Annotated in this window: 105 protein-coding genes, 2 tRNA genes and 44 pseudogenes (1 of these 151 cut by a window edge); 119 read left to right on the top strand and 32 right to left on the bottom strand. The window is 65.1% G+C overall.

The window, feature by feature from the left end:
• Positions 1 to 73, top strand: partial view of a hypothetical protein gene (locus K0H76_RS13335; RefSeq protein ID WP_258933305.1) — the 3' portion only. The gene continues 563 nt to the left of window position 1, outside the view; 73 of the gene's 636 nt are visible here — the last part of the coding sequence; its start codon lies beyond the left edge, outside the window; its stop codon occupies positions 71 to 73.
• A gap of 168 nt (positions 74 to 241) precedes the next feature.
• Positions 242 to 502 (top strand): hypothetical protein, encoded by a 261-nt coding sequence (locus tag K0H76_RS13330; protein WP_258933304.1) that lies wholly within the window; start codon positions 242 to 244, stop codon positions 500 to 502.
• A 47-nt stretch (positions 503 to 549) separates the two neighbouring features.
• Here K0H76_RS13330 and K0H76_RS13325 read toward each other — a convergent pair.
• Positions 550 to 923, bottom strand: a pseudogene (locus K0H76_RS13325) (DUF3052 domain-containing protein).
• A gap of 257 nt (positions 924 to 1,180) precedes the next feature.
• On the opposite strand from K0H76_RS13325, the pseudogene aceE reads away from it, so the two are divergent.
• Positions 1,181 to 3,903: pseudogene (gene aceE, locus K0H76_RS13320) on the top strand (pyruvate dehydrogenase (acetyl-transferring), homodimeric type).
• A 38-nt stretch (positions 3,904 to 3,941) separates the two neighbouring features.
• Here the strand turns inward: aceE and K0H76_RS13315 are convergent.
• Entirely contained in the window at positions 3,942 to 4,127 is a 186-nt protein-coding gene (locus K0H76_RS13315; RefSeq protein WP_258933303.1) for a hypothetical protein, read from the bottom strand.
• A 30-nt stretch (positions 4,128 to 4,157) separates the two neighbouring features.
• Positions 4,158 to 4,373, bottom strand: coding sequence for a DUF3515 domain-containing protein (locus K0H76_RS13310; RefSeq protein ID WP_258933302.1), 216 nt, complete (start codon positions 4,371 to 4,373; stop codon positions 4,158 to 4,160).
• A 691-nt stretch (positions 4,374 to 5,064) separates the two neighbouring features.
• Between K0H76_RS13310 and K0H76_RS13305 the strand changes: the two are divergent.
• The 19 genes and pseudogenes from K0H76_RS13305 (at position 5,065) to K0H76_RS13215 (ending at position 14,882) form a co-directional block, all read left to right on the top strand.
• A pseudogene (locus K0H76_RS13305) lies at positions 5,065 to 5,738 on the top strand (LCP family protein).
• A gap of 19 nt (positions 5,739 to 5,757) precedes the next feature.
• The gene (locus tag K0H76_RS13300) at positions 5,758 to 6,084 is read left to right on the top strand and encodes a hypothetical protein (RefSeq protein ID WP_258933301.1); all 327 of its coding nucleotides are present in this window, start codon (positions 5,758 to 5,760) and stop codon (positions 6,082 to 6,084) included.
• A 224-nt stretch (positions 6,085 to 6,308) separates the two neighbouring features.
• Entirely contained in the window at positions 6,309 to 6,665 is a 357-nt protein-coding gene (locus tag K0H76_RS13295) for a hypothetical protein (RefSeq protein WP_258935496.1), read from the top strand.
• Between the two features lie 22 nt (positions 6,666 to 6,687).
• Positions 6,688 to 6,924 (top strand): hypothetical protein, encoded by a 237-nt coding sequence (locus K0H76_RS13290; protein WP_258935413.1) that lies wholly within the window; start codon positions 6,688 to 6,690, stop codon positions 6,922 to 6,924.
• Positions 6,861 to 7,250 carry a hypothetical protein gene (locus K0H76_RS13285; RefSeq protein WP_258935495.1) on the top strand — a complete coding sequence of 130 codons (390 nt, stop codon included), beginning with the start codon at positions 6,861 to 6,863 and terminating at the stop codon, positions 7,248 to 7,250. Before K0H76_RS13290 ends, K0H76_RS13285 begins: the two co-directional genes overlap by 64 nt.
• 25 nt (positions 7,251 to 7,275) lie before the next feature.
• The gene (locus K0H76_RS13280; RefSeq protein WP_258935412.1) at positions 7,276 to 7,503 is read left to right on the top strand and encodes a helicase-related protein; all 228 of its coding nucleotides are present in this window, start codon (positions 7,276 to 7,278) and stop codon (positions 7,501 to 7,503) included.
• Positions 7,485 to 7,664 carry a hypothetical protein gene (locus tag K0H76_RS13275; protein WP_258933300.1) on the top strand — a complete coding sequence of 60 codons (180 nt, stop codon included), beginning with the start codon at positions 7,485 to 7,487 and terminating at the stop codon, positions 7,662 to 7,664. The genes K0H76_RS13280 and K0H76_RS13275 overlap by 19 nt, the downstream gene beginning before the upstream one ends.
• Before the next feature lie 4 nt (positions 7,665 to 7,668).
• The gene (locus K0H76_RS13270) at positions 7,669 to 7,848 is read left to right on the top strand and encodes a hypothetical protein (RefSeq protein ID WP_258933299.1); all 180 of its coding nucleotides are present in this window, start codon (positions 7,669 to 7,671) and stop codon (positions 7,846 to 7,848) included.
• Between the two features lie 64 nt (positions 7,849 to 7,912).
• Positions 7,913 to 8,469: pseudogene (gene rsmD / locus K0H76_RS13265) on the top strand (16S rRNA (guanine(966)-N(2))-methyltransferase RsmD).
• 34 nt (positions 8,470 to 8,503) lie between these two features.
• Positions 8,504 to 9,418 (top strand): glycosyltransferase family 4 protein, encoded by a 915-nt coding sequence (locus K0H76_RS13260; protein WP_258933298.1) that lies wholly within the window; start codon positions 8,504 to 8,506, stop codon positions 9,416 to 9,418.
• A gap of 282 nt (positions 9,419 to 9,700) precedes the next feature.
• Positions 9,701 to 10,177, top strand: a complete 477-nt coding sequence (coaD, locus tag K0H76_RS13255) for a pantetheine-phosphate adenylyltransferase (protein WP_258933297.1) — start codon at positions 9,701 to 9,703, stop codon at positions 10,175 to 10,177.
• A 61-nt stretch (positions 10,178 to 10,238) separates the two neighbouring features.
• Positions 10,239 to 11,146: pseudogene (gene galU, locus K0H76_RS13250) on the top strand (UTP--glucose-1-phosphate uridylyltransferase GalU).
• 157 nt (positions 11,147 to 11,303) lie between these two features.
• Positions 11,304 to 11,846, top strand: a complete 543-nt coding sequence (locus K0H76_RS13245) for a YceD family protein (protein WP_258933296.1) — start codon at positions 11,304 to 11,306, stop codon at positions 11,844 to 11,846.
• Positions 11,847 to 11,886: 40 nt separating this feature from the next.
• Positions 11,887 to 12,090: a 50S ribosomal protein L32 gene (rpmF, locus tag K0H76_RS13240; RefSeq protein ID WP_146341543.1), complete on the top strand. Its 204-nt coding sequence runs from the start codon at positions 11,887 to 11,889 to the stop codon at positions 12,088 to 12,090.
• A gap of 5 nt (positions 12,091 to 12,095) precedes the next feature.
• Positions 12,096 to 12,818 (top strand): annotated as a pseudogene (rnc, locus tag K0H76_RS13235) (ribonuclease III).
• 149 nt (positions 12,819 to 12,967) lie between these two features.
• Positions 12,968 to 13,618, top strand: coding sequence for an LCP family protein (locus K0H76_RS13230; RefSeq protein WP_258933295.1), 651 nt, complete (start codon positions 12,968 to 12,970; stop codon positions 13,616 to 13,618).
• Positions 13,602 to 13,829, top strand: coding sequence for a hypothetical protein (locus K0H76_RS13225; RefSeq protein ID WP_258933294.1), 228 nt, complete (start codon positions 13,602 to 13,604; stop codon positions 13,827 to 13,829). Before K0H76_RS13230 ends, K0H76_RS13225 begins: the two co-directional genes overlap by 17 nt.
• Positions 13,775 to 14,029, top strand: a complete 255-nt coding sequence (locus K0H76_RS13220) for a hypothetical protein (protein WP_258933293.1) — start codon at positions 13,775 to 13,777, stop codon at positions 14,027 to 14,029. Before K0H76_RS13225 ends, K0H76_RS13220 begins: the two co-directional genes overlap by 55 nt.
• Before the next feature lie 10 nt (positions 14,030 to 14,039).
• Positions 14,040 to 14,882 (top strand): glycosyltransferase, encoded by an 843-nt coding sequence (locus tag K0H76_RS13215; RefSeq protein ID WP_258933292.1) that lies wholly within the window; start codon positions 14,040 to 14,042, stop codon positions 14,880 to 14,882.
• A gap of 275 nt (positions 14,883 to 15,157) precedes the next feature.
• Here the strand turns inward: K0H76_RS13215 and K0H76_RS13210 are convergent, their stop codons facing one another.
• Complete coding sequence (locus K0H76_RS13210; protein ID WP_258933291.1) at positions 15,158 to 15,784, bottom strand: hypothetical protein; 627 nt, start codon at positions 15,782 to 15,784, stop codon at positions 15,158 to 15,160.
• A gap of 346 nt (positions 15,785 to 16,130) precedes the next feature.
• Positions 16,131 to 16,201: transfer RNA gene (locus K0H76_RS13205), tRNA-Gly, on the bottom strand.
• A 206-nt stretch (positions 16,202 to 16,407) separates the two neighbouring features.
• Between K0H76_RS13205 and K0H76_RS13200 the strand changes: the two genes are divergently transcribed.
• From K0H76_RS13200 to K0H76_RS13190, 3 genes are all read left to right on the top strand, one after another.
• Entirely contained in the window at positions 16,408 to 16,584 is a 177-nt protein-coding gene (locus K0H76_RS13200) for a hypothetical protein (RefSeq protein ID WP_258933290.1), read from the top strand.
• The gene (locus K0H76_RS13195; protein ID WP_258933289.1) at positions 16,557 to 16,907 is read left to right on the top strand and encodes a hypothetical protein; all 351 of its coding nucleotides are present in this window, start codon (positions 16,557 to 16,559) and stop codon (positions 16,905 to 16,907) included. The genes K0H76_RS13200 and K0H76_RS13195 overlap by 28 nt, the downstream gene beginning before the upstream one ends.
• 189 nt (positions 16,908 to 17,096) lie before the next feature.
• Entirely contained in the window at positions 17,097 to 17,342 is a 246-nt protein-coding gene (locus K0H76_RS13190; RefSeq protein WP_258933288.1) for a glycosyltransferase, read from the top strand.
• Between the two features lie 35 nt (positions 17,343 to 17,377).
• Here K0H76_RS13190 and K0H76_RS13185 read toward each other — a convergent pair whose 3' ends face one another.
• The gene (locus K0H76_RS13185; protein ID WP_258933287.1) at positions 17,378 to 17,722 is read right to left on the bottom strand and encodes a hotdog fold thioesterase; all 345 of its coding nucleotides are present in this window, start codon (positions 17,720 to 17,722) and stop codon (positions 17,378 to 17,380) included.
• 226 nt (positions 17,723 to 17,948) lie between these two features.
• Between K0H76_RS13185 and K0H76_RS13180 the strand changes: the two genes are divergently transcribed.
• The 13 genes and pseudogenes from K0H76_RS13180 (at position 17,949) to K0H76_RS13120 (ending at position 31,175) form a co-directional block, all read left to right on the top strand.
• Complete coding sequence (locus K0H76_RS13180) at positions 17,949 to 18,233, top strand: hypothetical protein (RefSeq protein ID WP_258933286.1); 285 nt, start codon at positions 17,949 to 17,951, stop codon at positions 18,231 to 18,233.
• 20 nt (positions 18,234 to 18,253) lie between these two features.
• Positions 18,254 to 18,349, top strand: a pseudogene (locus K0H76_RS13175) (hypothetical protein); the annotation flags it as partial.
• Between the two features lie 158 nt (positions 18,350 to 18,507).
• A complete protein-coding gene (locus K0H76_RS13170; protein WP_258935411.1) occupies positions 18,508 to 18,750 on the top strand; it encodes a hypothetical protein in 243 nt (80 codons plus the stop codon).
• A 738-nt stretch (positions 18,751 to 19,488) separates the two neighbouring features.
• Positions 19,489 to 20,737, top strand: a pseudogene (locus K0H76_RS13165) (DNA polymerase); the annotation flags it as partial.
• A 195-nt stretch (positions 20,738 to 20,932) separates the two neighbouring features.
• Positions 20,933 to 22,471 (top strand): annotated as a pseudogene (gene rpsA / locus K0H76_RS13160) (30S ribosomal protein S1).
• A gap of 127 nt (positions 22,472 to 22,598) precedes the next feature.
• The gene (locus tag K0H76_RS13155) at positions 22,599 to 23,324 is read left to right on the top strand and encodes a BCCT family transporter (RefSeq protein WP_258933285.1); all 726 of its coding nucleotides are present in this window, start codon (positions 22,599 to 22,601) and stop codon (positions 23,322 to 23,324) included.
• The gene (locus K0H76_RS13150) at positions 23,207 to 24,454 is read left to right on the top strand and encodes a BCCT family transporter (RefSeq protein ID WP_258935410.1); all 1,248 of its coding nucleotides are present in this window, start codon (positions 23,207 to 23,209) and stop codon (positions 24,452 to 24,454) included. The genes K0H76_RS13155 and K0H76_RS13150 overlap by 118 nt, the downstream gene beginning before the upstream one ends.
• 83 nt (positions 24,455 to 24,537) lie before the next feature.
• The gene (locus K0H76_RS13145; protein ID WP_258933284.1) at positions 24,538 to 24,864 is read left to right on the top strand and encodes an N-acetyltransferase; all 327 of its coding nucleotides are present in this window, start codon (positions 24,538 to 24,540) and stop codon (positions 24,862 to 24,864) included.
• Positions 24,865 to 24,960: 96 nt separating this feature from the next.
• Positions 24,961 to 27,076 (top strand): annotated as a pseudogene (locus tag K0H76_RS13140) (MMPL family transporter).
• A 44-nt stretch (positions 27,077 to 27,120) separates the two neighbouring features.
• Positions 27,121 to 27,680 (top strand): annotated as a pseudogene (gene coaE, locus K0H76_RS13135) (dephospho-CoA kinase).
• A 6-nt stretch (positions 27,681 to 27,686) separates the two neighbouring features.
• Positions 27,687 to 29,824 (top strand): annotated as a pseudogene (gene uvrB / locus K0H76_RS13130) (excinuclease ABC subunit UvrB).
• 31 nt (positions 29,825 to 29,855) lie between these two features.
• Positions 29,856 to 30,596, top strand: coding sequence for a GNAT family N-acetyltransferase (locus tag K0H76_RS13125; RefSeq protein ID WP_258933283.1), 741 nt, complete (start codon positions 29,856 to 29,858; stop codon positions 30,594 to 30,596).
• Between the two features lie 111 nt (positions 30,597 to 30,707).
• The gene (locus K0H76_RS13120) at positions 30,708 to 31,175 is read left to right on the top strand and encodes a sterol carrier protein domain-containing protein (protein ID WP_258933282.1); all 468 of its coding nucleotides are present in this window, start codon (positions 30,708 to 30,710) and stop codon (positions 31,173 to 31,175) included.
• 90 nt (positions 31,176 to 31,265) lie between these two features.
• Here K0H76_RS13120 and K0H76_RS13115 read toward each other — a convergent pair.
• The 4 genes and pseudogenes from K0H76_RS13115 to K0H76_RS13100 all read right to left on the bottom strand — a co-directional run bounded on the left by K0H76_RS13115 (position 31,266) and on the right by K0H76_RS13100 (position 35,161).
• Positions 31,266 to 33,862, bottom strand: a pseudogene (locus K0H76_RS13115) (DUF3516 domain-containing protein).
• Positions 33,859 to 34,522: pseudogene (locus K0H76_RS13110) on the bottom strand (MBL fold metallo-hydrolase). The pseudogenes K0H76_RS13115 and K0H76_RS13110 overlap by 4 nt, the downstream one beginning before the upstream one ends.
• Before the next feature lie 313 nt (positions 34,523 to 34,835).
• Complete coding sequence (locus tag K0H76_RS13105) at positions 34,836 to 35,057, bottom strand: TetR/AcrR family transcriptional regulator (RefSeq protein ID WP_258933281.1); 222 nt, start codon at positions 35,055 to 35,057, stop codon at positions 34,836 to 34,838.
• Complete coding sequence (locus K0H76_RS13100; protein ID WP_258933280.1) at positions 35,027 to 35,161, bottom strand: hypothetical protein; 135 nt, start codon at positions 35,159 to 35,161, stop codon at positions 35,027 to 35,029. The genes K0H76_RS13105 and K0H76_RS13100 overlap by 31 nt, the downstream gene beginning before the upstream one ends.
• Positions 35,162 to 35,607: 446 nt before the next feature.
• On the opposite strand from K0H76_RS13100, the gene K0H76_RS13095 reads away from it, so the two are divergent.
• Positions 35,608 to 36,150, top strand: coding sequence for an MFS transporter (locus tag K0H76_RS13095; RefSeq protein ID WP_258933279.1), 543 nt, complete (start codon positions 35,608 to 35,610; stop codon positions 36,148 to 36,150).
• Positions 36,151 to 36,611: 461 nt separating this feature from the next.
• Here K0H76_RS13095 and K0H76_RS13090 read toward each other — a convergent pair whose 3' ends face one another.
• Positions 36,612 to 37,328, bottom strand: a complete 717-nt coding sequence (locus K0H76_RS13090) for an HAD hydrolase-like protein (RefSeq protein ID WP_258933278.1) — start codon at positions 37,326 to 37,328, stop codon at positions 36,612 to 36,614.
• A gap of 47 nt (positions 37,329 to 37,375) precedes the next feature.
• Here K0H76_RS13090 and K0H76_RS13085 point away from each other — a divergent pair, with 47 nt between their 5' ends.
• From K0H76_RS13085 to secG, 13 genes and pseudogenes are all read left to right on the top strand, one after another.
• Entirely contained in the window at positions 37,376 to 38,092 is a 717-nt protein-coding gene (locus tag K0H76_RS13085; protein ID WP_258933277.1) for a type 1 glutamine amidotransferase, read from the top strand.
• A gap of 161 nt (positions 38,093 to 38,253) precedes the next feature.
• A pseudogene (uvrA, locus tag K0H76_RS13080) lies at positions 38,254 to 41,142 on the top strand (excinuclease ABC subunit UvrA).
• A gap of 93 nt (positions 41,143 to 41,235) precedes the next feature.
• A pseudogene (locus tag K0H76_RS13075) lies at positions 41,236 to 41,882 on the top strand (1-acyl-sn-glycerol-3-phosphate acyltransferase).
• A gap of 3 nt (positions 41,883 to 41,885) precedes the next feature.
• Positions 41,886 to 43,867 (top strand): annotated as a pseudogene (gene uvrC / locus K0H76_RS13070) (excinuclease ABC subunit UvrC).
• A gap of 41 nt (positions 43,868 to 43,908) precedes the next feature.
• The gene (locus K0H76_RS13065; protein ID WP_258933276.1) at positions 43,909 to 44,283 is read left to right on the top strand and encodes a hypothetical protein; all 375 of its coding nucleotides are present in this window, start codon (positions 43,909 to 43,911) and stop codon (positions 44,281 to 44,283) included.
• Positions 44,196 to 44,798, top strand: a complete 603-nt coding sequence (locus K0H76_RS13060) for a hypothetical protein (RefSeq protein WP_258935409.1) — start codon at positions 44,196 to 44,198, stop codon at positions 44,796 to 44,798. The genes K0H76_RS13065 and K0H76_RS13060 overlap by 88 nt, the downstream gene beginning before the upstream one ends.
• A 9-nt stretch (positions 44,799 to 44,807) precedes the next feature.
• A pseudogene (gene yvcK / locus K0H76_RS13055) lies at positions 44,808 to 45,850 on the top strand (uridine diphosphate-N-acetylglucosamine-binding protein YvcK).
• 112 nt (positions 45,851 to 45,962) lie between these two features.
• Positions 45,963 to 46,938, top strand: a pseudogene (whiA, locus tag K0H76_RS13050) (DNA-binding protein WhiA).
• 159 nt (positions 46,939 to 47,097) lie between these two features.
• Complete coding sequence (locus K0H76_RS13045) at positions 47,098 to 47,721, top strand: superoxide dismutase (RefSeq protein WP_146341566.1); 624 nt, start codon at positions 47,098 to 47,100, stop codon at positions 47,719 to 47,721.
• A gap of 160 nt (positions 47,722 to 47,881) precedes the next feature.
• Positions 47,882 to 48,888 (top strand): annotated as a pseudogene (gene gap / locus K0H76_RS13040) (type I glyceraldehyde-3-phosphate dehydrogenase).
• 90 nt (positions 48,889 to 48,978) lie between these two features.
• Positions 48,979 to 50,204, top strand: a pseudogene (locus K0H76_RS13035) (phosphoglycerate kinase).
• A gap of 29 nt (positions 50,205 to 50,233) precedes the next feature.
• Positions 50,234 to 51,045: pseudogene (tpiA, locus tag K0H76_RS13030) on the top strand (triose-phosphate isomerase).
• A 62-nt stretch (positions 51,046 to 51,107) separates the two neighbouring features.
• The gene (gene secG, locus K0H76_RS13025) at positions 51,108 to 51,359 is read left to right on the top strand and encodes a preprotein translocase subunit SecG (RefSeq protein WP_146341570.1); all 252 of its coding nucleotides are present in this window, start codon (positions 51,108 to 51,110) and stop codon (positions 51,357 to 51,359) included.
• Between the two features lie 121 nt (positions 51,360 to 51,480).
• Here secG and K0H76_RS13020 read toward each other — a convergent pair whose 3' ends face one another.
• Positions 51,481 to 51,633 (bottom strand): 6-phosphogluconolactonase, encoded by a 153-nt coding sequence (locus tag K0H76_RS13020; protein ID WP_258933275.1) that lies wholly within the window; start codon positions 51,631 to 51,633, stop codon positions 51,481 to 51,483.
• 91 nt (positions 51,634 to 51,724) lie between these two features.
• On the opposite strand from K0H76_RS13020, the gene K0H76_RS13015 reads away from it, so the two are divergent.
• Together K0H76_RS13015 and K0H76_RS13010 are read left to right on the top strand one after the other, a co-directional pair.
• Complete coding sequence (locus K0H76_RS13015; RefSeq protein WP_258933274.1) at positions 51,725 to 51,865, top strand: hypothetical protein; 141 nt, start codon at positions 51,725 to 51,727, stop codon at positions 51,863 to 51,865.
• Between the two features lie 12 nt (positions 51,866 to 51,877).
• Positions 51,878 to 52,138, top strand: a complete 261-nt coding sequence (locus tag K0H76_RS13010) for a hypothetical protein (RefSeq protein ID WP_258933273.1) — start codon at positions 51,878 to 51,880, stop codon at positions 52,136 to 52,138.
• 205 nt (positions 52,139 to 52,343) lie between these two features.
• Here K0H76_RS13010 and zwf read toward each other — a convergent pair.
• The 6 genes and pseudogenes from zwf to K0H76_RS12980 all read right to left on the bottom strand — a co-directional run.
• A pseudogene (gene zwf, locus K0H76_RS13005) lies at positions 52,344 to 53,821 on the bottom strand (glucose-6-phosphate dehydrogenase); the annotation flags it as partial.
• 61 nt (positions 53,822 to 53,882) lie between these two features.
• A pseudogene (locus tag K0H76_RS13000) lies at positions 53,883 to 55,526 on the bottom strand (glucose-6-phosphate isomerase).
• A 66-nt stretch (positions 55,527 to 55,592) separates the two neighbouring features.
• Positions 55,593 to 56,709: pseudogene (gene tal / locus K0H76_RS12995) on the bottom strand (transaldolase).
• 31 nt (positions 56,710 to 56,740) lie between these two features.
• Positions 56,741 to 58,865 (bottom strand): annotated as a pseudogene (gene tkt, locus K0H76_RS12990) (transketolase).
• Between the two features lie 186 nt (positions 58,866 to 59,051).
• The gene (locus tag K0H76_RS12985) at positions 59,052 to 59,450 is read right to left on the bottom strand and encodes an HAD-IB family phosphatase (RefSeq protein ID WP_258933272.1); all 399 of its coding nucleotides are present in this window, start codon (positions 59,448 to 59,450) and stop codon (positions 59,052 to 59,054) included.
• The gene (locus K0H76_RS12980) at positions 59,425 to 59,766 is read right to left on the bottom strand and encodes a hypothetical protein (protein ID WP_258933271.1); all 342 of its coding nucleotides are present in this window, start codon (positions 59,764 to 59,766) and stop codon (positions 59,425 to 59,427) included. Before K0H76_RS12980 ends, K0H76_RS12985 begins: the two co-directional genes overlap by 26 nt.
• Before the next feature lie 85 nt (positions 59,767 to 59,851).
• Here K0H76_RS12980 and K0H76_RS12975 point away from each other — a divergent pair.
• The 4 genes and pseudogenes from K0H76_RS12975 to K0H76_RS12960 all read left to right on the top strand — a co-directional run bounded on the left by K0H76_RS12975 (position 59,852) and on the right by K0H76_RS12960 (position 62,087).
• A pseudogene (locus K0H76_RS12975) lies at positions 59,852 to 60,635 on the top strand (ABC transporter ATP-binding protein).
• Positions 60,635 to 61,519, top strand: a pseudogene (locus K0H76_RS12970) (sulfite exporter TauE/SafE family protein). Before K0H76_RS12975 ends, K0H76_RS12970 begins: the two co-directional pseudogenes overlap by 1 nt.
• A 139-nt stretch (positions 61,520 to 61,658) precedes the next feature.
• Positions 61,659 to 61,916: a type B 50S ribosomal protein L31 gene (locus K0H76_RS12965; RefSeq protein ID WP_146341579.1), complete on the top strand. Its 258-nt coding sequence runs from the start codon at positions 61,659 to 61,661 to the stop codon at positions 61,914 to 61,916.
• 83 nt (positions 61,917 to 61,999) lie between these two features.
• Positions 62,000 to 62,087 (top strand) — tRNA-Leu (locus K0H76_RS12960).
• Positions 62,088 to 62,210: 123 nt separating this feature from the next.
• Here the strand turns inward: K0H76_RS12960 and K0H76_RS12955 are convergent.
• Positions 62,211 to 63,404: pseudogene (locus K0H76_RS12955) on the bottom strand (ROK family protein).
• 129 nt (positions 63,405 to 63,533) lie between these two features.
• On the opposite strand from K0H76_RS12955, the pseudogene K0H76_RS12950 reads away from it, so the two are divergent.
• From K0H76_RS12950 to K0H76_RS12930, 5 pseudogenes are all read left to right on the top strand, one after another.
• A pseudogene (locus tag K0H76_RS12950) lies at positions 63,534 to 65,052 on the top strand (sugar ABC transporter ATP-binding protein).
• 155 nt (positions 65,053 to 65,207) lie between these two features.
• Positions 65,208 to 66,104: pseudogene (locus tag K0H76_RS12945) on the top strand (ABC transporter permease).
• A gap of 58 nt (positions 66,105 to 66,162) precedes the next feature.
• Positions 66,163 to 67,220: pseudogene (locus K0H76_RS12940) on the top strand (substrate-binding domain-containing protein).
• A 17-nt stretch (positions 67,221 to 67,237) separates the two neighbouring features.
• Positions 67,238 to 68,432: pseudogene (locus K0H76_RS12935) on the top strand (Gfo/Idh/MocA family oxidoreductase).
• Positions 68,433 to 68,454: 22 nt separating this feature from the next.
• Positions 68,455 to 69,456: pseudogene (locus tag K0H76_RS12930) on the top strand (sugar phosphate isomerase/epimerase).
• Positions 69,457 to 69,517: 61 nt separating this feature from the next.
• Here K0H76_RS12930 and K0H76_RS12925 read toward each other — a convergent pair.
• Entirely contained in the window at positions 69,518 to 70,162 is a 645-nt protein-coding gene (locus tag K0H76_RS12925; RefSeq protein WP_258933270.1) for a MarR family transcriptional regulator, read from the bottom strand.
• A 129-nt stretch (positions 70,163 to 70,291) separates the two neighbouring features.
• On the opposite strand from K0H76_RS12925, the gene K0H76_RS12920 reads away from it, so the two are divergent.
• From K0H76_RS12920 to K0H76_RS12885, 8 genes and pseudogenes are all read left to right on the top strand, one after another.
• A complete protein-coding gene (locus tag K0H76_RS12920) occupies positions 70,292 to 70,642 on the top strand; it encodes a hypothetical protein (RefSeq protein ID WP_258933269.1) in 351 nt (116 codons plus the stop codon).
• 28 nt (positions 70,643 to 70,670) lie between these two features.
• Positions 70,671 to 70,859, top strand: a complete 189-nt coding sequence (locus K0H76_RS12915) for a hypothetical protein (RefSeq protein ID WP_258933268.1) — start codon at positions 70,671 to 70,673, stop codon at positions 70,857 to 70,859.
• Between the two features lie 36 nt (positions 70,860 to 70,895).
• Positions 70,896 to 72,214 (top strand): annotated as a pseudogene (locus K0H76_RS12910) (M20/M25/M40 family metallo-hydrolase).
• 101 nt (positions 72,215 to 72,315) lie between these two features.
• A pseudogene (locus K0H76_RS12905) lies at positions 72,316 to 72,524 on the top strand (DUF5703 family protein).
• A 79-nt stretch (positions 72,525 to 72,603) separates the two neighbouring features.
• Positions 72,604 to 72,876, top strand: a complete 273-nt coding sequence (locus tag K0H76_RS12900) for a hypothetical protein (RefSeq protein WP_258933267.1) — start codon at positions 72,604 to 72,606, stop codon at positions 72,874 to 72,876.
• A gap of 223 nt (positions 72,877 to 73,099) precedes the next feature.
• Positions 73,100 to 73,372, top strand: a pseudogene (locus tag K0H76_RS12895) (class I tRNA ligase family protein); the annotation flags it as partial.
• Between the two features lie 37 nt (positions 73,373 to 73,409).
• The gene (locus K0H76_RS12890) at positions 73,410 to 73,766 is read left to right on the top strand and encodes a hypothetical protein (protein ID WP_258933266.1); all 357 of its coding nucleotides are present in this window, start codon (positions 73,410 to 73,412) and stop codon (positions 73,764 to 73,766) included.
• Entirely contained in the window at positions 73,747 to 74,295 is a 549-nt protein-coding gene (locus tag K0H76_RS12885; RefSeq protein ID WP_258935408.1) for a class I tRNA ligase family protein, read from the top strand. The genes K0H76_RS12890 and K0H76_RS12885 overlap by 20 nt, the downstream gene beginning before the upstream one ends.
• On the opposite strand, the gene K0H76_RS12880 is transcribed toward K0H76_RS12885, so the two are convergent.
• Positions 74,267 to 75,235: a PAC2 family protein gene (locus K0H76_RS12880; RefSeq protein WP_258933265.1), complete on the bottom strand. Its 969-nt coding sequence runs from the start codon at positions 75,233 to 75,235 to the stop codon at positions 74,267 to 74,269. The genes K0H76_RS12885 and K0H76_RS12880 overlap by 29 nt on opposite strands.
• Positions 75,236 to 75,288: 53 nt before the next feature.
• Here K0H76_RS12880 and K0H76_RS12875 point away from each other — a divergent pair, with 53 nt between their 5' ends.
• From K0H76_RS12875 to tatC, 16 genes and pseudogenes are all read left to right on the top strand, one after another.
• Entirely contained in the window at positions 75,289 to 75,984 is a 696-nt protein-coding gene (locus K0H76_RS12875; RefSeq protein WP_258933264.1) for an HAD family hydrolase, read from the top strand.
• Positions 75,984 to 77,039: pseudogene (locus K0H76_RS12870) on the top strand (tRNA (adenine-N1)-methyltransferase). Before K0H76_RS12875 ends, K0H76_RS12870 begins: the two are co-directional and overlap by 1 nt.
• A 124-nt stretch (positions 77,040 to 77,163) precedes the next feature.
• Positions 77,164 to 78,465: pseudogene (arc, locus tag K0H76_RS12865) on the top strand (proteasome ATPase); the annotation flags it as partial.
• 109 nt (positions 78,466 to 78,574) lie between these two features.
• The gene (gene dop / locus K0H76_RS12860; protein WP_258933263.1) at positions 78,575 to 80,272 is read left to right on the top strand and encodes a depupylase/deamidase Dop; all 1,698 of its coding nucleotides are present in this window, start codon (positions 78,575 to 78,577) and stop codon (positions 80,270 to 80,272) included.
• Between the two features lie 58 nt (positions 80,273 to 80,330).
• Positions 80,331 to 80,549 (top strand): ubiquitin-like protein Pup, encoded by a 219-nt coding sequence (locus K0H76_RS12855; RefSeq protein ID WP_258933262.1) that lies wholly within the window; start codon positions 80,331 to 80,333, stop codon positions 80,547 to 80,549.
• 3 nt (positions 80,550 to 80,552) lie between these two features.
• A pseudogene (gene pafA, locus K0H76_RS12850) lies at positions 80,553 to 81,915 on the top strand (Pup--protein ligase); the annotation flags it as partial.
• Between the two features lie 197 nt (positions 81,916 to 82,112).
• Positions 82,113 to 82,913 (top strand): hypothetical protein, encoded by an 801-nt coding sequence (locus K0H76_RS12845; RefSeq protein WP_258933261.1) that lies wholly within the window; start codon positions 82,113 to 82,115, stop codon positions 82,911 to 82,913.
• Positions 82,910 to 83,353: an FKBP-type peptidyl-prolyl cis-trans isomerase gene (locus K0H76_RS12840; protein WP_258933260.1), complete on the top strand. Its 444-nt coding sequence runs from the start codon at positions 82,910 to 82,912 to the stop codon at positions 83,351 to 83,353. The genes K0H76_RS12845 and K0H76_RS12840 overlap by 4 nt, the downstream gene beginning before the upstream one ends.
• Positions 83,353 to 83,750 (top strand): annotated as a pseudogene (locus tag K0H76_RS12835) (FKBP-type peptidyl-prolyl cis-trans isomerase). Before K0H76_RS12840 ends, K0H76_RS12835 begins: the two are co-directional and overlap by 1 nt.
• A gap of 7 nt (positions 83,751 to 83,757) precedes the next feature.
• The gene (locus K0H76_RS12830) at positions 83,758 to 84,192 is read left to right on the top strand and encodes a hypothetical protein (protein WP_258933259.1); all 435 of its coding nucleotides are present in this window, start codon (positions 83,758 to 83,760) and stop codon (positions 84,190 to 84,192) included.
• A gap of 10 nt (positions 84,193 to 84,202) precedes the next feature.
• On the top strand, positions 84,203 to 84,565 hold the full coding sequence (locus K0H76_RS12825; protein WP_258933258.1) for a WYL domain-containing protein: 363 nt from the start codon (positions 84,203 to 84,205) through the stop codon (positions 84,563 to 84,565).
• Positions 84,566 to 84,680: 115 nt separating this feature from the next.
• On the top strand, positions 84,681 to 84,965 hold the full coding sequence (locus tag K0H76_RS12820; RefSeq protein ID WP_258933257.1) for a hypothetical protein: 285 nt from the start codon (positions 84,681 to 84,683) through the stop codon (positions 84,963 to 84,965).
• A gap of 271 nt (positions 84,966 to 85,236) precedes the next feature.
• Entirely contained in the window at positions 85,237 to 85,533 is a 297-nt protein-coding gene (locus K0H76_RS12815; protein ID WP_258933256.1) for a WYL domain-containing protein, read from the top strand.
• Positions 85,530 to 85,697, top strand: a complete 168-nt coding sequence (locus K0H76_RS12810; protein ID WP_258933255.1) for a WYL domain-containing protein — start codon at positions 85,530 to 85,532, stop codon at positions 85,695 to 85,697. The genes K0H76_RS12815 and K0H76_RS12810 overlap by 4 nt, the downstream gene beginning before the upstream one ends.
• Before the next feature lie 47 nt (positions 85,698 to 85,744).
• A complete protein-coding gene (gene tatA / locus K0H76_RS12805; protein ID WP_258933254.1) occupies positions 85,745 to 85,996 on the top strand; it encodes a twin-arginine translocase TatA/TatE family subunit in 252 nt (83 codons plus the stop codon).
• A gap of 98 nt (positions 85,997 to 86,094) precedes the next feature.
• Positions 86,095 to 86,844 carry a twin-arginine translocase subunit TatC gene (gene tatC / locus K0H76_RS12800; protein WP_258933253.1) on the top strand — a complete coding sequence of 250 codons (750 nt, stop codon included), beginning with the start codon at positions 86,095 to 86,097 and terminating at the stop codon, positions 86,842 to 86,844.
• Here tatC and K0H76_RS12795 read toward each other — a convergent pair.
• From K0H76_RS12795 to K0H76_RS12770, 6 genes and pseudogenes are all read right to left on the bottom strand, one after another.
• A complete protein-coding gene (locus K0H76_RS12795) occupies positions 86,823 to 87,854 on the bottom strand; it encodes an ERAP1-like C-terminal domain-containing protein (protein ID WP_258933252.1) in 1,032 nt (343 codons plus the stop codon). The genes tatC and K0H76_RS12795 overlap by 22 nt on opposite strands.
• Positions 87,788 to 88,030: a hypothetical protein gene (locus tag K0H76_RS12790; protein WP_258933251.1), complete on the bottom strand. Its 243-nt coding sequence runs from the start codon at positions 88,028 to 88,030 to the stop codon at positions 87,788 to 87,790. The genes K0H76_RS12795 and K0H76_RS12790 overlap by 67 nt, the downstream gene beginning before the upstream one ends.
• On the bottom strand, positions 88,027 to 88,935 hold the full coding sequence (locus tag K0H76_RS12785) for a M1 family aminopeptidase (protein ID WP_258933250.1): 909 nt from the start codon (positions 88,933 to 88,935) through the stop codon (positions 88,027 to 88,029). Before K0H76_RS12785 ends, K0H76_RS12790 begins: the two co-directional genes overlap by 4 nt.
• Positions 88,936 to 88,943: 8 nt before the next feature.
• A complete protein-coding gene (locus K0H76_RS12780; RefSeq protein WP_258933249.1) occupies positions 88,944 to 89,168 on the bottom strand; it encodes a hypothetical protein in 225 nt (74 codons plus the stop codon).
• Positions 89,169 to 89,583: 415 nt separating this feature from the next.
• Positions 89,584 to 90,575, bottom strand: a pseudogene (locus K0H76_RS12775) (aldo/keto reductase).
• 40 nt (positions 90,576 to 90,615) lie between these two features.
• Positions 90,616 to 91,521 carry an EamA family transporter gene (locus K0H76_RS12770; protein ID WP_258933248.1) on the bottom strand — a complete coding sequence of 302 codons (906 nt, stop codon included), beginning with the start codon at positions 91,519 to 91,521 and terminating at the stop codon, positions 90,616 to 90,618.
• A gap of 95 nt (positions 91,522 to 91,616) precedes the next feature.
• On the opposite strand from K0H76_RS12770, the gene K0H76_RS12765 reads away from it, so the two are divergent.
• The gene (locus K0H76_RS12765) at positions 91,617 to 92,270 is read left to right on the top strand and encodes a LysR family transcriptional regulator (protein WP_258933247.1); all 654 of its coding nucleotides are present in this window, start codon (positions 91,617 to 91,619) and stop codon (positions 92,268 to 92,270) included.
• Between the two features lie 138 nt (positions 92,271 to 92,408).
• Here K0H76_RS12765 and K0H76_RS12760 read toward each other — a convergent pair.
• The 4 genes and pseudogenes from K0H76_RS12760 to K0H76_RS12745 form a co-directional block, all read right to left on the bottom strand.
• Positions 92,409 to 93,347 (bottom strand): annotated as a pseudogene (locus K0H76_RS12760) (oxidoreductase).
• A gap of 205 nt (positions 93,348 to 93,552) precedes the next feature.
• Positions 93,553 to 93,777 carry a hypothetical protein gene (locus tag K0H76_RS12755; protein ID WP_146341609.1) on the bottom strand — a complete coding sequence of 75 codons (225 nt, stop codon included), beginning with the start codon at positions 93,775 to 93,777 and terminating at the stop codon, positions 93,553 to 93,555.
• A gap of 100 nt (positions 93,778 to 93,877) precedes the next feature.
• Positions 93,878 to 94,197: pseudogene (locus K0H76_RS12750) on the bottom strand (hypothetical protein).
• A gap of 1,646 nt (positions 94,198 to 95,843) precedes the next feature.
• On the bottom strand, positions 95,844 to 96,143 hold the full coding sequence (locus K0H76_RS12745) for a helix-turn-helix domain-containing protein (RefSeq protein ID WP_258933246.1): 300 nt from the start codon (positions 96,141 to 96,143) through the stop codon (positions 95,844 to 95,846).
• A 1,174-nt stretch (positions 96,144 to 97,317) separates the two neighbouring features.
• Here K0H76_RS12745 and K0H76_RS12740 point away from each other — a divergent pair.
• The 22 genes from K0H76_RS12740 to K0H76_RS12635 all read left to right on the top strand — a co-directional run bounded on the left by K0H76_RS12740 (position 97,318) and on the right by K0H76_RS12635 (position 106,869).
• The gene (locus K0H76_RS12740) at positions 97,318 to 97,563 is read left to right on the top strand and encodes a helix-turn-helix domain-containing protein (RefSeq protein WP_258933245.1); all 246 of its coding nucleotides are present in this window, start codon (positions 97,318 to 97,320) and stop codon (positions 97,561 to 97,563) included.
• Positions 97,564 to 97,656: 93 nt separating this feature from the next.
• The gene (locus K0H76_RS12735; RefSeq protein ID WP_258933244.1) at positions 97,657 to 97,920 is read left to right on the top strand and encodes a hypothetical protein; all 264 of its coding nucleotides are present in this window, start codon (positions 97,657 to 97,659) and stop codon (positions 97,918 to 97,920) included.
• A 263-nt stretch (positions 97,921 to 98,183) separates the two neighbouring features.
• The gene (locus K0H76_RS12730; protein WP_258933243.1) at positions 98,184 to 98,597 is read left to right on the top strand and encodes a hypothetical protein; all 414 of its coding nucleotides are present in this window, start codon (positions 98,184 to 98,186) and stop codon (positions 98,595 to 98,597) included.
• Positions 98,598 to 98,792: 195 nt separating this feature from the next.
• On the top strand, positions 98,793 to 98,990 hold the full coding sequence (locus tag K0H76_RS12725; protein WP_258933242.1) for a hypothetical protein: 198 nt from the start codon (positions 98,793 to 98,795) through the stop codon (positions 98,988 to 98,990).
• 145 nt (positions 98,991 to 99,135) lie between these two features.
• Positions 99,136 to 99,450, top strand: coding sequence for a hypothetical protein (locus K0H76_RS12720; protein ID WP_258933241.1), 315 nt, complete (start codon positions 99,136 to 99,138; stop codon positions 99,448 to 99,450).
• Positions 99,447 to 99,593, top strand: coding sequence for a hypothetical protein (locus tag K0H76_RS12715; RefSeq protein WP_258933240.1), 147 nt, complete (start codon positions 99,447 to 99,449; stop codon positions 99,591 to 99,593). The genes K0H76_RS12720 and K0H76_RS12715 overlap by 4 nt, the downstream gene beginning before the upstream one ends.
• A gap of 167 nt (positions 99,594 to 99,760) precedes the next feature.
• Positions 99,761 to 100,000, top strand: a complete 240-nt coding sequence (locus tag K0H76_RS12710; RefSeq protein WP_258935407.1) for a pentapeptide repeat-containing protein — start codon at positions 99,761 to 99,763, stop codon at positions 99,998 to 100,000.
• Positions 99,997 to 100,149 (top strand): hypothetical protein, encoded by a 153-nt coding sequence (locus tag K0H76_RS12705; protein ID WP_258933239.1) that lies wholly within the window; start codon positions 99,997 to 99,999, stop codon positions 100,147 to 100,149. The genes K0H76_RS12710 and K0H76_RS12705 overlap by 4 nt, the downstream gene beginning before the upstream one ends.
• Complete coding sequence (locus K0H76_RS12700) at positions 100,146 to 100,415, top strand: hypothetical protein (protein ID WP_258933238.1); 270 nt, start codon at positions 100,146 to 100,148, stop codon at positions 100,413 to 100,415. Before K0H76_RS12705 ends, K0H76_RS12700 begins: the two co-directional genes overlap by 4 nt.
• Positions 100,412 to 100,771 carry a hypothetical protein gene (locus K0H76_RS12695; protein WP_258933237.1) on the top strand — a complete coding sequence of 120 codons (360 nt, stop codon included), beginning with the start codon at positions 100,412 to 100,414 and terminating at the stop codon, positions 100,769 to 100,771. Before K0H76_RS12700 ends, K0H76_RS12695 begins: the two co-directional genes overlap by 4 nt.
• A 197-nt stretch (positions 100,772 to 100,968) precedes the next feature.
• On the top strand, positions 100,969 to 101,226 hold the full coding sequence (locus tag K0H76_RS12690) for a hypothetical protein (RefSeq protein ID WP_258933236.1): 258 nt from the start codon (positions 100,969 to 100,971) through the stop codon (positions 101,224 to 101,226).
• Positions 101,223 to 101,570 carry a hypothetical protein gene (locus tag K0H76_RS12685; protein ID WP_258933235.1) on the top strand — a complete coding sequence of 116 codons (348 nt, stop codon included), beginning with the start codon at positions 101,223 to 101,225 and terminating at the stop codon, positions 101,568 to 101,570. Before K0H76_RS12690 ends, K0H76_RS12685 begins: the two co-directional genes overlap by 4 nt.
• A gap of 180 nt (positions 101,571 to 101,750) precedes the next feature.
• On the top strand, positions 101,751 to 102,524 hold the full coding sequence (locus K0H76_RS12680) for a recombinase RecT (RefSeq protein ID WP_258933234.1): 774 nt from the start codon (positions 101,751 to 101,753) through the stop codon (positions 102,522 to 102,524).
• 13 nt (positions 102,525 to 102,537) lie between these two features.
• Complete coding sequence (locus tag K0H76_RS12675) at positions 102,538 to 103,152, top strand: hypothetical protein (RefSeq protein ID WP_258933233.1); 615 nt, start codon at positions 102,538 to 102,540, stop codon at positions 103,150 to 103,152.
• A gap of 251 nt (positions 103,153 to 103,403) precedes the next feature.
• On the top strand, positions 103,404 to 103,553 hold the full coding sequence (locus K0H76_RS12670; RefSeq protein ID WP_258933232.1) for a hypothetical protein: 150 nt from the start codon (positions 103,404 to 103,406) through the stop codon (positions 103,551 to 103,553).
• A gap of 117 nt (positions 103,554 to 103,670) precedes the next feature.
• Positions 103,671 to 103,883, top strand: coding sequence for a hypothetical protein (locus K0H76_RS12665; protein ID WP_258933231.1), 213 nt, complete (start codon positions 103,671 to 103,673; stop codon positions 103,881 to 103,883).
• A complete protein-coding gene (locus K0H76_RS12660; RefSeq protein ID WP_258933230.1) occupies positions 103,880 to 104,242 on the top strand; it encodes a hypothetical protein in 363 nt (120 codons plus the stop codon). The genes K0H76_RS12665 and K0H76_RS12660 overlap by 4 nt, the downstream gene beginning before the upstream one ends.
• Before the next feature lie 2 nt (positions 104,243 to 104,244).
• Positions 104,245 to 104,742 carry a single-stranded DNA-binding protein gene (locus tag K0H76_RS12655; protein WP_258933229.1) on the top strand — a complete coding sequence of 166 codons (498 nt, stop codon included), beginning with the start codon at positions 104,245 to 104,247 and terminating at the stop codon, positions 104,740 to 104,742.
• Positions 104,743 to 105,410: 668 nt separating this feature from the next.
• The gene (locus K0H76_RS12650; protein WP_258933228.1) at positions 105,411 to 105,533 is read left to right on the top strand and encodes a hypothetical protein; all 123 of its coding nucleotides are present in this window, start codon (positions 105,411 to 105,413) and stop codon (positions 105,531 to 105,533) included.
• A gap of 484 nt (positions 105,534 to 106,017) precedes the next feature.
• Entirely contained in the window at positions 106,018 to 106,272 is a 255-nt protein-coding gene (locus K0H76_RS12645) for a hypothetical protein (RefSeq protein WP_258933227.1), read from the top strand.
• Positions 106,269 to 106,439 carry a hypothetical protein gene (locus K0H76_RS12640; RefSeq protein WP_258933226.1) on the top strand — a complete coding sequence of 57 codons (171 nt, stop codon included), beginning with the start codon at positions 106,269 to 106,271 and terminating at the stop codon, positions 106,437 to 106,439. Before K0H76_RS12645 ends, K0H76_RS12640 begins: the two co-directional genes overlap by 4 nt.
• Before the next feature lie 112 nt (positions 106,440 to 106,551).
• Positions 106,552 to 106,869 carry a hypothetical protein gene (locus K0H76_RS12635; RefSeq protein WP_258933225.1) on the top strand — a complete coding sequence of 106 codons (318 nt, stop codon included), beginning with the start codon at positions 106,552 to 106,554 and terminating at the stop codon, positions 106,867 to 106,869.
• A 232-nt stretch (positions 106,870 to 107,101) separates the two neighbouring features.
• Here K0H76_RS12635 and K0H76_RS12630 read toward each other — a convergent pair whose 3' ends face one another.
• On the bottom strand, positions 107,102 to 107,377 hold the full coding sequence (locus tag K0H76_RS12630; protein ID WP_258933224.1) for a hypothetical protein: 276 nt from the start codon (positions 107,375 to 107,377) through the stop codon (positions 107,102 to 107,104).
• 361 nt (positions 107,378 to 107,738) lie between these two features.
• On the opposite strand from K0H76_RS12630, the gene K0H76_RS12625 reads away from it, so the two are divergent.
• From K0H76_RS12625 to K0H76_RS12585, 9 genes are all read left to right on the top strand, one after another.
• Complete coding sequence (locus K0H76_RS12625; protein ID WP_258933223.1) at positions 107,739 to 108,083, top strand: hypothetical protein; 345 nt, start codon at positions 107,739 to 107,741, stop codon at positions 108,081 to 108,083.
• A gap of 47 nt (positions 108,084 to 108,130) precedes the next feature.
• Positions 108,131 to 108,427, top strand: coding sequence for a hypothetical protein (locus tag K0H76_RS12620; RefSeq protein ID WP_258933222.1), 297 nt, complete (start codon positions 108,131 to 108,133; stop codon positions 108,425 to 108,427).
• Positions 108,428 to 108,529: 102 nt separating this feature from the next.
• Positions 108,530 to 109,213: a hypothetical protein gene (locus K0H76_RS12615; RefSeq protein ID WP_258933221.1), complete on the top strand. Its 684-nt coding sequence runs from the start codon at positions 108,530 to 108,532 to the stop codon at positions 109,211 to 109,213.
• On the top strand, positions 109,210 to 109,392 hold the full coding sequence (locus tag K0H76_RS12610; protein WP_258933220.1) for a hypothetical protein: 183 nt from the start codon (positions 109,210 to 109,212) through the stop codon (positions 109,390 to 109,392). The genes K0H76_RS12615 and K0H76_RS12610 overlap by 4 nt, the downstream gene beginning before the upstream one ends.
• Positions 109,385 to 109,588, top strand: a complete 204-nt coding sequence (locus K0H76_RS12605) for a hypothetical protein (RefSeq protein ID WP_258933219.1) — start codon at positions 109,385 to 109,387, stop codon at positions 109,586 to 109,588. The genes K0H76_RS12610 and K0H76_RS12605 overlap by 8 nt, the downstream gene beginning before the upstream one ends.
• Positions 109,581 to 109,961: a hypothetical protein gene (locus tag K0H76_RS12600; RefSeq protein ID WP_258933218.1), complete on the top strand. Its 381-nt coding sequence runs from the start codon at positions 109,581 to 109,583 to the stop codon at positions 109,959 to 109,961. Before K0H76_RS12605 ends, K0H76_RS12600 begins: the two co-directional genes overlap by 8 nt.
• Positions 109,958 to 110,191: a hypothetical protein gene (locus K0H76_RS12595; protein WP_258933217.1), complete on the top strand. Its 234-nt coding sequence runs from the start codon at positions 109,958 to 109,960 to the stop codon at positions 110,189 to 110,191. The genes K0H76_RS12600 and K0H76_RS12595 overlap by 4 nt, the downstream gene beginning before the upstream one ends.
• A gap of 76 nt (positions 110,192 to 110,267) precedes the next feature.
• Entirely contained in the window at positions 110,268 to 110,993 is a 726-nt protein-coding gene (locus K0H76_RS12590; protein ID WP_258933216.1) for a hypothetical protein, read from the top strand.
• 245 nt (positions 110,994 to 111,238) lie between these two features.
• Positions 111,239 to 111,586, top strand: a complete 348-nt coding sequence (locus K0H76_RS12585) for an HNH endonuclease (protein WP_258933215.1) — start codon at positions 111,239 to 111,241, stop codon at positions 111,584 to 111,586.
• Positions 111,587 to 112,336: the final 750 nt, after the last annotated feature.

The raw sequence follows: 112,336 nt of genomic DNA, 5'->3' as shown, positions 1-112,336 counted from the left end.
CGGGGTCGCAGTCGGCGCCCGCGTGTACGAGCGCACGCTCCCGGAGGTATATCAGAGAGTCGCCGCTCAATGAGCTGACTGGAGGCCGCTGAGGAGGCTGAGCGTCTCGTCGAGGCTGCGTGCTTCGGCGGGACCGGACTCTATGACGTGCTGCACGGTGAGGGTGCTGTCCAGAATGAAGCTTGTTCGCCGGGGGCCCCGTTGGTCTCAGAGAAGGCGGCGAAGCGGCGGGCGATGCCCCGTGGGGCCAGAAGTCGCTCAGCAGCTCCAGTCCGTCCGGGGCGCCCAGCTCCTCCCCGAAGGCGCGCAGGGTATGCACGGCGTCGCAGGAGACGGCGAGCACCCGGGCGTCGAGGGCTCTGACCTCGGACCAGCGGTCCGAAAGCTCTGCCAATTCGGAGCCGCACACCCTGCTGAAGGCGAATGGGTAGAACATCACGAGGACGGGGCGGCTTACGCAGGACGCGAGGTCCACAGTCTCACCGTGCTGATTCCGCGCTGAGATGCCGGGAGCGGCGACGCCCCTGAGGGCGACGGCGCTCGTCACGCTCAGAAGGACTTCCGATGCACCAGCCGTGCCGCAGCCCACTGCTCGCTCACTCCTGCGGAGGTGGTGACGTGCAGGTAGGCGTTCGGGGCGGAGTCCTGATCTCGACCGGTGCGACGTATCCGTCGCGGCCTTTGCGCGGGGTGAGGAGCCACACGACGCCGTTCTCATCCAGGGTGGTCAGAGCATCCATCAGCGCATCGGTGAGGTCGTCATCACCGTCGCGGAACCACAGCAGGACGGCGTCTACGACCTCCTGCTCGTCCTCGTCGATGAGAGGCTCATCCAGCTGCTCTTCGAGCCCGTCGCGGAGGGAGTCGTCGACATCGTCGTCCACTCCGATCTCCTGCACCAGCGAATCGGCGCTGAGTTGCAGCTCCGCGAGGAGCGAGTCTTGGCCCGCGGCGTTGGCGGACGCTTCCTTTCCGGGTTGCTTCAGTGACTGTGCCACGTGCACCACGTTACGCCAGAGAGCGCCGCATTGGGTGCACTGAGACACCATGTGAAGGCATACAGGTCCGTCCGCGTTCCCGGTAGAGTGGCGCAAGAACTGCCCGCGCCACACCCCGGCGGGGCTCCAAGCGACCGGTCCTCAGCACCACGGAGGCCTACCGAGGACGAAAGGTGACCTCTGTGAGCGCTGGAGAAGAGAACTCCCACATCCGCAGCGGCCTGACCAACCAGTTGCCAGACGTCGACCCGGAGGAGACGGGCGAATGGCTTGAGTCCTTCGACCAGCTGGTCGAGACCCATGGCACCGAACGCGCCGAGTACATCGTCCGCTCGCTCCTGCAGCGGGCAGGCGCCAAGTCCATCGGCGTTCCGATGGTCACCACCACGGACTACGTCAACACGATCCCGAAGGATCAGGAGCCGAAGTTCCCCGGCGACGAGGAGATGGAGCGGCGCTATCGCCGAGTGCTGCGGTGGAACGCCGCCGTGATGGTCCACCGTGCCCAGCGCGAGGACATAGGGGTCGGCGGACACATCTCCTCCTATGCCGGTGTCTCCACCCTCTACGAGGTGGGCCTCAATCACTTCTTCCGCGGGCAGAACCACCCCGGCGGCGGCGACCAGGTCTTTTCCAGGGCCACTCCAGCCCCGGCAACTACGCACGCGCATACCTCGAGGGCTTAGCTGACTGAGGAGCACCTCAACGGGTTCCGTCAGGAGATCTCGAAGGCTCCCCACGGCCTGTCGTCCTATCCCCACCCCGCCTCATGCCGGACTTCTGGCAGTTCCCCACCGTGTCCATGGGAATCGGGCCGATGAACGCCATCTACCAGGCCCAGTTCAACCGCTACCTGCACAACCGCGGCATCAAAGATACGTCCGACCAGAACGTCTGGGCGTTCCTCGGAGACGGCGAGATGGATGAGCCGGAATCGCGCGGGCTCCTGCAGCTGGCGGCCAACGAGAAGCTCGACAACCTGAACTTCGTCATCAACTGCAACCTGCAGCGACTCGACGGGCCCGTCCGAGGCAACGGCAAGATCGTTCAGGAGCTGGAGGCGTTCTTCCGCGGAGCGGGCTGGAACGTCATCAAGGTTCTCTGGGGCCGCGAGTGGGACTCGCTCCTCGAGAAGGACGACGACGGCGAGCTTGTCCGTGTCATGAACGAGGCGCTCGACGGGGACTATCAGACCTACAAGGCGGAGTCGGGAGAGTTCGTGCGCGAGCACTTCTTCGGCCGTTCGGAGAAGACCAAAGAGATGGTCGCGGATATGTCCGACGACGACATCTGGAACCTCAAGCGCGGCGGGCATGACTACCAGAAGGTCTATGCAGCCTACAAGGCAGCCGTCGAGACCGAGGGCAGCCCACGGTCGTCCTGGCCCAGACCGTCAAGGGCTATGGGCTCGGCCCGAGCTTCGAAGGTCGCAATGCCACGCACCAGATGAAGAAGCTGACGGTCGATGACCTCAAGCGGTTCCGCGACACGCTGCGGATCCCGATCAGCGATGAGCAGATCGACGCCGATCCGTACAACGTCCCCTACTACCACCCTGGTGAGGATGCGGACGAAGTCGTCTACATGCGCGAGCGCACCGAGAAGCTCGGGGTCCGTTGCCTGAGCGCCGCGTCACCGAGAAAACGCTTGCCCTGCCGGGCGAGAAGGCCTATGCCGGGGCCAAGAAGGGCTCCGGGAAGAACAAGGCTGCCACCACGATGGCGTTCGTGCGTCTGCTGAAGGACCTCATGCGGGAGAAGGACTTCGGCGACCGCATTGTGCCCATCGTTCCTGACGAAGCACGTACCTTCGGCATGGATTCGTTCTTCCCGACGGCCAAGATCTACAACCCGAAGGGCCAGAACTACCTCTCTGTGGACCGCGAGCTCATGCTCTCCTACAAGGAGTCGGCTCAGGGTCAGCTGCTTCACCCCGGCATCAACGAGGCGGGGGCGACCGCTGCGTTCACCGCAGTAAGACAAGCTACTCCACCCACGGTGAGCCGATGATCCCGCTGTACATCTTCTACTCGATGTTCGGCTTCCAGCGCACCGGTGACTCGTTCTGGGCCGCGGCGGACCAGATGACCCGCGGATTCATCGTCGGGGCCACGGTTTACCGCACCACCCTCACGGGTGAAGGGCTGCAGCACGCGGACGGCCACTCGCCTCTGCTGGCTTCCACGAATCCGGCGGTCAAGCACTTCGACCCGGCGTACGGCTACGAGATCGCTCACCTGATGGAGCAAGGCCTCCACGAGATGTACGGGGAGCACGACGGTGACCGCAATGTCATGTACTACCTCACGGTCTACAACGAGCCGGTCATCCACCCGGCCGAGCCGGAGGATCTTGACGTGGAGGGGCTCAAGCGCGGCATCTACCGTCTGAAGGCCTCGGACGTCGAGGGGCCCAAAGCTCAGCTGCTCGCCTCCGGTGTGGCGGTCCCGTGGGCACTGGAGGCTCAGGAGCTGCTCGCCGAGGACTGGGGCGTCTCGGCCGATGTGTGGAGCGTCACCAGCTGGAATGAGCTGCGACGTGAGGCAGTGAGGGTGCAGGAGGCTGCGATGCTCTCTGCCGATCAGGAGTAAGCGGTGCCGTTCGTGACGCGCCAGCTCGAGAATGCCGAAGGGCCGATCGTTGCCTCAACGGACTTCGTGACGGCTGTTCCGGACCAGATCAGGCAATTCCTGCCGCACGCGTTCGCGACGCTCGGGGCAGACAGCTTCGGCTTCTCCGACACCCGTGCCGCTGCTCGGCGCCACTTCAAGATCGATGCACATTCGATGGTCGTGCGCGCCCTGCAGATGCTCGGGCAGGACGACAAGGCCGGTGAGGCAATGAAGAAGTACGAGCTGGCGGATCCCAAAGTAAGCACATCGGGCGAAACCGGCGGCGATGCCTGACCCCGGATCCGCCAGCGCTTCAGAGATCGTCTGAGGCATCAGGAGCTGCGACGAAGTGCGCCCCGCCTCATCGGGCGGGGCGCACTTCGTCTATTCGGCAGGGGAGCTGGCTCCGCCTCGACGCCCTCGCCGTCGAGAGTCTGCTCGTAGTCCAGGCATTCGCTCGTCTGCTCAATCTCCGCGACGGCGGGAGAGAGGGCGGGCATCGCTGTGGCGGAGGACACCGCGCCCAGTCCCAGCAGGACCTCGACAGCCTACTCCCGTCCGAAGGTGACGGCCTGGTAATAGTCCTCCTGCTCGATGAAGACCCAGTCGACGCCGTCAATCCGCTGGCACGGCTCCTCCGTGGCGCCGATGGGCACCACTCCGCAGCGCAGAACGACGTCGGACGGCTCACCCCATGCGCTCGTTCCCTGCGAGTCGGTGGGCCGCTGCTGGCTCTCTCCGAGATTCTCCGGAAGCTGCAGCATCACCTCCGCGCACGCGGGGTCGTGAGCCTGGGGGCTCCACGCTGGCTGTGGCGGCGCACCGGAGATCCCCGCAGCGGCCGCAAGCAGAGCTGCCGCGGCGCTGCACGGTGTGTCATATGGGTCAGTCGGGGTTTTATCGGCATCGGGGGTATTCTGCTATGTCAACAGCACCTGCGCCATGCTCGGATCTGACGTCGCCCCGATCCGTGTCACAGCAGCGCACTGGCCATAGGAGAACGAATGACCGCTGCTCACCCCGGCGCCCCGAGGCACGGAGGCTACGCAGGCCCCCTGCTGACGACAGCTTCTACTTTCAGGACGGCCCAGGCCGCCCGCTGGACCCTGAGCGTTCCCGGCAGAAGCGAAACGGGCGGATTGTGCTCGGGATCATGGCCCTCCTGGTGATCGGCGCGCTGATCGCAGCGGGTGCCTATCTCTTCGCGCTGTCGCGGGCATATCAGGGCAGCGTCAATCACTTCCCTCGACGGCGGACGGCGAGACGGCGGTGACTCCGCCGGAGGAGGACCGGCCCGAGGCGAATGACGACGGAACGGTCAACATACTGCTTCTGGGCTCCGACTCCGGCGGCGGCTCCGGAGAGGATGAGAACCTTCCCCGAGTCCCGGGCGGCGGACGCAGCGACACCATGATGTTCATCAACATCCCAGCCGATCGCAGCGGCGTGAACGTCATGTCCGTGCCGCGCGACCTGTGGGTCGAGGTTCCCGGGGCTACGGCTGGCACAAGGTGAATGCTCCGTTGGCGCTGGCGGACCCCGAGGGGCCGTGGCTGACGGTGGCCACCTTTGAGAGCCTCTTCGACGCGCGCATCGACCACGTCATGGCCATCGACCTTGAGGGCTTCACCGGGCTGGTGGAGGACCTGGACGGCGTCACGGTGAACAACCCGCAGGACTCGCCCTTCGAGCAGTACGGGTACACGTTTGCGCCGGGCACCCAGCACATGGATGCCGAGCAGGCAGAGGCCTTCGTCAGGCACCGCTCCAGCTTTGCCCAGGGCGACCTCCAGCGAGTGGAGAACCAGCAGGCGCTGGTGCGAGCCGTCGTGAACGAGGCGGCGAGCCCGAGGAACCTCGCCAACCCGGTGCGTGTGCACGACATGATCGGGACCTTCTCCTCACACCTGGTGGTCGATGAGGAGCTGGGAGCAGGAGCTGCCGCCGAGCTTGCCTTCTCCATGCGCGGGGCGGCGCAGAACATGAACTTCGGGACCGTGCCGAACGCTTACCACGGCTACTCGTCCGACGGGCAGTGGATCTTCCACCAGGACGAGGCCGCCATGGCAGAGATCGCGCGCCACATCGACGAGGGCACTCTGGGCGAGTACCTGTCCTCAGCGGAGTAGGAGCAGGGCCTCTACCGCAATGATGGTCGGACCGCACGCGCCGCTGGGCCGCATTCTGGGCGAGAAGACCGCATCGAAGCTGTCGCGTGAGCTGGGAGTCTCGACCGCGAAGGGTCTTTTGGACCACCTGCCGCGCAGGTGGGTGGACTATGGGAAGCTGTCCAGCTTCGCCGATCTCGTCGAAGGCGAGCACGTCTCCTTCGTGGCTGAGGTCGTGAGTCAGTCCGAGCGGCGCATGCAGCGTCGTCGAGGATCATCGTGGAGGTCACCGCGGCCGACGAGCAGGGTCAGCACCTTCGCATGGCGTTCTTCCAGGGCTATCAGGCACGGACGAGGCTCAAGGTAGCTCTTCGGCCGTCTTCCACGGAAAGGTCGGGGCCTACGGCGGGGAGCTGACGCTGAACAACCCTGACTTCGAGGTGCTCAGCTCCGCCGACGGCGCGGGCGGCGCCGATGCCTCGGTCGAGCTGAGGCAGGGTCCCATGCCGCTCTATCCCGCCACTGCCGGCGTCTCCTCGCCATGGTGCGCCGATCGGTCGAACTGGTCCTCGACACCGCGGACCTCGACGAATGGCTAGACCCCGTGCCTCGGTCCGCGGCGGCGCAGCACGGGCTGCCGAGCCTGGCGGAGGCCTATGCGCTCGTTCACCGCCCGATGGCGTCCGGGAGCACCGACGGGGCGTCGACTACTTCCGGTTCCAGGAAGCCGTCATCCTGCAGGGCGTGCGGCACCGTCAGCGCGAGGTCGCCGACGAGGTCCCTGCCCGGCCGTATCCTCCCGGGTCGGAGGGGCTTCTCTCAGCCTTCGACGACCAGCTGGAGTTCAGCCCTACGGCGGGTCAGCGAGACGTGGAGAGACTCTCATGCGCGGGCTGGGAAGCAGCACCCTATGAATCGGCTCCTGCAGGGAGAAGTCGGCTCCGGTAAGACTCTCGTGGCGCTGAGAGCGATGCTGCAGGTCGTCGATGCTGGTGGGCAGGCGGCTCTCGTCGCCCCTACTGAGGTCCTGGCTGCCCAGCACGAGCGTTCGCTGCGGCGCATGCTCGGCCACCTCTCCAGCGATGGCACCCTCATGTCCCCACATCGGGCCCGACCGTCCGGATCGCACTGCTCACGGGCTCAATGTCTGCCGCGGCGAGGAAGCAGGCCCTGCTGGACATCGCCTCGGGAGCTGCCGGTCTGGTGATCGGCACTCACTCGATCCTGCAGGAGAGCGTGAGCTTCGCAGAACTGGGTCTGGTGGTGGTGGATGAGCAGCACCGATTCGGGGTGGACCAGCGCAATGCGCTGCGGGATCGACAGACTCCGCGCCCTCACATGCTGGTGATGTCCGCGACGCCCATTCCCCGGTCCGTTGCACTGGCCGTCTTCGGAGACCTTGAGCTGACGATGCTCGAAGGGCTTCCGAGAGGCCGCCACCCAGTCACGACCCACGTAGCCCCGATCAGCAGAGGGCCGCACTGGGTCGACCGCATCTGGAAGCGCGCAGCCCAGGCAGCGGCAGAGGGCTAGGCAGGCCTACGTCGTCTGTCCCAAGATCCAGGACACGGAGGGGTCGGACGAGCCTGCCGCATCGGTGCAGCGGATCGCGTCGGTCCTTGCAGAGCACCCGGAGACGGCCGCTCTGCGACGCGCGACTCTGCACGGACAGATGCCTACCGACCAGAAGGAAGAGGTGATGGGAGCTTTCGAGCGCGGCGACCTCGACATCCTCATCACCACGACAGTGATCGAGGTGGGGTCGACGTGCCCAACGCCACGCTGATGGTCATCCTTGATGCTGAGAGCTTCGGCATCTCCACCCTCCATCAGCTCCGGGGCAGGATCGGACGAGGGCCCACGCCCGAGAACATGTGCCTGCTGGTGACTCGACTGCCGGAGGGCCACCTCCCTCGAGCGGCTCCACGATGTCGCCGTCTCAACTGACGGGATGGAGCTGGCCCGGCTGGATCTGGCCCGGCGCAGGGAGGGAGACGTGCTCGGGGCCGCGCAGGCAGGCCGGAGTCAGCGCCTGAGGCTGCTCTCGGTGGTCGAGCATGAGAGCGTGATCGATCAGGCCGGGCAGAGCGTCGCCGAGCTTTCGGAGCAGGATCCGACCTGGGACGGATAGCCGCGCTGCGCGACGCCGTCCGTGAGTGGATGGATGATCTCGACGGAGGAATGAAGGAGACGTAGTGGCGCGCATCATTTCGGGTACGCAGAAGGGCCGCTTACTCGCGTCGGTGCCTGGCCAGGGCACCCGACCCACCTCCGACCGCGTGAAGGAAGCTCTCTTTTCGCGTCTTGAGGGAATCAACGCCATCGATGATGCGGTCGTGGCAGATCTCTACGCCGGGTCGGGGGCGCTGGGGCTGGAGGCGGTGTCCAGGGGAGCCCGGGCCCTCGAAGCGGTGGAGCGGGCAGAGGCAGCCTGGAGAGTTCTGCGGCGCAACGCTGAGCCCTTCGGGGACGCTGTGCGGGCTGTCAAGGGGAGGCGCTCAAGTATCTTGCATCGAGAGAGGGTGAGCCCATAGAGCTCCTCTTCCTCGATCCGCCCTATGCGCTCGACGAGGCGGCGCTGGCCAAAGTGCTCGCCGCATCGGTGCCGCACTTGGATGAGGCCGCCACAGTCGTCGTCGAACGCGACTCGCGCGCACCCGAGCCGCTGTGGCCCGCGGGCCTGAGAGCCTTCCACCAGCGCACCTACGGCTCCACAGCTCTGTGGCTCGCAGAGGTGACCCCCTCGGTGTGACCGGTAGAGTTGCACCGATCGGAGAGGAGCGGGCTTGCGCATCGTCTATATTCATCAGCACTTCAATTTCCCCTGGGAGCCTGGCTGGCAGAGGCCGTGGCAGTTCGCGCGCCGTCTGGTGCGCGCCGGGCACGAGGTCACGGTGATATGCGGCGGCAGCAAAGCGGAGGACCTGAGCCTCGAAGGCGTCACGATCCGGAGGCTGGCTGTGCCCTACGAGAACGCCATGGCGTTCCAGCAGCGCGTCCGTTCCTTCATCTCGTTCATGGCTCGCGCCACCCTGAGCGCAGCTCAGGCGGATGCTGATGTCGTCTTTGCCTCCTCGACGCCGCTGACCACGGCAGTGCCGGGGATCATAGCGTCCAAGCTTCGCCGCGCACCGTTCGTCTTCGAAGTGCGTGACCTGTGGCCCGAGGCGCCGGTGGCCCTGGGCTTCGTGAAGAACCCGATCACGATTCTGGCCGCTCGAACGCTGGAGAAGCTGGCCTACCGCTCCGCGGACCACGTGATCGCGCTGTCTCCCGGCATGGAGGAGGGCGTCCGGCGCGTCTGGCCCCGAGCCAGGACGACGGTGGTGCCCAACGCTTCGGACGTGGAGAACTTCTCCGAGGGCCGCGCCCGCAGGGCCGAGGTCCGAGAGGAGCTGGGGTGGGACGATGATGACGTCGTCCTGTTCTACGCGGGAAGCTTCGGCATCACCTACGACGTGCCCTGGCTTGTCCGTCTGGCGGGGAGCTGCATCAGCGCGACGCTCGCTTCCGCGTCGTCGCCTACGGTGAGGGTGCTGATACAGAGCGCACGCGAGACATCGCCCGAAGCTACGGCCTCGACGCCTACGAGGTGCTCCCAGGAAAGATTCCGCGCACGGAGATCGAACGAATGCTGCCCGCCGCTGACTTCGCCGTGTCGACGCTGGTGGACAACCCTGCCCTGGAGATCAACTCGCTGAACAAGGTCTTCGACGCCTTGGCCGCGGCTCGCCCGGTTTTGTTCAACCACGCGGGGTGGCTGCCTGAGGTGCTGGCTCGCGCTTAAGCTGGCTGGGAGCTGCCGCGCGATCCTGCGCAGGCAGCCCAGCGGCTCATCGACTGGGTGGACAAAGGAGGCGTCGACCTCCTCGCGGGATCCGAGGCCGCTCTGGCGCTTGCTCGCAGCGAATTCGACAGAGATCTGCTTTTCACACGGTTCCTCGGAGTCTTGGAGGCCGTGGGGAAAGATATAGAGTGAACACATGTATTCGGCTGTCTGTCCTGGAACTTTCGACCCGCTGCACAACGGCCATGTCGAGGTGATCGCACGGGCCGCCAACCTCTTTGACGAGGTGGTGGTGGCGGTGGCGACAAATTCATCGAAGCGGCCTCTGATGGACCAGACGGCTCGACTGGAGATGGCGGCGCAGACATTCAGCTACCTTCGCGGCGTCACCGTCCAGCCCCTTCCTTCCGGAGTGCTGCTCACTGACTTCTGCAAAGAGGTCGGAGCCAGCGCGGTGGTCAAGGGTCTTCGCGGCCCCCAGGACTACAGCTATGAGGCCTCGATGGCCACGATGAATCGGCATTTGGCAGGCGTGGAAACGATCTTCCTGGCCGCTGACGGCCGTCATTCGCACCTGTCGTCGACCCTGGTCAAAGAGGTGCACAGTCTTGGCGGCGACGTCTCTGAGTTCGTGCCTCGGGCCGTCTACCGCCGCCTGATGGGCAATGCATGAGCTGCATACCTCATTCAGGAAGCTCCCAGAAAGCAAAGAATGAGCGGGGTATGGTGTGAACATGAGCTCAACGTCGAAGATACGGAAAGCCGTAATACCAGCAGCCGGACTCGGTACGCGCTTTCTTCCTGCCACTAAGGCCATGCCCAAAGAGATGCTCCCGGTGGTGGACGAGCCCGCCATTCAGTACGTGGTGGCAGAAGGGTCCCGCGCCGGGCTGGACGACATTCTGATGATCACCGGCCAGAACAAGAAGGCGATGGAGGACCACTTCGACCGCGCCCCCGCGCTCGAGGCGGCGCTGGAGGCGAAGGGTGACTCCAAGAAGCTCGCCTCGGTCCAGAAGGCCACCCACCTTGGAGACATCCACTACGTCCGTCAGGGTGAGGCCAAGGGTCTGGGGCACGCCGTCCTCTGCGCTCGGCAGCACGTCGGCCACGAACCTTTCGCCGTCCTGCTGGGCGACGACTTCATCGACCCCGTCGACGACCTGCTGACCCCGATGATCGAGGTGCAGCAGGAGCGGGGCGGCTCTGTCATCGCCGTCATGGAGGTCGAGAATGTATCGGCCTACGGCGTGATCGACCCCGGCGGTGCGGACACCTCTGCCGCCGACGGCGTCGTGCCTGTGCAGGGCCTGGTGGAGAAGCCTGACGCTGCGGATGCACCGTCGAATCTTGCAATCATCGGCCGCTACGTGCTGCACCCGGCCATCTTTGATGAGCTCGAGCAGACCGCACCGGGCAAGGGCGGCGAGATTCAGCTGACCGACGCTCTGGAAGCCATGGCCAAAAAGCCTGTGGACCAGGGCGGCGGAGTCCACGCCGTGATCTACCGGGGCGCCGCTACGACACCGGCGACAAGCTCTCCTACATCAAAGCCGTGGTGACCCTGGCGTCCGAGCGCGAGGATCTGGGCCCGGAGCTGCGTGACTGGCTGCAGCATGAGTTCATTCAGGGGCTCAGCTGATCCGAGCGCCGAAGCCGTATCGGGTAAGCGCTCCGGGGCGCAATGGTGCGTGAAGCGGGGTCCTGGTGTGTTTACGCCGCATGCATCAACCCTGGTAGAGTAGAGCGCTGTGATACATCCGCAGAAGAACTCTGCGCTGCATCCGGCTGACTTGCGCGTGAACGTCAAGGAGCTCAGGGACAGCCCGGGCAGCAGCGAGACGGTGCGGCGAGCAGCCGATGCCCCAGAAGGCTTCGGCACTCCGCTGGTCGGCATCGCAGAGCACAGCGAGCTGGACGTGGACCTGAGGTTCGACTCAGTCCACGAAGGCGTGCTTGCCAGCGGCACCGCCGCTGGGCTGGTGCAGGGTCAGTGCGGACGGTGTTTGGATGCCATCAGCTTCCCGCTGACCGTCGATGTCACCCAGCTGTTCGCCTGGCCGGAGAACGTCCAGGAAGCGGCAGAGGACGAGGATGAGACCCGTGCGGTCGATTCCGACCTCACGGTGAACCTCGAGCCGGTGCTGCGGGACCTGATGGTCTCGGCTCTGCCGTTTGCGCCCGTGTGCCGGGACGACTGTCCGGGACTGTGCTCTCAGTGCGGCTTCCGCATGGAGGAGGACCTCGAGCATGAGCATGAGCAGCTCGATCCGCGATGGGCCGAACTGGCCGGACTCGCAGAACAACTGAACGAGGCTGACGACGACAGATCGTCCGCCTGAAGACCTGACCTGACCGTCACCGAGAGAGAAGAGAGTAACCGTGGCTGTTCCGAAGCGGAAGAAGTCCCGTTCCAACACCCGTCACCGCCGGTCCCAGTGGAAGGCTGACGTGCCGACCCTGGTCAAGACCGTGGAGAACGGCCGTGTCGTCTACAGCCGTCCCCACCAGGCCAAGCTGGTGACTGACTCTGCCGACACCCCGCTGTTCTACGAATACAAGGGTCGCAAAGTCGCCGACGCCTGATACGGGTGGCATCGGCTGAAGAGCTTCTGAAGAGTCTCGGGGTCAGCATCGACCCCGGGACTCTTCGTCTTGCCCTGACGCATCGCTCGTACGCATACGAGAACGATGGGATCCCCACCAACGAGCGGCTGGAGTTCCTGGGCGACTCCGTGCTGGGGCTCGCTGTCACTGACTACCTCTACCGCACGTACCCCGATCTGCCCGAAGGCGATCTTGCCAAGCTGCGCGCCGCGCTCGTCTCGACTCGGGCTCTGGCTCGCATCGCTCGTCGTCTGGGAGTGGGACGCCACGTGCGTCTGGGGAGGGCGAGCAGCGCACCGGCGGTTCGGACAAGGACTCGATCCTCGCTGACACCATGGAGGCTCTGATCGGAGCCTCCTACCTCTCCACGGATGTGGAGAAGGCCCGTTTACTGGTGCTGAGACTGGTGACGCCGCTTCTCTCGGACAAAGAGGCGATGACGGCTAAGCAAGGACTGGAAGACGACGATCCAAGAACTCGCGGCAGCCCAGGGTCTGGGAGAGGTCCGCTACGTGGTCGAGGGCGAGGGTCCTGACCACAGCCGAACCTTCACTGCTGTCCTGACCATCGGCAGCGTGCCCTACGGCACGGGCAGCGGCAGTTCGAAGAAGGACGCCGAGCGTGAGGCTGCTCGTCTGACGGCTGATCAGATCAGCTCGGCGGACGGCGACGCCGACATCCTGACGCTTGTGCTCGGACGAGGCTGAGGAGGCACTCGTGACCGAAGAGCCGTACCGGGCGCGCCGCGCCTCAGGCGCCGCGCCCGCCCCGATCCGCATGCGGAGGGGAGGCCGAATCAGGTCAGCCCGGCGGCAGGCGGCGGCGCGGCTGGAAGATCGCCGGCATCGCAGCAGCCGTGCTGGCGGTGCTGCTCGTCATCGCCGTCGTCGTGTCCTTCTCGTACCTGCGGAATCTTCAGACGACGTTCGACGAGAACCGCAATGTGATCGATGGGCTGGATCTCGAGGATGATTCGGCGTACCGAACGCCTGAGGGCACCATCAACATGCTGCTGATGGGCACCGACTCGCGCGGCGACGACGAGGACGACTATCGCGACGCCACAGGCGAAGGCAACGAACGCTCAGACACCATGATGTTCGTCCACATCCCAGAGGACCGCTCCGGCGTCTACGTCATGTCGATCATGCGGGACCTATGGGTGGAGGTGCCCGGCGAGGGAATGGGTCGGGTCAACACGGCCTTGGGGCTGGGCGGGTACGACCTCGCCGTGGACCTGGTCGAAGAGATGCTCTACACCCATATCGACCACGTGGCGGTCGTCGACTTCGAAGGCTTCTCGGACCTGACGGAGGCACTCGGGGGCGTCTATGTCGACAACCCCCACAGCTTCTCAGCCGGGCAGCGCAACCCAGCGTTCTACCCGGAGGGCACGATACGCCTGGAGGGCAGCAACGCGCTGCGCTACGTCCGAGAGCGCCAGTCCTTCCCACGGGGACTACGTCCGGGTGGAGAACCAGCAGCGGGTCGTGCGCGCCATCATTGAGCGCTTCCTCTCCGCGGAGACGCTGTCCAACCCGCAGCGCATCCACAGCGTGGTCGAGGGGATGACCCCGTATCTGGATGTGGATGAGGCCCTGAATGCCGAGTCGGTCGCGGGATACGCCGTAGGCATGCGGGACGTGAGGGAAGCGACATTCACATGTTCACCATGCCTGGCGGTGAGCACGCGACCACCTCCGGAGGCGCGCAGGTGATCATGCCCGACGAAGAGATGATGAGCCTGCTGCGCACGTCGCTGGCCCAGGAGAATATGGGCGGCTTCATGGACTACATTGAGCTGGTCGAGGAGCAGGAGAACGGCGAGTTCGGGGTGCCCGACGAGGCCGAGGATGACGAGCCTGATAAGGATGACGGCGAGAACGCTGAGGTTGCGCTGCGGGCAGCGCCCCGGTAAACGGCCGCTGATGCACCCGGCTCTCAGCGCTGAGGACGTGTGGGTGCTGGTCTGCACCTACAGGAGGCCCGAGCTCCTGGCACGCCTGCTTCGCTCGCTGGAGCGGGAGGGCGTGCGGCACCTGATCCTGGTCGACAACGCGCCGACCCCTGACGCCCGCCCGATTCTCGACGACTGCTTCCCCTCCGGCGCATATATTCATCAGCCGAAGCCCGGGCTGGTCCGGGCCCGCAATACGAGCCTCGATGCTGTGCCCGCCGAGGCTTCGGCCGTGATCTTTCTCGACGACGACGAGACCGTGGATCCCGGCTGGTTCGATGCGCTCCTGGCCTGTGCGCGGGCCTCCTCGGCGGACGCCGTCAGCGGCCCCGTCGTTGCCGATTTCGACGGGCCGGAGCCTGAGTGGATCTCCACGTACGGATTCGTGCGCCGCACGGACAGGCCCACAGGCCCCGGCCCGAAGCGTTTGGCGACGAACAACACGCTTGTGCGGGCGAAGTGGTTCGCCCCGGCTTCCCGCGGCGGGCTGGGTCTGCGCTTCCATGCTGCGTTCAACACCGTCGGCGGGGAGGATTCGGATCTCTTCGACCGGCTGAGGGAGGCGCGCTGTCTTCTGGTGGTGCGCCGAAGCCGCTGCGACCGAGCACGTGCCTGCGGAGCGGGCCACTCGCGAGTGGCTGCGCTCCCGTGCTCTGAGAGGGGGCCATGTGCGAGCGCTGAAGCGTCGTCTGCGTACGGCGCCGACCGTCGCGGGCACTGTCCGCGTGAGCCTGAGCATCGGGGCCGAGGAGCCGCTCGGGCTCTCTATGGGCGCTGCGGCGCACGCGGGCGAGACTGGGACCCCGTCAGGTGACGTACACCGACGACTACTACCTCTGCGAAGGCGTCGGCATGCTTGCCTCGCTCATCGGTCGTGGCCGGGAAGAGTACGCCCGGCCCGCCGCCGACGAGCCGCCAACGCGTCCCTGAGCGAGGCGGAGCCCTCGGCTGCTCGGCGCCGGGCGGCCGCCGCCCAGGGCTTGAGCCCCTCCGGCGAGGGAACGCCCGGTAAGCGGAAGAACGCCATGCTCTGCGGGTAGCGCCACCGGTGGCGCAGAGGGTCCTCCACGTACAGCTCGGCGATCCGCGTCAGCGTGCTGGCCGCCTGCCGGCGCTGCTCGGACGGGTGCGGCGCAGCTGCCGGAGATACCAGACGAAGGAGCGCTCGAACCCGGAGCGCACATACGTCTCAAGGAGCCCTTCATCGTCGAGCCAGGTTCTCTGGGCGCGTTCACGCAGGAGGCACTTTCGGAAGTACTCGTCGGTGAGGGCATTCACCATGGAGCCGGGGACCTCAGCGTGATACTCGTACGTGTTCGTCCGGCAGGCGACGAACACCTCGGCAGCGCTGAAGACCTGCAGGAAGAACAGCGAGTCCTGACCGGCGGCACGGTGGACCTGTCGGATGCGGGCTGCGCGCAGCCAGTCGCGGCGCACCGCGAAGGATGACAGGTTGGTGGGCCGAAACTTCGCCGCGGCCAGGACGTCCCCACCGGCCGCGTAGAGCAGTCCGCCGCGGGGCGAGTGCGTGTAGTGGCGCAGGTTGTCCACGTGCTCGGTGCGGTCGCTGTACGTTCTGAGCTGATTGCCGATGGCCAGCTGAGCCGAGGGGTGCCGCTCCAGCGCGAGGCCGAGCTGCCAGAGGCCGTCGTTGAGCACTGCGTCGTCCGGATCCAAGAAGGCAATATGCGGCGCGGAGGCCAGGTCGAGTCCCATATTGCGCGGACGGCCCCGGAGCCGGACCCGCCGTCATCGAAGAAGTGGGCCCTGACGTTGGTGTGCGCTGCGGCCAGCTCCGCGACGGCCTCCCGCGTCGCGGCGTAGGTTGAGCCATCGTCGACCAGCAGGATCTCCATCTGATCGAAGTGCTCAGACGCCGTCAGCGACGGAAGGACGTCGTTCGCAGGAGCTCGCCATTGTTGTACACGGGAATGACGACACTCAGCTGAGGATTCACGAAGACCACGCTACAGCGTAGGGGAGGGCTCGACAGCTGATCGCCGGGCGAAGAAGTCGCCAGCACGTCGTCCGTGAGCACAATGCTCTGAAGAGCATCGAATGAGAGGGGTGACGGGAATCGAACCCGCGTAGCCAGCTTGGAAGGCTGGGGCTTTACCATTAAGCTACACCCCCTGCAGAGCGCCTGACTACCGTAGCATCTAGGCTGGCCATGTGCCCAAACCGAGTGTCCGATTCCAGATCCAGCCCACCGTGTCGCATTATCGGGAGCCCTCATCCGACGGCTTCTGCGCTCGGAGCCTCTGACGCTGAGGCTGACGGGACGCTTCTCGAACACCGAGGTCTCATCGGCGGAGCGCATCGAGTCCGCCGCGCAGGACGTGCTGCGCAGCGTATCGGCAGTGCGCACCCTGAGCCTCGGCCCCTGGTGGTGGCAGGTGGGCGACGTCGCGGCCGTGTGGCGCGGCGAGGAGGACGCCTACGTGCTGGAGGGCCGGTTCTACACCCTCTCGGCATGGGTCGCGGCGCGGTGGGCAAGCTGCGTGGGCGCACAGTGATTCTGTGGGGCCACGGATGGAAGCGTCCTGAGAGTGGCTGGAAGCGCCGCACCCGTCTGGCCTTCTACCGCCTCGTCGACGGCCTGCTCGTCTATGGCGAGCGCGCCGAGGAGCTCGGCGTCGAATACGGAGTTCCGTCGCGTAAGATCCACGTCGTCTTCAATTCGCTCTACCCCCAAGCAGCCCTGTCCGCGCGCTCAGAGCCGCCGCCCAGTGAGGCCCCCACTGTCATCTACTCCTCGCGGCTGACCCCGCGGCACCGGCTCGACCCCTTGCGGAGGCCCTGGCCGCATGGCCTCAGGGGCAGCCGCGGCCTCGCGTGATCGTGATCGGCGACGGCTCTGAGCGGCCCAGGCTCGAGCAGCTCTTCGCCGCAGGCAGCTCGATGCCGAGGCCCTCGGCCCCGTGTATGACTCTCGAACAGCTCAGGCAGCTCTACTCCCAGGCCCATCTGGCGCTCTCGATCGGAGGGCGGGGCTCAATGTCATCAAGCGCTGAGCTTCGGAGTCCCGGTGGTCGCCGAAGCGGGGCACCCTGACTCCTCGCCCGAGATCGAAGCGGTCATCGAAGGGCGCACAGGGCGCTGCTACGACGGTTCGGCCGAGGACCTGCGTGCAGTGCTCACAGACGCGCTTGCCGACCCGTCGCAGCTGCGGCAGATGGCCGATGAAGGGCTGAGACTGGTGCGCGAGCGCTACACCGCGGAGCGCCATGCTGAGGCGATTGAGACGGCGCTCGTGCGGCTCATCCGGCGGTAGCCGCCGACCCCCGGAGGAGCGGAGCGCCGGTCGGCTCAGCCCTTGGGCTCGATGATGAGGTTGGTCATCCGTGCGGTTGAGAGCCGCTTGCCGTCCTCATTGGTGATGACGATCTCGTGGCTCGTCATCTGCCGCCCCACGCTGATGGGAGTGCAGGTGGCGTAGGTGTGCCCCTCGCGGGCCTGCCGATGATGCGTGGCGTTGAGCTCCGTGCCCACCACAATCCTGTTCTCGTCCTCAAGGCTGATGCGCACATGCAGCAGAGCAGCGATGGAGGCGACCGTCTCCGCGTGGAGAAGGTGCGCCCCGCCGTGCATGATGCCGATGGTCTGCTCATTGTTTACCACAGGCATCCTCGAGACGATCTTCTCCGGACTCATCTCTTCGAAGACGATTCCGGCCTTGGCCGCAAGCGGGGAGTGCCCTGGATGCGGAAGTACTTCCGATACTCGGGGCGAACCCCATAGCCTCCATACGAGCATCGCGCTCCGCATCATCGGGCACGGGGGTGGGCACAGCGGCCATAGGGAATCCGGGCTGATACTCGATCTTGTCGGTCATAGCGCCCACCCTACTGACTCATCGCGCCAGCGGTAGGGTGGTGCTGTGACTTCTGAGGGCAACAAGCTGCTGGTGATCGACGGGCATTCGATGGCGTTCCGGGCGTTCTACGCCCTCCCGCCGGAAGGCTTCCTGACCAGCTCAGGGCAGTACACCAACGCCGTCTACGGCTTCACCAACATGCTGCTCAAACTCATCAGGGAGGAGCAGCCCACCCACGTGCTGCTCGCATTCGACCTCGACACCCCCACCTTCCGCCACGAGACCTACGACGACTACAAGGGCGGGCGGGACAAAGCCCCGAAGAGTTCAAGGGACAGGTCGGACTGATCCAGGAGGTCGCAGAAGCCCTGACCATCCCGGCCGTCACCGTCGAGGGCTACGAAGCGGACGACATCGTCGCCACCTACGTCACCATGGCCGAAGCCGCCGGGTGGCAGAGCCTCATCGTCTCCGGAGACCGCGACGCCCTGCAGCTGGTCACCGACAGCACCCACCTGGACTATCCGACCACCGGCCTGTCCAAAACCCTTCGCCTCGACCCCGAAGGGTGGAGGCCAAGTACCTCGTCAGCCCCGGACAGTACCCCGACCTCGCGGCATTGGTGGGAGAGTCGGCCGACAACCTTCCCGGCGTGCCCAAAGTGGGCCCCAAGACCGCCGCGAAGTGGATCGGCCAGTACGGCTCCACCCGAGGCATCATCGACCACGCCGACGAGATCAAGGGCAAAGCGCGAGAACCTGCGGGCCGCGCTCGCCGACGTCGAACGGAACCTGGAGCTGAATCTTCTGGTGAGGGACCTCGACGTGCCGGTGACTCTGGAGGACTCGGTGCTCACTCCTCCTGACAGAGAGGCCGTCGAGCCGCTGTTCGACGCCCTGGAGTTCAACCAGATCCGCGAGAGGCTCTTTGAGACGTTCTCGGCACGGTTCCCCGACGCAAATCTCGACGCGGAGCCTACTCACGCCCTTCCCGAGGTGAAGGTGGTCTCCGACGCTGAAGGGCTCCGCAGCTTCCTCCATGCCCACGAAGGGCCCCTGGGGCTCGCTGTGATCATCGACACGTCATATGAGTCTCTGTCGACCAAAGCCAAGCGCGATGACGCTGCCCGCAGTGCGGAGGCCATCGCGGTGGCGCTGGTCGCCGCGAGCAGCAGCCCCGAGCGTCCGGCCGCCGGTGCGGCCATCTCTCTCACCGACGCCGACCAGGCGCTCGAGTCGGAGCTGGCGGCCTGGCTGGCGGACCCCGCGTCCCCAAACTCGTCCATGACTTCAAGGACGCCGCAAACGCCTCGCATGGCGGGGCCTTCGGCTCAGGGGGCAGTGGAGGACACCCTCCTCTCCGGCTACCTCATCCAGCCGGACCGGCGCAGCTTCAGCTTCTCAGACCTCGTGGCTCAGCATCTGAACGGATCCGTGGAGCCCAAGGACTACATCGGCGGTGAGGAGTTCAAGAACCAGAAGGAGGCCACCTCCCAGCAGTCGCTGTTCGACGACGAGCCGCTGGCCGGGGTCTCCGAGGCTGACCTCGCACGCGCCGCGGTCCATGGGATGCTGCTGCACCTCTGTCCGGGGCTCTGCACTCTCAGCTCGCTGACCGCAGGGCAGAGGGGCTGCTCTACGAGCTGGAGCTTCCCTGGCTGAGATTCTGCTGCAGATGGAGCTGACGGGGATCGCGGTCTCTGAGGACAAGCTGGCGGAGCTCGACGCCGAGTTCGAAAGCGCGATCGGCGCCTCGGCTGAGGCCGCGTACAGCGTGGTCGGGCACGAGGTGAATCTCGGTTCGCCCAAGCAGCTCCAGACGGTGCTCTTCGACGAGCTCGAGCTGCCCACCCAGGGGTGAAGAAGAACAAGACGGGCTACTCCACCGATGTTGAGACCCTTCAGGAGCTTCTGGCCAAGACGCAGAACGAGTTCCTGGTGCACCTGATGAGCCACCGGGACTCCTCCAAGCTGCGCCAGACGGTCACTGGTCTCACGGAGGCGATCGGCGACGACGGCCGGATCCACACGACGTACGCCCAGACGGTGGCCGCCACCGGAAGGCTCTCGTCCCTGCACCCGAACCTGCAGAACATTCCGATCCGCACGTCGGCGGGGCGGAAGATCCGCGACGCCTTCGTGGTGGGCTCGGGCTATGACACGCTCCTCACCGCAGACTATTCCCAGATCGAGATGCGCATCATGGCTCATCTCTCCGGCGATCAGGAGCTGATTGAGGCCTTCCGCGCAGGCGAGGATCTGCACAGCTTCGTGGGAGCCCGTGTCTTCGGGGTCGGCACGGAGGACGTGAGCCTCGAGCAGCGGTCCAAGGTGAAAGCCATGAGCTACGGCTTGGTCTACGGCCTCTCCAGCTTTGGGCTGTCGAAGCAGCTCAGCATCGGCGTCGATGAGGCCCGCGACCTGATGAACGAGTACTTCGAACGCTTCGGCGCCGTGCGCGACTATCTGCGCGACATCGTCGCTCAGGCCAAGAGCGACGGCTACACCTCCACGATCTACGGACGCCGCCGGTACCTGCCGGATCTGACCAGCGAGAGCCGCCAGCTCCGCCAGATGGCAGAGAGAGCGGCTCTCAACGCGCCGATCCAAGGCTCCGCCGCCGACATCATCAAGCGCGCCATGATTGACGTTGATTCGGCGCTGGCGCAGGCGCAGCTGCGCAGCCGCGTGCTCCTCCAGGTCCACGATGAGCTTGTGCTTGAGGTCGCCGAGGGTGAGCGCCAGGACGTGGAGAGGCTGGTCGTGGAGAACATGGCCGGGGCCGCCGAGCTGGATGTTCCGCTGGACGTCAACGTGGGGACCGGTGCGACCTGGCACCAGGCCGCACACTGACTCCGCGAGGGGCTGAATTCAGCGGCGATCGAGGAGGCTTTCGCGACAGTTGAGACGGTTGTCTCAGCGGTATAGACTGACCGGGCGCGTTCTGCGCACAGAGTCGATCCGACCTCTGACACAGAAGAGCTTTTGTCATTTGTCCGTCGCTCAGTGCTAAGGAAGAACTGTGCACTGACCCTAGAAGAACAATCCATATCGGAGCCCCTACTACATGACCACCACCGCAACCGCCCCGGTGCCCCTCAAGTCGCCATCAACGACATCGGCACTGCCGAGGAGTTCCTGGCTGCCGTCGACGCCACGATGAAGTACTTCACCGATGGCGACATGGTTGAAGGAACCATCGTCAAGGTCGACCGCGACGAGGTTCTCCTCGACATCGGGTACAAGACCGAAGGCGTCATCCCCTCCCGCGAGCTGTCCATCAAGCATGATGTTGACCCGGATGAAGTCGTTCAGGTCGGTGACCAGGTCGAGGCTCTCGTTCTCCAGAAGGAGGACAAGGAAGGCCGCCTGATCCTGTCCAAGAAGCGCGCGCAGTACGAGCGTGCTTGGGGAGACATCGAAAAGGTCAAGGAAGAGGACGGCGTCGTCACCGGCACCGTCATCGAGGTCGTCAAGGGCGGCCTCATCCTCGACATCGGCCTGCGCGGTTTCCTCCCTGCCTCACTGGTGGAGATGCGCCGCGTCCGTGACCTTGCGCCCTACATCGGCCAGGAGATCGAGGCGAAGATCATCGAGCTCGACAAGAACCGCAACAACGTGGTTCTGTCTCGCCGCGCATGGCTGGAGCAGACCCAGTCCGAGGTCCGCTCGTCCTTCCTCAACAAGCTGGAGCGCGGCCAGGTCCGCAACGGCGTCGTCTCCTCGATCGTCAACTTCGGCGCCTTCGTGGACCTCGGCGGCGTGGACGGACTCGTTCACGTCTCGGAGCTGTCCTGGAAGCACATCGACCACCCCAACGAGGTTGTGTCGGTGGGCGACGAGGTCACCGTCGAGGTCCTCGAGGTGGACATGGACCGCGAGCGCGTCTCGCTGTCCCTGAAGGCCACCCAGGAAGACCCGTGGCAGACCTTCGCCCGCACTCACGCCCTCGGACAGATCGTGCCCGGCAAGGTCACCAAGCTCGTTCCCTTCGGCGCCTTCGTGCGCGTCGAGGACGGCATCGAGGGCCTGGTCCACATCTCCGAGCTGGCTGTTCGGCACGTGGACCTCGCAGAGCAGGTCGTCTCCGTCAACGACGAGGTCTTCGTCAAGGTCATCGACATCGACCTCGAGCGCCGCCGCATCAGCCTCTCGCTGAAGCAGGCCAACGAGGACGTCGACCCGGACGCTGAGGAGTTCGACCCCGCCCTCTACGGAATGGACGCCGAGTACGACGACGAGGGAACTACAAGTACCCCGAGGGCTTCGACCCGGAGACCAACGAGTGGATGGAAGGCTACGACGAGCAGCGCGCAGCCTGGGAGGCCCAGTATGCAGCCGCCGCCGAGCGGTGGGAGCAGCACAAGGACCAGGTTCGCAAGGCTGTCGAAGCCGACGCCGAGGCAGCCGCCGAGGCATCCGTCTCCACCGGTTCGTCCTCGTCCTCCTCCTCGCGCTCCGAGCGTCGTCCCGCCCCAGAGTCCGGCCAGAGCAACTACTCCTCCGCCGAGGAGACCGTTGACGCTTGGCACCCTGGCCTCGGACGAGGCGCTTGCTGCGCTTCGTGAGAAGCTCACCGGCAACTAAGCACGTACGATCCGCCGGGCTGTGACCCGGTGATCACCAACAATGACCCCTGGAGGCTTCTCCAGGGTCATTGTTTTTGTGCACACACTGCATAATGTGGAGATTCGTTCAGAGCTGAATCGCACAGGTGCTCGGACTGAGTGCTAGGTACATACCGAAAGGTCATAATGCTTCACAAGGTCCACGACCTGCTTCGACTGCGGACAAACCCTCTTCTGTTCTTCTCCTCGTCGATCATTATGTTGGCGTTCGTCGCAGTCACGCTCATCATTCCGGATCAGATGGGGAGACCTGGGGTACCGCGGCGACGTGGATCTTCGAGAACTTCGGATGGTTCTTCATCCTGGGCGTCTCCATATTCCTGCTCTTCCTCATCTACATCGGCGTGAGTCGGTTCGGGCGTCTGAAGCTGGGCGCCGATGAGGAGAAGCCGCAGCACTCGGATCTGGCGTGGTTCGGGATGCTCTTCGCAGTAAGCATCGGCACCATTCTCATGTTCTGGGCCGTTGCGGAGCCTGCCTTCCACTTCGACACCCCGCCGCGAGGCGCGGAGATGGGCATCGAGGGCTACACCGAGGAGGCAGCCCGAGAGGCGGTGGGCTTCACCCTCTACCACTTCGGACTGCACACCTGGACGATCTTCGCCCTCCCGGGGCTCGCGTTCGCGTACTTCATCTACAAACGCAATCTTCCCCTCGCGTCTCATCCCTCTTCCAGCCAATTCTCGGCGACGGCATTCACGGTCCCGTGGGCAAGGGAATCGACATCTTCGCGATCGTCGGCACCATCTTCGGCATCGGCATGTCCATCGGCCTCAGGACCACCCAGGTCCACGCCGGTCTCGCGGAGCTGACCGGCCTGCCAGATGTGTGGTGGGCCTTCGTGGTGATCATCGGCACCGTCACCGTCATCGCCACGATCTCTGCCGTGGTCGGCATTGACCGGGGCATCAAGGTGCTGTCGAACTTCAACATCGGCACGAGTGTGCTGCTGCTGCTCTTCGTCATCATCACCGGGCCGACGATCTTCCTTCTGCGCGGCATGGTCGAGGCCGCAGGAATCTACGTCAGCATCCTGCCCGAAGTCATGTTCTGGAACGACACTCTCGCGGACAGCGGATGGCAGCAGGACTGGACCATCTTCTACTGGGGCTGGACCATTTCATGGGCGCCCTTCGTCGGGATCTTCATCGCCCGCATCTCCCGGGGTCGCAGCGTCCGGCAGTTCGTCGCCGGAGTTCTGGCGCTTCCCACGCTGTTCAGCATCATCTGGTTCGGCACGTGGGCCACGGCTGTCTTCGACATCGAGTTCTTCGGAGAGGGCGGGCTCGTCGAGGGTGTGGTCGATGCCGGTGCCGAAACATCGATGTTCGCGCTGCTGGAGCATTACCCGCTCGCCACACTCACCAGTGCCATCGCCATCATGCTGGTGGGCGTCTTCTTCATCACGTCCCTGGACTCCGCCTCCCTGGTGCTGGATGACATGTGCAACGGCTACGACGGCGACGGACGGCCGAAGGGCACCACCGCGCCTCACCAGCGCGCCATCTGGGCCATCTACATCGGCGTTGTGGCGGCAGTGCTGATCGTCTTCACCGGTGAGGGCGGTGTCGAAGTTCTTCGCGACGTGGCTCTGGTCTTCGGGCTGCCGTTCTTCGTGCTCGCGTTCTTCATGATGTACAGCCTGAACCGGGCCATGAGGGAGGACGCCGGCGAGGTGAGCCACCTGCCGTCGCGGCGCTGGCTCAAGACGCTCCCGCCGGAGGAGTACGAGCGACGCATGGAGGAGGGCGACCCTGAGCTGGCTGAGGCTGTCGTGGCCCCGGACTACGCCGCCGGCACGGAGCCCGAGAACGCCCCGGAGGTCGATCACGCGGAGCAGCCGGAGCTCGTTCAGGAGTACCGACTGCGCACCGGTGAGAACATCAGGATCGACCCCACCACCGGGCAGCCCGCTCCAGGAGAGCGTCCTCCCCACATCTGATCAGTGCCGCGCACCGGGGTCCGTGCCGAGCCGTTCGGCCCGGACCCCTGGTGCGTTCTGAGGCGTGGTGCTATACAGGATCCATGAGTTCGCAGCCGGATGATGCGCACGAGGTGAAGGATCAGCCCGACCAGGAGCGGTACGTCCTGCTCATGGACGGAGAGACCGCTTACTTCCTGGAGTACCAGGATCTGGGCGACAGGCTCCGAGCCTTCGTCCACACTCAGGTCGAGGATTCCTATCAGGGCAGGGGAGTGGGCAGCCGACTCGTCGGCGGGGCGCTCGAACGCGCCGCCGAGAGCGGCTTGGCCGTGATACCGCGCTGCCCCATGGTGCAGTCCTTCATTCGTAAGAACCCGGAGCACGCAGAGCTTGTCCCCGAGGAGCGTCGCAAAGAGCTCTCGCTCTGACGACGCCTCGCATCACCTGGTCCGCACGTGCGTCCGCGAGCCGCCGCTGCGCAGCCGGATTGAGTCTCTCTCGCAGGCAGTACTCTGTTCTCTACGATGACTGCCTCCACGCAAAGCTCCCGACGCACCCCTGTCCGTGTCCTCATCCCCGCAGTTCTGACGCTCCTGTGGCTCGCGTGGACTGCGTGGGGCGGCCAGACGTTCGGGGCGATCTCCGAAGTCACCACCAACGACCAGGCCACCTTCCTCCCCGCTGATGCGGAGTCGACCCAGGCCCTCGAGCTTCAGGAGCGCTTCGGGGATGACGATGCGGTCCCCGCCACGGTCATCGCAGCCCCGGTCGACGGCGAGCTGACGGAGGACCTGACGGCGGAGATGCAGGCTGCCGGTGAATCCGCATCCGACCTTGAGGGCGTGATCGAGGTGACGCCGCCGCAGCCTTCCGAAGACGGTGAGGCGGTACAGCTGACCGTCCTCCTGGACGAGGTCGCCGCAGAGGAGGGTGCGCTGACCGAGCTGCGTGAGCTCATCAGCAGCGAGCTGCCCGAGCAGGACTGGGACGCATACGTCACCGGGCCCGCAGCACTGTCGGCCGACCTGTCTGAGGCATTCGCGGGGGTCGACGGCCTGCTGCTGCTCGTCGCGGTGGTGGCGGTGTTCATCATCCTGGTCAGCGTCTACCGATCGGCCCTTCTGCCGATTCTGGTGCTCCTCTCCTCCGTGGGCGCGCTGTGCGCGGCGATCACGGTCATCTACTTCATGGCGGACGCAGGGTGGATTCAGCTCAACGGCCAGGTGCAGGGATCCTGTCGATTCTGGTCATCGGCGCCGCGACCGACTACTCCCTGCTTCTGGTGGCCCGCTACCGCGAAGAGCTGGCGAGCAGGAGCGACCGGTTCGGCGCCCTCTGGACAGCTGTGCGACGCTCGGCACCGCCCATCCTGGCCTCAGGAGGCACTGTCGCCGCTGCATTGCTGTGCCTGCTGCTGTCAGACCTGAACTCCAACCGAGCCCTCGGTCCCGTGGCGGCCACCGGCATCGTCTTCTCCATGGCCGCGACGCTGACGTTCCTTCCTGCCATGCTTGCCCTCCTCGGCCGTCCGGCGTTCTGGCCCAAGACGCCGCACGCGACAGCGGAGGGATCGGCCGGTCAGTACAAGCTGTGGAGCCGCGCGGCCTCACTGGTCAGGCGCAGTCCGCGCGTCATCTGGGTCACCGTGACGCTTCTGCTTCTGCTGGCCGCCGCGGGCGTGGGCCAGCTGCGAGCGGATGGGATCGCTCAGTCCGAAGTGGTTCTGGGAGAGACCGAGACGAAGTCCGGCCAGGAGCTTCTGGAGGAGCACTTCGACGCAGGAACAGGCGCGCCGACCAACGTCTTCGTGCGCAGCGGTGAGGCAGAGGCTGCCCTCGATGCTGTGCAGGACACCGACGGCGTCGCGTCGGCTCAGCTGCTTGCTGAGGGCCAAGCACCCGCCCAGGATGCGGAGCAGGCCCAGGAGGTCGACGGTTGGGTGCAGATCTCGGCCACGCTGAGCAGCCCGGGGACTCGCCTGAGGCGGAGCAGACGGTCAGTGCGCTGCGCGGCGAGCTCGAGCAGCTCGACCAGGAGGCTCTGGTGGGCGGAACGACCGCTACGCAGCTCGACACCAACGAGACGGCGCAGCGGGACCTGACGGTCATTGTGCCCAGCGTCCTGCTGGCAGTGACGCTCATCCTCATCCTGCTGTTCCGTTCGATAGTGACGCCTGTGATTCTGGTCGTCACCACGGTGCTCTCGTATCTGGCTGCCCTGGGCATCTCGGCGCTGGTGTTCAACCATGTCTTCGACTTCCCCGGCGCCGATCCCACCGTTCCGCTGTACGGATTCATGTTCCTGGTGGCGCTGGGAGTGGACTACAACATCTTCCTCATGACCAGAGCGCGGGAGGAGACGCCGAAGCATGGGGCCTCGGAGGGCGTGCTTCGATCCCTGGTGGTCACCGGTGGGGTGATCACGTCTGCAGGTGTGGTGCTGGCCGCCACGTTTGCGGCGCTTGCCGTGCTGCCTCTGATGTTCATGGTGCAGCTGGCCTTCCTGGTCGCATTGGGCGTGGCGATCGACACGTTCGTGGTCCGGACGCTGCAGGTCCCGGCCCTGTGCGCCGATATTGGGCGCCGCATCTGGTGGCCGTCGCAGCTGTCACGAAGCCGCTCAGGCGCAGCGGGGCCGTAGACTCGGGAGCATGTCCAAGAGTGTGAGTGTGGGTCTGACCGGGGATCGCATCCGGAAAGTCCGCGGTCGCGGACCGGCTCGTCGAGCATGGAGCGATCCTCATCGACGCTGATCTGCTCTCGCGTCAGGTAGTGGAGCCGGGCACTGAGGGGCTGGCAGAGATCGTGAAGACGTTCGGCCGCGGTGTGCTGACTGAGGAGGGCGCGCTTGATCGTGCGGCGCTGGCGCAGGTGGTCTTCAACGATGAGGACGCGCGCATGAGCCTCAACGCGATCATCCACCCGCGCGTCCGGCATGAGGCACAGCTGCAGCGCGAGGCTGCCCCGGTAAGCAGCGTAGTGGTCGAAGACATCCCACTGCTGGTGGAGGGCGGGCAGCAGGATCGCTTCGACACAGTCGTCGTCGTCACCGCCCCCATGCTGAGCGGATGCGGCGCCTGGTCGAAGACCGTTCCATGGAGCCGGAGGAGGCTGAGCGTCGCATCGCAGCGCAGGCCACGGATGCTCAGCGCGTCGCCGCCGCCGACGTCGTTCTCGACAACTCGGGAACCCTGGAGGAGCTTCATCAGCAGGTGGACGAATTTTTCGTCGGACTGGAGCGTTGATCCCCTATGTCTTTAGCCCCGAAGATCAGCCGCACCGTCGCGCCGTTCAAGGTTGAGAGTCCCTATCAGCCCTCCGGCGATCAGCCCAAGGCTATCGAGGAGCTGGCTGAGCGGGTCGAGGGCGGCGAGAAGGACATCACCCTCATGGGCGCCACCGGCACGGGCAAGTCGGCGACGGCTGCGTGGCTGATCGAGAAGGTGCAGCGGCCTACGCTCATCATGGTCCAGAACAAGACCTTGGCCGCCCAGCTGGCCAACGAGTTCCGCGAGCTCCTCCCGCACAACGCCGTCGAATACTTCGTCTCCTACTACGACTACTACCAGCCCGAGGCGTACGTCCCTCAGACGGACACGTTCATTGAGAAGGACTCCTCCGTCAACGACGAGGTGGAGAGGCTGCGGCACTCAGCGACCAACGCCCTGCTGACCCGCCGCGACGCTGTGGTCGTCGCCACCGTCTCGTGCATCTATGGTCTGGGGACTCCGGAGGAGTACATCGCCCAGATGGTTGCTCTGAAGCGTGGGCAGCAGATCGAGCGCGACGAACTGCTGCGCCGCTTCGTGGGGATGCAGTACGTGCGCAACGACACCGACTTCCACCGGGAACCTTCCGTGTGCGCGGCGACACCGTTGAGATCATCCCGATGTATGAGGAGCTTGCGGTGCGCATCGAATTCTTCGGCGACGAGATCGAAGCGATCCACACTCTCCACCCGCTGACTGGGACTGTGGTGCGCGAGGAGGAGGAGATGTACATCTTCCCCGCCTCCCACTACGTGGCCGGAGACGAGCGCATGGCGGCAGCCATCACCCGGATTGAGGACGAGCTGCGGGACCGGCTGGCTGAGCTCGAGGCGCAGAACAAGCTCCTGGAGGCGCAGCGGCTGCGCATGCGCACCACCTATGACCTGGAGATGATGCAGCAGATGGGGTTCTGCAACGGCATCGAGAACTACTCGCGGCATATCGACGGCCGCGGCTCCGGCACCGCACCGCACTGTCTGCTGGACTATTTCCCCGACGACTTCCTGCTCATCGTGGATGAGTCCCATGTGACCATTCCGCAGATCGGCGGCATGTACGAAGGTGACATGTCCCGCAAGCGCACCCTGGTCGAGCACGGCTTCCGCCTGCCCTCGGCGATGGACAACCGGCCGCTGAAGTGGGATGAGTTCCTCGAACGGATCGGGCAGACCGTCTATCTCTCCGCCACCCCTGGGAACTATGAGCTGGGGCAGTCCGACGGTGTGGTGGAGCAGATCATTCGTCCCACCGGGCTTGTGGACCCCGAAGTGGTGGTGAAGCCGACCAAGGGCCAGATCGATGACCTGCTGGGCGAGATCAAGGCGCGCTCGGCCCGGAATGAGCGCGTCCTCGTCACGACGCTGACCAAACGGATGGCCGAGGACCTCACGGAGTACCTCCTGGAGCACAGCATCAGGGTCGAGTATCTGCACTCGGATGTTGACACGCTCAAGCGTGTGGAGATTCTTCGTGAGCTGCGGAAGGGAACATACGACGTCGTCGTCGGCATCAACCTTCTGCGTGAGGGACTGGACCTCCCGGAGGTCTCTCTGGTGGCCATTCTCGATGCGGACAAGGAGGGCTTCCTGCGCTCCACGACCTCGCTGATCCAGACGATCGGCCGAGCCGCCCGCAACGTGTCCGGTCAGGTGCATATGTACGCCGATCGGATCACAGACTCGATGCGGCGCGCGATCGACGAGACGGATCGGCGGCGGGAGAAGCAGATCGCGTACAACGAAGAGCACGGCATCGATCCCACGCCGCTGAAGAAGCAGATCGCGGACATCACAGATCTCCTTGCCAGGGAGGACGCGGACACCGCTGACCTGCTGCAGGGCATGGGCGGGCTCGCTACGGGCTTCAAGTACGGCAAGGGCCACCGCGGGTGGACCGGCTTCCAGAAGGATGACGACGGTGCGGATTCTGACCAGCCCGGCGGAGCGAAGGAGTCCGCGATCTCCAACACTCCGGCCAAGGACACCGCAGAGCTCATCGAGCAGCTCTCAGCACAGATGCACAACGCTGCCGAGGAGCTGAACTTCGAGGTGGCGGCCCGGCTCCGCGACGAGATCGGGGATCTGAAGAAGGAGCTCCGAGCCATGCAGGCCAACCAGTGATGGGCAGCGGAGGCTCCGCTAGAGTATGGATGTGAGCATCGCATCGCAGCCTCCGCAGGTCACTCCGCTGGCGGAGGGGCTGACTGCCAGAACCTTCGCTCCCGCCCTGGACGCAGACGGGAACCCGGACGCGGGGACCGGAGCATTCCATCGAGCTGTTGCGCTCGGCTTCTACGAAGCGACCCCCACCGACGAACGGATGAGGCTGCAGGAGCAGGTGCTCGTCGGGGACGGGCAGCGCATCACCGGCGTCTACGTGGACCCGGGCAGCGCGTCGCTGGAGCACTGGGGCGAAGCCCACGAGCAGCTCACCTACGGCTCCGAGCACCCCGTGGGCACATTCATCGATTTCGACAAGACGCTCAACGCCGGCGGGCCGCAGCTGATCGACGCGTTCCTCATCACCGGGGTGACGGTGGACGCCTCATACCGGCGGCGAGGCATCCTGAAACATCTGATGACCAGTAGGCTCGCCGCCGCGGTCGAGGACGGAAAGGCTGTGGCGCTGCTGACCGCCTCTGAGGGCAGCATCTACGGACGCTTCGGATTCGGGCCCGCCACCCGGGAGCATCAGGTGCGGATCAACGTCAGCCGCGCCGGAGAAGCGTTCGGGCTCCGCGGCCAGCCCTCCGGTCGGGTGCTCACGGCCGACCCCTCCAAGCTGGGCGACGTCATCGATGAAGTCTTCGCCGGGCACCACGCCGTCACCCGCGGATCGGTGGGTAGGCTGCCGGACCACCGCCGCTACGGGACGGGGAGTGGACCCCGATGACATCACCACCCCGTGGCGCGGTGCCCGGGCCATCATTCACGTCAAGGATGACGGCCGCATCGGCGGGTACGCCGTGTTCACCTTCAGGGGTGGGATGAGGAGCCGTTCACGATGCGTATCAGCGACCTCATCGCGGTGGATGCTGAGTCGCAGATCGAACTCATCCGGCACCTGTCTGCCATGGATATGGTGGAGCGGATCAGCTGGGACGGCGCTCCCGCTGAGGACCCGCTGAGATGGGCGCTCGTCAACCCTCGAGCCCGCCGTGCTGCGCGGGAGAGCGATGTGCTCTGGGTGCGAGTCCTGGACGTTCAGAAGGCCCTGGAGAATCGGGCCTGGAGCGCCGACGGCGATTTCACTCTCGAGGTCGCGGACGCGCTGGGCATCGCGTCGGGCCGCTGGCGCGTCATCGTGCGCGGCGGCTCGGCTCAGGTCGCTGCCGTGGCGGGGACCAGGACAGCGGGCCTCTGTTGCGCACTGATGCTGAGACCCTGGGCACCATGTACCTGGGCGATGTCAGTGTGCGCACCATGCACAGTGCTGGACGCGCCGAAGCGGCCCCTGCGGACCTGGACCTGATCTCTGCCGTCATGGACCTGCCCACGGCGCCCCACTGCGCCACACACTTCTGAGCACTCGGCCCCCGGACAGGGCCGCAGCCCGGTGGGATCAGAGCTCTCCGACCCTCCACACCCTGACCACGGGGGTCTCCGCCTCGTCGGAGGCGTTGAGGTCGATCCAGGCGTGGATGGCCCAATCATGGTTGGACTGGTCGTCATCCAGCACCTGGGAGGCATGCCAGAAGCGGCCTTGGGCGTCGGGAGCATCCGCTGGGTCCTTCGTCACACGGAAGAGGCCCGCCGCGCGAGCCTTGGCATCGACATAGACGTCCTCGTACTCGCCGAAGAACGCGTCCAGAGCCTCGCCCCACCGGTCGGGAAGCAAACTCAGTGCCGGCAGGCTCCAGCTCCGCGAGCGTGCGCTCCTTCTCCTGAGCGAACAGCTCAGCCCGCCGGAACATTGCGTTGCGGACCATGACGGTGAAGGCCCGCTCATTGGCGGTGACCCCCGAAGGCGCTGCTTACTCAGCATCCTCCTGCTGCCTGCGCTCCAGTTCGGCCAGCCGCGCCGGGTCGTCGCTTAGCCGCTAGGCGCTCCCACTCCTCCAGGAGGGAGGAGTCTGTCTGGCGGACGAGCTCGCCCAGCCATTCGGTGAGATCCTCCAGCTCCTCGCTGACCTTCTCCCGAGGAACGGTCTGCCGCAGGGTCCTGTACGCGTCGGTGAGGTAGCGCAGCAGCACGCCCTCGCTGCGCGCCAGCCCGTAGAAGTTGATCGCGTCGATGAACGTGAACGCCCGCTCCACCATGTCCCGGACGACCGACTTCGGCTCCAGCTCATGGTCGGCCACCCACGGGGCGGAGGATCGGTACACCTCGAACTGCTGGGTCAGCAGCTCCGCCAACGGCTGCGGGTGCGTCATATCGTCGAGGATCCGCATCCGCTCCGTATAGTCCACCCCTCAGCCTTCAGCTCCGCGATCCGCTCGCCCTTGAGCTTCTTCACCTGAGCACCCGTCACCTGATACGGAGTGTCGAGAATGGACTCGATGACGCTGACGACATCGAGCGCATAGGTCTCCGACTCCGGGTCCAGCAGCTCAAGGGCTGCCACCGCAAAGGGGGCAAGAGGCTGGTTCAGCGCGAAGTTGTCCTGAAGCTCCACCGTGAGGTCAACAGTCCGACCGTCCTCATCCGGTTCGTCGAACTTCTCCAGCACACCCGCGGCCAGCAGCTCACGCAGAATCTCCAGAGCCCGGCGCTGCAGCTGAGCCTGCCGGGCCTTCGACTCATCTGAGGAGGTGATCAGCCGCCGCATCGCCACGATCGGGTCCTCGGGGCGGTTCAGCAGGTGCAGCACCATCGCGTAGGTCACCTGCATGCGCGAGACCATGGGCTCCGGCTGAGCCTCCGTCAGCTTCTCGAACGTCTTCTCGCTCCACGAGACGAAGCCTTCCGGAGGCTTCTTCTTCGGCTTGGACTTCATGGCCTGGGACACTTTGGCCTCGTCCCCGGCGTGCTTCGCCTGCGCCTTGCGAAGAGCAGCCTCATTCTCAATGACATGCTCAGGCGCCTGCACCACCACAGTGCCCTCCGTGTCGTACCCGGCCCGACCGGCCCGCCCGCGATCTGATGAAACTCGCGGGCGTTGAGCTGGCGCACGCGCTCGCCGTCGAACTTCGACAGGGCGGTGATCAGGACCGTGCGGATCGGCACGTTGATCCCCACGCCGAGGGTGTCAGTGCCCGAAATGACCTTCAGCAGGCCCTCCTGGGCGAGCTGCTCCACCAGACGGCGGTACTTCGGCAGCATGCCCGCGTGGTGGACACCCACCCCGACTTCAGCAGCCGCGCCAAATCCTTCCCATATCCCTTCGAGAAGCGGAACCCAGAGAGGCGCTCGGCAAGCCGCTCCCGCTCATCCTTGGAGAGCAGGCTCAGGCTCATCAGCCCCGAGGCCTGCTCAGCAGCGGCACGCTGCGAGAAATGCACCGCATACACGGGAGCCTTTCCTGTCTCAGCAAGCCGCTCCAGCTTCTGAACCAGCGGGGTGGTCGAGTACTCGTAGTCCAGCGGCACCGGCCTTGCGGCCGAAGAGACGGTGACGACATCGCGGCCCGTATGCTCAGCGATGCGTCTCTCAAACCCCGACGTGTCCCCGAGGGTCGCCGACATCAGCAGGAACTGCGCCTGCGGAAGCTCAACAAGGGGCACCTGCCACGCCCATCCGCGATGCGGGTCCGCGTAGAAATGGAACTCATCCATGATCACCGGGCCCACGTTCGCCGCAGGCCCCTCACGAAGCGCCTCATTGGCGAGAATCTCTGCCGTGCAGCAGATGATGGACGCATCCGCGTTCACCGACGAGTCACCGGTGACCATACCGACGTTCTCCGCGCCGAAGACCTCCACCAGCGAGAAGAACTTCTCAGACACCAGCGCCTTGATGGGCGCCGTATAGACGCTGCGCTCGCCCCGGGACAGTGCGAAGAAGTGCGCCGCCAGCGCCACCAGCGACTTCCCCGACCCCGTCGGCGTCGCCATGATCACATGGTGACCCTCCGCCAGCTCCGCGACCGCATCCTCCTGAGCCGGGTAGAGGCTCAGCTCCTGCGAGGAGACCCACGCCTCAAAGGCTGCGAACAGCTCCTCGGCCCCAGGGGCGGCCCAGGAGTCGGACAGCTTCTCGAGCTTCGTCGGTGCGCTCACCAGCCCCGCCGCCTCCACTCGCTCAGATGCGGACGCTCGGTGCCCAGCGTCGTGGGATCGCCGTGACCAGGATGGACCACACTGTCATCCTCGTAGACGGCGAACAGCCGCGCCTCCACATCATCGATCAGCTGCACGAAGTCCTCATCCGACCACGTCTTGCCCACGCCGCCGGGAAAGAGCGAATCCCCGTGAACAGGTGCGTGGGCCCATCCTCGACGTTCAGGGCGAAGGCCAGGGAGCCGGGCGTGTGACCGCGCAGGTGGATGACCTCCAACGTGATCCCGTCGAAGGTCACAGTCTCTCCATGTGTCAGCAGACGGTCCACCGCCACACCCTGCTGCGCCTCGATCTCGCCGGCGTCGCGCTCGTTTGCGAGAAGCTCGACGCCGGCGACGTCGAACTCCGGAAGCGCGCGGATGTGATCCCAGTGCTGATGCGTGGTGAGCACCGCCTTCACACCGGGCGAGCAGGGGTGTCGCCGACGGCGCGGCCCATGAGCTCCCTGATCGCCGGCGCGTCGTCCGCTGCGTCGATGAGGACCTGCACGCCTGACTTCTTGGCCGTCAGCAGGTACACATTGTTGCTCATATCGGAGACCGCGATGCGACGAATCGTCACGGCAGGAAGGTCGTGTATCAGGGAGCTTTCCGCGGGCATGCCGCTCAGTCTATGTGCCACCGCCGATGGACACGCCAGTGAGGTGCGTCGAATCCTGTCGACGGCTGGGTCAGGACGACAGCAGGCCCGCCGCGATCTCCCGCGCCTCGGAGAGCAGGCTGCCCCCATAGATCCGGTGGTGAGCGAACGCGCCCTCCGCCAGCAGAAACAGGTGGTCAGCCAAGCGCTGAACATTCGGGGTCTCGGGAGGTCCTCCTCGATGAGCTCCCTCAGGCGCTCGCAGACCGCGTGCTTGTGCTTAAGCGGATCATGGGATATGCCGGGTGGTCCGCAGGCAGCTCGGCCGCGGCATTCAGATATGCGCAGCCGCGCGTGATGGTCTTGGCATCCTGCATGTAGACGTCGAAGAGCGCGAGAGCTCGGGGGAGTCCGCCTCGCCGATTGCGGCCTCGAGCTCGGGCCACCACCACCGGTGCCGGTTCTGCAGGTAAGCGGCGATCAGCCCGTCCTTATTGCCGAAGTTCTTGTACAGGATCGGCTTGGTCACCCTCGCTTCAGCGGCGATGGTGTCCACACCGACCGAATGGATGCCCTGCTCGTAGAACAGCTGCGAGGCGACATCGAGGATCGTGCGAGCCCCGGGGTCAGGCCGTCCAGGTCGATGGGCTGGTGGTCCACGCGCACTCCTTGACTAAACAGATCCGTAACCCGTAGCTTCGGCCCAGCAGGTTACTGATCTGTATATCTTCTCTTTCGGCTCAGCCGAGCAGAAAGCTCACGCGCCAATTCTAGGAGTGCCCATGAGCGGAGTCGCCCCGTGACAGTCACCGAACAGTCCCCAGCCGCGCCCCACGTCCTGACTCGCCGCCAAGCCTCCCAGTTCGCAGGAGCAGGCCTGGCGCTCATCGCCGTCTCCTACGGCGTCGCGCGCTTCGCCTATGGTCTCTTCGTCCCGGCCTTCCGCACGGAGTTCGGCCTCGATCCCACGCAGGTGGGACTCATCGGCTCTCTCAGCTATGGCATCTACTGCATTGCCATCTATCCGGCCATGATGCTCACCCCCGCTTCGGCAGTGGCGGCTCACCGTCTTGGCCGGAGCGCTGGCAACCATCGGCATGGCGCTCGTGGCGCTCGCGCCTTCCGCGGCCGTGCTGACCCTCGGAGTCGCCCTGGGAGGGCTCAGCACCGGCATCGTCTCTCCGCCGCTCGCCCATGCGGTTGCTCTGCGTGTGCCGCGCGTTCGCCGCGACCGCACACAGGCGATCGTGAATTCAGGGACCGGGCTCGGCGTGGCACTGTCGGCCCCGGTCGCCCTGCTGACTCTCGAGCACTGGCGGAGCGCGTGGCTCGCCTTCAGCCTCGCAGCCCTGATCGTCACGCTGTGGGCCGCCTTCAGCGTTCCTCGCACCCGCGAGGCGAAGACATACACCGTCGCGGTCCGCTGGCACGGCGGCCGGCGCCGCATGGTCAGGACATGCTGCCGGACCCGCTTCTTCCCGAAGGCGCGACGAAGCTGCTCGTCACCTCATGGATGCTCGGCATGGGAACGGCGGCAGTCTGGGTATTCGGACGCGACGTCCTCATCGACACCGGAGGCCAGGGAGAGATCAGCTCCACGCTCGCATGGGCTGCGCTGGGAGCATGCGGACTGCTGGGCGTACGCTTAGCGATCTTGCCTTCAGACTCGGGCTCACGCGTGCATGGGCTGTCAGCTGCCTGTGCATCGCAGCCACGACGGCTCTGATCGGCTCAGCGCCCCAAATGGTCGCCCTCAGCGTGGCGGCCTCCGGCCTGTTCGGAGCCGCGTACATCGCCACCACCGGCCTCCTGCTCATCACCGCAGCCAGCACCTACCATCAGCAGCCTGCCTCCGGGGTCGGGCTCTCATTCCTCACGCTCGCGCTGGGGCAGGCGATCGGGGCGCCCTCCTGGGCAGTCTCATCGACAGCGCTTGCGCGGCGCTCGCCTTTAAGCGCGGCCGCATTGACCGGCCTCTCCGCGGCGCTCGCTCCTCCAAGGCCATCAGCACACGCACCCAAGAGATCGCAGTCCTCCGTCAAGGAGATGTCGGCGCGCAGAATGCTCAGGAGTAGGACCTGCAGAGGACAGCGGTGCGGGGAGGCCCTGTTCAGCCCATCTTCATGCGCTCAGGATGAGGGCGCCGCGGCAGAGGTCGTAAAGTGCCGGATCTCAGCGGCAAGGTCTTCTGCGGAGTGCGCGAGCGCAGCGGCGCCCTCCCCTTCGAGCTCTCCGTCGAGTGCGTAGCCCCAGGTGACCCCGATGCAGGGGATCCCATGGCGAGCTGCCCCTCCACGTCGAATTTCCGGTCGCCGACCATGACCAGGCCCGGCAACGAAGCTTCTGTGTTCGCAAGGCCCAGCTGCTGGAGAGCGGAGGCGATGATCGGGCCCTTGGAGGTGTGCGGAACGCTCTCGTCCGGATCTGAGTAAGCGACAGCGTCGACCGAGCCGCGCAGACCCTGAATGTCGAGCAGACGCTCAGCCTGTGGGCCGGGCTTCGATGTGGCGACGGCGAGGGCGCAGCCCTGGCCCCTCAGGCTGCTCAGAAGGTCTCGGATGCCGGGGTAGACCTCGGAGGCTGCCATGCCTTCGCGCATGTAGCCCTCCCGGTAATGCTCGATGAGCTTGGGCACCAGCTCCTCAGTCACTCCGGGAAGCGCTTTGAGGCTCGTGGCAAGCGGCGGCCCGATGAAGCTCCTCAGCCGGTCTTCGTCCGGAACCCGAATGCCGTGCGCCTCCAGGGCGGCGGATATGCCTCCGGTGATGGCACCGGCAGGATCCACCAGTGTGCCGTCCAGGTCAAAGATCACAGCAGGAGCACTCATCCGCCACATCTTTTCACGGGCGGCGCCGGTGCCCCTACACTCACCGAGTGACTGACATTCTGGTGATCCAGCACGAAGACACCGTCGGCCTGGGGCGCCTCGGCCTGTGGCTGGAGGCGGCGGGCGCTCATCTGCGCATCTGCAGGCCGGACCGAGGCGACCAGGTGCCTCCGCGCGCAGGAGGCGCTGACGGCCTCATCGTGCTCGGAGGGACCGCCGCCCCGCACGACGATGACCGATGGCCGTGGCTGCCCGATGTCCGAGCCCTGCAGAGGACGGCGGTGGACGCTCGCCTGCCTACGCTGAATATTTGCCTGGGTGCCCAGCTGTGCGCCGCGGCCTACGGCGTGGACGTGTTTCGACGCACTGCTCCGCAGCTCGGAGTTGCCGAGCTGACCCTCAGGCCTGAGGCGCAGGAGGACCGGCTGTTCCGCGGCCTGCCGGAGCACCCTCAGGCCGTGCTCTGGCACCAGGAGGAGATCGCGCAGCTTCCGGCCGGTGCCGTGCACCTGATCGAGGGGACCGATGCGCCGGTGCAGGCGTTTCGCATGGGACACTGCGCCTGGTCCGTCCAGTTCCATCCCGAGCCCGATGAGGAGACCCTCGCTGCCTGGGCCCTCGGGCCCGGCTCCCTCGCCGCGGGCAGGGGCCCGGAGGAGATCCTGGCCTCGTTCGCCCGCCGGGCAGGGGACATCGAGGCTTATTTTCAGCCTGTGGCCGAACGCTTCGTCGAGGTGTGCCGCGCTGAGGCGGCAGCGCCCTAGGACGAGGTCCTCGAATGTTTGTTCGATCATGGGTCGGCCCATACACTAAGCCGGGTGACTGAGACTGCCTCCGCCGTGATCGAGTCCGTGGACGCCTACTACGACGACGCCGCCGCGCGGCTGCCGAGAACGGCGCTGCCGGGAGCGCCGAAGCGGATCGGATCGTCGTCCAGGGCGCGCGCGAGCACAACCTCAAGAATGTCAGCGTCGAGCTGCCCCGCAACGCGCTCATCGTGTTCACCGGGCTCTCGGGCTCGGGGAAGTCGTCCTTGGCCTTCGACACCATCTTCGCCGAGGGGCAGCGTCGGTACGTCGAATCGCTCTCGGCCTACGCCCGGCAGTTCCTCGGGCGCGTGGACAAGCCGGACATCGACTTCATCGAGGACTCTCCCCGGCGGTGTCCATCGACCAGAAGTCCACCTCGAAGAACCCTCGCTCGACGGTCGGCACCGTCACAGAGATCCACGACTATCTGCGCCTGCTCTGGGCGCGCATCGGCGTTCCGCACTGTCCGGAGTGCGGGGAGCGCATCGAGCGGCAGACGCCGCAGCAGATCGTCGACCAGGTGCTGGCCTTTCCGGAGGGAACGCGCTTCCAGGTGCTTGCGCCCGTAGTCCGCGGACGCAAGGGTGAGTTCAAGGATCTGTTCCGCGAGCTGGCCGGTGCCGGATTCTCCCGCGCCGTCGTGGACGGTGACGTCGTGCAGCTCAACGATCCTCCGACCCTGGAGAAGCAGTACAAGCACACCATCGACGTCGTCATCGACAGGCTCGTCATTCGGGACGGCATGCGCCAGCGCCTGACCGATTCCATCGAGACCGCTCTCAAGCAGGCCGAGGGCGCCTGAGCATCGAGCTCGTCGATCTCAGCTCGGACGGCACCCCCGCCAATGAGCGAGTGCCGGAAGGTCTGACGGGACCGAAGATGCGGCAGTTCTCAGAGAACCTCGCCTGTCCCAATGAGCATCCGCTGCCGATCGATGAGATTGAGCCGCGCTCCTTCTCGTTCAACTCCCCATTCGGGGCGTGCGATGCATGCAGTGGGATCGGCTCTCGTCTCGAGGTCGACGAGGATCTGGTCATCCCGGACGACTCGCTGAGCCTCGAGGACGGCGTCATCGCACCGTGGTCGACGGGCTCGACCACCAAGGACTACTTCGTCCGCATGATCGAGGGGCTCTCCTCTGAGCTCGGCTTCTCCATGCGCACACCGTGGAAGGAGCTGTCCAAGAAGGCTCGGAAGGCGCTGCTGCACGGGCGGAATCACAAGATTGTGGTTCAGTACCGCAACCGTTGGGGGCGTGAGCGCAAGTACTCCACCGGGTTCGAGGGAGTGCTGAGCTGGATCCAGCGCAAGCACGAGGAGGTCGAGACCGACAACGCCCGAGACCGGTATGAGCAGTACATGCGGGAGATTCCCTGCCCGGCCTGCGAGGGGCAGCGGCTGAACCCAGGCTCACTGTCGGTCCTGGTGGAGGGGCGGTCCATCGCCGAGGTGGCGCGGTACCCGCTGGATGAATGCGCCGCGTTCTTCCACAGCATGGAGCTCTCATCCCGAGACAAGACCATCGCCGAGCAGGTCCTGAAGGAGATCGACGCTCGCCTGCAGTTCCTCCTCGACGTGGGGCTCAGCTACCTGACCCTGGAGCGGGCCGCCGGGACGCTGTCCGGCGGCGAAGCGCAGCGAATACGTCTGGCGACGCAGATCGGCTCCGGTCTGGTGGGCGTCCTCTACGTCCTGGACGAGCCGAGCATCGGTCTCCACCAGCGGGACAACACCCGTCTGATCGGCACGCTGACGCGGCTGCGCGATCTCGGCAATACGCTGATCGTCGTCGAGCATGATGAGGACACCATCGCGCAGGCGGACTGGACCGTCGACATCGGCCCGGGCGCCGGCGAGCGAGGGGACGCATCGTCCATTCGGGCTCAGTCGAGAGACTCCGCTCCAACGAGGCATCGATCACCGGCGACTACCTCAGCGGTAGGCGGGTCATCGCCGTTCCGGAGCAGCGGCGTCCCGTCGACAGCTCCCGCGTGCTGAGAGTGGTCGAAGCCACCGAGAACAACCTCGACAACGTCACCGTCGACCTGCCTCTGGGCATCTTCCTCGGCATCACCGGGGTCTCAGGCTCCGGGAAGTCGAGCCTCATCAACGAGATCGTCTCCAAGGCGCTGGCCAACAAGCTCAACAATGCCCGCCAGGTGCCGGGCCGCCACCGCCGCATCGAAGGTGTGGCCGAGCACCTCGACAAGATCATCCAGATCGACCAGAGCCCCATCGGACGGACGCCCCGCTCAAACCCCGCCACCTATACGGGTGTCTTCGACCACATCCGGAAGCTCTTCGCGCAGACCAACGAAGCGAAGACGCGCGGGTACCAGCCGGGCAGGTTCAGCTTCAACATCAAGGGCGGACGGTGCGAGGCCTGCACGGGCGACGGCACGCTGAAGATCGAGATGAACTTCCTGCCGGACGTCTATGTGCCCTGCGAAGTCTGCCAGGGTGCGCGGTACAACAGGGAGACCCTGGAGATTCAGTACAAGGGCAAGAATATTGCTGAGGTGCTGGACATGCCTATCGAAGAGGCTGCCGAGTTCTTCTCCGCCTTCGCACCCATCTCACGGCATCTCAGCACGCTGGTCGATGTAGGCCTCGGGTACGTCCGGCTGGGGCAGTCCGCAACCACCCTCTCCGGCGGCGAGGCCCAGCGGGTCAAGCTTGCCTCCGAACTGCAGAAACGCTCGAACGGCCGCTCCATCTACGTGCTCGACGAACCGACCACCGGACTTCACTTTGAGGACATCCGCAAGCTCCTCGCAGTCCTTCAGGGCCTCGTGGAGAAGGGCAACACCGTGGTGACGATCGAGCACAACCTGGACGTCATCAAGTCTTCTGACTGGATCATCGACCTCGGCCCCGAGGGAGGAAGCGGCGGCGGCAGGATCGTTGCCCAGGGCACTCCCGAGCAGGTCTCCGAGCAGCACGAGGAGACGGGGTCGCACACCGGGCGCTACCTGGCCCAGATGTTGCTACCATCACCCCGATGAGCACCGCTGAAGGGACCCCGGTCACGCCGCCGTCGGAGGCGACCGACGTGCGAAGCACGAACGTGTGCGAAAGGCCGGGGGCGAGTCATTCGCATGCTCTGCCGTCCGACCGTGACCGGTCTGGAGCACGTTCCCTCTGAGGGCGGGTTCATCGTGGCCAGCAACCACCTCAGCTTCCTGGACTCCGTTCTCATCCAGGGCATCTTCCCCAGACCCGTGAGCTTCTTCGCAAAAGCTGAGTACTTCGCCCAGACCGGCCTGAAGGGCCGCGGCATGAAGCTCTTCTTCGAATCATTCGGCTCCGTCCCCGTCGACCGGGACAAGCAGTCGGGTGCGGTGGAGGCCCTGTACGGGCTGGGCGAGATGGTCCAGTCCGGCTCCGGCGTCGGCATCTACCCGGAAGGCACCCGGAGCCGCGACGGCAGGCTCTACCGAGGAAAGAACGGTGTGGGCTGGCTCGCGCTTGCCACCGGGGCGCCCGTCATACCGGTCGGTCTTCGAGGCACTGAGGAGCTGCAGGCTCCCGACTCGAACCGTGTTCGGATCCGAAGCTTCGAGGTGCACGCGGGGAGCCCCTCAGGTTCGAGAGGATGGAGAAGCAGCCGCTGAAGGCGCGTCGAGACGCGACGGCTCAGATCATGGACGCCATCGCTGAGCTGTCCGGGCAGGAGCGCGTCGACTCCTACAACGCCCGCCCCGCGGAAGTAAGCGACACCACCGAGGGCGGCACCGGCGGCTGATCCATGGCTGACCCTTCCTCCTACCGGCCGAAACCAGGGGAGATCCCCACGCAGCCCGGTGTGTATCGGTTCATCGATGCGCAGGGGCGTGTGATCTACGTCGGCAAGGCCAAGAGTCTTCGCTCCCGGCTCAACTCGTACTTCTCCTCGCCGAAGCAGCTGCCGCCGAAGACCTATGCCATGGTCCACACCGCTGAGCGTGTGGAATGGACCGTCGTGGGCTCCGAGCTGGAGGCTATCCAGCTGGAGTACACCTGGATCAAGCAGCACACCCCTCGATTCAACGTGATGTACCGGGACGACAAGTCCTACCCCTACCTTGCGGTCACGATGAACGAGAAGTTCCCGCGCGTTCAGGTGATGAGAGGGACAAGCGCAAGGGCGTGAAGTACTTCGGCCCCTTCCACCCCGCCAAAGCGATCCGCGAGACCGTCGACACGATGCTGCGCGTCTTCCCGGTGCGATCCTGCTCCGCAGGCGTCTTCAAGCGCGCGGAGGCGTCCGGGCGTCCCTGCCTGCTCGGCTATATCGACAAATGCGCGGCTCCCTGCGTCGGCGCAGTCAGTGCGGAGGAGCACCGAGGGCTGGCCGAGGAGTTCGTCGAGGTGATGTCAGGTCGCCCGGAGAAGCACATGCGGCGCATCGAGCAGCAGATGGAAGCAGCCGTTGCAGAGCTGCGGTACGAGGACGCGGCACGCCACCGGGATGATCTGCAGGCTCTGCGCCGAGTCTTCGAACGCAATGCGGTCGTGCTGCCCGAAGATACCGAGGCTGACATCTTCGCCGTCGCGGGGACGAGCTCGAAGCGGCCGTCCAGGTCTTCCACGTGCGTCAGGGTCGAATCCGCGGTCAGCGGGGCTGGGTCTCGGAGAAGGTGGAGGACATCGACGAGGCGAGGCTCATCGAGCAGCTGCTGCTGCAGGTGTACGGCGACATGCCGGATGCCGAGCGCATCCCTCGTGAGGTGCTGGTTCCTGCACTGCCCGATGATCACGAGGAGATAGGCCTCTGGCTCTCCGAGATGCGGGGGCGAAGGTCAGTCTTCGCGTGCCCCAGCGGGGTGACAAGGCGGCGCTCCTCGGAACGGTCGCCGAGAATGCGGAGCAGGCGCTGCGGCTGCACAAGACACGGCGCTCCAGCGACCTCACCACCCGGTCCGCGGCGCTGCGCGAGCTGCAGGAGCACCTGGATCTGAGTGAGCCGCTGCTGCGCGTCGAGTGCTTCGACGTGTCGCACACCGGAGGCACCAACGTGGTCGCCTCGATGGTGGTCCTTGAGGACGGCCTGCCCAAGAAGAAGGACTATCGCCGCTTCTCAGTCCGAGGCGCAGCGGCACGCGACGACACCTCAGCGATGAGAGATGTGATCGCTCGACGCTTCTCGCGCTACCTCAAAGAGCTCGAGAAGGCCGAGAGCCCTGTCTCCGAGGAGGCCGTCGCAGAGAGCGGTGAGATCGACGCTGAGGCGAAGGAGTCCACTGCGGTGGACAGGGAGGCAGTGCGGTTCGCGTATCCGCCGAGTCTGGTGGTGGTGGACGGCGGGCAGCCGCAGGTCAACGCGGCACGCGCAGCGCTGGACGAGCTCGGACTGATGGATATGCCGGTCGTCGGCCTGGCCAAACGTCTGGAGGAGATATGGCTGCCCGGCGATGACTTTCCCTCGTCCTTCCGCGCAGCTCAGAGGGTCTCTACATGCTTCAGCGCATTCGGGACGAAGCTCACCGGTTCGCCATCGCCTACCACCGCACGGCTCGGTCCAAGCAGATGACGCACTCGGCGCTGGACGATGTCCCGGGTCTGGGCCCCAAGAAGCGGGCGGCCCTGGTGGAGCATTTCGGCTCCGTCGCGAATCTCACCCAGGCAGCTCCGGAGGACGTCGCAGCGGTGCCGGGGCTGGGTCTGGCCAGTGCGGAGAAGATCCTGAGGCATCTGCGAGGCGATGCTCCTGAGTCAGATCCCGACGGCGAGTCCTCTCCCGGGGAGTGATTCGGTGACGCGCTTAGCGCAGGGACAGGTAGGCTCAAGATGTGATCAATGACTTGGCTCCCATGAAGCCGCCGGAGAGCGAGCTGCTGATCGTCACCGGCATGTCAGGCGCAGGCCGCACCACGGCAGCCCACGCCCTCGAGGACATGGGCTGGTACGTCGTCGAGGGCTCCCCTGAGCTGATTACGACCATGATGGACCTGATCGCCCGGAACCCGGGCTCCGTGGAGAAGCTCGCCGTGGTGCTGGACGTCCGCTCCCGCCGTCTCTACTCGAACATGCGGGATTCCTGGCGCAGGTCACTGCCGCGGGGATCGGCTACCGGCTGCTGTTTCTCGACGCATCCGACGAGCTCCTCGTCCGCCGCTTCGAACAGGGTCGGCGGCCCCACCCGCTCCAGGGCGAAGGTCGCATAGTCGACGGCATACACGCTGAGCGCGAAGTCCTGAAGGACGTCAAGGACTCAGCCCATCTGGTGCTCGACACCACTGACCTGAATGTCCACGGTTTGGCGAGTGCGGTCAATGAGCTGTTCAGCGATGACGGGCCCGTGACTCTGCGGCTCAACGTCATGAGCTTCGGCTTCAAGTACGGAGTGCCCGCGGACGCGAACTATCTCGCCGACGTGCGTTTCATCCCCAACCCGCACTGGGTTCCCGAGCTGAGGCCCTACACAGGGCAGGACCAGAACGTGCGGGACTATGTTCTGACCAATGAGGGCGCAGGGAGTTCGTCGACCTGTACGTCCAGGCCCTGCAGCCGGTGCTTGAGGGGCTACCGCCGGGAGAACAAGCACTACGCGACGCTGGCCGTGGGATGCACAGGAGGAAAGCACCGTTCGGTGGCGATCGGCGAGGAGCTTGCACGTCGCCTCGATCAGCTCCCCTCGGTCACCGTGAACGTGGTGCACCGGGACCTCGGACGCGAGTAGGCCGGGAACATGTCGAGCGGACCCATCACCGTCACCGGGCCACTGCCCAGCATCGGGGCTTTCGCTGAGTCCGCCTCGGGCTCGTCCGGGACGAGCTTCCGTGTGACAGCCCTCGGCGGCGGCCACGGGCTGAAGTCGACCCTGCGGGCGCTGCGCGTGATCGCTGCGGAGCACCTCACTGCGATCTGCACCGTCGCAGACGACGGCGGCTCCTCCGGCCGACTGCGCGAGGAGATGGACGTCCTGCCTCCAGGGATCTGCGTATGGCGCTGACGGCTCTCTGCGATGACAACGAGTGGGGACGCACATGGGCCTCAGTGATGCAGCATCGCCTCCGGTCGAAGGACGGTCAGGGGATTGGACAATCATGCGGTCGGAAACCTCCTGATCGTTGCCCTCTGGGAGCTGCTGGGCGACTCCGTCGACGGGCTCCGCTGGGCGGGGCGCTGCTCGGCGCTCGAGGCCAGGTGCTTCCGATGTCGCGCACACCGCTGACGATGTCGGGACTGGTGCGCACCGGCTCCGGCGATGACGGTGAGCTGGTGCGCATGGACTCCCAGGCGGAGCTTGCGAAGGCGGGTCGGCTCGGCCGACTCACGGACCTGCGGCTGCACCCCAGGAGGCTGAGGCCTGCAAGGAGGCTGTGACGGCCATTGAGCTCGCCGACTGGGTCGTATTCGGCCCCGGATCCTGGTACACCTCCGTGCTGCCGCACTTCATGCTTCCGGAGCTGCGCAGCGCGCTGGCGGAGACTGAGGCGAGGCGATGCGTGGTCATGAATCTGCTGTCGGAGACGGATGAGACGATCGGAATGACCCCGCGGATCATCTCGACGTGCTGCACGACTACGCACCCGAGGTGCACATCGACTCAGTGATTGCGGACCCCGCTGCATCGCCGAGGCCGAGCGCCCCGGCCTCGAGCAGGCCGCCTCCAGACTGGGCGCACAGGTGACCTACGCCAAGGTTCGCCGAGGCGATGAGCCTGAGGTCCATGACATCCTGCGACTGGCCATTGCGCTCAACGAGGTTTTCCACGAGGCGCGGGACTGAGCGCTGAAAGCATGATGCGTCTGGCCGACCGCACCGATGGGGATACCCTCTTCCAGTACGATGACGTGGCTGTATGCCCGCCCGACCACGACCCCAAGGACTCTTCGAAGACATGGCGCTGACCGAGTCGGTCAAGGACGAACTCTCCCGCACGGAGGTCTCCACCACATCCGAGCGCAAGGCAGAAGTCTCAGCCATGCTGCGGTTCTCCGGGGGCTTCACGTCATTTCGCGCCGCATCGTCATCGAGGCCGAGCTTGACCACGCGGCCACGGCTCGTCGTCTTCGCGCCGCCCTCCACGAGGTCTACGGCCATTCGTGCGAGGTCATCGTCGTCTCAGGAAACGGCCTGAAGAAGGGTTCGCGCTACGTCGTGCGCGTGGTCCGCGACGGTGACTCGCTGGCTCGCCAGGCGGGGCTGCTCGACGGGCGGGGACGCCCTGTGCGAGGTCTGCCGGCGGTTGTCGTCAACGGTGCTGTGGCGGATGCCGTCGCGGCATGGAGAGGCGCGTTCCTCGCGCACGGCTCGCTGACCGAGCCCGGACGCTCCTGCTCGTTGGAGGTCACGTGTCCGGGGCCGGAGGCCGCACTGGCGCTGGTGGGCGCCGCGCGTCGCCTGGGGCTCACGGCCAAAGCGCGTGAGGTGCGCAGCGCAGACCGCGTCGTCATCCGCGACGCCGATTCCATCGCGCAGCTGCTGACGCGCATGGGCGCCCACCAGACCCTCCTGGTGTGGGAGGAGAAGCGGATGCGCAAAGAGGTCAGAGCGTCAGCGAACCGGCTGGCGAACTTCGACGACGCGAACCTCCGCCGCTCCGCCCAGGCGGCTGTGGCTGCGGGTGCGCGAGTGGCGCGCGCCCTTGAGATCCTGGGCGATGAGGTGCCTGAGCACCTGAGTACGCCGGCTTACTGCGCCTGGGCCACAAGCAGGCGTCGTTGGACGAGCTCGGGCGCCTGGCGGATCCGCCCATGACCAAGGACGCCGTCGCGGGCCGGATCAGGCGTCTGCTGGCGATGGCGGACAAGCGCGCTGAGGAGCTGGGCATCCCAGACACCAACGCCGACGTGCCGGACGACATGATTGATTAGGACTGCCTAAAAACTGGCTTTATTCTGTATTTTTCTCCATGGGTGAACAGTTCATGCCGTATCGCGTGAAAGGGTTAATTTCGGCCTGCGGCGTGCATATGATGAGACCCGGAGCGAGGCACTGACCTCGACGTATTCCGCAACCAAGGAGGAAGAACCATGGCTGAGTACACACTTCCTGAGCTGGACTATGACTACGGCGCGCTGGAGCCTCACATCTCCGGGCGCATCATGGAGCTGCACCACTCCAAGCACCACAACACCTACGTGGGCGGCGCCAACACCGCGCTTGAGAAGCTGGCAGAGGCGCGCGAGAAGGGTGACTACTCCACCACGCCGCTGCTGCTGAAGAACCTCCAGTTCAACCTCGGCGGTCACACCAACCACTCCATCTTCTGGAAGAACCTGACCCCCAACGGTCAGGAGCGGCCAGAGGGCGAGCTGGCGGCCGCAATCGACGAGTACTTCGGCTCATTCGAGGCATTCCGCGATCAGTTCACCCAGGCCGCGCTGACCATCCAGGGCTCCGGCTGGGCCATCCTGGCCTACGAGCCCATCGGCGGGAACCTCGTCATCGAGCAGTTCTACGACCAGCAGAACGGTGTGCCGGTGGCCACGACGCCGCTGCTCATGCTGGACATGTGGGAGCACGCCTTCTACCTCGATTACCAGAACGTGAAGCCGGACTACGTGAAGGCCTTCTGGAACATCGTCAACTGGGACGATGTGGCGGAGCGACTCTCCGCAGCCCGCTCCGGGGCATCCTCGCTGATCGCTCCCTGATCAGGCCCGACTGCACAGCGTGATGCACATCACGCTCGAAGCATGAGATACTAACTTCATATCAGCAACAACGATGTTGGGGATCAGCAGCCACGCTACGCGTGGCCGCTGGTCCCCAATTGCTGTTTCAGCCCACGGAAGAACTCTCCAGGAGGACCCTATGGCAACAAAAATCGCGATCAACGGCTTCGGACGCATCGGCCGCAACTTTCTCCGCGTCATCCAGGACCAGGGCCAGGACCTCGAAGTGGTGGCCATCAATGACCTGACCGCCCCGGAGGCGCTGGTCAACCTGACCAAGTACGACTCAGTGCTGGGACGCTTCCCGACCGATGTCTCGATGGACGGGGACGAACTGGTCGTCGGCGGAAGCCGCATCAAGCTCTTCTCGGACCGCGAGTAACCAACCTTCCCTGGGGCGACCTGGGCGTTGACATCGTCATCGAGGCCACCGGCTTCTTCACGGACAAAGAGTCCGCTTCGAAGCACATTGAAGCGGGGGCGAAGAAGGTCATCGTCTCCGCACCGGGCAAGGGCGTGGACGCGACCCTGGTCATGGGGATCAACGAGGACACATACGACTCCGAGAACCACACGGTGGTCTCGAACGCCTCCTGCACCACGAACTGCCTGGCCCCAGTGGTCAAGGTGCTCAATGACGAGTTCGGAATCGTCGAGGGCCTCATGACCACAGTGCACGCCTACACCGGCGACCAGCGTCTCCACGACGCCCCGCACAGCGACCCCCGCCGTGCTCGCGCCGCAGCCGTCAACATGGTGCCCACGTCTACTGGCGCCGCGAAGGCCATCGGGCTGGTCATCCCCGAGGTCGACGGAAAGCTTGACGGGTTCGCCGTCCGCGTTCCCGTCATCACGGGCTCCGGCACGGACCTCACCGTGACGGTGGAGAAGGACGGCGTGACCGTGGATCAGGTGAATGCTGCGTTCGAGAAGGCAGCGGAGGGAGCTTTGGCCGGAGCTCTGGCGTACAGCACGGACCCGCTGGTCTCGAGCGACATCGTCGGCGACCCGCACGCCAGCATCTTTGATGCTCCGCTCACGAAGGTGATCGGCAATACCGTGAAGGTCTTCTCCTGGTACGACAACGAGTACGGCTACTCCTCCCGTCTGGCGGAGATGGCTGTCTTCATGGGAGGCAAGCTCTGATCCTGCGGCCTCAGGCGCAGATCTCAGGCCCCGGACCCACCTATGGGCCGGGGCCTGTTTGCCTCCGCAGCGATTGGTAGTCTGATCACTATGACAGCAAAGACTCTCGAGTCCCTCCTCGATGAAGGTGTCCAGGGCCGTTCGGTGCTGGTTCGCTCAGACCTCAACGTTCCGCTGGCAGACGGTGCGGTGACCGACGACGGCCGCATACGTGCTTCGCTTCCCGTGCTGGAGAGGCTGGCAGCCGCCGGGGCCAAAGTGCTGGTCGCCGCGCACCTCGGCCGTCCGAAGGGCGAGCCGGTCCCTGAGTTTTCACTGGCGCCGGTCGCTGATCGCATGGGCGAACTCAGCTCAGTGACGGTGAGGCGGGCCGAGGACCTCACCGGTCCCTCCGCCCGTGAGGCAGCAGACGCTCTCGGAAGCGGCGAAGTGCTTCTCCTCGAGAACGTGCGTTTCGACCCTCGTGAGACGTCGAAGGATGAGGGCGAGCGTCAGACGCTGGCTGGCGAGCTCGCTGCGCTGACCGGACCTGAGGGCGCCTTCGTCAATGACGCCTTCGGTGCGGTGCACAGGGCTCACGCTTCCGTGGTGGACATTGCTGCGGAGCTGCCTGCGTACCAGGGAGACCTGGTGGCGTCGGAGCTGAAGGTGCTTGAACGGCTGACCACGAGCCCGGAGCGTCCGTACACGGTGATTCTCGGGGATCGAAGGTGTCGGACAAGCTCGCAGTCATCGAGAACCTTCTCCCCAAAGCTGACACGCTGCTCATCGGCGGAGGAATGGTCTTCACGTTCCTGAAGGCGCAGGGCTTCGGCATCGGAAAGTCCCTGGTGGAGAATGACAAGCTCGACACGGTCAGCCGCTTCATGGACCTCGCGGCTGAGCACGACTGCCGACTTGTGCTGCCCACCGATATTGTGATGGCGTCCGCTTTCGCTCCCGACGCTGAGCGTGAGGTTCTCTCTGTGGACGCTCTGGAGACGGGCAGCCACGGAGCCGACGCTCTGGGCCTGGACATCGGGCCGAAGTCTGCGGAGCTGTTTGCTCAGAGCATCGCCGCGTCGAAGACGGTCTTCTGGAACGGACCGATGGGAGTCTTCGAGATGGAGGCGTTCTCCCACGGGACGCGCACCGTGGCGGACGCACTCTCTAAGGCCGAGGCCTTCAGCGTGGTCGGCGGCGGCGACTCCGCAGCGGCAGTGCGGACCCTAGGGTTCGATGAGTCAGGCTTCGGACACATCTCCACCGGCGGTGGAGCGAGCCTCGAGTATCTCGAAGGCAAGACGCTCCCCGGCATCCAAGCACTGGGTCTCTGACCTTTCAAGAACGCCAACAAAGGACTCGTATGACTCTGCAGAAGAACGGACAGTTTGTCCGCAAGCCCCTGATCGCGGGCAACTGGAAGATGAACATGGACCACATGCAGGCGATCGCCCTGGTCCAGAAGCTCGCGTGGACCCTGGACGACGCGAAGCACGACTATGAGCGTACGGAGGTTGCGGTGTTTCCGCCCTTCACGGACCTTCGCGGCGTCCAGACCCTGGTGGTTAGCGACAAGCTGAGCCTCGCCTACGGCGCGCAGGACCTTTCGCCGCAGGACTCCGGGGCGTTCACCGGAGACATTCCGGGAGGCTTCTTGGAGAAGCTGGGCTGCTCATTCGTCCTCGTGGGTCACTCGGAACGGCGCGAAGTCCATCAGGAGACGGACGAGGTCCTCAGCGCCAAGCTGCAGGCCGCGCTTCGTCATGGGCTCGCGCCTGTGCTCTGCGTGGGGAGGGCCTTGAGGTCCGCGAGGCCGGAAACCATGTGCAGCACACGCTGGACCAGGTGGATGCCGCACTGGCCGGGACCGCCTCGGATGAGCTGAGCGAGCTGGTCATCGCCTATGAGCCTGTATGGGCTATCGGCACTGGCAAAGTGGCGGGCCCGGAAGATGCTCAGCAGATGGCGGAGGCCATCCGCCGCCGCCTCGAGGAGCTGTACTCCGAGGAGTTCGCGCGAGGAGTTAGGCTCCTGTACGGCGGATCCGTGAAGTCTTCGAACGTGGCTCAGATACTCGCCGGAGCAGATGTGGATGGAGCCCTGGTCGGCGGTGCCTCCTTGGACGCAGAGGAGTTCGCGAAGATCGCCCAGTTTGAGAAGCACGTCACGGCGTAGGCGCGCGCAGGCCCCTAGGGGCTATGCTGGTCTGTGCTGTTCTCCCCGAAGAAAGGTCTTGAGTGGACTTCGTCACCCTCACCCTTCAGGTTCTGCTGACCTGTGTCAGTCTGCTCCTCATTCTGCTGATCCTCCTGCACAAGGGGCGTGGCGGCGGCGTCAGCGACATGTTCGGCGGCGGCGTGACCAGCTCGCTGGGTGCTTCCGGCGTGGCGGAGCGAAATCTGAATCGCCTGACCGTGACGCTCGGCGTCGTGTGGGGCGTGATCATCGTGGCCCTTGGTCTGATGATGACGGGCGGCATGGACGTCTGATCTGAGCGTCTCTGCAGACGAGAGGGGCGGGACCGAATGCAGTTGTCGGTCCCGCCCTCTCGTCTGCAGTTCCGGGCCTCAGAGGCGGCTGGCTGCCGCTCTGTCGAGGTGCCATATGGTTTCACCGATGCCGCGAGCGTTCTTCGAGGGATCTCCTCCACGGGGTGTCCTCGTCGAACGCCTTTGAGACTGCTTCGGCTTTCGAATCCCCGGCGGTCACGAGCCATACGCGTTCTGCGGAGTGGATGGCGTCGAAGGTCAGGGTGACGCGCATAGGCGGTCCGAGTTCGGCGGGGCATCATCTTCGCTGGTGACCGCCTGCCCTGAGACGTGCAGTGCGTCCTTATGGGGAACAGGCTGTTGATGTGGCCGTCGGGCCCCACGCCGAGCAGGTGGACGGCGAGTTTGGGGAGCGCAAGGCCATTGCTGCCTCCTGCAGGAGCGTGCGCCTGAAGCTGCTGCGCGTACATCTCAGCTCCGGCCTCTGGGTTGGCGGCGTCCTCTGAGGTGGGCATGGCGTGGATGTTCTCTTCCGGAAGCCCGTGGTGGGCTACCAGAGCGTCGAGCAGGGCTTCGCGGGCCTGCTGGTCGTTCCGGTCACTTTCGCCACCAGGGAGGAGGCGTTCGTCGCCCCACCAGATGTGCACTCTGCTCCAGTCAGGCGCTGTGCGCGAGCCCTCCTCGGAGGCGAGGTGCTCGGCCACAGCCTTGAGCACGCCGATGCCGGGCCCTCCGCCGGTGAGAGCCACGTGGGCGAAGCCCTCATCCTCCACCGTTGATCTGAGCGTGCTGAGGAGTTTTCTCGCGACGCTCTGCGTCAGCTCTGACAGATCGGCGTATATGTCTGTTGCGGGAACCGCAGCGTGTTCCTTGACGTGAAGCATGAATTGATCCTCCTGGGGATGCGTCTGTACAACTTTTGTTGATTGCGCCTCACGCTAGGAGGTTAACCTCCATGTCCGGTGAACAGGGGTGGCCTCGTCCTCAGGCGGGCACTCGCCACTCGCGTCCGTCGCGGAGCATCAGCGTGTGGGCAGCCTCGGGTCCCCATGTGCCGGGCGCGTAGGCTTCGGGCTGCTTGCTCATCGACTCCCATCGTTTGATGAACGGGTCGACGATCCTCCATGAGAGCTCCACCTCGCGGTGGCGCGGGAAGAGGGGAGGCTCGCCTCGGAGCACGTCCAGGATGAGGCGTTCGTAAGCTTCGGGCGACTGCTCGGTGAAGGACCGTCCGTAGCTGAAGTCCATGTCGACGTCTCGCACTTCCATGGTGGTCCCGGGAACCTTGGAGGTGAGCCTCAGGGTGGCGCCTTCGTTCGGCTGGATCCGTATGATCAGCGCGTTGCCGCCGAACTCGGCCTCGTCGGTTTCGGTGAAGAGGAGATTGGGAGCTCGCTTGAACATCACCGCGATCTCAGTGACCCGTCGGCCAAGACACTTGCCGCTCCTGAGGTAGAAGGGAACGCCTGCCCACCTGCGGGTCTGGACGTTCAGCTTCAGCGCGGCGAAGGTCTCCGTGGTGGAGTGTGGGTCGAAGCCCTCCTCCTCAAGGAAGCCGGTGATGCGCTGCCCGTGCACTTCGCCTGAGGTGTACTGGCCCCGCGCGCTCGAACCGTCCAGATCCTCGGGCACCTGAACGGCTTCAAGGGCCTTCTCCTTCTCCCGTCGGAGGTGATCGGCGTCGAAGCTGATCGGCTCCTCCATGGCGGTGAGGGCGAGGAGCTGGAGAAGGTGGTTCTGGATGACGTCGCGCGTGGCGCCGACGCCGTCGTAGTAGCTGGCGCGTCCGCCGATGCCGAAGTTCTCCGCCATGGTGATCTGCACATGGTCGACGTGCTGATTGTTCCAGAGGGGTTCGAAGAGCCGGTTGGCGAAGCGGAGGGCGAGCAGGTTCTGGACCGTCTCCTTGCCCAGGTAGTGGTCGATGCGGAAGACGCAGTCGGGGTCGAAGACCTTTTCGACGGCGACGTTCAGCTCATGAGCCGATTCCTCATCGTGGCCGAAGGGCTTCTCGATGATGACTCTGGACCAGGGATCGGCCGCATGCTTGCTGCGATGCGCCAGACCGTGGGTGGAGAGCTTCTCGGAGACAGTCTCGAAGGAGTTGGGAGGTATGGAGAGGTAGAACGCATGGTTGCCTTCGGTGCCTCGCTGCGTCTTCAGCTCATCGAGCGTCTCGCCCAGTCGCCGGAAGGCCTCATCGTCGTCGAACCCCTCCGCCGGGATGAACCTCAGTCCCTCGCGCAGGCTGTGCCACGTCTCCTCATCGAAGCCCGTGCGCGTGCTTAAGCACGCACGTGTGTCTCGACCTCATCGGCGAAGTCCTCATGCGACCATCCGCGGCGCCCGTAGCCCACCAAGGAGAAGCCTGGGGGCAGCAGTCCCCGATTGGCCAGGTCGTAGATGGCGGGCAGCAGCTTCTTGCGTGCCAGATCCCCGGTCACGCCGAACATCACCACGGCGCAGGGTAAGCCGGTGTGTTGGCGCGTCCGTTCCCTTGTGTCGGTGCGTCTGCGGCTGTGCTCATAGTGACGAAGCTGCCTCGAGCAGCTGGGCGATTCCTGCCCGGCGGTCAGTGAGGTGGAGCTGCAGGACGGGCATTCCATGACCAGCGAGCACCTGGGCGTCGCCTTGAGCCTGTGCCGAGATGAGCTGGCTGAGGCTGAAGGGCCGGTCGGGGACGTCAAGGTCAGCGTCGGCGGCGGCTGTGATCTGAAGGAAGGCGCCCACGTGGGGTCCGCCCTTGTGAAACTGTCCCGTGGAGTGCAGGAAGCGGGGTCCCCACCCGAAGCTGACGGGCCGCCCGGAGGCGGCCGCGAGCTGCGGACGGATCTCTTCGAGGACTTCTCCGAGGTTCGGTCCGCGTATGCCATCACGGCGAGGTAGCCGGACGCGGGAATCTGCTCGAGGAGAGCTTTGAGAGCAGCGGTCAGCCCCGGGCTGTCCTCGCTCAGCAGCGAATCGCTGCCTGAGGACCTGATCTCCACGGCACCGTCGACAGCAGCCTTCTCGGGCTCCGGCAGGCCGCCGTCGAGGAGGCCTCGGGCAGCGTTCTTCGCGGATTCGACGTCGGGCTGGTCGAAGGGGTTCAGGCTGAGCAGAGAACCCGCGACAGCTGTAGCCGTCTCCCACAGCAGAAACTGAGAGCCCAGACTTCCTCCGGTCCGGATCACGTGGGGAGACACGACGGTGTCTGCCTCATCGCCGTCCACCGAGGAGCTCTCGTCGGCATCTGCATCCACGATCTCGGTGACAAGAACGTCGTCGGCGTCGCGCGAGAGCTCCGGCTCGCCGTCGGCAACGATGATCGGCAGAACCCCGGTTCCCTGCTTCCCGGTCGATTCGGCGATGAGCTGCTCGATCCAGGCGCCGAGCCCCACAAGGGGCGAGTAGGCGTCCGCGACAACCAGCTTGTCCCGCAGCGGCGACGTGCCGCCGAGGGCGGCGCCGAGCTGCAGGCCCGGGTTCGAAGGGTCATCTGCGAAGAGGACTTCGCCGGCATCCTCCGCGTCGTCCACGAGGGTCTCGATGTCTGCCCCAGCCAGCCCTGCTTAAGCACGAGCCCGAAAGCTGTGAGCGCGGAGTAGCGGCCGCCTACGCTGGGGTCAGCCTGGAAGACGGCTCGCACGCCGTCGGACTCAGACTGCTCCTGCATGGGCGAGCCGGGGTCGGTGACGACAACTGTCCTTGAGAATGCGTCGATGCTTGCGTCGGCGAAGGCCTTCTGCACAATGCGGCGCTGCGAATCCGTCTCCACGGTCGAGCCGGATTTCGAGGAGACGACCAGAACCGTTCGGCCCAGGTCCGTGAGCGCGGCGGAAACCTGCTGCGGGTCCGTCGAATCCAGCACGACGAGCTCGACACCCTCCGTGGCGCAGATGACCTCGGGGCCAGCGAGGAGCCGCCCATGCCCGCAAGAACGACGCGCTCGACGCCCTCATCGCTCAGCTCCTGCCGAAGCTGCGCGATCTGGGGATGAGATCACGCGCCGCAGAGAAGGGGAGACCCACCCGAGACGCTTGGATGCTTCCTCTTCGGCGGCCTGCCCCACAGAGTATGGTCCTTGGCGCCCAGGCGTGAGGCGAATTCGTGGTCCACGAGACCGGGGACGTGAGCATCGGCCGCCTCTCGGGCAGCTCCGAGCAGTGACAGGGACAAAGAGCTCATGACGCGGTTGAACCTTTCCGTTTGGAACGAAGACGCGGTGACAGGGGTCGTAGGGCGCTAGAGCCTTCAGGAGTTGCGGGTGAGGCCTTCGGCCGTCGTCTCGAGCAGGCCTTCCCAAGACTTGTCGAACTTGGCGAGTCCGTCCGCCTCGAGGTGGTCGACCACGTCCCGGTAGCTGATGCCTGCGGCCGAGACGCCGTCCAGCACGCGGTTGGAGTCGACGTAGGTGTCGGACATGGTGTCGCCCTCGACCTTCCCGTGATCGGCGAGGGCCTCGAGGGTCTTCTCAGGCATAGTGTTCACCACGCCTGCAGCCGCCAGCTCTGTGACGTACAGCGTGTCGGACAGGCTCGGGTCCTTCGTGCCGGTGGAGGCAAGCAGGAGGCGCTGGGGTAACCGCCGCGCTCAGCCAGAAGGAGCCAGCGCTCCGAGGTGAACGATTCGCTGGCGATCTGGTGCGCCAGGCGGGCGTTGGCCAGGGCGGCCTTGGACTTCAGCTTGGCGGTGTCGGGCTTCCCTCCTCGGCGGCGAGCTCAAGCCTCTTGTCGACCTCCGCATCGACGCGGGAGACGAAGAAGCTGGCGACGGAGTGGATCTTGGAGATGTCGAGCCCGTCGGCATGCGCCTTCTCCAGGCCGAGCATGAAGGCGTTGATCACCGCGCGGTAGCGTTCCAGCGAGAAGATCAGCGTCACGTTGACGCTGATGCCGGCGGCGAGCGTCGCCGCAATCGCTTCGATGCCCTCCACGGTCGCGGGGATCTTGATCATGACGTTCTCGCGTCCGACTGCGTCGTAGAGACGCTTCGCCTCAGCGATGGTCTTGTCGGCGTCGCGGGCCATTCTGGGGTCCACCTCGATGGATACGCGTCCGTCGACGCCGTCAGTGGCGGCGTACACGCCGGAGAACACGTCGCATGCTTCCCGCACGTCGGAGGTGGTGATGTCGAAGACTGCATGCTCAGCGTCGGCGCCCTGGGCGGCGAGCTCCTTGAGCTGGTTCTCGTAGGCATCACCCTTGGAGAGGGCAGCTTCGAAGATCGTCGGGTTGGTGGTGACTCCGACGACGTTCCGCTCTTCGATCAGGGCGGCGAGTGAGCCGTCGTTGAGGCGCTCCCGGGAGAGATCGTCCAGCCAGATGGAGACTCCGGCGTCGGACAGTGCCTGAGTGTTTTCGTTCGTCATGTCTGTGTTCCTTTCCTGCCGCGGGTGAGGATCAAGCGGCTGCGTGGATGGATTCTTCGGCGGCCTGGGCGACAGCCTCGGCGGTGATGCCGAACTCCTTGTAGAGGGTCTTGTAGTCGGCTGAGGCGCCGAAGTGATCCAGGGTGACGGTCCTGCTTGCGTCTCCGACGTAGCGATGCCACGACATAGGAGATGCTGCCTCGACCGCCACGCGGGCCCTCACCTCGGATGGGATCACTGACTGCCGGTATTCGGCATCCTGCTCCTCGAACCATTCGAGGCACGGTGCTGAGACGACGCGGGCTGCGATTCCCTTCTGCGCCAGTGCCTCGCGCGCTTCGACTGCGAGGGAGACCTCGGAGCCGGTGCCGATGAGCACGACGTCGGGGCTGACAGCCTGACCGTCCTTGACCGCCTCGGCCAGGACATAGGCGCCGCGTGCGGCCCCTTCGACGGAGCCGAACGCCTCTGCCGTGGTAGGCCCGGACCCTCGCTCATACGTGGGGACGCCCTGGCGCGTCAGCGCGAGACCAGCGGGGCGGTCCGCCCGCTTCATCACCTCGCGCCATGCGATTCCCACCTCGTTCGCGTCTGCAGGACGCACGACATCGAGTCCGGGAATGGCGCGGAGGGATGCCAGCTGCTCGATCGGCTGGTGTGTGGGCCCGTCCTCGCCGAGTCCGATCGAGTCGTGGGTCCACACGAAGATCGAGCCCACGCCCATGAGGGCCGCCAGTCTGACGGCGGGGCGCTGGTAGTCCGAGAAGATGAGGAAGGTGCCGTTGTACGTCCGCAGCGGAGCGAGAGCTGCACACCGTTGGTGATGGCCGCGGCTGCGTGCTCGCGCACACCGAAGTGGAGATTGCGGCCGTAGTCGCGGGCGTTGAACTTGCCCGTCGAAGCGGCTGAGGGTCCGAAGGAGTCTTCGCCGCTGATCAGGGTGTTGTTCGAGCCTGCAAGGTCGGCTGATCCGCCCCACAGCTCAGGAAGGACTGGTGCGATCGCGTTGATGACTTTGCCTGAGGCCGCTCGCGTGGCGAGAGCTTCGCCTACTGGGAACTCAGGGATGGCCTGCTCCCAGCCTTCGGGCAGTCGGCCTGACTCGAGCCGGTCCAGCAGCTCTGCGTTCTTCGGGTTCGCCTCTCGCCAGGCGTGGTACGTCTTCTCCCAGGCTGCTCGGGCGTCCCTGCCGCGGACGGTGACCTCACGGGCGTGAGCCAGCACGTCGTCGTCGATGTGGAAGTGCTTCTCGGGGTCAGCGCCGAGGAACTCCTTGGTGGCGGCGACCTCGTCTGCGCCCAGGGCGGAGCCGTGGACGCCGCCGGTGTTCTGCTTGTTCGGCGCGGGCCAGCCGATGACTGTGCGCAGGCAGATGAGCGAGGGCTTGGAGGTTTCGGCTCGGGCCGCATCGACGGCGCGGGCGAGCTCGTCGACGTCCTCCTGGTAGTCGCCGGTCTTCAGCCAGTCGACGCGCTGGACGTGCCATCCGTACGCCTCATAGCGCGCGGCGACGTCTTCGGTGAAGGCGATGTTGGTGTCGTCCTCGATGGAGATCTTGTTGTCGTCCCAGATGACGTTCAGGGAGCCGAGCTGCTGGTGGCCTGCCAAGGACGATGCCTCAGAGGTGACGCCCTCCTGAAGGTCGCCGTCGGAGGCGATGACCCAGACGCTGTGGTCGAAGGGGACTCGCCTGGGGCAGCGTCGGGGTCCAGCATTCCGCGCAGGCGGCGCTGCCCGTAGGCGAAGCCCACGGAGGAGGCGAGCCCCTGTCCCAGGGGTCCCGTGGTGATCTCCACGCCGTCGGTGTGGCCGAACTCGGGATGCCCTGGGGTCTTCGAGTCCCAGGAGCGCAGAGCCTTGATGTCCTCCATCTCCAGCCCGTAGCCGGAGAGGAACAGCTGCAGGTACAGCGTCAGCGAGGTGTGGCCGGGCGAAAGGATGAAGCGGTCGCGACCCAGCCAGTGAGGATCCGAGGGGTCATGGCGCATCACCTTCTGGAAGAGCAGGTAGGCCGCGGGGGCCAGCGACATCGCGGTGCCGGGGTGGCCTGAGCCCACCTTCTCCACCGCATCCGCGGCCAGGACTCGGATGGAATCCACGGCACGACGGTCGAGGTCGGTGAATGCGGCAGAGTTGCGGACTGCGGATTCGGTCACAGCGGGTGTCCTCCCAAGGATGGTGCTTCGGTGTTGTTGTGGGCGCCGGAAGAAGATCCAGCGCCGCCCTCTGACAAAGCTCTGGTCAGATGTGCGCCACCTCATTGTGACGCTGGACTCATCGACCAGCCTACCGTCGCAGAGCCTAGCCGTCTCCTATGAGTTGCGGATTGCCGCTCCCTCACCTCAGTCCTGGGGCGGCGTGAGGCCGAGAACGCGGCTGATCAGTGTGAGGTCACGCTTTGTCACGAGCACGTCGGCGACATCGTTCAGGGCTGGCTTGGCGCAGAAGGCGACGCCGATGCTTACCGTCCGCACCATATCGATGTCGTTGGCCCTGTCGCCGACCCCTACGACGGAGCGCGCAGGGATCCCCTGCTCGTCCGCCCATCGTCGAAGGTGCGAGGCCTTGGCTTCGCGGTCCACGATGGGACCCGTCACACGTCCCGTAAGAGCCCCTTCGGAGATCTCGAGGTGATTCGCCCGAAAGTCGGTGAGCCCCAGACGGCGAGCGAGAGGCTCAAGAATCTGAGCAAACCCTCCTGAGACGGCATAGGCTCTACCAGTCGCGGGCTCTGAAGGCATCGATGAGGCTCACTGCCCCTGCAGTCGGCGTCACCTGCTCCACGACTTCGGCAAGAATCCCCTCCGGCAGACCGGAGAGCGCTTCGACGCGCGCATGCAGGGAGGCTGCGAAGTCCAGCTCCCCGGCCATCGCGCGCTCTGTCACCTCAGCGACCTCAGCCTCACGGCCCGCGTGGGCCGCCAGGAGATCAATGACCTCCTGATCGATCAGCGTCGAGTCGACATCCATGATCAGCATGAGCGGCGCATCGGGTGCGTCAAAGCTCCGGCGCAGTTCGATGCCGTGGGTCAGCGGGGAGAGGTCATGGGCGCTCATGAGGGAACAGCTTATCGGGGCGAGGCGCTCGGAGGAGCAGTGCGCGTGCGCCGGCGAGGGGAGGCGGTTGGGTAGTGTGGGGCCCATGAGTCGGGTCCTTGATATTGCCGGTGCCACCGTGCGCCGCGGGCGAAAAGAGCTTCTGAACAACGTTGATCTGCAGGTCGGCCCCGGTGAGCATTGGGTGGTTCTGGGCCCCAACGGCGCGGGGAAGACGACCCTTCTGCAGATTGCGGCTGCACGCCTCTTTCCCACGACCGGCACGGCGACCATTCTCGGCGAGACGCTGGGGCAGGTGGATGTGTTTGAGCTGCGGCCGCTCATCGGGCTCTCCTCGAACGTCGTCGGAAACAGCATTCCTCCTCAGGAGACTGCGCTGAACGTGGTGCTGACTGCCGCCTACGGGGTGAGCGGCCGGTGGAATGAGGACTATGAGCGGCTCGACGAGCGGCGCGCGTTCGAGCTCCTGAACGAGTGGGGCGTGGGCACGGTCTTTGACCGGCCGTTCTCGACGCTGTCTGAGGGGAGCGGAAGCGGGTCCAGATCGCTCGAGCTCTGATGACTGACCCGGAGCTCCTGCTTCTGGACGAGCCGGGCGCTGGTCTCGATCTTGCTTACCGTGAGGCTCTGGTGGCTCGCACGGCCGGTCTTGTGACGTCCGACAGCTCGCCCGCCACGGTCCTGGTCACCCACCACCTGGAGGAGATTCCCCGGGCTTCACCCACGTTCTCCTGCTCCGCGACGGGGAGACGGTCGCCGCCGGAGCGCTCAGCGATACGCTCACGGCGGAGAACCTGAGCAGCACTTTTGACACGCCGCTTGAGGTCATCGAGCGTGAGGGCCGCTTCAGCGCCTTCATGAAGAGCTGATGGAGGCCCTGCTCGAGTTTGAGCTCCACGGGCTGGGGATCGGACTGCTGGCCCTGATCCTGCTCGCAGGGGTCTGGGCCGGTGCCATCAATACCGTGGTGGGCTCCGGAACCCTCGTGACCTTTCCGGTGCTCGTGGCCATGGGGTTCCCCCGTCTCGGCCACTGTGTCGAATGCCATGGGTCTGATCGCAGGCAACTTCACCGGCGCATGGGGGTATCGGCGCGAAATATCGCAGGTCAAGCCGGTGCTGGGGCGCCTGATCCCGGCGTCATTCGTCGGCGGAGTCATCGGCGCGACGCTGCTGATCACGCTTCCCGAGGAGGTCTTCGGCCGCGTCGCCCCTGTGCTCATCGTGGTGTCGCTGCTGCTCGTGATCGTCCAGCCTCGACTGTCCCGGTGGGTGAAGCGGCGGGCCGCAGAGCGCACGGGGACCCCGACCCTCAGACCCCGCAGCCTGGGGACTCGCCGGAGGCGGCGGCGAAGAAGGCCACCGATTCGGTCAGGTGGCCTCTGGTGCTTCTGGTATTCCTCGCCGGCATCTACGGCGGGTACTTCGTGGCGGCTCAGGGCATTCTGCTGATGGCGCTCCTGGGCATCTTCCTGGCCGCGACGATCCAGCACGCGAACGGCGTCAAGAACCTGCTGGTGGCCTTCGTGAACCTCACGGCTGCGCTCAGCTACATCGTGGTGGACTATCTCATCAGGGAGCCGGAGGATCGCGTCATTCTCTGGGGCGTGGTGCTGGTCATCGCGATCGGCTCCACGCTGGGCGGGCTGGTCGGAGCCTGGGTGGGTCGGCGGCTGAATCCCGTCGTGCTGCGCAGCGTCATCATCATCCTGGGACTCGTGGCCTTGGGCGTCATGGTCAACGATCTGCTCTGAGGGTTCGCACGAGCTTGGGCGAAGAGGCTGGTGTGGGATAGCATGTCTCTTTGGTCGAAAGGCCAAGAATCTTTTGCTTCCTAGCTTCTGGCGGCTTCCCGGCTGAGGGAGACCAGCGGCACCCGAAAAGGACACCATTATGAAGAACGACATCCACCCCAAGTACCAGCCCATCATCTTCAACGATCTTTCCTCGGGCGAGAAGGTGCTGACGCGCAGCACGGCGACCTCCCAGAAAACGATGGAGTGGGAGGACGGCAACACCTACCCGGTGATTGACGTCGAGATCTCGGCCGCTTCACACCCGTTCTACACGGGCAAGCAGCGCATTATGGACTCCGCCGGTCGTGTGGACAAGTTCAACAAGCGGTTCTCCGGCTTCGGCGGCAAGAAGTAGGAACGCTGAAGGCAACCAGGATTGGTTGTCCAGTGCGTTCCCGTGCTAATCTTTCGTGGTTCTGAAAACGGGAACGCACCACCTGCGCGGGTGGCGGAATAGGTAGACGCGCTAGCTTGAGGTGCTAGTCCTCCAATAGTGAGGGTGGGGGTTCAAGTCCCCTCCGCGCACAGACGAGAAGACCCTGACCTGGGATAACAGGTCAGGGTCTTCTTCATGTGGATATGAGTTGGCGCTTGGCTGATACGAGCGGCTGCTCGGCCGCGATGCGGCGTGAGCTGACGGATCAGGTCATCAGGAGGCGAGCAGCGTATTGACGTTCGCGGGGGTCAGGGTGTGCGCCGTCACCAGAGCTGACGCTCCCAGAACACCAGCTCGACCGGAGGTCTGGGTGGGCACGATCCGCAGATGCTCTGTAGCCAGCGGGAGTGACCGCGAGTAGACCGCCTCCCGCATGCTTACCAGAAAGTGCTCTCCGGCCGTGACCACCAGACCCCGATGACGATCAGCTCCGGGTTCAGCATGTTCACGCAGCTGGCCAGCACAGACCCGACAGTTCGTCCGGCCGCCCGCACCAGGTGCATGGCTTCCAGGTCTCCTGCGCGCACCAGGTCGATCAGGGCGGCATGATGGGGAACGTCTCTGCCCCGCTCGCGCAGCTGGGCAGCGATGGCATAGCCCGACGCGACTGACTCCAAGCAGCCCAGGCTGCCGCAGGTGCAGGGCTTGGTGCTCTCGGCAGAGGCTGAAATGTGGCCGATGTCCCCGGCCGCGCCCAAGGCGCCGTGCTGCAGGCGGCCGTCACTGATGATGCTGGCGCCGATGCCCGTGGCGACCTTGACGAACATCATGTGCGAGACCTCTGGGTAGATCATGTCGTGTTCGCCCAAGACCATGGTGTTGACGTCGTTGTCCACCAGGATGGGCACATCAAAGGTCCTGCGCAGGTGCGCCGGGACGTCGTAGCCGTCCCACCCCGGCATGATCGGTGGACTCGTGGGGCGCCCTGTGGCGAACTCCACCGGGCCGGGAAGCCCCATGCCTATGCCGATGAGCTTCTCGGCAGGGAGATTCGCCTCTGCGAGCAGGCGGGCGCCGACGTCGAGCACGGCGTCCAGCACGCGCTCCGGGCCCAGGGAGATGGAGAGTTCCTGCTCCTCCTCGATCAGGATGCGAGCCGCTAGGTCCGTGACGGCGATTCGAGCATGCGTGCCTCCGAGGTCGACGGCGAGTACGCAGCGAGCCGCAGGGTTGAACGCGAAGGTGGACGGCGGCCGCCCGCCGGTGGAAGAGCTCTCTCCGCCGGGGCGATGAGATCCGAGGCGAGGAGCTCCTCCACCCTTGCGGAGATCGTCGACCGGGCAAGACCTGTCTGCAGCGCCAGATCGGCGCGCGTTCGGGGACGCCGTCTCGCAGCAGCTGCAGCAGACTCCCTGCGCTGGCCAGGAGCGGCCCGGGCCGCTGCGAAAAGGTCCCGGCTCTGCCCATCGGGTATTACTGCGAATGACATAGGGACAGTAAACCACTCACGCTTCTGATCGATCCGTTCCCAACATTTAACAGTCGTTCGACAGCTTTTGCTTGACGCATGACAGAAGTGTGCCTAGGTTTGTGATCATGGTCACACCAGATGGGCGTTCCGAGCTTCTTCAGATGAGCGGCATCATCAAACACTTTCCTGGGGCGAAGGCGCTCGACGGCGTCGACCTCGACATCCGTGCCGGGGAAGTGCACTGCCTGCTGGGTCAGAACGGCGCTAAGCAAGTCGACCCTGATCAAGGTGCTCGCTGGGGCGCATCAGCCCAATGCGGGTGAGATCACATGGAAGGGCGAATCAGTAGCCATCGAATCCACGATGGATGCCCTCCGGCTCGGCATAGCCACCATGTATCAGGAGCTGGACGTCGTCGACGGGCTCTCTGTCGCCGAGAACATCTTTCTCGGGCATGAGCTCGCGACCTCCGGCGTGCTCCAGCGCCGGGAGACACTGCAGCGCACCAAGGACCTCCTTGCCCGGCTCGGCCACCCTGAGATTCCTCCGAATCGCACAGTCGGCCGACCGCTTAAGCAGCCTACAAGCAGATCGTCTCGATGGCTCGCGCCCTGTCCTACGACGCACAGCTGATCGTCATGGATGAGCCCTCCGCAGTCCTGGACCCTGAGGAGGTCGACAATCTGTTCCGAGTAGTCGCCTCGCTCACCGCAGAAGGCGTGGCGGTGGTCTACATCTCCCACCGGTTGGAGGAGATCAGGCGCATCGGCGACCGCATCACGGTGCTCAAGGACGGTCGAACTGCTGCTACCGGCCTCGAGGTCGCTGAGACGCCCACTGCTGACCTGATCTCCTGATGACTGGTCGGGAAGTGATTGCCGACTTCGGCGGCGCGCCGAGCGGGCCCACCGGAGACGAGCCTGTCCTGGAAGTCGGCGAGCTGGCAGTGGAAGGCGTCTTCGAGCCGGTCACCTTCAGTGTCCGTCCGGGCGAGGTGGTGGGCCTTGCAGGGCTGGTCGGGGCGGGCCGCTCAGAGATACTTGAGGCGGTCTATGGAGCCCGCCGTCGCACCTCGGGGACCGTGAGCGTCAGGGAGAGGCGCTGCGCGCCGCTCCATCACTGATGCGGTCAACCGCGGCATCGGGTTGGCTCCGGAGGAGCGCAAGAGCCAGGGGCTGCTGCTGGAGCAGCCCATCTACCGGAATATCACGCTGTCGACCTTTGCGCGCTTCGCCCGCGGGAGCCTGCTCGACGAAAAGGCTGAGCGAGCCGCTGCCCGGGAGAAGGCGGAGGCGCTGGATCTCTCGCCCCTGACGTTGAGCGGCAGACCCGCACGCTCTCCGGAGGAAACCAGCAGAAGGCGATGCTGGCCCGGTGGCTGGTGCACGGCTGTGAGGTGCTTCTGCTGGATGAGCCGACCCGCGGCGTCGACGGGCGCGCGCGCCGACATCTACCGACTGATTCGAGAGCTTGCGCTGCAGGGAACCGCCGTCGTGCTGGTCTCCAGCGAAATCGAGGAAGTCTTGGGCCTCGCAGACCGGGTGCTCGTCGTCGCAGACGGCTCGGTGGTCCATCAGGGTAGGCATGGCCGACATCACTGAGCATCAGGTCCTGGACCTCGTCATGGAAGGAAGCGCAGCATGAGCACCGAAGAGACCACCCGCGAGGCCGCATCGGAGGAATCAGGTGCTTCGAGCCGTGACCTGAGCTCCGATGGGGAGAAGAAGACCGCGACGGCTGCCAGACCACGGCTCAGCCTCGGCCACAGCCTTGGGCTGGTGCTGGCGCTTGTGGCGCTGATGATCATCGGGATCATCACCGGAGGGGAACGCTTCGTCAGTGTGGACAATCTGATGGTCATCCTGCGGCAGGCGGCGGTGATCGGAGTGATCAGCATCGGGGTGACCTTCGTCATCACCTCCGGGGCATCGACCTTTCCGTAGGCTCTGTGATGGGCCTGGCCACCGTCTGGGCTTCGACGTTGGGCACACAGGCTCTGGCCAACGACTATCACTGGTCGATCATGGTCTTCACGGCGCTCGCGGTCGGGGCGGCGTGCGGGATCATCAACGGCGTCATCATCGCGTACGGCAGAGTCGTCGCGTTCATCGCGACCTTGGCGATGCTGGTGGCCGCCCGAGGGCTTGCAGAAGTGATCTCTGGACGGCAGACGCAGATCGTCAGCGTCCCAGACTTCCTCAGCACGTTCCGCGGCGACGCGCTGGGCATTCCGGTGATCGTCTGGATATTTCTGCTGGTGGCCGCAGTTACTGGTTCCTGCTGAACCGCACCACCTTCGGCAGGCGGACCATCGCCATCGGCGGCAACCGCGAGGCGGCCAGGCTGGCCGGAATCAAGGTCAAGCGCCATCAGATGATGGTCTTCGCCCTCGCCGGACTCTGCGCTTAAGCATCGGAGCGGTCATGATGCTCTCGCGAACCACCGCTTACTCCTCCAACCACGGTTACCTCATTGAGCTGGACGTCATCGCCGCGGTCGTCATCGGAGGCACCCTGCTTGCCGGTGGTCGAGGAACCATCGTCGGCACCGTCCTGGGCGTCCTGGTCTTTGCAGTGCTCACCAACATCTTCGTCCAGAACAACCTGGACCAGTCCGTACAGGCTCTGGCCACAGGAGCGATCATCGTGGTCGCAGTCCTGCTCCAGCAGCGCTTCGCCCGTGACGGGCGGACCTAGTCCCTCCGCTCAACGGCGCAGCGCCGACCATTCACCTTCAAAAAACGAGGAGAACAACATGTCACGCACCCGCAGCACCACATGGTGGCTGAGCGCCACCGCTATGATCTCGGCCGGACTGCTGGTCACCGGCTGTCTCAACAATGACCCTGAGTCCGTCAACGACGATGAGGACAGCGGAGCCGCAGACGCTGCCCCAGTCGGCGCGAACTCAGAACCCGGCGAAGAGGTGGTGATCGGCTTCTCCGGACCTGCCGCAGGCCATGGCTGGATGGGCGCCATCACCCAGGCGGCCCAGGAGCAGGGCGAAGAGTTCGAGGACGTGGATCTGCGGGTCTCCGAAGGTTCGGACGACGTCAACATCCAGATCAGTCAGATCGAGCAGTTCATCAACGACGATGTCGATGCGATTGTGGTGCTGCCCTTCGACGGCGCAGCTCTGACCGAGGTGGCAGTCGACGCCATGGAGGCCGGAATTCCGGTGGTCAACGTCGACCGCGAGTTCTCCTCCGAGTTCGCCGCTCGGACCACGATTCTCGGTGACAACTACGGAATGGGGGTCTCTGCCGGTGAGTACATCTGTGAACGGATGGAGGGCGACAGTGATGCTGTGATCGCCGAGATCGCTTAAGCATCGACTCTCTGCCCCTGACCCAGGACCGCAGCGAAGGGTTCGAGGATGCGCTCTCCGACTGCGGGCTTGAGGTCAGCAACCGGGTCGCTGCCGACTTCTCCGTCGCCGGCGGTGAGGAGAGTGCGGCCAACCTCCTGCAGGCCGCACCGGAGATCGACGCCATCTGGAATCACGACGACGATCAGGAGTCGGCGTACTCGCAGCGATTGAGAACGCTTACCGCGATGAGTTCTTCATGGTGGGCGGAGTACTCTGCCAACATGATGCGCGAGATTCAGAGCGAGGACTCAGTGGTCGAAGCCACTGTCATCTACCCGTCGACTCAGGCCGCAGACGGTATTCGCCTGGCTCGGCTGCTCGCTCAGGACCGCGCCATGGAAGACCTGATCCAGATCGAGGTGCCGCGCGAGATCCAGCTCCACGCACCGGTGGTCACCGCCGACAACGTGGAGCAGTACCTTGACTCCGCTTTCGAGTCCTGAGCGGAGGGAGAGGAGACATGACGAGTGAGCAGAGCGCGACGCGCTCCGGGCCGAAGCGGCTTGGCGTGGCGATGATCGGATACTCCTTCATGGGGCGAGCCCATTCCCAAGCGTGGCGTAGCGCCCCAGGTTCTTCGATCTGCCGCTGGCTCCGGAGCTTACGGTGCTGGTAGGCCGCAGCGCCGAGGCGGCACAGGCTGCGGCGGACCAGCTTGGCTGGGCCGAGTCGGAGACGGATTGGCGAAGCGCCGTGAATCGCGAGGACATCGATGTGGTGGACATCTGCACACCCGGAAACACCCACGCCGAAATAGCTGCCGCCGCGTTACGCCGCAAGCACGTGCTGGTGGAGAAGCCGATGGCCAACACCGTGGCCGAGGCGGAGTCCATGGCGCGGGCCGCACAGGACGCGCAGAGCAGGGGAGTGCAGGCGATGGTGGGTTTCACCTACCGCAGAGTCCCTGCCGTGCAGCTGGCCCGCCAGCTGGTGGCCGAGGGTCGCATCGGCGCCGTCCGGCAGGTTCGGGCCCAATACCTGCAGGATTGGCTGGCCGATGAGAACAGCCCGCTGTCGTGGCGGCTGGACAAGGAGGTGGCCGGTTCCGGTGCGCTGGGTGACATCGGGGCACATGCTGTGGACCTGACGACCTTCATCACCGGGCAGCGGTTCGCCGGCTGTCTCAGGGATGCTGGACACCTTCGTGAGGAGCGTCCAGTCGCCGAATCCTTCAGGGGTCTGCACGGCACAGTAAACGATCAGCGGGGCCCGGTGACTGTCGATGATGCGGCCCTGGCCATGGCCCGTCTGGAGTCTGGCGCACCGGTGACCCTGGAGGCCACCCGATACGCCTGGGGGCGCAAGAATGCTCTGCGCATTGAGGTCTCCGGAACATCCGGCGCCCTGGCCTTCGACTTCGAGGACATGAATGTGCTGCACCTCTACGAGGCGAACGCCGACGCCGTGACGTCGGGCTTCCGGCGGATTCTGGTGACTGAGCCCGACCATCCGTACCTCGAGGCATGGTGGCCCCCGGCCACGGTTTGGGCTACGAGCACAGCTTCACGCATCAGGTGGTGGACTTCGTCCGCGCGCTGGCCAGCGGTGAGCAGCCCACACCCAGCTTCGAGGACGGTCTCCATGTGCAGCGGGTCCTGGACGCAGTGGAGCGTTCGGTAAGCAACTCCTCGGCCTGGACATCTGTAGGAACCTGACCAACCTGTAAGGAGAAATCCCATGGCACGACCAGTCACATTGTTCACCGGCCAGTGGGCCGACCTGCCGTTCGAGGAAGTGGCCCGGCGGGCGGGCGAATGGGGCTATGACGGATTGGAGATCGCCTGCTGGGGAGATCATCTGGATCCGTGGAAGGCCGCCGAGGACGACGCCTACGTGCAGAACCGGCTCGACATCCTGGAGAAGAACGGGCTGCGGGTCTTCACCATCGCGAACCATCTCAAGAGTCAGGCGGTGTGCGACGATCCCATCGACGCCAGGCACCGGGATATTCTCTCCGACCGAGTGTGGGGTGACGGTGACCCGGAAGGTGTGCGACAGCGAGCTGCGGAGGAGCTGAAGGCTACGGCTCATGCCGCCTCACGGCTGGGCGTCGGCACGGTGACCGGGTTCACCGGGTCCTCCATCTGGAAGTATGTGGCAATGTTCCCCCTGTGGCCCAGGAGCTGGTGGAGGCGGGATACCAGGACTTCGCGGACAGGTGGAACCCCATCCTGGACGTCTTCGACGAGGTGGGGTGCGGTTCGCCCACGAAGTCCACCCCTCGGAGATCGCCTACGACTACTGGACCACGCAGCGGACCCTCGAAGCCATTGGGCACCGGACGGCCTTCGGCCTGAACTGGGACCCATCCCACATGGTGTGGCAGGACATCGACCCAGTCGGGTTCCTCTGGGACTTTCAGGACCGGATCTATCACGTGCACTGCAAAGATACGAAGAAGCGACTGACGGATGGTCGCAGCGGACGGATGGCCTCCCACCTCCCGTGGGGTGATCCGCGTCGCGGCTGGGACTTCATCTCCGTGGGCCGCGGCGACGTGCCGTGGGAGGACGCCTTCCGGATGCTCAACGCGATCGGCTATCAGGGCCCGCTCTCCGTGGAGTGGGAGGACGCAGGAATGGACCGGCTGGTCGGCGCGCCGCAGGCTCTGAGTTTGTGCGCGCCAACGCGCTGGAACCGTCAGCGGCAGCGTTCGACGCTGCTTTTTCAACGCGCTGACTTCGCCTACTCCAAGGCCGAGTAAGCACCAGCGGGCAGGCCCCTGCCTCCAATCATCGGGTCAGGGGCCTATCCATGCGCTAAGCGCGGTCCAGGCACTCTCTCTGCGCATCGTTGGGGGCGTCTCAATGTGTGGGCGCGTGGGTCGCGGAGGCCCCGTGGTGTGTGCTGACGGCTTGATGAGCTTTTCGAGGAATTTTGCGGCGCTTACTCGTTCGGTGGGGGTGAGCTCTTCGGCGGCGGTGATCATGTCTGCGTGCATGCGGCTCAGGGTGCTTCGTACGTCTCGGTCAGCGGCGGGGAGGACTTTCAGCCCGACGGAGCGGCGGTCCTCGGGGTGGGGACTCGTTGTACGTAGCTGTGGGCTTCGAGCCGGTCGACCAGGGCGGTCACTGAGGCGGCGGTCAGCTCCAGTGTCGCGGCGAGGTCCTTCTGCCGGGGTGTGCCCGGCGGTGTCCTGCTGCAGCAGGAACCGCAGGGCCTTCATCTCGGTGTCCTTCATGCCCATCGAGCCTTGGGTGCGGGCGCGCATGGCTGTTTCTTCGTCGCGGTAGCTGCGCAGCAGGTTCAGCAGGTCGATGGCGGAGTAGGACTCCTGGGTGCGCAGGTACCAGTAGCCGGTGCCGGAGGCGGCCTCGGGGTTGGTCACTGCCTGCTGCAGCTGCGCCTCGGCGGGCTGCAGGGTGGGGGTCTCTTTGTCCTTCATGGTTCCTTCAGGTCTTCGCCGGATGCGGCTGTCTGAACTGATCAATGAGGAGCCTAACAGTTGACCTCATTAACTGTTAGGCTGGCTAAAAGTTGTACACCTTATAGATGAATTTGAGATGAGAAGACGATGAGCGAGCAGGTCGAAGAAGCACAGGATCATAAGGTGAGCCCAGCACTGACGGCCCCCAAGGATGCGGGCCAGGACGTGGATGATGACAGGGTGCGGCTGGACCAGGCGGCCAAGGCGGTCTCGGCGGGGCTGATGGCCCACCCGGCGGTTGCCTCAGCGATCGTGGAGATCTCTGGGAGCACTCAGGCCCCGGACTTGGGTCTGCGGTGCACTCTGCACGAGGAGGACGACACCCGGGAGGTGATGGGCACCATCATCAATGGTGTGGTGCCCAATATGGAGCTGATCCTTGATCTGGTGTTCGCCTCCCAGGACATCAGCTTCGTCCTTCCTCCGGTCGGACCCTGAACCGGGACGAGCTGGAAGGTGCAGGGCTGTGAGGACCGCGGCCATAGCCACAGCCCAGGCATACCTCACGGTGGCCCTTGTCCTGATGGCGCTGATCGTAGTGATCATCGCCTGCCGCTTACTCCACACCCGAGCCCAGCAGTCCAAAGCCCTGAACCAGAACCTGCAGGCTGCCCCCAGACCCGCAGCCCAACCCGGACCCATCCCCGCAGCCTGACACCCGGCGCAGACGAGCACCCTCTAGGGTGGTCTCATGACTGGGAGCGAGCAGCCCGCCGCAAGGGCGGAGCAAGACGTCATCAGGTTCTGCCGCGATCTCATCCGGATCGACACCCAGAACTGGGGAGGCGGGCGCTCGAACGGTGAGCGCGACGCGGCAGAGTACTGCGCCGAGGTGATGCGGGAAGCAGGCTTGGAGCCCACCATCGTCGAATCCGCACCGGGAAGGGCGAGCGTCTTCGCGCGCATGCGCGGCTCGGACCCGGATGCCGGGGCGCTTGTGGTGCATGGGCACCTCGATGTGGTGCCCGCGCAGGCCGAGGACTGGCAGGAGAATCCCTTCGCAGCTGAGCTGAGGGACGGTCTCATCTGGGGCCGCGGTGCCGTGGACATGAAGAACATGGACGCCATGATCCTTGCCTCTATGCTTCGCATGAGCCGTGAGGGGCACCAGCCGCAGAGAGACCTGATCTTTGCGTTCTTCGCAGACGAAGAGGACAACGGGAGATTCGGCGCCGCATGGATGGTGGAGAATCGTCCAGAGCTGTTCGAGGGCGCCACGGAGGCCGTGAGCGAAGTGGGAGGATTCTCCACCGACGTGGCGGGCACACGTGCCTATCTCATCCAGACCGGCGAGAAGGGCCTGCACTGGACCAGAATGATCGCTGAGGGCACAGCCGGACACGGCTCAGCTGTCCAGCGGGACAACCCCGTCGTCACCCTTGCCCACGCTGTCGCGGCCATCGGCGGCTATGAGTGGCCCATCGAGTACACCAAGACGACTCGTTCCCTGTTCGAACAGCTTGCGGAGCTCACAGGCATTCCCTTCGATGAGAAGAATCCCCAGCCGCTTCTCGATGCGCTGGGCTCGGCCGCGAAGTTCGTGGGCGCAACCCTCCAGAACACCTCGAACCCCACGCAGCTGGAGGCCGGGTACAAGCACAACGTCGTTCCGGGCGAAGCCAGCGCGCTCGTGGATGCGCGCACGCTGCCCGACCAGGACGCCAAAGTGGCCGCCGTGCTCAGGAGCTGGCCGGTGAGAAGATCCGATTCGAGCTTCTCAACGAAGGCCGATCCTTGGAGCTGCCCTTCTCCGGCGCCCTCGTGGAGCAGATGGTCAGCGCCCTGAAGCATGAGGACCCGGAGGGCGTCGTGCTGCCATACATGCTGGGCGGAGGGACCGACAACAAGCATCTGGCTGCGCTGGGCATCGTTTACTACGGGTTCGCCCCGCTGAAGCTGCCCGCTGAGCTGGACTTCACCGGGATGTTCCATGGGGTGGACGAGAGGGTTCCCGTCGAGTCGCTGACATTCGGAGTCCGGACGCTGCACCGGTTCCTCGCCCAGCAATGATCCTGCAGTAGTGTGGGTCGACAAGCAGGTTGCCCAGAACCACGCATCCCAGGTGAAGGAGCGTCAATGCCGCACCAGACAGGGCAGCAGCCGGTCGAGAGCTGGTACACCCCGAGGATGAGGACGGCAGCGGTTGGGAGTACCTCGTGCTCACCTGCCAGCCCCGACAGTCCCTCGCCGAGGTGCGGCGGCAGGTGATCGACCACGCCGAGTACGGGCGCTGGGAGCTCCGACGCAGCGCCCTGTACACCGGGGAGTCCGGAAATACTGGCTCAGGCGTCGCCTGATGCGCGTGCGCAGGACCCTCTGACTGCGCCCGGCGGACGCCGATCCCGAGCGCGCACACATTGGGGCTTACCGGCCCGCTGGGCCGTTGATAGTGTGGCCCCATGAGCGCAGATCCCCGCATCGCATTGAACGCTCTCACCGATGCCCTCGGCGAGCACCTTTCAGCAGCCGTCAACCGCCGTGGGGAGGAAGACCCGGCGGTCGAGAAGGCGTTCTACGCGATCGGCGATGCCTTTGAGGCGTATGAGGACGCCCTCTTCGCAGCCACAGGCGAAGTGACGCCGCTGGACCTCTACGACGAGGAGGCGGACGCGGACGACGAGCTCGACGACGAGGACGAGGATGAGGATCTGGAGAGCCTCGGCGACGACTGAGACGCCCCGGCTCAGCGGGTCCTGAGCGGACGGAATGTCCGACCCCCTGCTGAGTTGTCCCCTGTTGGACCTGTCGCCTGAACCCTAAGGACGTACCGCGTGAGATCGTGGCCCGCGCCGCCCGTGCCCTCCCTCCCGCCGTGGACGAGACTCTCGAACTCCACAGCACCCCGGCAGCGACGAGGACCCCGTCGTCTCCCGCGACGGCACGGCATCGCTGTATGTGTGCGGCATCACTCCCTACGACGCAACCCACCTGGGTCACGCCAACACGTACGTGCAGTTCGACATCCTCGTGCGCTATTGGCGTGCGTGCGGCCTCGACGTCAACTATGTCCAGAACGTCACCGACATCGACGATCCGCTGCTCGAGCGGGCCGATGCGACAGGGGTGGACTGGCGCATGCTTGCTGAGTCCCAGACCGACCTGTTCCGCTCCGATATGCACGCGCTGCGTGTGATTCCGCCCAACACCTACATGGGAGCCGTCGAGATGATTCCCGGGGTGGTGGAGGACGTGGAGCGCCTGCTCAGTGAGGGAATCGCCTATCCGGTTCCGCCGAGGGCACCGCGACCCCGACTATTACTTCGACATCGCGAGCGCGGAAGCCCGGACGGGATGGACCTTCGGAAGCATCGGGAACTACGACCGCACATCAATGGAGGAGCTCTTTCCGGAGCGCGGGGCGACCCCGAACGCGCAGGAAGCGCGACCCGCTGGATCCTCTGCTGTGGCTGGCGCGACGCGACGGCGAGCCGAGCTGGGACGGGGCGCCCTGGGCGAGGGGCGACCCGGCTGGCACATCGAGTGTTCGGTGATCGCCCGTCGTCATCTTCCTGCCCCTTCAATGTGCAGGGTGGGGATCGGACCTGCGATTCCCGCACCATGAGTTCTCAGCAGCGCATGCGACAGCCGCAGACGGGGTGCCGCTTGCGGAGCACTACGCCCACACCGGGATGGTCGGCCTCGACGGCGAGAAGATGTCGAAGTCAAAGGGCAATCTGGTCCTCGTCTCCGAGCTCACGGCTCAGGGACACGATCCGCAGGCTATCCGGGCGCTGCTGCTGAGCCACCACTGGCGCGCCGACTGGAGCTTCGACCCCGACGATCTCGCTTTCGCCGAAGCGCGCCTGGGCCGCTGGAAGAGCGCCGTCGCGCACACTGAGGACTACGACGCTGATCCGTCGCAGCCCAGTCCCCTTCAGTACGCGCTCATGTCAGCCCTTTCGGGAGACCTCAACGCGCCAGCGGCTTTGGACATACTCGACCTGTGGGCCGCTGGCCAGTTTCCGGGGAACGTCCAGGCGGCAGACGATCGACCTCGTCGACGCGCTGCTGGGCATCAGCCTCGAGGCGTGAGCCCGCGCGTCCGCGCTCCGGAGTCGGACTTCAGGATTCCGGCGGTCGGCGTCGCTTGAGGTATCGCTCGAACTCCTCGGCGATCGCGTCGCCGGTGGCCTCCGGCAGGTTTGTGGTGTCAGTGGCCTCCTCGAGGCGCTTCACGTACTCACCGATCTCCGTGTCCTCTTCGGCCAGCTCATCGACCCCGCGCTCCCAGGCGGCCGCATCCTCAGCCACTTCGCCGGTGTCCACGCTGAAGCCCAGCAGCTCCTCAAGCTTGCGCATCACAGCGAGCTGAGCCTTCGGCGAGGGCGCCTGGCCCACGTAGTGCGGCACAGCAGCCCACAGCGAGACAGCGGGGATGCCCGCCTGGTACGCCGTGTGGGCAAGCACTCCGACGATGCCCGTCGGCCCCTCGTAAGTCGGAGCATCCACATCGATGGCTTCCTGCAGAGTCTCGTCCTCAGCAGAGAAGGAGGCGGGGATGGGACGGGTGTGAGGGACATCAGCCAGCAGTGCGCCCACCAGCACGACGGCATCGACGTCGTACTCAGCTGCCTTGGTCAGCAGGTCCGCCGTATAGGACTGCCACCGAAAGCTGGGCTCCACCCCGTGGACGAAGAGCAGCTCGAAATCCCCGCCGGAGACCTCGGCGCGCAGGATGGTCGTGGAGGGCCAGATGATCTCCCGATGACCCTGATTCCGAACGATCTTGGGGCGCGAGAACTGGAAGTCGTAGTACTCCTCCTCGGTGAGCTTCTCCATCACCTCGGCGTCGAGCGCAGACGCCACCGAACGTATGGCAGCCGAGGCGGCCCCGCCAGCATCGTTCCAGCCCTCGAAAGCCATCAGCATCACCCGGGGAGGCCGAGGCGCCTCCGACCCGTCCGCGATGATCGACCGGAGGTGGGACGCGAGAAGCTTCGCCCGGTCGGTGCTCACCGACAGGGCATCCGGGTGCTCCGAGTCGGACGGCTCCTGCCGACGATCCTCGGGCTCTGGGAATTCCTCGCTCACGCTCTTCACACTAGTGGGCCAGCCCCTCAGGCGGAAGCCGTAGGATGATCGGCATGTCTTCACTTCAGGCGGTCTTCTGGGACATGGACGGGACCCTCGTAGACACGGAGCCCTACTGGATACAGGCCGAATATGACCTCGTCGAAGCGTGGGGCGGCCAGTGGGACGAGGCCAAAGCCCAGCTGCTGGTGGGCCAGGCTCTCGAGTTCAGCGCCTCCGTCCTGCAGGATGCGGGCGTTGACATGGAGGCCGCCTCCATCGTGAATGACCTCATGGACAGCGTGATCGCGCGCTGCGCCCACGAGGTCCCCTGGCGGCCGGGCGCGCTCGAACTCGTGGGCAGCCTCCGCTCCGCCGGAGTCCGCCAGGCGATGGTCACGATGTCGTGGGGCCGTCTGGCATCCGCGATCGCCGAACAGCTTCCCCAGGGCCACCTGGAGTTCGTCGTCTCAGGCGACATGGTCAGCCGCGGAAAGCCTGATCCTGAAGCGTACCTCCTAGGCTTCGAGAAGATGTCCGAGCACCACATGCGTCTCACCGGTGAGGCCCTGGACAAGAGTCGCTGCATCGCCGTTGAGGACTCGATCCCCGGGACCGCGGCAGCTGCTTACTCAGGCCTGGTGACGCTCGCTGTGCCTCATTACTCGGACCTGCCCGAAAGCGGTCAATGGCACCTTGCCGAGAGCCTCTCCGGCCTGAGCCCCGCTGACCTCCAGAATCTCCTGACGAAAGAGCCGACAGCCGTCTGATGACGAACTCCTCCACTCCAGCGCCCGGACAAGCCGTAGGCGCGCACATGCGCCAAGGACCATTGCAGCCCGGACAGCGCGTTCAGCTGACAGACCGCAGAGGAAAGCCCTCCACCATCACGCTCGCCGAAGGCGGAGAGTGGCACACGCACCAGGGCGTGCTGCGGCACGACGTGCTCATAGGCCAGCCGGAAGGCATCGTGGTGGCCAACGACAAGGGGTACGAGTATCAGGTCCTCCGGCCCCTGCTCAATGACTTTGTCCTCTCCATGCCCAGGGGAGCCACGGTCGTCTACCCCAAGGATTCGGCGCAGATCGTCCAGGTCGCTGACGTGTTTCCGGGCGCCCACGTCGTCGAAGCCGGAGTGGGGTCCGGGGCGCTGTCCATCAGCCTCCTTCGCGCAGTGGGAGATTCCGGCACGCTGAGGTCATACGAACGGCGCGCAGAGTTCGCTGACATCGCTCGGGGCAACGTCGAGGCCTTCTTCGGAGAGGCCCACCCGGGCTGGGGCATCGAGCTGGGAGACTTCCAGGAGAAGGCCCCTGAGCTCGAGAGCCCGGCCAGCGTCGACCGTGTCATCCTGGACATGCTCGCGCCGTGGGAGTGCATCGACGCGGTCAAGACCGTCCTCGCCCCGGGAGGAGTCTGGGTCTCATACGTGGCCACCGTCACACAGCTGTCGCGACTGGCCGAGCAGCTCCGTGCCTCGAAAGGCTTCACGGAGCCCGAGGCGCACGAAACCATGCTGCGCACCTGGCACCTGGACGGCCTGGCGGTCCGCCCCGATCACCGCATGGTGGCGCACACCGGCTTTCTGCTGTCGACCCGTACTGGCGGACGATCAGACGCCCCTCACCCTGGCCAAGCGCGAGAAGGTCTCAGCGCCGAGCGCAGAGGACCGGCAGGCGTGGCCCGCCTTCGACGACGATGCCGTGTGGGACGACAAGACTCTCAGCACGCGCAATGTGACGGGAAGAAAGCCCGACGCGCCGCTGTTCACGCCCAGACCCTCGCCGACAGAGCCAAGGAGGTGCCGCGTCGTGACGGAGAATGAGCTCGCCGACGTCAGAAGCAGGCTCGAGCATGCCCACAGGCAGCTGGACAGTCTGCGCTCCCGCCATAAGGACGCTCAGGACAAGCTCCAGGCCGCAGGCCGCAGCAATGAGCGGCTCACGGGCATGCTCGAAGCGACCCGGAACCAGATCGCAGAGCTGAGAGGCGCTCTTGAGGCCGACGGCCAGGCGCCCTTCACGTTCGGGACCATCATCGGGTACCGGCCTTCGCGGGACCGCGTCGAGGGCCGGGAGATCGAGGCGGCCTCCGGAGTAAGCTGCGACATCCTCCACGGCGGTCGAAAGATGCGGGTCAGCGTCTCGCCCTCATCGAGCCCGCAGAGCTGCACCCCGGATCGGAGGTGCTGCTGAACGAGAACCTGACGATCGTCTCCGTCCTCGACCCCGACCGCACCGGTGAGGTGGCGAGGGTGAAGGAGGTGCTGCCCGACGGGCGGCTCGTCATCATCGCGCGGGGCGAGGAGGAGCGTGTCGTCGCGCTCTCGGAGGCCGCCGGCAGGCGAGGCGGCACCGAGGACGGGCAGTCTGCTCAGGCAGAGGTCGGAGACGCAGTGGTGGTGGACCTGCGAACCGGCACGGCCACCGAAGTCGTCTCCCTCTCTGAGGTGGAGGACGTCGTGCTTGAAGAGTCGCCGGACGTCTCCTACGAACAGATCGGAGGCCTGGCCGAGCAGATCGGTCAGATCCGTGACGCTGTCGAGCTGCCCTTCCTCCACGCCGACCTGTACCAGGAGCATGGGCTTCAGGCCCCGAAGGGATTCTGCTCTATGGGCCGCCCGGCTGCGGCAAGACGATGATCGCCAAAGCTGTGGCGTCGTCGCTCAACGACGGCGGCGAGAGCGCAAGCTTCCTCAACATCAAGGGCCCAGAGCTGCTGAACAAGTACGTGGGGAGACGGAGCGCCACATTCGCATCATCTTCGCCCGGGCACGTGAGCGCGCCTCCTCGGGACAGCCCGTGGTGGTGTTCTTCGACGAGATGGAGGCGCTGTTCCGCACCCGCGGCTCCGGGGTGTCCTCGGACGTGGAGACCACGATCGTGCCCCAGCTGCTCGCCGAGATCGACGGGGTGGAGTCTCTCGACAACGTCATCGTCATCGGCGCCTCGAACCGCGAAGACATGATCGACCCGGCGATTCTGAGGCCGGGCCGACTCGATGTGAAGATCCGGGTTCAGCGTCCATCAGCCGAAGGGGCCCGCGACATTCTGCGCATCCATCTCGGTTCTTCGGTGCCGCTTCGCCCAGCGCTGGTCGCCGAATGCGGCTCGTCCGAAGCGGCCCGGGAGGCTCTGATCGACCTCGTCGTCTCGCGGCTCTACCCCGCTCAGGCTGACTTCATGTCGGGCGCGGTGCTGAGCAACGTGATCGACCGGGCCAAGAAGGGCGCCATCAAAGACTTCATCGCTGCGGAGCAGAGCCCGGAGGCGAAGGGGATCGCCCCCACCACCTCGAGGCAGCCATGGACGAGGAGATCGCTGAGCAGAAGTCGCTGCAGGCGGGACTGGGGCTGCACGCATGACCGTACGTCGCCTCATCGGCATGGAGACCGAGTACGGCATCCACGCCCCCAACAATCCTCGAGCCAGCCATGTGGCGCTCTCCATCGAACTGGTGAACGCCTACGCGGCCCACGCCACCGAGTCCGGCTCGTCCGTCGCAGGCACAGAATGGGACTACCAGTCGGAGTCGCCGCTGGTGGACGCTCGCGGCTGGGTCCTTCCGCGGTCGGCTGCCCACCCCAGCCAGCTGACGGACAGCTCCGACGCTCTGGCCTATGCCGCGGAGCAGGAGGCGGGGGCCGGGGACGTCAGGGATGCTCTGGGCAACATCTCAGGAGGAGATCCGAGCCCGGCCGATGCGGCCGAGCGAGAGGGCCGTTCAGGGTCGACTGCCCCGGGCTCTCCGCATTGGCGAGGCGACTTCTTTGAGCTCAGGGACGGGCAGCCGCAGCTGCTCATGAACCTGGTGCTGGCCAACGGCGCGCGCTTCTACGTCGACCATGCGCATCCCGAGTATTCGGCGCCGGAGGCGATCGGGGCCAAGCGCGCTGTGCTCTATGACGTCGCCGGGGACCGCATCGCCTGCGACGCCGCTCGACGGCTCTCGCAGGAGGAGGGCGCACCCCAGGTGCTCCTCTATAAGAACAACACGGACAACAAGTCGGTATCCTACGGGGCGCACGAGAACTACCTTGTCCCGCGCTCCACCGACTTCGACGACATCGTGGACGGGCTGCTGCCCTTCTTCGTCACGCGGCAGATCCTGTGCGGAGCGGGGCGGCTCGGCATCGGTCAGCAGGGCCAGACGTCCGGCTACCAGATCTCCCAGCGCGCTGACTTCTTCGAGGAGAACGTGGGCTTGGAGACCACTGTGCGGCGGCCGATCATCAACACTCGGGATGAGCCTCACGCGCACTACGACACATGGCGGCGCCTCCACGTGATCATCGGCGACTCCAATATGAGCGAATACTCCGCCTGGATGCGCGTCGGAACCACCGCCCTGGTGCTGGACCTCATCGAGTCCGGCAGCGCACCGGATATCCGGCTCGCCGACCCCGTCGCGGCCCTGAAGCGCATCAGTCACGACACCAGCCTCACCGCAGCGGTCCACACCGATCGGGGCGAACTGACGGCCCTACAGATCCAGCGCCTCTATCTCGACGCGGCGAAGGAGCGCGCCCGTCGGGAGAGCGCCGCGGAGCTTGCGCAGGCGGCCCCTGACACGGAGACCGCTGAGGTCCTCGAAGCATGGGAGCAGCTGCTCACCGATCTCGAAGCGGATGTTTCGCTCGGCGCCGACAGAGTGGACTGGGTGGCGAAGCTCCAGCTCATCGAGTCGTACCGCCGCCGCGACGGCCTGGCATGGGATTCGCCTCGCCTCGGTCTGATCGATCTTCAGTACCACGACCTCCGCGAGGAGAAGGGGCTCTACTACAAGCTGGCGAGAGCAGGCCGCATGCGGCGCCTCTTCACCGATGACCAGCTCGCATGGGCTGCGGCGCACCCTCCCGAGGAGACGCGCGCTTGGCTCCGCGGGACGCTCGTGTCCGACTACGCTCATCTGGTGGCCGGAGTCTCGTGGGATCAGGTGCTGCTGCGTGAGAGCAGCGGCAGCCGACTGGTCCGCATCCCCTTGCCAGCCCTCATGCAGCCAGCAGAGCAGAAGCTGAGGAGGTCCTGCGCGCAGCCCCGACGACGCGGCCGTGATTGAGGCGCTCGAGGGCCTGGCGGGTGGGTCGTAGACTGGCACGAGACCGCACGACACCCCGGTGAGGAGACCCCAATCCCATGGCTCAGCCGCAGAAGCAGCCCCAGCGTCCAGGAGGCGACAACGGCCCGCAGACGGAGGACTCCGGCCAGGTGCGCGGAAACCCCAGGCGGCTGAGCGGGTCGACGAGCTCGACTCGCTGCTCGACGAGATCGACACCGTCCTGGAGTCCAACGCCGAAGAGTTCGTCAAAGGCTTCGTCCAGAAGGGCGGCCAGTAAGCGGTGGATCGCCGCGTCATAGGCGTGGAGACCGAGTTCGGCATCACGCACCGGCCCACCAGCGGACGGGGACTGCCCCGGATGAGCTCGCCCGGTATCTCTTTCGTCCTGTGGTCGAGTTCGGCCGGAGCTCGAACATCTTCATCCCCAACGGGGCTCGGCTCTATCTCGATGTGGGCTCGCACCCCGAGTACGCGACCGCAGAGTGCTCCGATCTGATTGACCTCATTGCGGCTGACCGGGTAGGCGAAGTCATCATGCACGACCTCGCCCAGGCGGCCGAGCGGCGGATCGCAGAGGACGGTTTCGACGGGGCGGTCTACATCCTGAAGAACAACGTGGACTCCGCTAAGCAACTCCTACGGCAGCCATGAGAACTATCTGATCCCGCGCACCACCCATTTCAGGCGCCTGTCAGGAATTCTGCTGCCTTTTCTGGTCACTCGCCAGATCCTGACCGGTGCGGGGCGGGTGGTGTAGGCGGATGAGACCCGCGAGGCGCACTTTGCGTTCTCGCAGCGGGCGGATCACATGTGGGAGGGCATCTCCTCGGCGACCACCCGCTCCCGGCCCATCATCAATACTCGGGACGAGCCCCACGCCGATGCGGCCGAGCACCGACGGCTGCACGTGATCGTCGGGGACTCGAACATGTCGACGACCACATCCCTGCTGCGCTACGGCTCCACCGATCTCGTGCTGCGCATGATCGAGGCGGGAGTTCCCATCGGCGACTACGAGATGGAGAACCCGATCAGGGCCATCCGTCACATCAGCCATGACCTCAGCGGCACCGCACAGGTGCGCATCCGAGGTGCTGAGCCGATGAGCGCGGTCGCCATCCAGAGGGTCTGCTGGAGCGGGCCAAGGCGTTCGTCGCCGAACGGGAGCCCACCATGAGCACGTGGACTCCGTCCTTGAGCTGTGGGAGCGCACGCTGGAGGCCGTTGCCACGGGTGATCACAGCCTGATCGACCGTGACATCGACTGGGCCATCAAGAAGCGGCTCGTCGATGAGATCGCCTCCCGGCAGGGGATCGGCCTCAACCACCCCAAGCTCGAGCAGGTCGATATGGCCTACCACGATGTCAGCCCGGATCGAGGGCTCTTCCATCTGCTGCAGCGTCGCGGACGCGCCACCGACGTCACGCGGCCCGAGCAGGTTCGCCAGGCGATGGTGACTCCGCCGCCGACCCGGGCGGCACTGCGCGGCGAGTTCCTCTCCGCCGCGCGGGCCTTCGGGGCGGAGGCGCAGACCGACTGGGTCCATCACAAACTGGTTGACCGGCCCTTGGAGGCCATCATGCTCAAGGATCCGTTCGCTTCGGCCGATGTCCGTGTGGACGCTCTTCTCGACAAGCTCGGGGATCGGGAGCGTCAGCTGCGGCGGCGCAGCATCGATGAGCGCGACGGCACCGCAGCGTCGCTGGCGCTGACCGATCTGTATGTCCGCAGCGAGACGGATGAGCAGGCGGGGCTTCCGGCAGCGTGAATCTGCGGTGGGCGTAAAGCGCCGTCGACAGCGTGCTTGAGGCCTCGCGCCCAAGGTACAGTTCCCCGGTGATGCCTACGTCTCGCCTGACCTCCCAAAGCCTTGCGCTGAGCACTGCTGCGCTTCTCGTCCTCTCCGCCTGCGGCGACGCTGAGGGCGATGGCCTCGGCGATGCTGACGCGCTCTCCGGGGTCGACGTCTCTCCTCAGGATGAAGGCGCCCCGGAGGTGCTGATACACGACGATATTGAGCTCGAAGAAAACGCCTCGCGAGTGGTGAACTCCGGCGACGGGGAGCAGGTCTCCGAGGACTCGCTGCTGGACTACCAGCTGGTGGCCGTGGACCCCGAGGACGGCACCGTCCTTCAGGATTCCTATGAGCAGGATCTGACCCCGTATCTGCCGCTTCCGGCGTTCCTCGGAACCGAGGGCCAGAACCAGTTCATCGGAGAGGCGCTCAGCGCCGACGGCGTGACGATCGGCTCCGATGTGGCGGTCTATCTGCAGGCCGGTCCCGCGGAGGCGGCAGAGGGCCAGGAGGACTCCCTCTACATCTTCCACCTGGAGGGCCAGGCGCCGGCGCACGCCGACGGCGAAGAGGCCGAGCAGTCCGGAGACCTTCCTGAGATCGACTCCTCCGTCGGAGATGCCCCTGACCTGGCGGAGGAGGAGCTGGCTGACCCGCCGGAGGACCTGAGCACCGAGGTGCTCATCGAGGGCGACGGCGACGAGATCGGCGAGGATGACTACGTCTTCGCCCAGTACCGGGGATGGACCTGGTCCGAGGGCGAAGAGTTCGACTCCTCGTGGAGCGAAGACGGACAGCCCGGCGAGCCCTTCGAATTCTCCTCGATGAGGAAGTCTCAGCCATGACCCAGCAGGGGGCCATTGAGGGCTGGAATGAGGGCATTCCGGGTCACCGAGTCGGTGACCGTGTCCTGATGGTGATTCCGCCCGAGATGGCCTACGGAGAGTCCGGTCAGGGTGAGGCGATCGGCCCGGACGAGACCCTGATATTCGTTGTCGACCTGGTCAAGATCATCGACGCTGAGACCGTCAGCGACGTGATGGCCCAGCAGCAGGAGCAGCAGCAGCCGGCCCCGCAGGAGCTGGACCTCTCCGACGAGGAGCGTGAGCAGCTGGAGGAGCTGGCCGATGAGATGGGCATCTCGGCCGAGGAGCTGGAGATGCTCGCGGCGCAGCTCGGCGTCGAATCGATCGACGAGCTGGAGCAGTTCGTCGGCGACGCCGAGGAGACAGCCGACGAGGACGCCGATGAGAGCGAAGACGAGAACGAGGAGGACCAGGACTGATGTCTTTTGGGGAACGCGCATACGACCGCAGCAAGCCCATGATCGACTTCCCGGGGAGACGCCCCGGAGGAGCTGGTCATCGAAGAGCTGATCCCGGTTCCGGTCCCGAGGCGGCACCGGGTGACATGGTTGCCTGCCACTACGTGGGCGTAGCCTTCTCCACGGGCGAAGAGTTCGATGCCTCCTGGAACCGCGGCCACACGCTGGACTTCACTGCTGGCATCGGTCAGGTCATCCAGGGATGGGACCAGGGCCTGATCGGGATGAAGGAAGGCGCCCGTCGGCGTTTTGAGATCCCGCCCCACCTTGCCTACGGCGAGCAGGGTTTAGCGCGGCCATCGGCCCGAACGAAACCCTCATCTTCGTGGTCGACCTCATGCGGGTGGAGAAGAACTGACACGCGCGTGACAGACGGGCCCAAAGCGGTGCAGGAGGAGCAGGCCGACGACGGCGTCGTCAGGGCACTCTCGGTCGCCAAGACCGTCTTGGACGCCTACCGCACCGGGATCACACGCGGCGAACTCCGAGAACGGGTTGAGAGCTACATAGAGCTCAGAGCCTCCGGGCAGGACGACGACTCGTTCGAGCGGATGTTCGGCCGGGACAAGGAGTACCTGCGGGCCACCGGAGTTCCGCTGACCGAGATCAGCAGCGCAGGGGACTACCGCTACAGCATCGACCCGGACCAGTACGGACTTCCGGACATGCGGCTGGAGCCCGCGGAGCGGCTCGTGCTGCGACAGGCTCACGCTGTCTTCGCCGAATCCAATATCCGCGGCCTTCAGCACGCCCTCTGGGCACTCATTCCCGAGGCTGACCCCAGGATGACGCCGCGCTGAGCGCGCCCCCGTGTCGTTTCAGACATCGATCGGCTCTGAGCAGGAGATCGACCGTCTCCTGGAGCTCGCCGCGATCGGCATGGGTGGGGCGCTGATGTTCCACTACACCGGACGCGGAAGCTCGAGCCCGACCGAGCGCCGCATCGTGGGCCTGGGGGCCGGAGTCCGCGGCCACTGGTACCTCTACGGGTTCGATCTCGACAAGGAAGCTCATCGAGTCTTCCGCATGGACCGGATCCACTCCCACATCCGGCCGCTGAGAAGGATGACCCCGAGCACCGTGCCGCGGCAGACGCTGCAGCCGCCGCGGCAGGGGACGCGCAGGAGGACACAGCACGGGTTCTCGCCGACATTCCCGAGCAGGAGAGTCTGAGCACCGTCCTGACGGGCGTGCTGACGGCACACGAAGGCCCCGCCCCAAGGCACCGAGACTGCGCCCGGCTGCGGCGCAGCGGCCCGCCGACGCCGCGGGGGCAAAGGTGGATCGCGTGATCAACATGGCCGCCGTGCTTCTCAGCGGCCAGCAGCTGCGGCCCTCCGAGCTGATGCGCCGGTTCAGCATCACCGCTGAGCAGCTGCACCGGGACCTGCTGTCGCTCGGTATGACGGGGACCTTCGGCGACGGCTACTCCGGCGACTACCTCGAGGTCCACCCGCTTCCGCCGCTGGAGCCTGAGCGCTTCCGCAGCGACTATCTCTCCGGGACGTTCCCGTGCGGCTCACCGGCCCGGCCGGCACGGCGGTGGACACCATGTCCCGCCCGGTGTCTCTGACGCGCTACGGTGCGCTCGGCGTGCTCATGGCGCTGCAGGCGCTGGAACGCATGAGCGCGCCGGACGACAGTGGCACAGGGCCTGCCGTGCGCAGCCTGAGGCGCAAGATCGCTGGGGTCGTCCCCGGAGCTCGTCAGCGCAGCGGACTCCATGGCCCTGGCCCGCACCTCCGCGGAGAACGTGTCCCTCGAAAGCATCCGTGCCGCAGCGGCTTACGGCTTCTGCGTCAGGATTCGCTACAGCGACGCCGCTAAACAGCAGGACCCAACGCGTGATCGAACCCGTGCAGATCGTTCACGACGGCCCCGGCGTCTATGTTCGTGCGTGGTGCCGACAGGCGGAGGGGGAGCGTCTCTTCCGGATCCAGCGCATCGAACAGATCGAGACGCTGCCTGACGTGCTGCGCAGCCAACGCGCAGACGCCCTTGCGCGGACCGCAGCGCCGCGGGCCCTTGCTCCGCGCACGGACGAGTCCATCAGCGTGGTCCTCAGATTCTCGCCCCGGCCGCCGGGACGGCGGAGCGCTTCGCCCCTTCCCGCATTCATCGCGAGAAGTCCGGCACGGTGACCATCGGCACCCACTTCAGCAGTGCTGAGGCCGCCGTCGGGTACGTCGTCGCCGCAGGCGGGGATATTCAGGTGCTCCAGCCCCGAGAGCTGCGCCAGCAGGTGTACGCCCGCGCCCAGCAGCAGCTGCGCGACGCCCAAGGGGGCGACGAAGCTCGGCGTTGAGCTGAGCGGCGTAGAATGGCCGGAACGTCAGAAAGGAAGGCCGCACCATGTCTTGGCAGCACCTGCTCATCGTTCTCCTGATCGTCCTGCTGCTCTTCGGCGCCAGCCAGCTGCCCAAGCTGGCCAAGTCGATGGGCCAGTCGGCTCGGATCTTCAAGGACGAGGTCAAAGAGTTCAAGAAGGACGACACTGCCTCTGAGGGGCGCGGCGACGAGTCGCGCATGGTCGAGGGACGCGTGATCGACGGGGAGCGCACTGCACGGCCCACCCCGGAGTCTGAGCGCCACGACCAGCGCTGAGCGGATGACCGCAGCCTCCGAACGTCGAGCCGGTGCGGCTCCCGGAGCGCGACCGTTCGCCCAGAGAGAGGCGATCACGCCGGGATCCCGAGGGGCGTATGGCTCTGAAGGATCACCTCCGAGAGCTTCGCAATCGCCTGCTGATCTCCTGCGCAGCTGTGGTGCTGTGCGCCGTCGCCGGAGGCTTCCTCTACGACTGGATCTTCTCCGCCATCGCAGAGCCGGTCCTCAGCTATGCCGCCGACGACGAATCCCGCCAGGCTGCCATCGCCTTCAACGCGGTCGGCCAGCCCTTAGACATGCTGGTCCGATCGCAGTGTTCGCTTAGCATCGTCATTTCGTCACCGGTCTGGCTCTACCAGATCTGGGCATTCATCATGCCTGGCCTGCGGAAGACGGAGAAGCGCTACGCGATCGGATTCATCGCAGCCTCAGTGCCGCTGTTCCTGGCGGGCATCTGGTTGGCCTATACAGTGCTGCCCCAGGCGATCCAGTTCTTCTTCGCGCTGAACCCCGAGGGGACCACCAACTTCATCGCCCCGGATGTCTACTTCACGTTCGTGCTGCACCTGTTCCTCGCCTGCGGCGCTGCCATGGTGCTGCCGGTCGTGCTCGTCGGGGTGAACATGATGGGTCTGGTCTCCGGCCGCCAGATTCTGCGCTCCTGGCGATGGGTGGTCATGCTCATCGCCGTCATCTCTGCGATCGCCGCGCCTGGAGGCGAGGTCATCACCATGTTCATCATCATGGCGCCCCTGTGCCTGCTCTTCGGCCTGGCGATCGGTCTGACGCTGCTGCTGGACCGTCGTAAGTCGAAGAGGCAGGCTCAGGACCCGACGTTCGCCTGAGCGCTGAGGCTGCGCAGGAGTGCGTCCTGCTCCTCCAGGATCAGCTTACGCAGTGCACGCGGGGCGTCCGGATTCTCCTCGAGCCAGGCGGCAGTGCGTACGGCCGCCGGATGCTCGGAGGCCGTCTGGCCCGGCTCAGGGTGCGCGACTGACGGGAAGAGGCCGCGGACCACACGACCAGCGTTCCCGAGCGTCATGGAGCCCCACACACGGTTCAGCGAGGCGAAGTACTCGGGCTCGTAGCCGGAGGTGAGATTCTGCGGGTCGGCCCCGAATCCGTCGATGACAGCTGACAGATGATCGTTGGAAAGCTCCTGGCCATCTTCGTCCGTGCCCGAAAGGGCCTGCTGGAGGGCAGAATCCTTCACCCTGCGTTCCGGTCGGGATGCCAGTGCCATGCGGTGGGCGATCGCCCCGCGGGCTGTCCGCTTCGCCTCAAGCTCAGCATCCACATGTTCCTGCGCGGCTCTGCCGTGGGCCACGAGCGCCTGGAGGAACGCCCACCGCAGCTGCTCGTCGATCTCCAGCCCCAGTATTCCGTGCGCGGAGGCCTCGCCGTCCAGAAGGCCCGCGAGCAGGTCCAGCTGGGATCCATGCCTGAGGGAGAGGGACGCCAATGTCCTTGCGGCAGCCAGCTGCGCATCCCCGCCGTTCTGCTCCGCGATGAATTCCGCCAGCCGGGCGGCGAACCGGCTCTCGACATCCTGCCGATGAGAGGCCGGGGTGTAGCGCTCCGCAGCGGCGTCTGCCTGGCGAAGCAGCGAGGAGACCACGGCCGCCTCAGGTATCTGAAGACCCAGCTCGGACACGGCCTTGATGAATTCTGGAGCGGGCAGCTCACCGTCGCGCACCATGGACCACATGGAGGCCCACACCGTCGCTCGTGCCAGTGGGTCATTGAGCGGCAGAGTCAGCGCTGCGGCGACTGATTCCGGGTCCAGGCTCAGCTTGGCATAGGTGAGATCCTGATCGTTGGGCAGGACCAGGCGCGGCTGGTCCTGGGGAACCACCAGTCCCGGCACCGGTGTGAGACCGGCGGGAGCCTCAGGGCTGATCTCCACGGGGCGGAGGAGTGCAGGCTGAGCTGCCCGTCATCGTCGAGGACGTACAGTCCGACCTCCACCACGTGAGGGCGGGCGATCTGGCCGCCGGTGGACGGGTCGATGCCGGTCTGACGGATGCTCACCGCGTCCTCGGACACCTCGACCTCGAGAATCGGAATGCCTGCTGTCTCCAGCCATGCCTGTGACCAGGCGTGCATGTCCTGCCCGTCGTCTCGTGGAGCACGCTGAGGAAGTCGCTGAGGCCGGTGTTTCCGAAGGCGTGCCGTGCGAAGTATCGCTGGGCCGCTTGGCGGAACGCGTCGCGCCCCGCGTAGGCGGCGAGCTGCTTGAGCACACTGGCGCCCTTGGCGTAGGTGATTCCGTCGAAGTTTTGGTGCGCTGCCTGAAGGTCAGGAATGTCGGCGACGATCGGATGGGTGGTGGGGAGCTGATCCTGGACGTAGGCCCACGCCTTCCGACCGTTGGCGAACGCGACCCAGGCGGTGTCGAAGTCCGTGGCCTCGTCAACAGCGAGCGAGCCCATGTAGTCGGCGAAGGACTCCTTGAGCCACAGATCGTCCCACCAATGCATGGTGACCAGGTCGCCGAACCACATGTGCGCCATCTCGTGCATGATGACGTTGGCGCGCAGCTCATGCTGGGCCTCCGTGGCGGCGGTGTCGAAGATGAGCCGCTCGGTGAAGACCACCAGGCCCGGGTTCTCCATTGCGCCCGCGTTGTACTCGGGGACGAACACCTGTTCGTACTTCCCGCGGGCACTGCCCTCGGCGTTGGGCTCGGCGCCGCCCCACGGGTAGGGGTACCCGAACTCCTGATGGAAGAAGGTCAGGCCCTGCTTCGTGATGGTGAAGAGGTTCTCAGCGTCGAGGTGGTCGGCCATGGCTCGGCGCACCAGCACCGTGAGGTGCAGAGTCAGGTCTCGATCGGGGTGCGCCCACTCGTCCGTCACCTCATGGTACGGACCGGCGATGAACCCGATGAGGTAGCTGGACATGAGGGCGGTCTCGGCGAACGTCACCGTCGTCATGCCTCTGCTTACCGTCTCCTGCGATGAGACGGGGAGTTGGAGCGCAGCAGCCACGCATCGGGGCCGGTGATGCTGAACGTGAACCTGGTCTTCAGGTTCGGCTGATCGAAGACCGGGAGTATTCGCCGGGCGTCGGCGGACTCGCACTGGCTGTACAGGTAGACGCTGCCGTCCTGATCCTCGTACCGGTGGAGGCCCTCGCCCGATCGGGAGTACCTCGATGTGGCGCGCACGACGATGGTGTTCTCGCCGTCTGCCAGGCCGTCGAGCTGGATCCGTGCGTCCCCGCGGCTGTCGAGGCGTCGCGGTCCTCGCCGTTGATCGTCAGCGCTTCGACCGATGCGCCGAGGTAGTCGAGGAACGGAGTCTGCTCGCTGGCCGATGCATCGTAGGTGATATGCAGAGTCGCCTCCACGGGGAAGGTGGCCGCAGCGGGCTGCTCCGCCCCCGAGAGGTCCAGATGGGCGGTCACTGACTGCACGCTCACAGCGGCAGCGCGTTCGGCTGCCTCGTGGCGGGTCAGGTTGTCGTCATCGAGCTACTCGCGTTCTCACCTGGGGCTTCGGGCGTCTGCGTCATACGTGCCATTCAAGCACGCCTCGGGCCTGACCTGCCTGCGCAGCTCGCCCACCGTGGGACCGCGGCGGCTCACCAGCGGTGGTGGACCTCGGGTTTGATGCGCCGTTCGTAGAGCTCTGCAGCGGCCTCGAAGAATCTCTCCGGGAGCGCGTTCATGGTGCCGGCTTCGGCGTTGGTCTGCGCCTGGGCGGCATTGCGGGCGCCGGGAATGACGGTGGAGACCCCGGACTGCTGAGCCACCCAGCCCAGGGCGGCCGTGGGCGGGCGCCACCCGGTGTCCCGGGCGATCTCCGTGAACTCGCGGGCAGCTTCGACGCCGTTCTCGAAGTCGACGCCGGCGAACGTCTCGCCGACGTCGAAGGCCTCTCCCCGCCGGTTGAAGCTTCGGTGATCGTCGGCGGCGAAGGTGGTGTCCTTGCTGTACCGCCCAGCGAGCAGGCCGGAGGCCAGGGGCACACGCGCGATGATTCCCACCCCGGCTTCCTGGGCGGCGGGAAGCACCGCCTCGAGGGGCTTCTGCCGGAACGCGTTGAGGATAATCTGCACCGTTGCCAGGTTCGGCCGTTCGATGGCTGTGAGCGCCTGATCCACGGTCTCCACGCTGACTCCGTAGGAGGCGATCGCCCCTCCTCGACGAGTGTGTCCAGAGCGTCATAGACGGCATCCGAGGAGAACACGGCGTCATCGGTGGGGCAGTGCAGCTGGACGAGGTCCAGCGTCTCCACGCCCAGGTTCTTCCGAGACCTGTCGGTCCATGCACGGAAGTTCTCCAGGGTGGCGTGCTCCAAGGTCGGCTCCGGCGCGCGGCGGATCATCTTGGTGGCGACAGTGCCCTTCCAGTCAGGGTTGGACCTCATCCACTGTCCGATCCTCTGCTCGCTGCGGCCGTCGCCGTAGACGTCGGCGGTGTCGAAGAAGGTGATGCCGCTCTCCGCCGCCGCGTCCAGGACCCCATGGGCATCAGCGTCGGAGACGTCTCCCCAGTCTCCGCCGATCTGCCACGTGCCGAGGCCGATGACAGAGACGCTGCGTCCAGTTCCTCCAAGAGTGCGAGTATCCATACTCAGGAGGCTACACCGGCGGAGCGTATTCTGCGCAGGGTCACCTCAGGGTGGTCCCGCCCGCCTGAAGGTCCATCGGGCGGCGTCTGCGCAGAAGCCGCGGCGGGTGCATGCTCAGCATGATCAGCACGTTCGCGGCCACGACGAGTCCGATTCCGGCCCATGCCATGAGGGGCAGATCCTCAGCGAGGAACACCGACCCCAGGAGCGCGGCGAAGAGAGGGTTCAGGGACATGCCTAGCCCGAACACGAGCGGGCTGATGTGACGAAGCACGATGAGATCCAGCGAATAGGGGACAGCAGTGCTCAGGACGCCACCGCCGCGGCGAACAGGTACGCCTCCAGCGGAGGCTGGACGCTGATGACTATTCCGATGGCGAAGGGAACTGTCATGACGGAGGAGAGAATCGTCGCTGCGGCCGTTCCGGTCAGCCCTGACGCGCCGACCCACCACCCTGTTGGTGAGGATGTAGCCTACCCAGCAGACAGCCGCGAAGAGGGCGATGCCCAGGCCGACGAAATCACTGGTCGGGCTGGGGCGTGTGAGCAGGACGACGCCGAGAAGCGCGATGGCGGCGCACCCTACGTCGCGAGCTCGGCGTGAGGCCGCTATGGCGACGGCCAGCGGACCGAGGAACTCGATGGTCACCGCCATGCCCAGGCCGATCCGGTCCACAGCCGTGTACAGAGCGGTGTTCATCCCCGCGAAGAAGAAGGCGAGAAGGGCGATGGGCCCCCACTGGGCGCGGGTGAGCCGGTGCAGGCTGGGGCGGGCGAGGCTGTTGAGGACCAGCGCAGCAACTACCTGCCGCGCGGCCACCACACCCAGAGGCGTCAGGGTGGGAAAAGCCAGCGATCCGATCGCTGCGCCCGCCTGGGTGCTGGCTGCGCTGGTACCGATCATAGTGAAGCCCCGGCCTGGGCGTCCCTGGAGTCCGCTGCTCATGCTCACGAGTCTCAGTCAGACGTCCGGTTGCGCATAATGCATGCACTCTGTCTGCTATACGCTGAGTGTATGGATTGGGATCTGCGCCACGCACAGTGCCTCATCGCGATCGCAGACGAGGGACGCTGACGGACGCCGCGATCACTCTGGGCATTTCGCAGGCTCAGGTCTCGCGCAGGCTGCGGGCGCTCGAGGAGGCGTGGAACGTCCAGCTGGTGCGTCGAATGCCCCGGGAGGCGGCCCTGACCGAGGAGGGCGGCGCGCGCTTCCCCAGGTGCGAAGCCTGCTCCAGCTCGCCGCAGCGGCGGAGCAGACCGCCCGAGGCGCCGTGCAGCTGCGGCTCGGCTACGTCGCCACCGTTGCCGGGGCGCACGCCGCAGCTGCAGCGGCTGTGGCGGCGGGACAATCCCGAGTCGGATCTTGTTCTGGTGCACGGCCGCGCCCCGAGCGCAGGGGTGGCTGAAGGGCCTCGTCGATGCTGCGGTGGTGCGTTCCGTGCCCGAGGGGCGACGGTATGGGTCTGCGGCGTTGGGGAGGAGGCGCTGATGGTGGCGGTCGCTGATGACGACGTCTGGGCCGACCGGGGCGAGGTCGCCCTCATGAGTTCGCCTACCGCCCCTGGTGCTCAATACGGGGTCGGATGTGCCGCTGGATCGGGCGTGGGGAGCCATCCGGCTCCCACCGGCACTCGTGGTGGATTCCACCGACTCGTGGCTCGACGCCGTGGCTGGGGCGGGGCATCGGTGTGACGACGTCCGCAACCTCACAGCAGCACCGCCCGGAAGGGCTGCGCTACCTCAGGATCGCCGGAGGTCCGACCGCCCAGGTATCGATGATCTGGCCGAAGCAGGCTCCGAACCCGCTGGTAGGGGCCGCGGAGGTGCTTCTCAGCCTACTTTTCGCTCAGTGACCCGAACTGCTGTTCGACCCCGGACCTCTCCGGCGAGGATCTTCTCAGCCTGCGAGAAGACGTCGTTCAGGCCTATCGTCTCGGTCATCTGGTCGAGGAGATCGAGGGGCAGATCCGTGCTGAGCCGGTGCCATACGCGTTCGCGCACCGCCAGCGGCTGTGTCACGGAGTTGACGCCTCTGAGGGTCACGCCGCGAAGAATGAACGGCACCACGCTTGTGGGCAGGTCCGTTCCTGCGGCGAGTCCGCATGCAGCCACTACGCCCTCATTCGACGTCTGGGCGAGGACGTTTGCCAGGGGAGTGGAGCCGACGCTGTCCACGGCGCCTGCCCATCGGGCCTTCTGCATCGGTTTTCCGGGGTCGGCGAACTCTTCACGATGGATGACGTCGGCGGCGCCGAGGCCGCGCAGGTAGTCGCCATGCTCCTCCACGCGCCCTGTGACGGCCGTGACGCGGTAGCCGAGCCGCGCCAGGATCGCCACGGCCACGGAGCCGACGCCCCTGAGGCGCCTGTGACGACGATGTCGCCGGACTCGGGAGTTATGCCCCCGTCCTCGAGGGCCAGGACGCACAGCATCGCCGTGAAGCCCGCTGTGCCGATCGCGGCGGCACGAGAGTGGCTGATGCTCTCGGGAACCCGAACGAGGTGATCTCCGGACACCCGCGCCCTCTGGGCCAGGCCGCCGTGCTGCGTCTCACCCAGGCCGTCGCCGGTCAGGACAACATGATCGCTTACTGCCCAGCGCTCGTCCTCGGAGGAGACGACGGTGCCGACCAGGTCGATGCCTGGGATCAGCGGTGAAGCGCGGACGACACCGGGCTTGCTTAAGAATGGCCAGACCGTCCTTGTAGTTGATTCCCGAGTGGGTGACATCGATGGTCACGGCATGGGGGCTGAGGAAGTCGTCCGACAGCTCCTCACTTCCGCTGTGTGCTGAAGGATCTTGCCCTTCTCGGTCTCCTGCTCGATCACTGCGGCGTGGAAGCTCATGTCCGCCACTGTAGTGATTTCCCGTTCGGGGGAAATGGGTGGGCGGGCTCCGCGCCGCAGAGCAGGCGCGCTGAGGCCCCGGCCGCATATGCGAACCGGGGCCTCAGCGTCAGACGCTCAGGGCGCGCTCAGCGCTTGCCGCGCTTCTCCAGCTGCGAGAGGGCCAGGCCCAGTCCGAAGAAGGTGGGAGCCCAGTGACCGACGAAGATGCCCCACCGGTCTGCCTGCGGCTTGGACTCGTCGCCGGCGAAGCGGGAGATGACCCAGCTGCCTGCGGAGACGCCCACGGAGATGAGGGCTGCGTTGTACGCGTGCTCTGAGCGGAAGCCGAGATCGTGAATCGTCTGCAACATGCTGGAACTCCTTTGATATTGGGGTCCCCACATCATGCACAGCCTGAGATGAGCACCCCTGGATGCTGCCCGCACGTACCTCCAGCGTGCGTTCGGGGCTTCAGCGCAGGCGAGGTGGGCGGGTGGCCCACAGCACGCCTACCACGAGCGCCGGTTGGAAGGGCAGACGAATCGCGCGCTTTCGGTCGGTGTCCAGACCGAAGCCGTCGCGCCGGTGGTACCACTGGGCGATGTTGCCGGGGAAGATGGCCGTGAAGAATCCTGCGGCGACCCGTCCCACCGTTCGTCGATGCCTGCCGGGAACACCAGTGCGAGGCCCAAGCCGACCTCGCAGACGCCCGAGGCGAGGACCGTGGCGTCCTTCGACAGCGGAACGAACTCCGGCACCTGGGCCTGGAACTCTTCGCGGGCGACCGTCATGTGGCTGACACCTGCGCCGACCAGCGCGGCCCCAAGTGCGATGCGAGTCGAGCTGCGGGCGAAGGAGGACCGGGCGAGAGGGTGCCGTGTGTGCTCATGCCGGCACTCTACGCCCGCCCGCGCAGCAGTCAGGTGTACGGGCGGTGCACATTGAGGGGAGCGTATGGGCTCGAAGCAGTGGGGACAGGTGCGAGACATCGCCACGGCTCTTGAGTGCGCCGAGAGGACTCGAACCCCAACATCTCATTGGACGAAATGCCGATACTCGCCCGGAATGACAGGGATGCACGCTCATCGAGCGCCGATTGTTACGAGACGTCGATGGCCGTCAAAGACCCCGGATGTCCGCCTCAGTGTTCCCAAAGGAACAGGCATTTATTACGCGCCGGAGGGTGTAATACTCAACTTATGGGCCGATGGACTCAACACCACGCAAAGCGTGAGCAAGCCATAAACGAGCTGATGGAAACACACTTCTTCGCCTATGAGTCCACTGGGACCGTGGCAGCCGTAGACAAGGTGCCGCGAGTGAGTGTTCCACATCTCAGCGACCTGCGAGGTGGCTACCTCTATTGCTTGGAGCTCACCGGGGCTTGTCAAGGTAGCCGCAGCGTCAACCCACTCATGCGACTCAGAACACACTGCGCAGCGGCTCGCGGCCTCGGGATCCAGCCAATCCGCGTATGGGTTAGTCCAGCGCATCAAGATTTCCACGTGATGGAGATACGAATGCTCGAGCACCTCGCCCAATGCGCGACTGAGGCACTGGGTCCAGAGAACTTTCGAGGCGATGGGTTGCTCGAAACAGTGCATGCCTGGTGGAGGACGCAAGGACTCCTGGCGAAGCCACTTGATGTAGTTACAGGAACCAACCTCATGCAAGCGTAGATCTCAACTGCGCACCCATGTGACCTGGGTGTTTCAAACTTGCAAGTCTTTTGCGTGTCGGGCCCCAATGGGAACAGGTCTAATGTGACGTCACCCTTCCTCGAAGATGATCTCCATACCCCGGTCAGGGTGGAAGCTCCAATGGGCAGATATGCCGTCCCACCTGCGCTGCGCTGACCTTGGATCGCAGACGTTTGAGCGATGTCGCTACGCACTCGCTGTGGCATGTCGAGCTCGCGTGAAATACACAGGAAGGCGTCGGCCTGGCTCTCGCCGTAACCTTCTCTGGCCTGCGGGTTCTCCGTGGCGATAGAGGATATCTCCAGGTACTCGCGACTACCCCAATAGATTGCGCCCGGCGCCTCCTCTTCGCAGGCCGCGTCGGCAGCTTCGAGTGGACCGGGCCGATTCATGGCCCAGAGAACCAGGATGATCACGGCAAGGCCAGCGACCACGATTAGTGGGGCAACAACTGCTGTCTTCTTCATGGCGTATTCCTTCACTGTGGTGTTCATGCTGCAATCTTCATGCCGTGGCGGCTGAGTACATATCCGATGATGGCTTTCGGGTGCTGGTGGCCTTCCCACATGCTCGGCACTGCCAATTGCGCAACGTGGTCACTGAGCCATCCGGGGACGTGGGTGTCGAGCCATTCCGTGAGGGTGTCCAGGTCGTCGAATCGGGTCCAATCTCTGACATTCGGTCGAATCACCTGCGCCGTCGATTGCGAAGCAAGTGACGCCGCGTCAGCGGAATGATCAATAGGACCTGATGAAGGACTTGATGGGGAGTAGTAGTGACTCCCCTTCCAGCGTCACCATGACTCCCCTTGGAATCACTATGACTCCCCTTTGTGGGGTGGTCAGCTGGTAGACCGTCGCGGCACCCTTGAAGCGTGCGTTGCCGCCAGCCTCTTCAACCATGATCCATCCTGACTCTTCGAGGGCTTTCAGGTGGCGACGGAGATTCTTTATATGGATGCCGGTATTAGCAGCTAGGCGCTCTTTGCCAGGGTGTGCGTTGGACCCATTGCTGTCCGTGTAGCTGGCGATAGCCATGAGCACGCGGAAGTCTGCGTGGGAGAGTTCCTGGGAGGCGCGTGCGGCCTGCTTATACCAATCGAGCTTAGACCGGGGCGCAGTGCTTCGGTTCACCATGTGCTGTCACCGCCCATGTCAGTGCCTCGCTGTACGCTCGAACAAAGATTCGAACCTGAGGGGGTATAGAAGATGTGTGACAGAGGTGGAAGCGGTGGAGTGAAGACCATTGCGGATGTGGTGCACCTTGCTCGCTTACTGGAGCTTGAGCCCGCCGACATCATTGCTCGTCTCGCTTCTGAGCACGAGTCATAAGCTCATGCGGTGCGAGCCCGAGCTGCAGGCTCAGTCGCATGTAGACATCGATCGGCATAGCGCGCGTGCCAAACAGGTAGCGGGACAGCGCCTCCCGTGAGATTCCTGCGGCCGCCGCGAGCTTGCCCTGCGTAAGGCCCTGTGCGGCCATCTCTGCGCGAATCTCTGCGCTAAGCGCCATCTCTAAGCTCGTTGGTTCGTGTCCCATGCGTACACAATATGTGACCGAACTGATAACGCGCAAGTCCAAAACGTCTCGACGTGTGACCAAATGGCCGCGCGAAGTGCTTGCATGATCACATATGGCCCGGTACTGTGTCCATATGGACGCACAGCAGACAGCAGGCGAAGCCATCGCCCACAACATCGAGAAGTACATCGCCGCACGCGGATCCAGCCGGACTCACGTGTTCCAGAGCGCAGGAATGTCTCGCCAGAGCTTCGAGCGCTCCATGAAGGGCACGCGCCCTTTCACCATCGCTGAACTCATCGGCGTCGCCCGTGCCGTAGGCGTCAACGTTGCCGCACTATTCCCCGTGAGTGGGCAGATGAGCTCAAGGAAGCGGCATGAGCACCGTCGCAACGATGACGCCGACTACGGATGTCAATCTCACTGGACCAATGGCGCTGCCAGACGCCAAGGCCGCATGGCTGACCGACGCAGCGCTCGCTATCGACTCCCTGTGTGTGCGCTACCACCGCACCGGCCAGGCATTCACTGCGGACGACGTACACCAGATGATCGGCGAGCCCGAGCATGGCAACTGGTGGGGATCGCATTCGCCAGCGCTCGCCGTCGCCGCCTCATTGAGTGTGTCGGCATCACCGCAGCTCGCTCCAAGTCCCGCAATGGCGGGTCGCTCAAGGTTTGGAAAGCCGCATGACATCCCGCAACTACCTCTCAGTGGCGGATGTAGCGACCATTATCGGCTTCAAGCCCAAGACGATCCGCAGCTGGTGCTCCCAGGGTCGATTCCCTAACGCCCGGAAGTTCCCCGACGACAAGCCGCGCTCGGAGTGGCGCATCCCAGAGAAGGACGTGGCCGACTTCAAGGCGAAGAAGGCCGTCGAGTCACCGCAACGCATGAGCCGGAAGAAACGCGAAGAGCTGCTATCCCGGCTGTGACCCCCCATTCCCTTACCCGCTCAACTTTGGCACCTCAGCGGGTGGTGCCCCGGACTCCTGGAATAGGAGACGGTGAGTTAGGAGAAGCCTGTCGTGATCACAGCAACGAAAGAGCGTACCCGGTTTGATATCGAGGATGCGCGAGACGTGTTCGACCACCTGCATGAGCTGACCAACCATTTCGACCGGGTGCAGCTGATGTGTGAGCACTTGCCTGACTGGAGGCCGGACAGGGTTGAGCGCGCCATGCCCCATTTTCTGGGGCTGAGTGCAGACCGGCTGATCCGGGCAATCCAGTACACCGATCCAACCGGCGAGCGTGCGGCCCGGAACGTGGACAAGGAGCGTGCGGCGTGACTCAGCACAATCATCGTGAACATGTCCCCGGCTGTTTCCGGTGCGACCTGAGCCGGGAGGAGTACAGGGAGTACATGGAGTCAACGCCGGACACCAGAGAAGTCCGGGACGAGATTGAGAGGACCACCGATGAGACCTGAGCGGATGAACTTTGAAGCAGCATGCCTAGAGATCGAAATGTACGCAGACGAAGCCACGGAAGAGGGCGCGATGGTTGACCCGAAGGACATCTATTACGCCCTCAAGAGCAACGGAGTACGGGCATGACGACCACTGACCGGATGGAACGAGTGCGGGAGAAGGCGGAGGAGCACGTAAGCCGCCACTATGAAGACCTGTCCCACCACGCGAGGACGGCAGGTAGGAGCTTCGTCGCTGGCGCTGACGCATACCGCACCCTGACCGATCTTGAGTGGGTGGTGGCACAGGAGGAGGCTGCGGAGGCGTCCTATATGTCCACCGGCTCTGCTCTGCCGTGGGCGCTCGCAAGCAAGCCTGCCAAGCAGGAGTTCAGACGCCGAGCCGACGCCGCGATGCGCGCCCTGGGCTTCCTGCGAGAGGGGAGTGATGGGGTTTCATCTGCCGAGGCCCGGCTATGGAAGTCGTGCGTGATGAGCCTGATAGGGAAATGCGCTGGTGCTTTACGTGCCGCAAGCGAAGAGAATTCCGCTTCGTGATGCGAGCACCAACAGAGCCGTCCTACTACGGGCCTGACTGGAACGTTCAGTGTGGAGAATGTCGGACGGTTGACTCTGACCTATTCCCTGGGGTTTTCCGCGAATACGAGTGACCACCTAACCCGCCCCCACTACTCAACCTGCCCTGGCCTATGGTCGGGGTTTTTATGCCCGAAAACGACGAGAGGAACCCTGATGACTGTCCGTGCATCAGCCGAGATGGTGGCTGATACCCGTTGGCCTAACCCTGCGAACAAGTCTGAGCGTGAGGCGTTCATGAAGGGCCGCACCGTGACCCGCACTGAGTATGTGCAGGCGGCCCGGAACTGTGCGCTGAGCACCCGTGAGGTGCGCGCCGTGCTTGAGCAGCTGGGAATACAGGTGACGCCATGAGTGACCCGCGATCCGGTCAGCTATCACCGAAGCAGGCACAGCGTATCTGGCGGCTACACCGCGACCAGGAGCACGACGAGTTGCGCAAAGAATTAGCCGCGCTCTCACCATCATGGGGTGCCCTGACAGCAAGAGAGTCCGCCCCATGACCCAACCGAACCTTGACATGCTGCCGTTCGAGGTGGACGGCACGAAGTATTTCCCGACCCGTACGGCTGTGCGTCACGCCGAGGAACTGTCCGTGCCGACCTCCGATTTCTCTGGCGTGGTGGTCGCGGGCAGCTGGGAGGCGGCGCGCAACCCTGGCATGTTCCGTGTCCACGCCTGGGATCTGACGCTGATCCTGGCTCCTCGTGCGCAGGGTTGGGCGATCTGCGGGCTACAACGCAGCGACCAGAAACGCGCCGCCATCACCCTGAGCGATGAGGACACGGCACTGTTGGCCTGGCTTGAGTCGTGATCATCCTGGCCCACTGTGCGGCCTGCGACGCCGACGTTTACCTGCCCGTATCGACAGCGCGTGCCCAAGTGCACGCCTACCAGAACCGCAACTACTGCCCCGGCCATGCGCCGAAGGAGAACGAATATGAGTACCAAGAGTGAGCTGATCGAAGCTTTGACCTCTGCCAACGCTAGAGGGAGAGGCCTTCAGCACCATCCGCCGACCTGCGGGAAGCCTACCTGCAGGGAGCCCACCTGCGGGGAGCCGACCTGCGGAGATCCGATCTGCAGGAGCCGATCTGCAGAGATCCGATCTGCGGAGAGCCGATCTGCGGGGAGCTGATCTGTGGGGAGCCAATCTGCGGGGAGCCGATCTGTGGAGAGCTAATCTGCGGAGAGCCGATCTGCGGGAAGCCAATCTGCAGGGAGCCGATCTGCGGAGAGCCATATGGGACGGGATGTCAACGCTGAATCTACCGTCAGGAATTTACTACTCGTGCCGACCAGCGAAGGCTGGCACATGCGTATTGGTTGCTGGTCAGGCTCACCGGACGACCTGGCCGAGATGATCGCCAAGGATGAGGGCTGGCCCGAAGCTAAGGGCAACGAAATCACGCGCCGCAGACCCTACCTGGAGGCCGCACTGGCCCTGTGCCGCGTGCACATGGCTGATCACCCATCAGTCATCAGCGACCTGGCTGAGAGGTGGGGCAAATGAACACCCCGACTATCAGTGACGAGCTGTCCTGGGCGCTCGACGACGGTGACCACGACGACGAGCTGAGGAACCGTGCGCACCACGAGGCCGAGGACCAGCTGAGCACCGCGCTCGACCACCTGAAAACCTCCATCCATATGCACCGCGAGATGGCCTACGACGAAGCGGCCCTACGCCTCGAGGACATGCAGTGCGTCATCAGCGAAGTGCTCACCACCATCGGGCAACTATACGAACACCAGACCAGAAACGGAGAGCGACCATGACCAACGCACGCGAACGACTCGAAGCTGAATCGCGTTGTCCATTCTTCGCGAAAGCTCCAGAGGCGCGCAGGCCCCGCGAAGACGGCTACAGATGCGGACATGATGCCGGTCATCCAGGCAACCATGAACTCTACAAAGCAGACGGAGAGGGAGTCCTCTACGCAGGTGGCTGGGTTCGTGGTGAAGGGCGACAGCTGAGGACTAGCCCGCAGCTCCACGCCGAGCAGTTGGCGACGGCGGAGTACCCCATCGAGGAGCACATGAGCATCGCCCAGCGGACGCGGCAGATCGGTCTCCGTCGCGCGTTCATGCTCGGCTATGCGTCCTCACAGAAAGGGGTATTCGATGACGAGTAGCCGCCCACGCTTCGACCCTGACAACGCACTCCTATGGGCAGTCAGTATCGCAATGCCCGTCCTCGCCATCACCCTCGCCCCAGTAATCACGGTGAGCGTATGAGCCGGTTCATCAGCCCACCACCAGCCGTATGCAGCCGCCACGGCTCCTACTGGGACCACTACTGCGAACTGTGCCCCGACGACGAGGAGGATGAATGAGTCTCCAACCATGTGACGCGTGCGGTGAGCTGTACGCGTCACGCTCGAACAATAGTAAGTACTGCGCTAACCGGTGCCGCCGCGCCAACCAGGCCAGGCAGCAGGCGGCCTACCGCGAAAAGGAGCGCGCCGGATTCCCCGACGAGACCGCGCAAATCCAGCAGTCCAAAGACGCGCTCGCCGCCTGGCAGAAACGCATGAGCCGCGACGCACAGAAGCTCGCACGACGACACAGAAGGAGAGTCCCCGCATGACCATCGAAGAAGAGTTGGCGGAAGAACGCCGCATCATCAACGCCGCAGTAGTGGATGGTCCTTTGGATTCAAGAGATGCTGGAGAGAGCAGTATTGGCGGCGCGAGAGTTTATGAGCCCTCGGGCTACCCGCTGCCTGGGTGCTTCAATTGCGGAGAGAATGACGCGGTTTATGAGGCCGGGGACGCCGAGCGCATTGCTCACTCCTGGAACGCCCTGCCTTTGAGGAACGCTCAGTTACAAGCCGTGCTGGTGACGATGGATGAGTTTGACGCAGAGTACCCAGACGGTGGCACTGCAGCAGTCCAGCGCCTTCGCCGCGCCATTGAGGACGCCGCCCCATGACCCGCCACGAACGCATCCACGCGACCCTCACAGCCCTCGTCATCACGACGGGGATTTCTTATTCGCACACACCGGCAACACGGACGGGCTCATCGTGCTCGGCGCTGTCGTCGCCCTCATAGGCGGATGGTGCCTGGTGGCGCGTCATGAAGCTAAGCACCAACACCGAAAGGTCGCACCATGACTGAACTAATCAAACCCACGGCCATGAGCCTGGACGAGAAGATGCGGTACGCCGGAGCGCTCGCAGAATCCGGCCTTGTGCCCAAGCAGTACCAGCGCCAGCCTCCCAACGTCCTGGTCGCCGTCGAATACGGCGAAGCCCTAGGACTGCACCCGATGGCCGCGCTCCGAGAGATCAACGTCATCAACGGCAGCCCCTCACTCTCAGCCACCCTCATGATGTCCCTCGCCCGTGGTGCCGGGCACAAGGTGCGCACCCACGGCGACGACAGTGCGGCGTCCTGCACCATCGTCCGCAAAGACGACCAGGACTACGAGCACACCGTGCACTGGGACCGCTCGATGGCCGAGCAACACGGCCTCTGGGGCAAAGGCCACTGGCAGAAGAACCCCGCCCTGATGCTCAAGTACCGCGCAATCTCCGAGTGCGTGCGCATGGCCTGCCCCGAAGTCCTTGCTGGCGTGAAGTACACCCCGAGGAGCTCGAGGACATGGGGAGAAGCCCGACACCCAGCCTGCACCAGCGTTCCAGCAACAGTTCCAAGAGGAGCCTCACTCCACCCCACCACAGGAGCCCGCCGACCCGTGGCAGACCCCATCGGCCAGAACATCGCCGCCGCATGGGACGACCTGGAAAAGCTCGGCAAGATCTTCCGCTCCCTGGGCGAGGACCACCCCTGTACGCCCAAGTCAACGAGCGCGGCCAACAGTTGCGCACCCAAGAGGCGGCACACCAGAACGTCCAGGACACCTTGGACGCCGAGATCGTAGAAGAGGAGCAGTCATGACAGAGCTGACCGAATACCAGAAGTACGTGGGCTGGGACGCCCTGGCGAAGTTCGCCGCCGACCGAGCTAAAGAGATCAAGGCCGACATCCAGTCTCAGATGCTGGCCGACTACGCGGACGCGGGCATCAGTAAGCGGACCGTGAAGCACCCACTCCGTGAGGACGAGACGGTCGCGAGCATTACCGTGCCGGAGTCGAAGGCGACCACACAGGTGACCAGCAGTGCCGACCTGATCGCGTGGGCACAGGAGAACCGGCCCGCCCTGGTGGAGACCGTCACAGTGTTGAAAGACCATGCCGTGAAGAGCTTGGCTGCCGAGCTGGCGAAGATGGACGACGGTGCCCTGGCCGACCCGGAGACCGGCGAGGAGGTTCCCGGCCTGCGGCATGTGAAGGCCGCACCAAATCACGTGAGGATCACCTACTCAGGCGGCAAGGATCGGCAGGCGCAGATCGTATCTGAGGCGCTCGCTGGGACACTCCCGCTGCTCGACCCACCAAAGGGGAGCAGTCATGACAGCGCCAGCTATTGCCCGCACGGACTGGGATGTCATCGCCGCGCACCTGATGCGCCTGGACAAGCCCGCCCGCGACACGTCGTCGGCGCTTGAGTCTCTATGGGAGGTTGCGCGACTGGCACAGGAGAGCCTCGACTTCCAGTTGGACCTCCTCGAAGACACATTCAAGGCAGACGGCCGCTCACCAAGCGATGAGCTCTGGGCGCTCCTCGACCAGATCAGGCTGGCTCACCATGGCCGACCAGTGCGCCCATAGGTTCTGTGACCGGACACCCTGGCGCCGGGAACTGTGCACCCGCCACTATCGGCAACTGCTGCGCTCCCGGCCCGCCACACGGGAGCCAGTGAACCCGCACCCCTGCCAGCACTACGGGTGCCGCAACCCCGCCGCCTACCGAGTGAAGTGGCCCCACCGCACAGAGCACATCTGCAAACCCCACATCGTCACGGTCGCCACACTGCGCGACCTCACCATCGAAAGGATCAAGACATGAGCAAGCCACAGAAGTTCCGAAAGAAGCCCGTCGAGATTGAAGCCATGCGCTTCGAGGGAAACAATGCCCGGAGTCACGACGTGTACCTCTGGATAGAAGAGAACACGGGCGGCTCGTATGACTACAGAGACACCGATGAGTTTGGCTAAGCGCATCGTTCCCAACTCTGGCCTGACCATCGATCCAGCGACTGGTCAGATGCTCATTGCCACGCTCGAAGGTGAGATGCGAGCTGGCGTCGGGGACTGGATCATTCGTGGCGTCCAGGGCGAGTTCTACCCGATCAAGCCCGACATCTTCGAAGCCACCTACGAGGAGGTGGCCGCATGAGCAGCATCCGAGAGCTACAAGAGCGCGCCTACCAGCAGTCCGCAGACAAGGGTTTCCACGACAACGAGCCGACCGAGGGTCGCGCACTGCTCAGCCTCAACGCCGAGCGGATCGCACTCATGCACTCCGAGCTATCCGAGGCGCTGGAGGAGCTGCGAGTAGGGAACCATGTCGCGGCCACGTACTACTACACCGAAAAGCCTGAAAAGCCCGAAGGTGTCCCTTCCGAGATGGCAGATGTGGTGATTCGCGTCCTCGACTTCTGTGGCGCCAACGGCATCGACCTCGAATCCATCATCACAGAGAAGCTCGACTACAACGCCAGCCGCACCCCAATGCACGGCGGAAAGAAGTTCTAACCATGAGCCAGAACGAAACCATCATCACCGTCGTTGGCAACCTCACCGCTGACCCGGAGCTGCGCTTCACCCCCAGCGGTGCCGCCGTCTCCAACTTCGTCATAGCGTCCACGCCCCGCCACTTCGACCGGCAGGCCAACGAGTTCAAGGACGGCGAGACCCTGTTCATGCGGTGCACCATCTGGCGCGAGGCCGCGGAGAACGCCGCCGAGTCACTCACTAGGGGCACCCGTGTGGTCGCCCAAGGTCGCCTGCGCGCCCGGTCCTACCAGGACAAGGAAGGCAACAACCGCACCTCCTGGGAACTTGAGGTCGATGAGGTAGGCCCATCGCTGCGGTTCGCCACCGCGCAGGTCAACCGCTCACCGAAGAGCGGTGGAAATACTCAGCCGCAGTCCAGCGGCTCCGGCGGAGGCCAGCCTACCAGCAGTAACCCGTGGGGCGGACAGTCCGCCGGGGACGGCTGGGACACGCCCCGCGCTGAGGAGCCTCCCTTCTGACCCGACGCAGCACCACCAAGCCTCGCCCACATGGGCGGGCTTTCTTGTGCCCCTAGGCCACTTCCCCGGCCTGGGGGCACGCTCATTCTTAGGAGACCACATGAAGCACGCCGAGCTATTCGCCTAAGCTACGGGGCCTTTCCTCGCCGTCGAAGCCGCATTCGGCGCCGAGCTCGCATGGTACGCAGAGTTCGACCCCGCCCCATCGGCCATCATGGCGCGCCACTGGCCGGACGCGCCGAATCATCACGACGTGACCAGCATCGACTGGTCGACCGTCGAGTCCGTCGACATCATCAGCGGCGGATCGCCCTGCCAGGACGTCTCTGCAGCCGGGCGGCACGCCGGAATGAGCGAGGGCACCCGGTCAAACCTGTGGGTCGCCATGCGCGAAGCCATAGCCACCATCAAGCCGACGTATGTCGTCTGGGAGAACGTGAGAGGAGCGCACAGTGCCAAAGCGCATAGCGAAGTGGAATCCGAGCAGGGATTGCTGGGAGGAGCCGCACGAACCTATCTTCGGGCAACCGGACGTGTTCTCGGAGACCTTTCCAATCTCGGGTATGACGCGGAATGGAGAACTGTCCCTGCGTCCTCAGTCGGAGCACCCCACCGAAGAGAGCGAGTTTTCGTCCTCGCCTGGCGCCGAGACGCCCCTGCTGAGAACCGTGTCGGCGGCGGAAATGGAGGGCGGAATGGTTCACCCGGAGCGGGCCGCAGAGCGCGGGCGACAGGTGCAACTGGCGGACCAGATGGTCTACATGGTGGCGCCGGAGCAGCTCAAGAGGTAGAGCTGCTGCCGACGCCACAGGCCAACGTGGCCAGCAACGGCGGATCACAGCACCCGGATAAGCGCAGGAAGGGTGGCCACAGCGTGAGCATTCAGGACGTGGCCGAGCACCTACTGCCCACACCCAAGTTTGCGACGCCGACTTCGGACTGCCCAGAACGACCGGGCGACCCGCCGAGAAGTCGACGCACCTGGCGACCCGCCTGCATTACACCGACTTCGGCACCTACACGGCGGCGGTCCAGCGCTGGGAAAGCGTATTGGGGCGTCCAGCGCCATCGCCGACTGAGCTGTCCCCACGCGGCAAGCATCGCCTGTCTGAGCACTTCACTGAGTGGATGATGGGCCTTCCTGCTGGCTGGATCTGCGACACCGAGGGCATCACCCGGAACGACAAGATCAAAGCCGCTTAACGGGGTCGTGCCCCAGCAGGCGGCCGCCGCACTGGCCGACATGATCACCCACCTTCCACGCCAGGAGAACCCATGAAGCAAAACCAGAACCGCCAACCCCTCAAGGTCACGATCTACGCCACCGACGACGCGTACCACGACGGATACGCGCTGCGGAAGACGTTCAACGGGACCATCGCCGGGGTCTACTCACTCAACGACCTACGACTCACCCTCAGCCAGAACGGATTCCTCGAAGTCCTGGCCGAAGACGGCAGGCCCGGCTTCTGCAACGCGGCGCACATCGCCGCAGTGGTGCCAGACCCGGCGCACGAGGAGGCGGGATGAGCAACTATGACAACCTCCACCATTGCCGAGCCTCGATCGACAACGCGGAGGTGGAGCTACAGCAGGCGCGCGCCTACCTCGACGGCGTCAGCGCTGACGCGGGGAGTTACCCGCAGTCATCACCCCGACGCGGTTCGAGGCCGCATACCGAGGTCTGTCGAAGGTGATGGGTCACGGTCACGACTACTACGACCAGTGGACACCAGCGTCCCAGGCGGCACTGCGCAAGCACACCAGGGCCGTGCTCGAAGGAGCTGGCTTCCAAGTTCAGGAGGCCGCGTGATCTTCCACGTCCAAGCGACCTTCACCCGCCACATCATCGCCACCCTCGAATACTTCCCCGCGTTCGACGGGTGGACCATCAGCCCACAGCACTGCGACCTGACCCGACGCAAACAGCCGCGAGACGGCTACAGGTTCGCCGCACCAGGGGAGTCCGTCGCCGTGCACCGGGAATCACTGCACGCGGCACTGCTGCGGCTCAGAGCAAGTGGTGAGCACACCATCAGCATCAGGGGCCTGCAGTACTTGCGCAGGCTGAAGCACGAGCCAGTGTTGGGGCCGCAGAATATGGAAAGGAGCACGCATGGGAGCTAAGCGCAGAGACCTGTTCATCAGACTGTCTCTCGACTACGCAGACCACCCGAAGATCGCAGCCCTGAGCGACGGTGCTTTCAGGGCTCACGTGGAGATGATCCTGTACGCACGCCGGTATAAGACGGACGGGCAAATTGCCAAGCAAATTGCTAAGCGTTGGCCAAGCGAGTGCTTAGACGAGCTTCAAGCAAACGATGAGCGCGCCCCATCACTGGTCAAGAACGACGACGGCTCATACCAGCTCCACGGCTACGACGAGATGCAGGAGACTAGGGCAGAGATTGAAGCAAAAGCCCAGGTCAGAGCCGAAGCAGGCCGGAAAGGAGGGGAGAAGCGAGCCAAGCAATTTGCTAAGCAAACGCCAAGCAAACGGGGTAGCAAAAATCAAGCAGAGGTAGAGACAGAGGTAGAGGAAGAATATAAAGACACGTCCGAAGTCGCTGACGCGCCGACGGACACGACGCGAGGCGTCAATGACCGCGACGACGTTGAAGAGCTCCTCGCTCACCTCGACCAGCAGATCTTGCTCTACGACCCAGAGGCGAAGACCCCATCCCGCACTAAAGTGAATCGGGACGCAGCGCGGCTGCTCCTGGATCGTGACGGCCGGACAGTCGAGCAGGTCAAGGCAGCGATCGAGTACGCACAGGCCTCCGAGTTCTGGAGAGCCAACATCAGGTCCATGTCGAAGCTCAGGAGAAGTACGAGACCCTGCGGGCTCAGGCGCAGCGACCATCGGGGCCACCACCATCCGCCGCTGACCGTGCCGTCCAGCGCGGAAAGGAGCGCCACGACCGCATGGCGGACTTCAAGCCACTGTCCTGGGATGACGTGCTCAGACAACAGCCACAGATCGAAGGAGGATCATCGTGACCCCGCAGGAGGCGTCCGCGCTGCTGGTGTACGCACGCCAGCACGATCACCTGGTGGTGGACACCGACGCGCAGGCCCACACCTGGGCGACCCACCTGGAGCATGTGCCGGTCTCGGCTGGGCGGCTGATCGTCTCGGACTACTACGGCAGGCACAGCGACCCGGACCGACGGAAGCCCATCGACGCTTCCGTCATACGAAAGTTGTACTCATCGAAAGCCCGCGAGGTCGACGCCCGGTCACGGGCACTGGATCCACCGTCACCAAAGCCGCGCACCGGGCCACCACCGCACATCAAGGCCAAGCTCGACGCATTCCGCGCCAAGCACGCCAAGAAGTGAGCCCCCGCCGACACCGGGGCATTTTTATACCACGAAGGAGAACAGTGATGTTGAAGCTCGGAAACCTGACCGTCCGTGAGTTTGCAGAGGCAGTGAACGCAGACTTCACAGACGAGGAGCTGGAGTTTCTCGAACGACACCGCAGCGACGAGACCCGCCTGGAAAGTGCGGACCAGTTCCACATCTACAAAGACCCGTGCATCAGCATCCACATCGGGGCTGAGGCCGCGTCGGGTGCAGTGCTCCAAACCTTCGTTGCCGCGAATGCCCGTCGCACCTTCTCGCAAGAGGTTAGCTTCCACGCAGAGAAGGCCCTCCCGTCCCGTAGCAACCCAGACCCATAACCACCCACCCGACCCGCACGAGGCCGGGAGAAACGCACACAGCAACGAATAGCCCACAGCACCCAGGCGCACGCCGGGTGCTTCTTTCGTAAGGAGAGAACCTTGAAGGTTTCAGATGAAGTTGCACAGCTTGAAGAGCAGCTCGAGACGAAAGAGCGCCGGATCAACCACCTCGACCACCTGTGCGACATGATGCACGGCCGCGCGCTCTCCGCCGAAGCGGAACTCGGCTGGCTTCAAGAAGCGCGCCAGGCCACCGTCCCACGCGTGATCACGGCCGACGAGTTGCGCGAAGGGCAGTGGGTAGCCATGCATGGCCCGGCCTTCATCGAGGGCGTCGTGTTCCTCGCTGGGAGGGTCACTGCAATAAACGCCGAATTCGCCTATGTCAACGATGGAATCCGGGAAGACCACATGGACTCAGGCGGCGATTGCACCATCGTCCTCCTCGCCGACGCACCAGCCGAGCAGCAGGAGGCACATGCAAAGGAACCTGACACGTCACCAGGACATGCAAAGAATGAGGCCGAAACTTGCAACGTCAAGGAACCCGCCACCGCTGAGACGATCCGGGCGAGTGAGGCGGGGAGCGTGTGGAAGCGCGGCACGATGATTCGGCCCTACGAGTGGACTGGCGAAAAGCTCGTCATGCAGTTGGCACGGGAGGGCCTGGGGCGTCATGACCAACTCGACCAGGTAGACCACGAAGGCGATTGGACCCGCACCGACGCCCCACCCCGCGGCGACTACGGAAAGCGGAACTTCCCACGGAGCCGGGAAGTGTGATCCTGGTGACGGAAGTGGACGGCACTAAATTGCGGAATCCTCAACTGGCCTCACTCCAGGGGCTGTATTGGGAAACCCTAGATGGTGACGACTTCCACCAGGTCAATACGCGCTACTCATACCTGGATTCAGAAGAGATAACCGGCTGGGAGCCCGCGAAGGTGGTCATCGATGAGTGAGCGCCGCGTCATCCACAGCCCTGAGGAGCTGGACGCCCTGCCGAAATGGTCGGTCGTCATCGAACCGGGCGGCTGGGCCTGGCAGAAAAGCGACCACGGCCACTGGTACAAGCACGGCTTCCACGGCATCAGCAGCCGGAAACTCCTGCACGCCGTTGACGGTCCACTCCGACACCTGGGAGGCCGCGATGAGTGAGCCAACTCAGACGCTCTACATCCCGAAGCTATACGAGTGGATGAACGCGAACCAGATGCGCAAATGGCACTGGTCGAAACGCTCGAAGCTCAACCGCCTGTGGCGGCACGACGCCCACCGGATCGCACGCTCCGAGCAGCTGCGGCCCCTGCAACGGGCGCACATCCTCATCGAGGTCCACAAGACCACCAATGCCCGCTACGACCCTGGCAACCTGCACCCCACGGCCAAAGCTATCGTGGACGGACTCATCGACTACGGCCTGCTGCCCGACGACGACGCGTTGCACCTCGATGGTCCCGACATCCGGCCCGGTGAGAAGGAATGCAGGCCAGGGTTCACGATCACCATCACACCACTGGAGGCCACTTGAGGATCTACAACGCACTCTGCTCGTACCTCGAAGCGCGCGCAGACTACTTCCGCCGACCCGACCCCGAACCACCAGAACCACAGCCAGAAGGCGCGATGGCCCAGGTGGAGCACGCCGGGCAATACGAGCGCGGCGAACTCGACCAGGACGCACCCCACCGTGACCAGTCAGAGATATTCGAGGACCAGGCCCACCGACGACGACCGCCGCCCATCGGGTTCGGCCCCTGACCCCACCCGCACCACCACGCAGCCCGCCCACCGAGGCGGGCATTTTCATGCCCACTCCAGAGCTTCAGGAGGACCAGTGACACCAGGCCCAACACTCGACACTTGCACCTACTGCCAGGGCCAGACGGCCACCGGCATCTACCTCTGCAAACTGTGCGTCACCCGACTCGAAGAAGTGCTCAACCTCATCGAAGACGCACTCGAAGTCGCCGACGACACCATCGCCAAACAAGACCGCATGGGCGCATCCGTCGCAAGCGGCACCACCGACTCACCCGCACCCCTCAACCTCGACACCATGGAGAAACGCCGCGCACTCTGGGACGCGCTCGTCAGCAACGCCCGTGAGGTGCTCGAGCACGACGACAACGACGACCTGCGAGGTGTCGCACCGTTGACCTACCTGCGGCTCAGCACCGATCTCATCGCACGGCAAGACTTCGCCGCGAGATGCTGGAGACGCTGGACAAGGCCAGTCAGAAGCTATGGCGCGCCGTCGACCGCAGACCCGACGTCATCTCACTCGGCCAATGCGGCGCCGTCCACGAAGACATCCCATGCCCCGGCGTACTCCGCGCCCACAAGGGTGAAGAGGAGACCCGCTGCAGGATCTGCGGCCGCACCGAAAACGTGGAAGAGCTCCAACGGGAACGGGCGGCGAGCGCATGGGAATACTTCGCCCCACTCGCCGACGTTGTCCGGTTCGTCCGACAATCCGGGCACCTCGTCAACGCCCGATCAGCGCGACGCTGGGCAGAGAGAGGCGAGATGCCAGTGCTGCGCTACCGTGAAGACGGCGTGAAGCTCTACTCACCCGGACAAGTCGTCGACGCCCACCAGCGAATGCAGGACAAGCGAGGCAGGCCCGCGAACGTGGCGTGACAAAGACGAAAAAGTGACCTAGAATAAGACGTAATGTCGCTAGCAGTGACAGGAACACTTCCAAGCCCTAGCCGATCCGGTTGGGGCTTTTCTCGTATCCAAAACAAGTTGCCCCGCGTTGCGCTAACAACCGGGGCTTGAGCAAACCTGAGAAAGCAGGATGCTATGACGACGATATCAGTTCCCCGCGCCATTCTCCGCGACTTCTACCAGGGCTTCATCGCCACCGAAGGATGCTGGGAGTGGGGTGGACTGAGGGACGCCAACGGTTATGGCTACATAAGACGGCGAATTGACGGCTCAAGACACTTCTATCTCACTCATAGGCTCTCAGCGCTCTTGCTGAGGTCAGAGGAGATAGAAGGTCGAGTCGTCGATCACCTCTGCCACAACCCGCCTTGCATGAACCCTGACCACCTGCGCGCCACCACTCACGACGAGAACATGTGGAACAGGAAGGGCGCATCGAGTCATAGCAAAACTGGCATCAGGGGCGTCTACTTCGACCCGTAAACGGCACCTACCGAGTGCAGGTGCGATACAAGGCAGACGTACCGCAAGCGGCACAACAGCATCATCGATGCTGAGGCGGATGCAATCGACGCAAGGCAACGCCTAGCCGCGGCGTACTGAAAGTCCCATGCCCAGATCCCTTCCCTGGACCTGGGCGGCGCGTGACGGTCCACCCAATGAGGTGCCGAGTTCAAGTCTCGGGCGCGCACACCACCCCGCGGCACGCTCAAAGGAGAGCACCCATGGCTGACCCAGACCAATGCTCATCCGACTGCTGCGATGGACTCGGTTGGCCCGCGTGCTTCCGCGGGTACAGCTTCATGGGGATTGTGATTGACATGCCCGCGTTCGACGAGGGGTAGACAGCCACCCCAACACCAGGGGCGAACATGGCCCCGCAAAGTAGGGGCCGACAATGCCCCCAACATAGGGGCGGCACTAAGGGGCCACGCATGCGGGGTGCACACAAGGGACACCAAGTGCACCCCCACACCACACACCCCACCCCGCACGGAGGCGCACATGGCAGCACGCGTCTGCTCCACCCCGCGATGCCCCAACCTCCTACCCCGGACGGGAGGCAAGGCGGACACCGGAAGGTGCCCCACATGCCGAGCCGCAGCCGACCGGGAACGCAGGCCACACGGCAGCGTGTACGGAACCCAAGGCCACCGCACCTTCCGGCATCAGGTACTCGCACGCGATCCGATCTGCACACTCTGCCTCAGCGCTCGCTCCACCGTCGCTGAC

This window comes from Nesterenkonia pannonica (assembly GCF_019575955.1).
GTDB lineage: Bacteria > Actinomycetota > Actinomycetes > Actinomycetales > Micrococcaceae > Nesterenkonia > Nesterenkonia pannonica.
Note: the sequence above shows the minus strand (reverse complement) of the source record. Positions and strands in the feature narration are given on the sequence as shown.

Bases quoted from the DNA above. Each gene is read 5' to 3' on its own strand.
- K0H76_RS12730 (WP_258933243.1), top strand. From the start codon at position 98,184: ATGACGACCACTGACCGGATGGAACGAGTGCGGGAGAAGGCGGAGGAG.
- K0H76_RS13300 (WP_258933301.1), top strand. From the start codon at position 5,758: ATGATGGTCGGACCGCACGCGCCGCTGGGCCGCATTCTGGGCGAGAAG.
- K0H76_RS13220 (WP_258933293.1), top strand. From the start codon at position 13,775: ATGTTCACCATGCCTGGCGGTGAGCACGCGACCACCTCCGGAGGCGCG.
- K0H76_RS12645 (WP_258933227.1), top strand. From the start codon at position 106,018: ATGAAGCAAAACCAGAACCGCCAACCCCTCAAGGTCACGATCTACGCC.
- K0H76_RS12680 (WP_258933234.1), top strand. From the start codon at position 101,751: ATGACTGAACTAATCAAACCCACGGCCATGAGCCTGGACGAGAAGATG.
- K0H76_RS12640 (WP_258933226.1), top strand. From the start codon at position 106,269: ATGAGCAACTATGACAACCTCCACCATTGCCGAGCCTCGATCGACAAC.
- K0H76_RS12840 (WP_258933260.1), top strand. From the start codon at position 82,910: ATGACCCAGCAGGGGGCCATTGAGGGCTGGAATGAGGGCATTCCGGGT.
- K0H76_RS12925 (WP_258933270.1), bottom strand. From the start codon at position 70,162: ATGAAGGACAAAGAGACCCCCACCCTGCAGCCCGCCGAGGCGCAGCTG.
- K0H76_RS12660 (WP_258933230.1), top strand. From the start codon at position 103,880: ATGAGCAGCATCCGAGAGCTACAAGAGCGCGCCTACCAGCAGTCCGCA.
- K0H76_RS13210 (WP_258933291.1), bottom strand. From the start codon at position 15,784: ATGGGACTCGACCTGGCCTCCGCGCCGCATATTGCCTTCTTGGATCCG.
- K0H76_RS12920 (WP_258933269.1), top strand. From the start codon at position 70,292: ATGAGCGAGCAGGTCGAAGAAGCACAGGATCATAAGGTGAGCCCAGCA.
- K0H76_RS12700 (WP_258933238.1), top strand. From the start codon at position 100,146: ATGAACACCCCGACTATCAGTGACGAGCTGTCCTGGGCGCTCGACGAC.
- tatA (WP_258933254.1), top strand. From the start codon at position 85,745: ATGTCTTGGCAGCACCTGCTCATCGTTCTCCTGATCGTCCTGCTGCTC.
- K0H76_RS12655 (WP_258933229.1), top strand. From the start codon at position 104,245: ATGAGCCAGAACGAAACCATCATCACCGTCGTTGGCAACCTCACCGCT.
- K0H76_RS13185 (WP_258933287.1), bottom strand. From the start codon at position 17,722: ATGAGTCCGGAGAAGATCGTCTCGAGGATGCCTGTGGTAAACAATGAG.
- K0H76_RS12585 (WP_258933215.1), top strand. From the start codon at position 111,239: ATGACGACGATATCAGTTCCCCGCGCCATTCTCCGCGACTTCTACCAG.
- K0H76_RS12770 (WP_258933248.1), bottom strand. From the start codon at position 91,521: ATGAGCAGCGGACTCCAGGGACGCCCAGGCCGGGGCTTCACTATGATC.
- K0H76_RS13090 (WP_258933278.1), bottom strand. From the start codon at position 37,328: ATGAGTGCTCCTGCTGTGATCTTTGACCTGGACGGCACACTGGTGGAT.
- K0H76_RS13270 (WP_258933299.1), top strand. From the start codon at position 7,669: ATGGAGCTGGCCCGGCTGGATCTGGCCCGGCGCAGGGAGGGAGACGTG.
- dop (WP_258933263.1), top strand. From the start codon at position 78,575: ATGACCGTACGTCGCCTCATCGGCATGGAGACCGAGTACGGCATCCAC.
- K0H76_RS12745 (WP_258933246.1), bottom strand. From the start codon at position 96,143: ATGGCTATCGCCAGCTACACGGACAGCAATGGGTCCAACGCACACCCT.
- K0H76_RS12685 (WP_258933235.1), top strand. From the start codon at position 101,223: ATGACCATCGAAGAAGAGTTGGCGGAAGAACGCCGCATCATCAACGCC.
- K0H76_RS13020 (WP_258933275.1), bottom strand. From the start codon at position 51,633: ATGCGCGTCACCCTGACCTTCGACGCCATCCACTCCGCAGAACGCGTA.
- K0H76_RS12600 (WP_258933218.1), top strand. From the start codon at position 109,581: ATGAGTGAGCCAACTCAGACGCTCTACATCCCGAAGCTATACGAGTGG.
- K0H76_RS12980 (WP_258933271.1), bottom strand. From the start codon at position 59,766: ATGAGCGCCCATGACCTCTCCCCGCTGACCCACGGCATCGAACTGCGC.
- tatC (WP_258933253.1), top strand. From the start codon at position 86,095: ATGGCTCTGAAGGATCACCTCCGAGAGCTTCGCAATCGCCTGCTGATC.
- K0H76_RS12900 (WP_258933267.1), top strand. From the start codon at position 72,604: ATGAGCGCAGATCCCCGCATCGCATTGAACGCTCTCACCGATGCCCTC.
- K0H76_RS12695 (WP_258933237.1), top strand. From the start codon at position 100,412: ATGACCAACGCACGCGAACGACTCGAAGCTGAATCGCGTTGTCCATTC.
- K0H76_RS13215 (WP_258933292.1), top strand. From the start codon at position 14,040: ATGCACCCGGCTCTCAGCGCTGAGGACGTGTGGGTGCTGGTCTGCACC.
- K0H76_RS12845 (WP_258933261.1), top strand. From the start codon at position 82,113: ATGCCTACGTCTCGCCTGACCTCCCAAAGCCTTGCGCTGAGCACTGCT.
- K0H76_RS13310 (WP_258933302.1), bottom strand. From the start codon at position 4,373: ATGCTGCAGCTTCCGGAGAATCTCGGAGAGAGCCAGCAGCGGCCCACC.
- K0H76_RS12705 (WP_258933239.1), top strand. From the start codon at position 99,997: ATGATCGCCAAGGATGAGGGCTGGCCCGAAGCTAAGGGCAACGAAATC.
- K0H76_RS13290 (WP_258935413.1), top strand. From the start codon at position 6,688: ATGCTGCAGGTCGTCGATGCTGGTGGGCAGGCGGCTCTCGTCGCCCCT.
- K0H76_RS12755 (WP_146341609.1), bottom strand. From the start codon at position 93,777: ATGTTGCAGACGATTCACGATCTCGGCTTCCGCTCAGAGCACGCGTAC.
- K0H76_RS12740 (WP_258933245.1), top strand. From the start codon at position 97,318: ATGACATCCCGCAACTACCTCTCAGTGGCGGATGTAGCGACCATTATC.
- K0H76_RS13285 (WP_258935495.1), top strand. From the start codon at position 6,861: ATGTCTGCCGCGGCGAGGAAGCAGGCCCTGCTGGACATCGCCTCGGGA.
- K0H76_RS12620 (WP_258933222.1), top strand. From the start codon at position 108,131: ATGTTGAAGCTCGGAAACCTGACCGTCCGTGAGTTTGCAGAGGCAGTG.
- K0H76_RS12725 (WP_258933242.1), top strand. From the start codon at position 98,793: ATGACTGTCCGTGCATCAGCCGAGATGGTGGCTGATACCCGTTGGCCT.
- K0H76_RS12665 (WP_258933231.1), top strand. From the start codon at position 103,671: ATGACTACAGAGACACCGATGAGTTTGGCTAAGCGCATCGTTCCCAAC.
- K0H76_RS12875 (WP_258933264.1), top strand. From the start codon at position 75,289: ATGTCTTCACTTCAGGCGGTCTTCTGGGACATGGACGGGACCCTCGTA.
- K0H76_RS12985 (WP_258933272.1), bottom strand. From the start codon at position 59,450: ATGCCTTCAGAGCCCGCGACTGGTAGAGCCTATGCCGTCTCAGGAGGG.
- K0H76_RS12605 (WP_258933219.1), top strand. From the start codon at position 109,385: ATGAGTGAGCGCCGCGTCATCCACAGCCCTGAGGAGCTGGACGCCCTG.
- K0H76_RS13145 (WP_258933284.1), top strand. From the start codon at position 24,538: ATGAGTTCGCAGCCGGATGATGCGCACGAGGTGAAGGATCAGCCCGAC.
- K0H76_RS12965 (WP_146341579.1), top strand. From the start codon at position 61,659: ATGAAGAACGACATCCACCCCAAGTACCAGCCCATCATCTTCAACGAT.
- K0H76_RS12720 (WP_258933241.1), top strand. From the start codon at position 99,136: ATGACCCAACCGAACCTTGACATGCTGCCGTTCGAGGTGGACGGCACG.
- coaD (WP_258933297.1), top strand. From the start codon at position 9,701: ATGTATTCGGCTGTCTGTCCTGGAACTTTCGACCCGCTGCACAACGGC.
- K0H76_RS12785 (WP_258933250.1), bottom strand. From the start codon at position 88,935: ATGACGACGGTGACGTTCGCCGAGACCGCCCTCATGTCCAGCTACCTC.
- K0H76_RS13295 (WP_258935496.1), top strand. From the start codon at position 6,309: ATGGCTAGACCCCGTGCCTCGGTCCGCGGCGGCGCAGCACGGGCTGCC.
- K0H76_RS12690 (WP_258933236.1), top strand. From the start codon at position 100,969: ATGAGTCTCCAACCATGTGACGCGTGCGGTGAGCTGTACGCGTCACGC.
- K0H76_RS12675 (WP_258933233.1), top strand. From the start codon at position 102,538: ATGACAGAGCTGACCGAATACCAGAAGTACGTGGGCTGGGACGCCCTG.
- K0H76_RS13045 (WP_146341566.1), top strand. From the start codon at position 47,098: ATGGCTGAGTACACACTTCCTGAGCTGGACTATGACTACGGCGCGCTG.
- K0H76_RS13120 (WP_258933282.1), top strand. From the start codon at position 30,708: ATGCGTATCAGCGACCTCATCGCGGTGGATGCTGAGTCGCAGATCGAA.